Below are 92,694 nucleotides of genomic sequence, written 5' to 3'. Positions count from 1 at the left end.
CTGCTGCCGCCTCGTCCCGCAGCCGCTGCGCCTCACCCTCGGCCTCCCGCTGCCGCTGCGCCTCGCGCTCGGCGGCCCGCTGCCGCGCGGCCTCCTCCTCGGCGGCCCGCTGGGCCGCGGCCTCGGCGGCGGCCTGCCGGCGCGCCTCCTCCTCCGCCTTGCGGCGGGCCTCCTCCTCGGCCTTGCGCCGCGCCTCCTCGATCCGCGCCAGCTCGGCGGACTCCTGCTCCTTGAGCCCCTCCTTGGTCCTGGCCAGCTCGGCCAGCTCCTCCTCGAGGTCCTTCGAGCGCTCCTCCTCCGCGGCGAGCGACGTCTCGACCTTCGCCTTCTCGCTCTCCAGGTCGGCCTTGGCCTGCGCCTGCGCGGCCTCGAGCTGCTCCAGCTCGGCCTTGGCGGCGTCGGCCGCCGCCCGCGCCTGCTCCTTGGCGACGACGTTGGCCTCGGCCTTGGCGAGCAGGTAGGCGATGTCCGAGCGCACCCCGGCGAGCCGGTCCTGCTCGGCGACCTGCTCGGCCTGCTGCGTCGCCAGCTGGCGGATCTGCTGGTCCTGCACCCGCAGCACCGTCCGCGCCATCGACATCTGGTCGACCGCGTCCGCCTCGCCGGACAGCAGCTCCAGGGTGGTGGCGAGCGACCCCATACCGCCCTGCTTGTAGCTCTGCCGGGCGATCGCCCCGACGGTCGCCGACGTGTCCTCCCGGTCGTCCGCGACCTGCTGCAGGGACTCCTCGATCTGCGCCTCGTTCTCCCGGGCCACCGCGAGCTCGCCCTCGATCCGCTCGGTCTCGGCCTCGGCGTCGGCCAGGTCCAGCTCGGCCTCCTCCAGCACGACCCGGGCCTGGGCGACCTGGGCCGTGGTCTCCTGCAGCCGCTCGTCGGCGGCCACCAGCTCGGCGCTGGTGTCCGCCAGCTCCTCCCCCAGATCCTCCACCTGCGCGGCCGAGTCGTCCCGGTCGGCGCTGGCGCGCTCCCGCTCGTCCTCGACGCTGCTGAGCCGGTCGCGGATGTCGTCGAGCTCGCCGGAGGCGAGCGCCGGCGTCGCCACGCCGAGCGCGCCGACGAGAGCCACCGCCAGGGCGCGGCGCACCCTCGGCCGGTATGCCGTCACGACGCGGACCGGCGTCGTCCTGGCTCGCCCGGGGCCGGGTCGGGGGGTTCTCACCATGGTGTCTTCTCCTTCTCAGACCCTGACGTGGCGCCGCAGCGCGGTCCAGGCGGTCACGACGGCGAGCAGCACGGCTCCACCGACCAGGAACGGGGTGATCAGCCACAGGTCGCGCTCCCCGACCAGGCTGACCAGGCCGCTCTCCCCCGCGAGCAGCTCGGACAGGAAGCCGCTGATCCCGAAGCGCACCGTCGCCCACAGCAGGGCCACGGCCAGGGCCGCGCCGAGCAGGGCGGCGACGACGGTCTCGAGGATGAACGGCAGGTGGATGGAGAACGCGGAGGCGCCCACCATCCGCTGGATAGCCGTCTCCTTGCGGCGGGTCCAGGCGGTCAGCCGGATAGTCGTGGAGATGAGCAGGACCGCGCAGACGACCATGGCCACGGCGAGCGCGAGCGCCCCCCAGCTGAGCGCGCCGAGGAAGGCGAAGAGCTTGTCGACCACCTCGCGCTGGTCCTCGACGCTGTCGACGCCGGGCGCCTGCTCGAACGCGGCGCGGATGACGTCGTACTTCGCCGGGTCGGACAGGTTGACCCGGAACGAGGCGGGGATGGACTCCTGCGGCACCGACTCCAGGGCCGAGGAGTTGCGGAACTGCTCGGTGAACCGCTCGTAGGCCTGGGCGTTCGACTCGTAGAAGTACTCGGTGACCAGGGGGTCCAGCCCCTGCAGGTCGCTCTCGATCTGGTCGCGCTGCTCGGCCGTCACGGCACCGGAAGCGCACCCGGGCGCGTCGGTCGAGTCGGGGGTGCACAGGAAGATCGACACCTGGACCCGGTCGTACCACTCGCCCTTGGCGGTGTTCACCTGCGCCTGGGCCAGCAGGCCCACCCCGAGGAAGAAGAGCGAGACCATCGTCACCAGCACGACGGAGACGAACATGGAGAAGTTGCGGCGCAGGCCGTTGCCCACCTCGCCGAGGAGGAAGCCCGGCCTCACGTCGCCACCACCTGGCGGTAGCCGCCCTCGGCCTGGTCGCGGACGACCCGCCCGTCCTGGAGCTGGACCACCCGCTTGCGGAAGTGGTCGACGATCGTCGTGTCGTGGGTGGCCATGACCACCGTGGTGCCGGCCCGGTTGATCCGGTCCAGGATCGCCACGATCTCTTCGCTGGTGTCGGGGTCGAGGTTGCCGGTGGGTTCGTCGGCCAGCAGGATCGGCGGCTTGTTGACCATCGCGCGGGCGATCGCGACGCGCTGCTGCTCCCCGCCGGACAGCTCGTGCGGGAGCCTCTTGCCCTTGCCCTGCAGCCCGACGAGGTCGAGGGTCTCCGGCACCCGCTGCCGGATCTCGTGCCGACCCGCGCCGAGCACCTGCAGGACGTAGGCGACGTTCTGGTGCACCGTCTTGCCGGACAGCAGCCGGAAGTCCTGGAAGACGGTGCCGATCTGGCGACGCAGCAGGTGAACCCGCCGCGGGGCCAGCTCGCCGAGGTCGTGCCCGGCGACGAGGACCCGGCCGCGGGTGGGCCGCTGCTCCAGGATGACCATGCGCAGCAGCGACGACTTGCCCGACCCGGACTCCCCGACGACGAAGCAGAACTCGCCGCGCCGCACGTCGAGGTCGACCTCGTCCAGCGCCCAGGGGTCAGCCTTGGCGTAGCGCAGGCTGACGCGGTCCATGGTGATCATCCGGGCAGGACTCCAGTGGTGTGTGCGGGACGTGTGTGGCGTGTGGGTGAGGAGTTTCGGCCGCGAGACACGCTAGCCGACGTGCTCCCCGGGCACGCTCTCCCACGCCGAGCCTCCCGGATCGGGTGATCTGCGGCGAACTCTGGGTGACAACTGCGCCGTGCCGTGCGGATCGGCACGCGTCTGTCGCACCTACGGGCTACCGTCAAGGGGCCGTCACGGGCGGCATACCCACCTGTCCCAGCCCATTGGAGTGCACCACATGCAGAACGTCCCCAGGCGTGCCGTGGCCGCCGTCTCGACGGCCGCCGTGGCCGTCACCGGCCTCGTCGCCCTCTCCCCCGCCGTCCAGGCCGCCGGACCGGGCCTCGTCGTCAACGAGGTCTACGGCGGCGGCGGCAACAGCGGCGCCGTCTACACCCACGACTTCGTCGAGCTCTTCAACTCCACGGACTCCCCCGTGGACCTCGACGGGTATGCCGTCGCCTACTACTCCTCCTCCGGCAACCTCGGCAACAGCTGCGACCTCACCGGCACCGTCGCCCCGGGCACGCACTTCCTCGTCCAGCAGAGCGCCGGCTCCGGCGGCACCACCCCGCTGCCGGGCCCGGACGCCGAGTGCGGCGCCTCCATGTCCGGCTCCAACGGCATCGTCGAGCTCACCCTCGACGGCACCGTCGTCGACCTGGTCGGCTACGGCTCCGCGTCCCGCTACGAGGGCAGCGCCGCCGCGCCCGGCCTGTCGAACACCACCTCGGCCAGCCGGACCGACGCCGCGGACACCGACGACAACGCCGCCGACTTCACCCGTGGCGAGCCGACGCCGACCGGCAGCGGTGGCGGCACGGACCCCGAGCCCGAGCCCGACCCGGAGCCCGTCGACGCGACGATCGCGCAGATCCAGGGCACCGGCTCCGCCTCCCCCCTCCAGGGCCAGGTGGTCAACACCACCGGTGTCGTGACCGCGGCCTACCCCACCGGCGGGTTCAACGGGGTCTACCTGCAGACCCCGGGCACCGGCGGCACGGCCAAGGCACCGGGTGACGCGTCCGACGGCGTGTTCCTCTACAGCTCCTGGGCGGCCGACAACCTGGAGGTCGGCGACTGCGTCGAGGTCGAGGGCACCGAGGTCGTCGAGTACAACGGCCTGACCGAGATCTCCGGTGGCTTCGCCACCGTCGTAGACGGCTGCGAGGCGGTCGTCCCGACCGCGCTGGCGACGCTGCCGGTGACGGACGCGGAGAAGGAGGTCTACGAGGGCATGCTGGTGCAGCCCGAGGGGACCTACACCATCACCAACAACTACCAGCTGAACCAGTACGGCCAGCTGGGTCTGGCGATCGGTGACGAGCCGCTCTACCAGGCGACCGACCAGGTGCTGCCCGGACCGGAGGCCGACGCCTACGAGGCCGCCAACCGGGAGAAGTACATCACCCTGGACGACGGCTCGAGCTGGGACTACCTGCGCAACAGCACGGCCCAGGACTCCCCGCTGCCCTACCTGTCGGCGCAGGAGCCGCACCGCACCGGCTCGCAGGTCACCTTCGAGCAGCCGGTCATCCTCGACTACCGCTTCCAGTGGAACTACCAGCCGGTGGCCCAGGTGGTCGGCTCGGAGAGCCCGGTCGACCCGATCAGCAGCGAGAACGACCGGGAGTACGACGCGCCCGAGGTGGGCGGCAACATCCAGATCGGCGCGTTCAACGTCCTCAACTACTTCTCCGACCTGGGCCAGGACGAGGAGGGCTGCGACTACTACGCGGACCGCTTCGGCAACCCCGTGGGCACCGACTTCTGCGAGGTCCGCGGCGCCTGGTCCGAGCAGGCCTTCGCCGACCAGCAGGCCAAGCTGGTGACCGCCATCAACGGCACCGACGCCGAGGTCCTGGCGCTCATGGAGATCGAGAACTCCGCGGCCCTGTCCTACATCGACCACCCGCGTGACCAGGCGCTGGCCGACCTGGTGGCGGCGCTCAACGCCGACGCCGGCGAGGAGCGCTGGGCCTACGCCCCGTCGCCGACGGTCACGCCGCCGAACGAGGACGTCATCCGCACCGCCTTCATCTACGACCCGCAGGAGGTGCAGCTGCTCGGCCCGTCGCTCATCCAGCTGGACGACGCCTTCGCCAACGCCCGCTACCCGCTGGCGCAGAAGTTCAAGGCGAAGGGCACGGGCAAGCCGTTCGTGGCCGTGGCCAACCACTTCAAGTCCAAGGGCTCCGGCGAGGACGACGGCACCGGCCAGGGCAACGCCAACCCCTCGCGCATCGCCCAGGCGGAGGCCCTCACCGCGTGGACCGAGGAGCTCTTCGACGACGAGGCGGTCTTCCTCATGGGTGACTTCAACGCCTACAGCCGGGAGGACCCGGTCCGCATCATCGAGGAGGCCGGCTACACCAACCTGGCGCGGGCCTACGAGCCCGAGTCGATGACCTACCAGTTCAGCGGCCGGCTCGGCTCGCTCGACCACGTCTTCGCCAACGAGCAGGCCCAGCGCCTGGTCACCGGCGCCGGCGTGTGGGACATCAACGCCGACGAGTCGATCGCCTTCCAGTACAGCCGGCGCAACTACAACGTCGTGGACTTCCACAGCGACGACCAGTTCGCCAGCTCCGACCACGACCCCGTCCTGGTCGGCCTGGACACCGGCAACCGAGGCAAGGGCAAGGGCAAGGGCAGGAACTGACCCGGCGCACCGCGCCCTGACGTGAGCGGGCGGCATACCTCAGCGCGAGGTATGCCGCCCGTCCCGTGCGCGCAGACCGCTGCCGCTCAGGCGTTCTCGCGGTCGGCGGAGCGCTTCCAGCGGATCCCGGCGTCGATGAAGTCGTCGATGTCGCCGTCGAGCACCGCGGCGGTGGAGCCGACCTCGTGGCCGGTCCGCAGGTCCTTGACCATCTGGTAGGGGTGCAGGACGTAGGAGCGCATCTGGTCGCCCCACGAGGCCTTGACGTCGCCGGCCATCTCCTTGCGCGCGGCGTCCTCCTCGGCCTTCTTCAACAGCAGCAGCCTCGACTGGAGCACCCGCAGCGCGGCGGCGCGGTTCTGGATCTGGCTCTTCTCGTTCTGCATCGAGACGACCGTGCCGGTGGGCAGGTGGGTCATCCGGACGGCGGAGTCGGTGGTGTTGACCGACTGGCCACCGGGACCGCTGGAGCGGAAGACGTCGATCTTGAGGTCGGACTCCGGGATCTCGATCGTGTCGGTGCTCTCGATGAGGGGCACGACCTCGACCGCGGCGAAGCTGGTCTGCCGACGGCCCTGGTTGTCGAAGGGGCTGATCCGGACCAGGCGGTGCGTGCCCGCCTCCACCGCGAGGGTGCCGAAGGCATACGGGACCTTGACCTCGAAGGTGGCCGACTTCAGCCCGGCCTCCTCGGCGTAGGACGTGTCGAGGACAGCGGTCGGGTAGTCGTGCCGCTCGGCCCAGCGGAGGTACATCCGCAGCAGCATCTCGGCGAAGTCGGCAGCATCCACGCCACCGGCGCCGGAGCGGATGGTGACGACGGCCTCGCGCACGTCGTACTCCCCGTTGAGCAGGGTGCGGACCTCCAGCAGCTGGACCGCCTTGCGCAGCCCGGCGAGCTCCTTCTCCGCCTCCTGCATCGTCTCGGTGTCGTTCTCCTCGCGACCGAGCTCGACGAGAGCCTCCAGGTCGTCGATCCGCGCGTCCATCCCGGTGACCTTGTCGTGCTCGGCCTTGGCCCGGGAGAGCGTGGAGGTGAGCTTCTGCGCCCGCTCGACGTCGTCCCACAGGTCGGGCGCGCTGGCCTCGGCCTCGAGGTCGGCGATCTGGGCACCCAGGCGCTCGAGGTCGGTCACCTCCCGCACGGACGCCATGGTCGTGCGGAGCTGCTTGATCTCGGTCTCGAAGTCGACTGCCACGATCCACCAGCCTACGCCAGCGCGGCGTTCGCTCCGGACCCGCGGCGGGCGGCTACTCCCCCGTCTGCCCGTCGACCAGCTCGCGCAGCACGTCGGCGTGGCCGTTGTGCCGTGCGTACTCCTCGACCATGTGGGTCAGCACCCACCGCACCGAGACCTGGGCCTGCCCGCCCCAGGCCGGGTGGGTCCGGCCCAGCGGGTCCGGCACGTCGGCCCGCAGCGCCTCGGCGAGCACGGCCCGCGACCGCTCCACCGAGCCCGCCCAGAGCTCCCGCAGCACCTCGGGGTCGTCACCGGCGGCGCTGAACCACTCCCAGTCCTGGTCGGCCGACCAGTCCACGTCGACCCACGGGGCGGGCATGGACGAGCGCGAGAGCACCTGGGTGAACCAGTGGTCCTCCACCCACGCCAGGTGCTTGAGCAGGCCGCCGAGGGTCATCCGGCTCGGGTGCCCGGGCAGGCTGAGGCGCAGCCCACCGGCCTCCACGTCGCGGGTCTTCCACTCCAGCGTGGCCCGCTGGTAGTCGAGGAAGCCGGCCAGGGTCGCGGCCTCCCCGGCCGCCAGCGGAGGCTCGGGGCGCCCCGCGTCGTCGATGGTGATCTCGCTCATGAGCAGCACCGTAGGGCGGCACGCGGACAGGCGGCGACCGCCTCTCCCGGTGACCGACGAGGTATGCCGGGTGACCGGGTCAGCTGCGGGCCCGCTCCTCCAGGTGCAGGTCGGAGTCCTGGAGGGACTTCGGCACCATCGAGACCGCGGCGAAGGAGATGACCGCCAGCACCGCGATGTAGACCCCGATGCTCCAGGACTGCCCGGTGCGCTGCAGCAGCAGCTCGGCGATGAGCGGGGCGAAGGCACCGCCGATGATCGAGCCGAGGGCATACCCGATGGAGACGCCGGAGTAGCGCACCCGGGCCGGGAACATCTCGGCGTAGAGCGCCGACTGCGGGCCGTAGGACGGTCCGAGCCCGAGCGTCAGCACGAGGATGGCCAGCGTGAACAGCGGCAACGAGGCGGTGTCGAGCAGGAACCACATGGGGATCGCCCACAGGATGATGATGCCGTAGCCGATCTGGAAGGTCAGGACACGGCCGATGCGGTCGGAGATGTGGCCGCCGTAGAGCGTGAAGACCAGCCACCCGACGCCGCCGATGAGCGAGGCGATGAGCGTCTCGGTGCGCTCCATGCCGAGCGCGTTGACGCCGTAGCCGTTGAAGTAGGCGATGACGAGATAGCCGGCGGCGTTGTTGGCGGCGAAGATGAGCGCCGCGAGCAGGACGTTCTTGCGGTGGTGGCGGAACAGCTCGCCGAGCGGGGCCGACTCCTCCTGCCGCAGCCGCGCCATCTCGGCGAAGACCGGCGACTCCTCGACGGCCCGGCGGATCCAGTAGCCCACCCCGATGAGCAGGATCGAGAAGAGGAAGGGGATGCGCCAGCCCCACGCGAGGAACTGCTCGTCGGTCATGACGGTGCTCAGCCCGAACATGAACAACGTGGCCAGGATCATGCCGATCGGCACCCCGATCTGCGGGTAGGCGCCGAAAAGCCCGCGCCGACCCTTCGGGGCGTGCTCGACCGACATGAGGGCGGCCCCGCCCCACTCACCACCGGCCGAGAAGCCCTGCAGCAGCCGCATGAGGATGAGCAGGACGGGTGCCGCGACACCGATCTGCGCGTAGGTCGGGAGCAGACCGATGATGGCCGTGGCTCCACCCATCCCGACGAGGGTGAAGACGAGCACGACCTTGCGCCCGAACCGGTCACCGAGGTGCCCGGCGACGACAGCACCGAGCGGGCGCACCAGGAAGCTGATGCCAAGCGAGGCCCACGCGGCGAGCTGGGCCCCACCCTCCCCCATGGGGGCGAAGAACAGCTGGCCGAGGACGAGCGCGGCGGCCTGCGCGTAGATGAAGAAGTCGTACCACTCGATGGTGGTGCCGACCAGCGTGCCGGCGAGGACCTTGCGCTCCTCGCGCGACCGGTCTGCCTGCATGCTGCTGCTCATGGCGGTCATCGTGGACCCCTTCCGGACGTGCACGCCCGGAAGCGACCCCCCTGACTACGGGCCGACGCGGCAGTGCGGTGCCCTGATCATAAGCACCAGCCTCGCAGGGGCCGACGCAGGACGCGCGTCAGGCGGTGTGCCGCAGCTCCTGCGCCGCCGTCTGGTGCTGCGCGGGCACCTGCTCCTGCAGGTAGTCCAGCGCCTGGACCGCGGTCCAGCCCTCGGGGTGCCGCTCGATGAGCGTGGTGGCGCCGGCCAGGTCCTGGCCGAGCGTGACGAGGGTGTCCTCGGCATACCCGTCCTTGCGCTCCTGCCCCAGGCCGATGTTGGCCATGAGCCCGTTGCACAGGCACTTGCGCCCCACGGTGTCGGCCTCGTCGCCGCCCTTCTTGAGGTACATGTGGACCGGCTCGGACGCGCAGCGGTAGCCGACCTCGCCGTCCTCGCGCTCGTAGGGCTGGCGCAGGTAGGACAGGTCGCACAGGCGCGGGCGCGCCTCGTAGACCTCGACCTGGCTGGCGGTGCCCTCCAGGGTCGCGACCTTGAACGGGAAGCCGGTCGGGCTGGCGCGCGGGTCGTTGCGGACGGACAGCTCGCCGGTGCGCAGCTGACCGAGCAGCTGCCCACGGGGCCCGTCGGCGAGGCCGGAGTCCTTCGACAGGGCGAAGAGGGTGCCGACCTGCACCCCGACGGCACCGGCCTCGAGGGCCTCGGCGACCTTGTCCGGCGTCGAGTAGGCGCCGGCCATCCAGAACGGCAGCCCGATCTGGGTCATCTTGGCGAGGTTGGCCTCGTCACGGTCGCCGTAGACGGGCTCGCCGGCCTCGTCGAGCTGCATCTTGCCGCGCGGCGGGGCGGAGTGGCCACCGGCCGGGGGGCGCTCGACGACGAAGCCGTCGGGGCGGATCTCCGGGTCGCGGTGCAGGTAGTTGGCGAGCTGGTCGACCGAGATGATCGCCAGGAAGTCGGGCTTGGTCAGCGCCGGCAGGTCCTCGCCGAGCAGGTCGGCCGGGTCCACGGTGACGTGGCGGCGGATCGACCCGCCGGCGACGTCGGCCGAGATGCTGCCCGGCTCCCCCTGGGCCAGCGAGCGCAGCAGCTGCGGGATCTCCCGCGGGATGCCGGCGCCCATGAGCACGTAGTCGACCCCGGCGATCATGGCGCCCAGGATCGCCGTGGGGTTGGCCATCTGGACCTTCTCGAGGCAGTTGATGCCGACGGCGCCCTCGGTGGAGTGCTGGGCCAGGTCCTCCTTGGCCAGCCACACCTCGGCGAAGTTGCCGACGACCCCCAGCTCCTGCCCGGCGCGGGCCGTCTCCAGGGTCAGCTTGGGGATGGGCTTGTAGGGCGTGCCCGCGGCCTTGCCGCCGTCGATGAAGTACTTGTCCAGCACCCGCTGCGCCATGTCCTGGCCGGGGAAGGCGGCCAGCGCCCGGCGGTAGTGCCCGCCCGGGTCGCCGTCCTGCAGGACCCGGCTGAGCACCGCGTCCATGGCCGTGCCGGAGACCACACCGAGCTGCCCGGTGCGCGCCACCTGCCGGGCCAGTCTCCAACCGGAGACGGCCACCCCCATGCCGCCCTGGATGATCGTGGGCCGGGGACGGTCGGTGTGGGTGGGCAGGTGGATGGGCTGGGCGGTGGGTGCGGCCATGCGAGGTGACACCTCTCTGGTCGGGGAGCAACCTACGCAGACGTAGGTTTCGCTTGCGTAGGTTACGGTAACGTAGGTTGCTACCCCTTGTCAGGCTCGACCGGATCCCTGCAGGTCAACGCGTGGCGTCCTTGCGCCGAGGCGCGACCCTGAGGCGACGGGCCTCTTCACCTGGCGTTGGCGCACCGCGGGCCGGAGCCGCGCACCACGTGGCACCGCCGCCCCACCAGCACCAGGACGTCCCCCACCGTGTGCAGTCGTGGCCCTCAGAGGGCCACCACCGCGCACAGCCAGCCCGCGGCTGGGCCACAGCCCCTCACTGCACGCCTCTCCGCCGCGTGGGCCGTCCCCGCAGACGTGCCGCAGCACCGCCTGCAGCCCAGCCACCGGTACACCCCGGCCCACCGTGTGCAGTCGTGGCCCTCAGAGGGCCACCACCGCGCACACCCAGCCCACCCCACCGGCAGACCTCGACCCACCGTGTGCAGTCGTGGCCCTCAGAGGGCCACCACCGCACGCAGCCGAAGCCGTCAGCTGTCCCGCAGTCTCACCCGGACCCCGTCGTCGGTGACCTCCAGCCGGACGTCCGCGAGCGAGCCCACGACCAGGTCGGCCTGCCCCTCCAGCTCCTCCCGGGTATGCGTGGTGAGGACCGCGAGGGTCGCTGCGCCGGCCGCCCGTCCCGACTCCAGCCCGGCGAAGGCGTCCTCGACCACGAGACAGCGCGCCGGGTCCGCGTCGAGCCGCCGGGCACCGATGAGGAAGGGCTCGGGGTCGGGCTTGCCGCGGGTGATGTCGTCGGCGGTGACCACGACCGCCGGGGCGGCCAGGCCAGCGGCGTCGATCCGCAGCACGGCGAGCTCGCGGCCCGCGGAGGTGACGATGGCCGCGCGCGAGCCGACAGCGGCGAGCGCGTCGACCGCACCGGGGAGGGCCACGATGCCGTCGAGGTCCTCCAGCTCGCGCCGGTCGATGTCGGCGGTCGCGGCGTCCGCGTCCAGGTGGGGCGCGACCATCTCGACGATTCCCCGGCTGGTCACCCCGTGGAAGTTGCCGAACCGCGCGAAGTCGACACCGTGGTCGGCCGCCCAGGAACGCCACGAGCGCTCCACCGGGCCGCGGGAGTCGGTGAGGGTGCCGTCGTTGTCGAACAGGACCGCATCGAAGGTCTCCTGGGTGATGTCGCGCATACCGTCATGCTTCCAGGCCCGCAGTGCACCCCGCTCAAGAGGTATGCCGTCCGCTCACCTCTGGTTGGACTGGCGGGGCGCGAGGACGGTGACCGGTCACCCGTGGTTCGCGGTCGTCGGCCGACGGCGCGTGCCCGGAAGCTCGTGCCCGGAAGCTCGTGGCCGGCGGCCCCTGCCCGGCAGCGTGGCTGATAGATCGCGGCCGCGGCCCGTGCCCGGCGGCCCGTGCCCGTCGGCGCGTGGCCCAGTGCGCGAGGCCGTTGGCGCCATGCCTGGCCCTGGCCCCAGGCCCGCGGGGGTGGGCGGTGGGCGAGGGCCTGCGGCCTGTGGGTCAGGGGTCGACGTCCGACCGGGCCGTCGACGTCACGGTGATCGACACTCCCCCACCGAAGGCACCCAGCACCGGGCTGACGACAGGGACGTCGGCCTGCCCCGTGATGGTGACCACGGCCGTGCGGCCGTCGGGAGTTCCCGTGCCCGACCCGACGGCCCAGGACGAGACGCGGGAGGGCAGGCGCCGTCCGTCGAGGTGGCGGGCTGCAGCCTCGACCACGGTCGAGTTGGTGAGCGGGGGGCCCGAGCCCAGCCCGGCCGCATAGACCTGGGCCTCCGCCAGCGCGTCGCTCGCGTCGAGGGCCGCGGCGTCGGCAGCGTCCAGCAGCTGGATCCGGCTGAGCTGGACCGAGGTGACGCCGACGACACCGATGACCACCGTCAGGGTGATCGCCACCATGCCGATGAGCAGGATGCTCATCTGCCCGCGGTCCCAGGCAGGCGTGGCCGGCCGAGAAAGACGCCAGCACGGTCGCCGCAGCCGGGTGCGTCGTCTCGGTTCCCGCGGCCGGGTGCGTCGGACCGGTCGCCGCAACCGGTGGCCTGGGACCGGTCGCCGCAGCCGGGGGTGCCGGACCAGTCGCTCGATCGCGGGCGGGGTCATGGTGGGCCCGCGCGGAACTCGTCGACCGGTTCGAGATGACTGGCGGTGAGCGTGACCGAGGTCGGCAGCCGGTCGCGCATGAAGTCGGGCACCAGCGGCAGCTCGACGGTCACCTGCGAGTCGACCTGGACGCTGCCACCTGCGGCGAGGCACCCACCCTCGCCGCAGGTCAGCTGCACCGCGCCCGCTTCCTGCCCGAAGCCGTGCGCGCGGTACACGAGCCCGGCCGCCACCTGCGCCCGGGCCGAGGCACTCGCCGCGTCGTCGGCCGTCACGAACGCCCGGCCGGCCTCCCGCGCGGCGGCGGTCACGGCATACGCCCCGGCCTGCAGCCGACCGACCGTGCCGACGAGGTAGAAGAGAGGGACGACGAGCAGGACGAGGAGGAAGGCGACCTCCACGGTCATCGACCCACGGTCGCCGGGCTCGCTCACTGGTCCTCCGCGTAGGCGTGGCCGACCACCGTCATGGACTCGCCCGGTCCCAGCGGGCCGACGATGGGCAGCGGCATGGTCGCCGTGACCTCCACGACCTCGACCCCGTCGAGGACTGTCCGCCTGGCCGAGACCGTCACGCCGGGGCCGCCGCCGGTCAGGCTCGAGGACAGCAGCTCCTGAGCCCGCCGGGCGCCGTCAGCGGGCGTGGCGTCAGCCCGCGCACCTGCCCTCGCACCCTCGACGACGTGAGCCGTGGCCGTGTTGTGCAGGTGCAGCCCGAACGCCAGCTGCACCACGGCCAGCATGAGGACGCTGACCAGGCCCGCCAGCATGGCGAACTCGGCGGCGGCCGCTCCCCTCTCGGTCGAGCCGCCGGGCATCTCACGGTCCGGTGACGGCGCTGACCGCGTTGGAGAACAGCCCGGTCAGCAGGGGCTCCGCGACGAGCCACAGGGCCGCCACCAGCCCCGCTGTCATGATGGTGATGAGGACCCATCCGGGCACGTCGCCGCGCTCGGGCTCCTCGGTCCATCGGCGCGTACGCTCGCCGAACGCGGCTGACGTTGTCACGAAACGTCGGATCATCGGACTCTCCTTGGTGAGCGGACTTCACATCGCCAGGCGCAGCATGGTCGCGCCTGGGAAGACGGCGAACAGCACCGTCACGGGCAGGATGAGGAAGACGACCGGGACCATCATGCTGATCTCCCGCCGGCCGCCCTCCTCGATGAGCTCCTGGCGCGAGGCCTCGCGGGCGTCCGCCGCCTGGGCCCGGAGCACCTCGCCGAGCGGGGTGCCGCGCTGCAGGGCCACGACCAGACCGTCGACGAAGCGGATGATCGGACCGATCCCGGTCCTCCGGCTCAGCCCGTGCAGCGCCTCCGGCAGGCTGGCGCCGGTCCGCGCCTGCGCGAGACAGAGGTCCAGCTCGGCGGCCAGCTCGCCGCGCGACAGCCGGGCCACCCGCTCCAGCGCCTGTGCCGTGCCCTCCCCCGCGGTCACCGACAGGGCCAGCAGCTCGGCGACGGCCGGGAACTCGGCCATGATCTGCCGTTCGCGGCGAGCCGCCGCCCGGCTGAGCAGATGATCACGGAGCATGACGCCGGCGAGGAAGGCGCAGCCGACGAGGAGCAGCACGACCCCGGCGCTGGTGCCCCGGGTGAACCACAGCAACGCCCCCAGGACCACGGCCAGCGCCGCGCACAGCACGCCCCACACCACCTGCTGGACCCGGAAAGCCTCGACGTCCCCCGTCAGGCCGGCCCGGTGCAGGCGGGTCCGGACCGACTCCTCTCCGCCGAGCATGCGGTCGAGGAGGTGGGCGGCGCGCGCCGCCACGGGCGCGAACAGCTCGCCCGCCCGCCACGGCCGGGTGTCGTCCAGCGCGAGCAGCCGGGACTGGCGTGGGGGGCGGTCGAGGTAGGGCTCGATCCGGTCGGCCAGCCGCACCCGGCGGGCGACCGGGAGCCCGGCCCAGGTGAGGAGCAGCCCGCACGAGAGCATCAGCCCCAGGACCGCTCCCCACCACGTCGCGTTCACCGCAGCACCCGGCTCTCCTCGGGCAACCGACCGATCGCGACCATCAGCCGGTAGGCGACGAGGGTGAGACCGGCCCCGATCGCCAGCACCAGGGCCCCGGCGGGCGTGCCGTAGGCCTGCAGGGTGCTCCCTCTCGTCGCGAGCAGGAGCAGCACAGCCCAGGGAGCCGCCATCGCCAGGCGGGCGGCGTTGACGGTCCAGGACTGGCGCGCCTCCAGCTCGGCCCGGGCGCGGGCGTCGTCGCGCAGGAACGAGGACAACGTGCGCAGCACCCGACCCAGGTCGGTGCCCCCGACGTCGCGGGCGATGCGCAACGCCTCGATGAGCCGGTCGGCCACCGGGTCGGCCATGCGTTCCTTGAGGAGGTCGAGGCTCTCGGAGAAGCGACCGGTGGCGCGGTAGTCGTGGGCGAACTCCTCGAAGGCTGGTCGCAGCTCCTCCGGCCCTCGGTCCGCGAGCTGCACCAGCGCCTCGGGCAGGGCCAGGCCGGCCCGGACCGCGGACTGCACGTGGTCCACGGCGTCCGGCCATACCGTCCGCAGCCGGGTCCGGCGCCGGCGGGCGCGGGTCGCGACCACGGCGACCGGCAGCCAGGTCGCCATGACCGAGAAGCACACGCTGACCGTCCACACCCGGGTCACGGCATACATGAGCAGGAGCACGAGCAGGCCGGCCGTCGCGCACAGGACCAGCAGGGTACGGGCCCCGAGGCCACGGACCCCGGCGAGCACGATCTGGTCCTGGAGACGGTCCAGCCGCCGCGCCCCCGCGCGCGTGCCGACCCGCGCGGGTCGGGGCCAGAACGACCACCAGATGCTGGCCAGCCCCAGACCCATGAGCAGACCCCACCCGGCACCCTGCATCATGATGCAAGTCCCAGCAGCGCACCGAGATCGAAGCCGGCCCGGGCGAAGCGGTCCACGTGCGGAGGGAAGCCGTCGGCGCGGACCAGGTCCTGCCCCGACCGCACGAAGAGGTCGGCGATCTCGACGACCTCGCCCTCGGTGCGACCGGGGAGCGCCACGATCTCGCGCACCCTGCGGGTGCCCTGCACCTCCAGGGCGAGGTGCACGACGAGATCCACCGAGCTCGCCACCGTCGGCACGACGAAGCTGCTGCTGACGTTGGACCCCGCCAGGAGGGGCAAGGTGCACATCTTGGTGACGGCCTCGCGCGCGGAGTTGGCGTGGATGGTGCACATGCCCGGCAGCCCGCTGTTGAGCGCGATGAGCAGGTCGAGACTCTCCTCCTGCCGCACCTCGCCGACGATGATCCGCCCCGGCCGCATCCGCAGGGCCTCCTTGACCAGGCGTCGCAGCGGGATCTCCCCGGTGCCCTCCAGGCTGGGCTGCCGGCACTGCAGGGCGGCGACGTCGCGCAGGTTGACCTTGAGCTCGAAGACCTCCTCGCACGTCACGACGCGTTCGCCGGCCGGGATGGCCGCCGTGAGGCAGTTGAGCATCGTGGTCTTGCCTGCTTGCGTCCCTCCCGCCACCAGCACGTTGAGGCCGGAGGCCACCGCCGCCTCGAGGAACCTGGCGGCCTGCTCGGTGAGCGTCCCCAGCCGCACCAGGTCGGACAGCTCGTCGGCGGCGACGACGAACTTGCGGATGTTGACCGCCCAGTGGCGGCGCGTGATGTCGGGGATCGCCACGTGCAGCCGACTGCCGTCGGGCAGGCTCGCGTCCACGAAGGGGCTGCTGAGGTCGACCCGGCGACCGGAGCTGCGCAGCATCCGTTCGACCAGGTCGTGGACCTGCTGCTCGGTCAGCAGGGTCGGCGTCAGCTCGGACCGTCCGTGGCGTGCGACGAAGATCTTGCTGGGCTCGTTGATCCAGATCTCCTCGACGGACGGGTCGTCGAGGTAGGGCTGCAGGGGGCCGAAACCGGCCACCGACTCCAGCAGCGCCCGGTGCGCCTCCTTGCGGTCGGCCAGCGGCACCAGCCCACCCACGAGCGAGCGGTCGTCGTAGTCGTCCAGGACCTCGCCGATGAGGTCGCGCACGGCGTCGTCGTCCCGTGCCGGGTCCAGCCGCCGCCGGCGGATGAGCTTGCGGACGTCGTCCTCGAGCAGCTGCAGCGCTGTCGCCGACATGCCCCTGCACCCCTGTCACCGGCGCAGCGGTGCCCGCCCGGCAGCCCGCGCCCTGCTCGTCCGACCTCGCACGTCGGGCCTGAGCGAGGCGCCGACGCCCTCTGCGGCCTCACTGTATGACGTTCCTCACGACAGCGGAACCTCTTGTTCACAGGTTGTGGACAAGCGCGGAGACGCAGGACTCCACCCCCGCACCATGGGCCTCATGAGAGTCATCGTCACCCGTCCGAGGGGCGGGCAGGTCGAGCATCTCGCGGTCGAGGCACCGGACGGCAGCACCGTCGAAGAGCTGATCCTGCACCTCCGGACGGGGGCAGCGCCTGCCGACGTGACCGACGCTGGTGGAGGCCGCACGGCGCTGGTCCACGGCGCCGAGCTCTCGGCCACGTCGACGGCGCACCCGGCGCAGGACAGCACCGGCCTCCCCCGGCTCGTCGTGGCGACCGGACCGGACGCCGGTGGCTCGGTCGCGCTGCCGCCCGGCCGATGGGTCACCCTGGGCCGGGACCCGCGGTGCGACCTCACCATCGCCGACCCGGGGCTGTCGCGGCGGCACGTCCGGGTCCGTCAGGACCGTGACGGCGTCCGCGTCGAGGACCTCGGGTCCACCAACGGGATGGCCTGGGAGAGCGGGCGCCATCCCGCAGAGGCCCGGTGGTCTCCCGGTGACCGGCTCGTCATCGGCGGCTCGGGTGTGGTGCTCGTGCCCCGGCCACCGGCCCCGGCCCGACAGGTGCTGACCGCCGGCCGCCGTGAGATCGTCCCCTGGCCCAGGCCGACGAGCGTGGTCGAGCCGCACGAGCTCTCGACTCCCCCGGCGCCCGAGCGACGACGGGTACGCGCCCCGAGCGCCTGGACCTGGACGTTGCCGCTGGTCGTGGCCCTGGCGGTCGCCGTGGTGCTGCGGATGCCCTGGTTGCTGCTCTTCGGTCTGCTCGGACCGGCCATGGTCCTCGGCCACCACCTCGGGGACCGGCGCGCGGCCCGGCTCGAGTTCGAGGAGGGTGTGGAGGCGACCGCCGAGGCCCGCGCCGCCCACCGGGCCGCGGCACGGGTATGCCTCCGGCGTGAGCTCGACCTGCTGCGACGGCGACACCCCGGGCTCGTCGGTGTCGTGACCAGCCTCGGCCCGCACCCTTCCCTCGCCCTGTGGCAGTGCGCCACCGAACCGTTGTCGGTCACCCTGGGTGAGCACGCGTGCGACTCGGAGATCCTCCTCGAGGGAGAGGTCCTGGGGCACGAGGCGGCCCCGCTCCCGCTCGCCCTCGACGGCCCCCTCGTGATCGCCGGCGACCGCACGACCCGGGAGGGGCTGGCACGTGCCGTCCTGCTGCAGCTCGCCACGGCATACCCGCCCGGCGTCTGGACCCTTTCCGTGGACCCCGACCGGCCGCCGGGGCCCGACTGGGACCTGCTCGCCTGGCTGCCGCACACGGACACCTCCGGGGGCGTGGTCGAGGGCACGGCGGTGGCGTGGGGTCGTGACCTGCTGCTCGTCGACGACCTGTCGCAGGCCCCGCCGGGGACGACCCGGGTGCAGGTGCACGGGCCCGCCGCTGCCGTCCTGCAGGTGCCCGGCCGACCGGACGTGGCCTTCCGACCGACGACGCTCGGGCTGGCACGGGCCCGCAGCCTGGCGCGGGCGCTCGCCCCGCTGGTCGGTCGCTCGGCCACGCGGGAGGCCGACGAGGGTCCGGCGCTGCCCGGGGACGCCCCGCCGCTGGGCGGGATCGCCTCCTGGCCCACGACCACGGCCGAGGCGGAGACCGGGTGGCGACGGAAAGGTCTGGCCGTCCCTCTCGGCGTCGACGCCGCGGGCGCGGTGGTCACCATCGACCTGGCTCGCGACGGGCCGCACGCCCTGGTCGCGGGCACCACCGGGTCCGGCAAGTCCGAGCTGCTCCGGACCCTGGTCACCGGGCTGGCCCTGTGCTCCTCCCCCGCCGACCTGGCCCTCCTCCTGGTGGACTTCAAGGGTGGGTCCTCGCTGGGCGACTGTGCCGCGCTGCCGCACGTCACCGGGCTCGTGACCGACCTCGACCCGCACCTGGCCGCGCGGGTGCTGGCCTCGCTGCAGGCCGAGCTGACCCGCCGGGAGAGCAGGCTGGCCGAGGCGGGCGTCAGGGACGCGGCCCACCTACCCGGGCTGCCCCGCCTGGTGGTCGTCATCGACGAGTTCCGGGTGCTGGCGGAGGAGGTCCCCGAGGTGATGACCGGGCTGGTCCGGCTCGCCGCGGTCGGGCGCAGCCTGGGGGTCCACCTCGTGCTCGCCACCCAGCGCCCGGCCGGGGTGGTAGGCCCCGACCTGCGCGCCAACGTCAATCTTCGCGTCGCGCTACGGGTCCGTGACGTCACCGACTCCCTGGACGTCGTCGAGACCCCGGCCGCCGCGCTGCTCCCCGAGGGACGCCCCGGCCTGGCGCTGTGGCGCACCGGCGCAGAGCCGCCGCGCGCGGTGCAGGTGGCTCGGGTCGGGCCACCCGCACCCTCGTCCACCCAGGCCTGGCAGGTGACCGCGACCCCCGACGTGTGGGCGGCCCGCCGGGTGCTCGAGGCACCGGTGGGGCGGACGCGGAGCGAGGACGACCTGGGCGCCGTCGCCGAGGTGCTCCGCTCCGCCGCACGGGCGACGGGCCTGGCACCGCCCGTCGTCTGGCATCCCCCCCTCCCGCCGCGGGTCGACACCCTGCCCGGGTCGCCGCAGGCCTGGGCCCTGCTGGACCTCCCCGCCCGGCAGCGGCGCGAGCCGCTGCACTGGCCGGCCCGGGAGCACCTCGCCGTCGTCGGCGCCGCCCGCTCCGGGCGCTCGACCACGCTGCGCTCGGTGCTCTCCCGCACGGGTGGTGCCTGGGTGGTGGTGCTCGACCTGGGTCGTTCGTTGGAGGCCACCGAGCTGCGGCACCACCCGGGCCTGCTCGCCTGGGTGGAGCCGGACGACCTCGCCCACGGGCTGCGGGTGCTGGACCGCCTCGACGAGCTGGTCCGCTCCCGGCAGGCCGCGGGCGGCGGCGACCGCACGCCGGTGGTCTGGGCGGTCGACGGGTGGGACCGCCTCGTCGACCTCTTCGGCGGCCTCGAGCGGGGTCGTGCCGAGGACGTCGCCCTGCGCCTCCTGCGCGAGGGCCCGGCCGCCGGGGTGGTGGGCCTGGTCACCGGCGACCGCAGCCTCCTCTTCGGCAAGGTCGCCTCCGTGCTCCCGCACACCTGGGCGCACCGCCTCAACGACCCGGCCGACCTGCTCATGACCGGGCTCCGCACCCACCAGCTGCCCGTCGACCACCCACCCGGGCGGCTCGTCGGGATGCGCGACGGTGTCGAGGCGCACGTCGTGCTGCCCTCGGCCGAGGCCGTGGCGGCTCCGCCGGTGGGTCCGCCTCCCCTGGTATGCCGCCCGCTCCCCCGCAGCTGGACGCCCGGTGCGGACCACCCCGCCGCGTGGGCGGCCGGCGGTGACGAGGCTCTCCCGCTGCCCCCGCCCGGCGGCTCGTTCCTCGTGCTCGGGCCGCCCGGGTCGGGCCGCTCGCACGCGCTCGGGCTGCTGGCCCGCGGGCGCCAGGCCCTGGTCGTGGACCCCGGCGACCCACCAGACCGGGCCGACCTCGAGCGGTCCGTGGCCGACCTGGGGCCGGAGGGCTGCGTGGTCGTCGACGACGCCCACCTGCTCGCGGGCACCCCGGTGGAGGACGCCCTGGTGCAGGCGGTCACGGCATACCGGGTCGACCTGCTCGTCGCCGCCGACGTCGACGCCGCGGCGAGCGCCTTCCGCGGGCTGGTGCCGCTCGCCGCGCGCGGCCGCACCGGGCTGGTCCTGCAGCCCACCACCGCGTCCCACGGCTCCGTGCTCGGCGTCGGGGTGCCGGTCGGCGACCTCGCGCTGCCCGGACGCGGCGTGCTCGTCCACCGCGGACGGTGCACCCGCGTGCAGGTGGCGTCCCCGCCTCCCGGACGGGGGTGAGGGTCCTCAGTCCGCGGGCAGCGCCGCGAACTGCTTCTTCATGTCGCGGTACCACCCCAGCGACCTCGCCGGGTGCTTCCACCGGCCGCGCATGTCGGCGTCCGCCGGCTCGTGCGCGGCGTCGCCGGCGGCGACGGCGTCCTTGAGGTGCTGGTCCTGCGCGGCGATCACCGCGTCGGCGTCCTCGCCACGGTGCGCGTGGTCGCACGGGCCGCCCAGCTGGCGGCAGGTCATGGTCTTCATCGCTCGTCCTCTCTCGGTGCGGTCACAGGTCCGGCCCCGTGATCGTCACTCCCCTGACGGATCCCGACGTGGAAGTGTGACGACATGGAGCAGACGAGCGCCTTCGAGGCGGAGCGGCCGCGGCTGCTGCGCCTCGCCGGTCAAATCCTGGGCGACCACGCCGAGGCGCAGGACGTCGTGCAGACCGCGTGGCTGCGGCTGCACGGCACCCCGGACGCCGCCGACATCGCGAACCTGCCCGGCTGGCTGACCACGGTGACCGTGCGGCTGTGCCTGGACCGCCTCCGGGCCCGGGTGCCGCAGCCGGTCGACCCGCAGGAGACGCAGGATGCGGTGGACGGGGGCGGCTCCGGCGCGGCCCCGGACCCGGTGGACGAGGTCGTCCTGGCCGACACCGTCGGCGTCGCGCTGCAGGTGGTGCTGGACCGGCTGACGCCGAGCGAGCGGGTGGCCTTCGTGCTGCACGACACCTTCGGGGTCGACTTCACCACCATCGCGCAGATCCTCGACCGCACCCCGCCGGCCGCGCGCAAGCTGGCCTCCCGGGCCCGCGGCAAGGTGCGGCAGCCGGTCGAGCCCGACCGGCAGGCGGACGCCGTGGTCGTCGACGCGTTCCTGGCCGCGGCCCGGCACGGCGACTTCGCCCGGCTGCTGCAGCTGCTGGCCCCGGACGCGCTCGTGGTCGGCGACGCGGCCGCGGTGGCGGTGGGCACCCCCGCCCGCATCGAGGGCAGAGAGGCCGTCGCCCGGATGTTCGACGGCGGCGCGGCGTCGGCCCTGCCGGTGCTCGTGGGCGACCGGCCGGGGGCCGCGTGGTTCCTGCGCGGTAGGCCGCAGGTCGCCTTCGACTTCACCGTCCGGGACGGCGTGGTGCAGCGCATCGACTTCCGGGCCGAGCCCGACCTGCTCGCGGGGCTGGTGCGCCGGACCAGGTCACCCTGACCCGGTGCCGACCGACCGGCGGGCCCGTCACCGGCCGACCTGCCCGGGCCGTGGAGGGGTTCCCGCGCACGCCGAGACGCCGGGGGGTCAGCGCTCCTCGAGCTTGCCCATCGAGAAGGTCGCGACCACGACGCCGGCCCCGAGCGCGAGCACACCCGCCCCGACCCACCAGGCCGCGAGCGGCAGCAGCGCGATGCCCAGCGGCACCATGAGGAAGTTGAACGCGATGGCCGGCGCCTGCGCGCGGGGGTGCCGGCGCAGCAGCCCGAGGGCGGTGTAGGCCAGGCCGATGACGAAGACCACCATCGTCACCACCGACATGATGACGACCAGCGTGTCCTGCCCCTGCCCAAGGGCCAGCTCGACGAGGTAGAACACCGCGAACCCGACGACGACCACCGCCTCCACGGCCACGAGCGCCGCGGCGACCTTCCCGGCCGTGCGCTGCCGCGGCGTCGGCGGGTCCACCGGTCCGGGCGCCGACGTGGGGGTATGCCGTTCGCTCACCCGGTCATCGTAGGTCGCGTGACGCGAGCGGATGGACGCCGGCTGCCTCGAGCTCGCGGGTGTGGAAGCGGTGGGCGACGGCATACCCCAGGCGCTGGTAGAGCGCCACCGCCCCGACGTTGTCGGAGAAGACGCTCAGCGTCGAGACCCCGGCCTCCTCCACGGCGCGGGCGGTGAGCTCGCGGGTCAGCAGCCCGCCGACGCCGCGTCCGCGGGCGTCGGGGCGGACGACCATGCCGGCGACGTGCGGCATGCCGGAGGCGAGCTCGTGCAGGCCGCCCACCGCGACGGTCTGACCGGCGCTGTCGCGGACCGCGAGCCACGTCGTGGCGAACCCCCACCCGGGGAAGCCGAGGTAGCGGCCACGGGAGTGCGCCGCGCCGAACTCCTCGATGGCCGAGGCGTCGTCACGGTCGTGCAGCTCCTCGACCTGCAGCCCCCGCGAGGCCAGCTCACCGGCTGCCCTGGCGCCCTCGCGCCCCTCGGTCCACATGAACGACCACCGTCCGGTGCCGGTGCAGGCATAGGTGTCCGGCAGGCACAGCGAGCGGTCCTCGGCGGTGGAGAACCACTCCAGGGCCAGCCCGTCGCCGCCGGCCCGGACGATCGCCTCCAGCGCCTGCGCCTCCGCGCCGGCCGGCGCCTGGGACGACACCACGGCCGCACCGCCCCAGTGGGCGGAGCCGGGGCGCCACGGCCCCACGCACGCCCAGCCCTCGGGCGCGGCAACAGCCACGATCTCGTTGCTCGTGGCGAAGCGGACGAACGGGTCGTGGTGGGAGATCTCGAGCAGCTCGTCACGGTCGACCTGGCTCCACGTCACGGGCGGTAGCCTGCCACAGCCTCCCCCCGGGTGCAGACCGCCCCGGCTCGTGCGCGACGGACCCCCCGCGAGGCCGCGGCTCGCGCCCGGCCCCCGCCTCGCCTAGGCTCGACCCTTGTGAACGCCGCCGCCAAGAGGATCGCCCTGGAGACCCTGGGCTGGGTGGTCCTCGTGGTCGGCATCCTGGCGCTCGTGCTCCCCGGGCCCGGCCTGCTGCTGACCTTCGCCGGCCTGTGGATCCTGTCGACGCAGTACGCCTGGGCCCGGCGGTGGACCAACCCGGTGAAGTTCCGCGCGCTGCGCGGCGCCGCCCAGGGGGTCCAGACCATCCCGCGGATCGCGCTGTCGGCCCTCATCGCCCTCGGCCTCGTAGGAGTGGCCGTCGTGTGGCTGATGGCGCCGCCCGCCCCCGGCTGGTGGCCGGTAGACGAGCAGTGGTGGCTCTTCGGCGGCCGGCCGGTGGCCATCACCATGATCGTCTCCAGCGCCATCGCCATCATCCTGCTCGGCTACAGCGTCTGGCGGTTCTACGGCAAGCCGGAGGCACGGGCCGAGATCGACCGCATGGAGGCCGACCACAAGGCCGCGGTCGCCCGCGAGGAGCGTCGACAGGCCTGGGCAGAGCGCCGCGAGGCACGGCAGGCGACGCGCGAGGCGGCTCACGCCGACCGGGTCGCCGACGCCTCCGAGGCGGCCGCGGGCAGCCGCGAGGCCTCCTGACGCCTCAATCGGTCGGGCAGCAGGGCGCCGCGGCGACCGGCGCCGCCGGGGGTGCCCCCACGGTCGGGATGCCGAGGCTCACCGCCGGCTTGCGCACGGCACCGGGGGTGCCGCCCTCCTGCAGCGCCGCCCAGGCGTCCCCGCCGGGGGTGCGGCGCACGGCATACACGCCGCCCTGGACGCCGGAGTCGGCGACGAGGTGGTGCGGGGCGCCGTAGGTGACCTCGACGGTGACCATGTCGCCGGGCCGCGGGCGCTCCGCCCCCTCGGGCACCGCGAAGTGGACGAGCCGGTTGTCGCGGGCCCGGCCGGACAGGCGGTGGGTCTCGGCGTCCTTGCGGCCCTCGCCGGGCGCGACGAGCACCTCGACCTGCCGACCCTCGACCTCCCGGTTGCCGGCCCAGGAGACCTCCTCCTGCACCGCGATGAGCCGGTCGAAGCGCTCCTGGACGACCTCCTTGGGGATCTGGTCGTCCATCTCGGCGGCCGGGGTGCCGGGGCGGATGGAGTACTGGAAGGTGAAGGCGCTGGAGAACCGGGACGCGCGGACCACGTCGAGGGTGCCCTGGAAGTCCTCCTCGGTCTCGCCCGGGAAGCCGACGATGAGGTCGGTGGTGATGGCGGCGTCGGGGATCTGCTCGCGCACCCGGTCCAGGATCCCGAGGAAGCGCTCGCTGCGGTAGGAGCGCCGCATGGCCTTGAGGACGCGGTCCGAGCCGGACTGCAGCGGCATGTGCAGGCTGGGCATGACATTGGGGGTCTGCGCCATCGCGGTGATGACGTCGTCGGTGAAGGCGGCCGGGTGCGGGCTGGTGAACCGGACCCGCTCCAGGCCCTCGATCTCACCGCAGGAGCGCAGCAGCTTGCCGAAGGCGAGCCGGTCGCCGAACTCGACGCCGTAGGTGTTGACGTTCTGCCCCAGCAGGGTGACCTCGACGACGCCCTGCGCCACGAGCGCCTCGATCTCGGCGAGGATCTCCCCGGGACGCCGGTCCTTCTCCTTGCCCCGTAGCGCGGGCACGATGCAGAAGGTGCAGGTGTTGTTGCAGCCGACCGAGATCGACACCCAGGCGGAGTATGCCGAGTCGCGCCGGGTCGGCAGCGTGGAGGGGAAGGTCTCGAGGGACTCGAGGATCTCCACCTCGGCGGCCCTGTTGTGCCGGGCCCGGTCGAGCAGCGCCGGCAGCGAGCCCACGTTGTGGGTGCCGAAGACGACGTCGACCCAGGGAGCCCGCTCGACGATCGTCGAGCGGTCCTTCTGCGCGAGGCAGCCGCCGACGGCGATCTGCATGCCGGGGTTGGCCTGCTTGGCCGGGCGCAGCTGCCCCAGGTTGCCGTAGAGCTTGTTGGCGGCGTTCTCGCGGACCGCGCAGGTGTTGAAGACGACGACGTCGGCGACGTCGGGGCGCTGCTCCCCCGGCAGGCTGGCCAGGTCGACGTAGCCGGCGGTCTCCAGGAGGCCGGCGAGCCGCTCGGAGTCGTGGACGTTCATCTGGCACCCGTGGGTGCGCACGTCGTAGGTCCTGGTGCTGGTGCTGGTCGTCGTGCTCATGGCCCTCCTAGGGTACGCGCCGCGCAGCTCACCCCAGCCAGGCCAGCAGCCCCCGGACGAGGGCGACCAGACCCCCCGTGGCGGCGACCCCGATCGCCACCCGGCGGGCCGTCCGCAGGCTCACCCGGTCGCTGACCGCGGTGCCCGCCCAGATGCCGGCCGGCACGGCCCCGCACACCACCGGCCAGGTCCACCACGGCACGACCCCCGCGGCCGGGGTGGCGCCGAGCGCGACCTTGGCGACGACCGAGGCGGTGTTGGCCAGCAGGAAGATCGGCTGCAGGGTGGCCGCGAAGGAGCGCTGGCCCCAGCGGGAGGCCACGGCGTACACCGCCATCGCGGGCCCGGCGACGCCCGCGGTGGTGTTCATGAAGCCGGCGACCGCGCCCGAGACGACGACCGCGCCGCCACCGGTCACCGCCGGCTGGTGACGGGTGCCCACCACGGCGGTGATGGCGACCAGCACACTGGCCCCCAGCACGACGTCCAGCACCGCGACGGGGACGTGCCGCACCACCAGGGCCCCGGCGAGGGAGCCGACCAGCAGCAGCGGCACCAGCGTGCGGAACCTCCGCCAGTCCACGTCACCGCGCAGCATGACGGCGAGGATCGCCGCGGCCACGATCGCCGCCACGTTGGACACCATGACCCCGGCCACCGGGCCGATGAGCACGGTGGCGACCGGGGCCACGCTCATCCCCAGGCCCATGCCGGCCACCCGCTGCAGGGCGGCGCCGAGCGCCACGGCGGCGACGACGAGCACGGCGAAGGTCATGGTGCGCAGTCTGGCCCACGGCCGGCGCCGGGGCTGCCGCGGGGAGCCCGGCGGCGCTACTGTGAGCCGGAGCAGGCGTGAGCGAAGGAGCCGCGCGCGAAGGAGCACCGTCATGAGCGACCAGACCGACCGCGACACCATCGGTGACGACCTGGGGGTGTGGAGCGTCGACGCGGAGGACCAGCTGCAGCCGGAGGACACGCTCGACGGCGACGGCGACGTGCTGGACCGTGGCTACCAGACGGGCGAGCACTACGTCGGCTCCTCGGCGTTCGGCGTCACCCCCGGCGAGCAGTCGCTCGAGGAGAGCATCGCTCAGCGCGAGCGGCAGGAGGAGTCGGAGCGGTGGGCGCAGCGGCACCGCCCGGACACCGAGGCCCGGGACATCGCCCGGGAGTGCCGCACCACGAGCTGGGACTCCCCGGAGGAGTCGGCCATGCACTACTGGACCGGCGAGGACGACGAGGAGCTCACCGAGGTGGAGTGGGAGCCCTCGGACGACCCGCAGCCCGGTGAGGACGAGTAGGTCCGCTCCCCCTGCGTGTCCCCCGGCCAGCACGTAGGGTCGGGCGCGTGAGCCCGTCCTACCTGCGCTTCCCTCACCTGCACGGCGATCTCGTCACCTTCGTCGCCGACGACGACGTCTGGCTGGCCCCGGTGACCGGGGGCCGCGCGTGGCGGCTGACGGCCGACCGGGTCCCGGCCCGGTCCCCCCGCTTCTCGCCGGACGGCACGCACGTCGCCTACGTCAGCCACCGCGACGGGCACCCCGAGGTCATGGTCGTCGAGCTGGCCACGGGGACCGCGCGCCGGCTCACCTGGTGGGGCGCCTCGACCACCATGGTCCTGGGCTGGGACGCGCAGGGCCGGGTGCTCGTCGCCAGCAACGGCGGTGAGGTCAACGTGCGGCACGCCGAGGTCAAGGCGGTCTCGCTGGACGGGGCGGTGGAGCGTATGCCGTGGGGCCCGGCCTGGGGCGTCGCCGTCCGGGCGGACGGCGCGGTGGCCCTGAGCACCGTCGGCAGCCGGCCGCCCGCCCAGTGGAAGCGGTACCGCGGCGGCACGGCCCCGCGGCTGTGGCTCGACGAGGCCGGCGACGGCACCTGGACCCAGCTGCTCGACGACGAGCCCGCGGCGCTCGTCGACCCGCTGTGGGTGGGTGACACCCTGCTCTTCGTGTCCGACCGGGCGGCGCACTTCCCGGAGGCCGCGGACGAGCAGGCCAACCTGTGGGCGTGGGAGTCGCCGGGCGGCACCCGACGCCGGCTCCGCAAGGTGGCCACCCGTCCCCGGCAGCTCACCCACCAGGACGGCGCGCAGGGCTACGTCCGCGACGCGACCACCGACGGCCGGCGGGTCGTGTGGCACAGCCGTGGCGAGCTGTGGCTGCTCGACTCTCTCGACGCCACCCCGCGCCGGGTCGAGGTGGATCTGCCGGTGGGACGTCCGGCACGGCATACCGTCGAGGCCGCGCAGCGGCTGGACCACCTGGCGGTCGACCGGGGCGGGGACGCCAGCCTCGTCGGCACCCACGGTGCGACCTTCTGGGTGAGCCACCGGTCGGGGCCGGTGCGGGCGCTCGTCGCGGACTCGGCGGTGCGCACCCGGGAGCCCGTCTTCCTCGGCCAGGACGCCGCCGTGCTCGTCACCGACGTGGAGGGCGAGGACTCCCTGGAGATCCACCGGCTGGACGGTGCGGCCTCGCCACGACGCCTGTGCGGCGGTGAGCTCGGCCGGGTGCTGCACCTCGCGGCGGCGCCCGACGGCACCGCACTGGCCTGCCTCAGCCACGACGGGGCGGTGCGGGTCGTCGACGTCGAGACCGGGCAGGCCCGCGTGGTCGGCCGGTCGGTCCAGGGCGAGGCGCTCACCCCCCGCTTCTCGCCGGACGGCCGCTATCTCGCCTGGAGCCAGCCCACCGCCGGCGAGGGCGAGCACCACCAGCTCATGGTGCTGGACGTGCGTGCCGGTGCCGAACCCGTCGCCGTGACGAGCGGGCGCTACCACGACCGCGACGTCGACTTCACCCGTGACGGGAAGGCGCTGGTGTTCCTCTCCGACCGGACCTTCGACCCGACGTATGCGGCGCACGAGTTCGCGCTCAGCTTCACCGGCGCGACCCGGCCCTGGCTGATCCCGCTCGCCGCTGCGGACGCCGCACCCTTCGCGCCCAGCGTGCAGGGCTGGCGGATCAGCGAGGCCGCGGACGGCACAGGGGCGCAGGACACCCCGGACCCGGGCGACGCGGCCACCGCGGCACCGGCGAGCCCGGACCTGGACGTCGACGGCGCGGAGCAGCGGATCACCCCGTTCCCGGTGCCCTCCGACGACTACCGGGACCTGCGGGCGGCCAAGGACGGCGTGCTCTGGGTCCGGGTCAGCGGGGCGGCCGGCGAGCTCGGGAGCCGCCGGGCCGGCGTCGACGGCGACGAGCCCACCGACGCGCTCGAGTTCTTCAGCTTCACCAAGCGCACGCTGACGACCGTGGCGACCGCGGTGGACCGGTTCCACGTCTCCGGGGACGGGGAGCGGGTCGTCGTGCAGCACGAGGAGTCCCTGCACGTGCAGCCCACCGACCGCAAGCCCGAGGAGGACGCGTCACCGTCGGACAAGGTCGACGTCGACCTGACGCGGATCCGGCTCGAGGTCGACCCCCGTGCCCGGTGGCACCAGATGTTCGACGAGAACGCGCGGATCATGCGGGACCAGTTCTGGCGGGCCGACATGGACGGCGTGGACTGGGACGGGCTGACGCGCCGGTGGCGACCGCTCGTCGAGCGGCTGGCGACCCACGACGACCTGCTCGACGTGCTGTGGGAGACGGTCGGCGAGCTGAACACGTCGCACGCCTACGTCACTCCTCCCGAGCCGCCGGGCGACGCCGATCGCAGGCTCGGGCTGCTGGGGGCGGACCTGTCCCCGGACGCCGAGGGCTGGCGCATCGACCGGGTGCTGACCGGTGAGTCGAGCGACCCGGCGGCCCGCTCGCCGCTGCGGGCGGCCGGGGTCGACGCACGGCCCGGCGACGTCCTCGTCGCCGTCGACGGCCGACCCGTCGACCCGGCCGACGGGCCCGCACCGCTGCTCGTCGGCGCCGCGGACCGGCCGGTCCAGCTCACGCTGCGGCGGGCCGGTGCGGACCGGCAGGTGGTCGTGGTGCCGGTGCCCGACGAGGAGGGGCTGCGCTACCAGGACTGGGTCGCCTCCCGGCGCGCCTACGTGGAGGAGCACGGCGGCGGCCGGCTCGGCTACCTGCACATCCCGGACATGATGAGCGTCGGGTGGGCGCAGCTGCACCGTGACCTGCACGTCGCCACCCGCGCCGAGGGGCTGGTGGTCGACGTCCGCTACAACCGCGGCGGGCACACCAGCCAGCTGGTGCTCTCCCGCCTCGCGGCGAAGGTCGTCGGGTGGGCCGCGGCGAGGCACTATGAGGAGGTCGGCAGCTACCCCTCCCAGGCGCCGCGCGGGCCGGTGGTCATGGTGGCGAACCAGTTCTCCGGGTCGGACGGCGACATCGTCAACGCGGGCGCGCAGGCCATGGGTCTCGGGCCGGTCGTCGGGGTCCGCACGTGGGGAGGGGTCGTCGGCATCGACGGACGGTTCGACCTCGTGGACGGCACGCAGATCACCCAGCCGCGGTACGCCTTCTGGCTCAAGGACAAGGGCTTCGGCGTGGAGAACCACGGCGTCGACCCCGACATCGAGGTGGTCCACTCCCCCGCCGATGTCGCCACCGGCACGGACCGCCAGCTGGACCGGGCGATCGAGGAGGCCTTCCGGCTGCTGGAGCAGCACCCCGCGGCGACCCCGCCGGGGCTGCCCGGGCCGCGCGTCCGGCGGCACTGATCCTCTCCCCGGCTCGCGGGGCGACACGCCCTGCGGGCCGGGCGTCCGACCGCCCGACCGGGCCGCAGGGGCGAGCCGTGCAGATCGCGCCGGCCCGCGGTCTCAGTCGCGGCCGTGCTCGGGCAGGTCGTCCAGCGCCTCGCGGATGACCTGGTAGGACACCCCGGCGTCGTAGCCCTTGCGCGCCAGGAACGCCGTCAGGCGCCGGGTCTGCACCTCACGGTCCAGCCCGCGCATCGACCGCAGCCGACGAGCGACCAGAGCCCGGGCCTGCTCCTTCTCCTGCTCAGGGTCGATGTCCTGCAGCGTGGCGTCGACCAGCTCGTCGGAGACACCCTTCTGCCGCAGCTCCTGACGCAGCGCGGTCGTGGCGAGGCCCTTGGTCTCCTGCTTGGACCGGACGTACATCTCCGCGAAGGCCTCGTCGTCGACCAGGCCGACCTCGCTCATCCGGTCCAGGACCCGGGCCGCCACCTGCGGGTCGCAGTCGCGGTCCCGGAGCTTGTCCTCGAGCTGTCGACGGGTGCGCGGACCCATGGCGAGCTGGCGCAGGACGATCTTGCGGGCGACGGCGTGCGGGTCCGGCTCGTCCGTCGACGGGGCGCGACCTCCACGGTCGGCCGTGCCGGCCGAGCGGAGCCCGTAGGCGCTGGCGGAGGTCTCCGCCGCCGCCAGCGCCTCACGGGCCGCAGACAGTCGGTCTGCGCCGGCCATCAGAAGTCGACCGAGACCTCACCGGTGACCGGGTCCACGCCGTCCGGGAGGTCGTCGGACGCCGGGGCCGCACCGATGCCGAGCTTGGCCTTGATGTTGCGGTCGATCGTCTCGGAGATGTCCGGGTTGTCCTTGAGGAACTGGCGGGCGTTCTCCTTGCCCTGGCCCATCTGCTCGCCCTCGTAGGTGTACCAGGCGCCCGACTTGCGGACGAAGCCGTGCTCGACGCCCATGTCGATGAGGCCTCCCTCGCGGGAGATCCCCTGCCCGTAGAGGATGTCGAACTCCGCCTGCTTGAACGGCGGGGACACCTTGTTCTTGACGATCTTCGCGCGGGTGCGGTTGCCGACCGCGTCGGTGCCGTCCTTGAGGGTCTCGATGCGGCGCACGTCGATGCGCACCGAGGCGTAGAACTTCAGCGCCTTGCCGCCGGTCGTCGTCTCCGGGGAGCCGAACATCACCCCGATCTTCTCGCGGAGCTGGTTGATGAAGATCGCCGTGGTGCCGGTGGAGCTGAGGGCACCGGTGATCTTGCGCAGCGCCTGGCTCATGAGCCGGGCCTGCAGACCCACGTGGCTGTCACCCATCTCGCCCTCGATCTCCGCCCGCGGCACCAGGGCCGCCACCGAGTCGATGACGATGATGTCGAGCGCGCCGGAACGGATCAGCATGTCCGCGATCTCCAGCGCCTGCTCACCGGTGTCCGGCTGGGAGACGAGCAGGGCGTCGGTGTCGACCCCGAGCTTCTTGGCGTACTCCGGGTCGAGCGCGTGCTCGGCGTCGATGAAGGCGGCGATGCCGCCGCCCTTCTGGGCGTTGGCCACGGCGTGCAGCGCGACCGTGGTCTTGCCGCTGCTCTCCGGGCCGTAGATCTCCACCACGCGGCCACGGGGCAGACCGCCCACGCCGAGCGCGACGTCGAGCGCGATGGCACCGGTGGGGATGACCTGGATCGGCGGCCGCTCCTCGTCGCCCAGGCGCATGACCGAGCCCTTGCCGTGCTGCTTCTCGATCTGGGCCATGACCGTGTCGAGGGCCCTGAGCCGGTCGGTGTCGGCTCCGACGGGCTTGGTGGTCTTGCTGGCCTGTGCCATGCGGTGCTCCTTCGTCTCGTGGCGGGCGCGCCTACCTTCGACCGACCCGCGGACCTCCCCCGGTGGGTGGCCCGATGTCTGCGTCAGACGCTAGGCGCCGCCTCCGACACACCTGCCCGTCCACCACGGATCTGTGGACGACGGCGCCGGTCGGCGACCCCATGTGGATACCGTAATCGAAAACCTGTACGACACCGCGCAGGGGCACGTCCGCGTGTCGCGACCCGCCGCGAGCGCGAGGCGTGCCCTCAGACGACCGTGACGACATACCCCGTCCCGCGGCGGGTGAGCTCCACCAGCCCCGCCGCCGCGGCGCCCTTGCAGAACTGCAGGAACGAGCCGTAGCCGAGGGGCTTCTCCGAGAACCCCTCGCGGCGGGCCCGCACGTGGTCCTTGAGCCCGGAGAGCGCCACCCCCGAGCCGTCGTCGAGCTCGGCGACGGTCTGCCGCAGCAGCGCGAACGCCTCCTGCCGGCCGCCCTCCTCGGGCAGGGTCACCTCGGGGTCGCCCTTGGCCGGGCCGGGGCTCAGCTCGATGATGCCCCGGCCGGCCAGGTGGTCGAGCAGCTCGCCGAAGGCGCGGAAACCGTAGGCCGCCTCGGAGAACGTCGAGTCCTTGCGCACGAGGGTGCGCTTGAGGACCGACGCGGTGACCGCGCCCCCTGAGCTGCGGTGCAGCCCGGACACGGTCTGGGCCACCAGCGAGGCGAGGTCGGTGGCCGGTTCCTCCTCGACCTCCTCGACGTCGTCGACGTCGTCCACCTCGGGCTCCGGCGCGGGCTCGGCGCGCCCGGTCGACCGGCCGGACGAGCCGCGCCCCTGGCCACCCCGGCCACGACCCTTGCCGCGCCCTGAGGAGCCGGCACCGCCCGGCTCGCCAGCGTCCGCGGGCACCACGCCGTCGAGGTCGTCGTAGTAGAGGAACTCGTCGCACGCCGGCGGCAGCATGGTCGAGGTCGAGTCCCGGACCCCGAAGCCGATGACCCGCTTGTTGAGCTCGCGCAGCTTGTGCACGAGCGGGGTGAAGTCGCTGTCCCCGGTGCAGATGGCGAAGGTCGTGATGTAGTCGCGCTCGTAGGCGGTCTCGACCGCGTCCACGGCCATCTTGATGTCCGCGGCGTTCTTGCGCGAGGCCCCCATGCGCTGCGTCATCTCGATGAGCTCGACGTGGTTGCGGGTGAGCATGCGCCGGTCCTCGTCGAAGTAGGACCAGTCCGCGTAGGCCCGCCGCGTCACGACCCTGCCGCGCTCGGCGAGCGCGTCGGCCACCGGCCGCAGGTCGAACGGCACCCCCAGGTGGTCGCGGCATCCCAGCGCCAGGTTCTCGTAGTCGATGAGCAGCGCGATCCGGTCCTCGTCATCCATCCCCCGAGCGTATGCCCGTCCGCGACCCCGACGACCACCGCCGGGGTCCGGTGGGCGCGCGGACGGCGTCGTGCGAGACCCGGTGGACGCCGATGTCGCGGCGCGAGCGACCCGGTGCAGCCGCAGGACGCTCGGATTCCCCTGCGTCAAGGACCGTCGGCCGCGCCCCCTAGACTTGCTGCCCGCACCCCGGTCGCGACACCGCCGCGCGGCCGCCACGTCATACCCCTGCTCAGGAAGTCCCATGGCTCTGCTCGTGATGAAGTTCGGCGGGTCCTCCGTCTCCGACGCCGAGGCGATGCGCCGCGTCGCCCAGCGGGTCGTCTCCGCGCACCGCGCGGGCGACCGGGTCGCCGTCGTCGTCTCCGCCATGGGCGACACGACCGACGACCTGCTGGACCTCGCCGGGCAGATCGCGCCCGGCACACCCCCCGAGCGGGAGATGGACATGCTCCTGTCGGCCGGCGAGCGCATCTCCATGGCGCTGCTGGCGATGGCCATCGAGCAGCTGGGCGTGCCCGCCCGCAGCTACACCGGCGCCCAGGCCGGCATGCGCACCGACACCGCGCACGGCCGGGCCCGCCTGCTCGACGTCCAGCCCGACCGGGTGCGCCGGACGCTGGAGGACGGCGCGGTCGCCATCGTGGCCGGCTTCCAGGGGATCTCGACCGACGACGACATCACCACCCTGGGCAGGGGCGGCTCGGACACCACGGCGGTGGCGCTCGCCGCGGCGCTCGGCGCCGACGTCTGCGAGATCTACACCGACGTGGACGGCCTCTACACCGCCGACCCCCGCATCGTGCCCAGTGCCCGACGGGTCACCCGCATCACCATCGAGGAGACCCTCGAGATGGCGGCGCACGGCGCCAAGATCCTGCACCTGCGCGCGGTGGAGTACGCCCGCCGCTTCCAGGTGCCCCTGCACGTCCGCAGCAGCTTCTCCGACCAGGAAGGCACTTGGATCCTGGTCGGGCGACCCCTCACGGAGGACACCATGGAAGAGCCCATCATCTCCGGCATCGCCCACGACAAGTCCCTGGGCAAGGTCACCGCCGTCGGCGTCCCCGACCGACCCGGCGCCGCCGCGGCGGTCATCGGGGCCGTGTCCGAGGCCGGCGTGTCGATCGACATGATCGTCCAGAACGTCTCGACCTCCAACGCCGAGACGTCCGACATCTCCTTCACCCTCCCGGAGACCGACGGCCAGACGGCGGTGGCCGCGGTGCGCGGCCTGCAGGAGCAGATGGGCTTCTCCGACGTGCTCTACACCAGCCACGTCGGCAAGCTGTCGCTGGTCGGCGCCGGGATGCGGTCCAACCCCTCGGTGGCCAGCCGCCTCTTCTCCGCGCTCGCGGACGCCGGGGTCAACATCGAGATGATCAGCACCTCCGAGATCCGCATCTCGGTCATCTGCGACCAGACCGACCTCGAGGCCGGGGTCCGGGCGGTGCACACGGCGTTCGACCTGGACGCCGAGGTCGAGGCCGTGGTCTACGGCGGGACGGGACGGTGAGCACGGTGACCGAGCAGCAGCAGACCGGCGCGCCGGGCAGGCGGCGCCTCCACGTCGCCGTCGTCGGCGCCACCGGCCAGGTGGGTGCGGTCATGCGGCGGCTGCTCGCCGAGCGGGACTTCCCGGTCGCCTCGGTGCGCTACCTCGCCTCCGCCCGCTCCGCCGGGACGACGCTCGCCTGGGCCGGCTCCGCCGCCGGGGCACCCGGGTATGACGTGGCTCGCGACATCGAGGTCGAGGACGTCGCCACCGCGGACCTCGCGGGCATCGACGTGGCCCTGTTCTCCGCCGGGGGCGGGGCGTCGAGGGAGCACGCGCCCCGGTTCGCCGAGGCCGGCGCCGTGGTCGTCGACAACTCCTCCGCCTGGCGCATGGACGACGCCGTGCCCCTCGTGGTGAGCGAGGTCAACCCCGACGACCTGACGCTCGCGCTGGACGAGGGCGGCCGCCGCATCGTCGCGAACCCCAACTGCACGACCATGGCCGCGATGCCGGTCCTGCGGCCGTTGCACGCCGAGGCCGGTCTCGAGCGGCTCCGGGTCGCGACCTACCAGGCCGTCTCCGGCTCCGGCCTGGCCGGCGTCACCGAGCTCGCGGACCAGGCGCGGGCCGCCCTCGGGGGCGACGTGCCGGTGGAGACGCTGACCCACCACGGCGGGGCCGTGTCGATGCCCCGACCCGGGGTATACGTCGCCCCCATCGCCTTCAACGTCCTGCCCATGGCCGGTGACCTCGGCGCGGACGACGAGACGACCGAGGAGATCAAGCTGCGCGACGAGTCGCGCAAGATCCTCGGCATCCCGGGCCTCGCCGTCTCGGGCACCTGCGTGCGGGTGCCGGTCTTCACCGGGCACAGCCTGTCCGTGCACGCCGAGTTCGCCGAGCCGATCACCCCGGGGCGGGCGCGCGAGCTGCTGGCCGAGGCGCCCGGTGTCGAGCTGGCCGACGTGCCCACGCCGCTGCAGGCCGCGGGCCAGGACCCGTCCTACGTGGGGCGCATCCGCGTGGACCAGTCGGTGCCGGACGGCCGGGGTCTCGTCTTCTTCATCAGCAACGACAACCTGCGCAAGGGCGCTGCTCTCAACACCGTGCAGCTGGCCGAGGTGCTGCTGGCCCGCCACCTGGTCTGAGAGCCGGTCCGAGGGTGGGCTGGCCCGAGGCCCGGCCGGCCCGAGGTCTGGCAGGCCCGAGGCCTGGCCGGTCCGGAGCCGGGGGCCGCCCCTTGCGTCACACAGGACTCACGGGCACCAGGATGCGGAGATGTGCTCATCTGCACGGGTTATCTCCCCGCCTTGCGGACATGTCGGCGCAGGCTGTGATCGGCGTGACTGGAGTGACACGGGCAGGGCGCTTCCGGTCTACCCCTCGCCGGTGTCGCGCAACTGTTGGCGGAGCTCGGCCAGCCTGCTGCCGCGGCGCACCTCGACGTCGCGCAGGTGCGAGGGGGCGAGGCCAGCAGCTCGTCCAGCTGGCCGCCGGGCACGGTCAGCGGCACCTCGGAGCCGTCCGCCAGTCGCAGGGACAGGACATCGAGGTCACGGCCCTGCCGTCGGAACCCGACCACGTCGTCCCAGGGCACATGCCGTCGGCCCAGCCGGAGGCCCAGGACGTCGGCCACGGTGCCGCTGCTGGCCACGACGTGCTGGAGGTACGAGGTCACGGTGAGGATTGCGGTGATGGCTGTCCACGCCCATTCACCCTGAGTGGCGAAGTACACTCCGCAGGCGGCCTGGCAGACGGCGATCGCCAGCCAGACCCACCGCAGCCGCGGCATACGCCGCCAGGTCCGGTCGTCCGCGCGCACGTCTCGTCCTCTCCGTCCCCGACCCGCTCGAGGGTGCAGGCTCATCCCGTCGGCCGCCGGGCGAGGACGACCGCCTGGGGCTCCCCCTCCGACCCGAGGGGGTCGCGCTCCAGCCGGGCGACCACCGGCATACCCAGCCTCCCGAGCCGGGACGCGACGTCCTGCACGCTGCGGTGGTACCGGTTCAGGGTGACCTGGAACCCGTGGGCCGCGAAGCCCGGGCCGATGTCGCGGCCGCCCTCGCCCACCTGGAAGGCCAGCAGGAGATGGCCGCCCGGGCGCAGCACCCGCACCATCTCCGAGAGCATCCGGTCGAGGTGGTCGTCCGGCGTGTGGATGGTGGAGTACCAGGAGAAGACGCCGTCGAACTCGCCGTCGGAGGCATCGAGGGCGGTGAGGCTACCGACGGTGGACGGGTATGCGGGGTGGTCGGCCCGCGCCCGACGGACCATCTCCGGCGAGAGGTCCACCCCCTCCGGCCGGCAGCCGCGGGCCGCGAGCTGGGGCAGCATCCGGCCCGCACCGCAGCCGGCGTCGAGCACGCGCGGACGGTGACCGAGCAGCACCACGAAGTGGTCGACCATCGCGAGCTCGAGCGGCTGCTCGGGCTCGGTCGAGGTGAACGTGTCGGCGTAGAGGTCGGCCACCGTGTCGTAGGCGGTCCTGGTCAGCTCCTCCCCCTGCTGCGGCATGGGGGCATCCTGCCGGACGGCGGCAGCTACCGCTCGTCCGGAGCGGGCGGGTCCGGGAGGTAGTGGTGCTCGGGGGGCACGTCCATGTCGCGGCAGATGGCCTCCCACACCCGGCGGGCCGACTCCCCCTGCTCGAGCGCCTCGTCGGCGGTGCGTCCCCCCAGGCTGCCCAGCGACTGGGTGCGGGTGACGACGGCGCCGTAGCCGGAGCCGAACTCCTGCTCGACCAGGTCCCAGAACTCGCTCAACCGCATACCTCCAGGCTAGGTCACCCCAGGACGGCCGTGACGACGAGCATGACCGGCAGCGAGAGCACCGTGGTGAGGAAGACGCCGTCACGCGCGATCCGCTCCCCGCGCCCGTAGGCGATCGAGAGGACGTGCACGTTCTGCGCGGTGGGCAGGGCCGCCATGACCACGGCGGCGAGCACCTCCGCGTCCCGCAGCCCCAGCAGCGGGCCCGCCACCAGCCCGGCGACCAGCGGCATGAGGACGAGCTTGACGAGCACCACGGACGCCGGCTCGGCGAGCCCGCCCTCGCGGCCGGGCAGCGGGGACAGCCGCATCGAGATGCCGAAGGCGAGCAGCATGCAGGGCACGGCGACACCGGCGACGAGCTCCACGGGCGCCAGCAGCAGCTCGGGCGGCTGCCACCCCGACAGGTTGACCAGCAGCCCGAGCACGGTCCCGATGGTCAGCGGGTTGGTCAGCGGCGAGCGCAGCACCCGCACCCAGGACACCCGGCCGGCCCGGGTCGCGTCGAGGGCGGCCAGCCAGCCCGGCTGCAGGAACAGCAGCTGCATGAAGAGCACCGGGGCCGCCCAGGACGCGTCGCCGAGCACGTAGATGGCGATGGGCAGGCCGAGGTTGTTGGCGTTGACGTAGCTCGCCGCCATCCCGCCCATCACCGCGTCGGCCCACCGCCGCCGCAGCAGCCGTCGGGCGACGGCCAGGTAGACGAGCACGCAGACCGCGGTCGCGGCGACCGTGGCCACGAGGAAACCGGAGAAGATGACGTCGACGTCGGCCCGCGCGACGATGAGGAAGAGCAGGGCGGGCGAACCGACCCAGAAGGTCAGCCGCGCCAGCATCCGCTGCTCGTCCCGCCCGAAGATGCCGGTCTGCGCCAGCACCCACCCCACGGCGATGACGGCAGCGATGAGCGAGAACCCCTCCAGCACCGACAGCACGCGGCCATTATCGGCGCTCCGTCCTGTCGGGCCGCAGGGTGCCCTGCTGCTAGCGTTGCACCTCATGGCCGATCCGCGCGACACCCCCGACCCGGTGGACTCCGACGTCGATGTCGACGACGTCTACGGCGAGGGCGGGGTCACCCCGGACCTGCTGGACCGGCGTCCGGTCGTGCCGCGCACCGTCGCCAGCCTCTACGAGTCGCGGCCCGGTCTGAACCCCACCCATGCCGTCAAGACCTTCGTCGAGGCGGTCAACCTCCAGGAGCGCTACGGCCACCTGCGCGTCGTCGACGACCTCATCGGGCTGCAGCGCCGGGTGGGCGACACCATCGAGCGCTACACCGACAAGCTGCGCAACGCCGAGGCCCGCTCCGGCACCAGCGAGTCGGCGCGTTTCGGCATCGGCCACTTCGGTGGTGAGCGCGCCGTCGTGTATGTCGTGGACTGGTCCTTCTTCGCCGGGTCGCTGGGCGAGGTGGCCGGGGAGAAGTTCGTCCAGGCCGCCGAGCTCGCCGAGCGCGAGGGGCTGCCGCTCATCAGCATGGGGGCCTCCTCCGGCGTCCGGCAGCACGAGAACGTCCTCGGCCTGGTGCAGATGCAGCGGATGGCGGCGGCGGCCAACAAGTTCCAGCACACCACGAACCGGCCCTACGTCTCCGTGCTCGCCGGCCAGGTGTGGGGCGGCATGTCGGCCAGCGCGGTGCCGGTGGCCGACCTCATCGTCGCGCTCGAGGGCACCGACTACGGCTTCGCCGGCCGCCGGGTCATCGAGACCTTCGAGGGCCGGGAGGTGCCGCGCGGGCTGCAGAGCGCCGAGGCCAACTACCTGGACCGCAACGTGGACGTCCTGGTCAAGGATGTCGACGAGCTCATCTCGTTCATCGGCCAGGTGCTGACCTCCGGGCGGCACTCGCACCGGATCAAGCCCGGCGACCGCGACCGGGCACGTGACGAGGCCGCGGTCGCGCCCGGGTCGCGCACGGTCACGGCCGGCCCCGAGGGGTTCTCCGCCGCCCTGTGGGACCGGCAGGAGGTCGAGCAGTCGGTCGACGTCCCCCGGGAGCGCCGCGACCGGGACAGCGCCAGCACGCGCGACTCGCTCATGGCGCGCTACAACGAGATCGCCGCCGGGGCGGGACGGCTGGACACCGAGTACTTCCTGCGGCACGTCTTCGACGCCGCCGTCCCCTTCTACAACCACGTGCGCTTCGAGGACCAGAAGGCCTACCCCAGCATCATCGCGGCGCTGGCGAGCCTGGGCGGCCAGTCGTTCATGGTCATCGGCGACCAGCCGTCCTACACCATCTCCGGGGGGTATGTCGGCAAGCGTCCGGCGAACCCGAGTCCGGAGGACTTCGAGTACGCCGTGCGGATGATGACGGCGGCCGAGCGCTGGGACCTGCCCATCGTCTTCTTCACCGACACCCTTGGGGCCATGCCGTCGATGGCGGCCGAGCGCCGCGGTCAGTCCCGTGCCATCGCCCAGAGCATCAAGCGGGCCGCCTCGCACCCCTACCCCACCATCTCGGTGATCTCCGGGGCGATGGGCTCCGGCGGTGGCCTGGCGACGACCCCCTTCGGCCGCGAGACGATCATGCTCGACAGCGCCCTGGGCTTCGTGTCCGAGCCGCGGTCCACCGCCTCGATCCTCTACAGCGTGGCCAACCCCACGGTCGAGCAGGTCGGCATGACCCTGGAGACGATGAAGGCCTCAGCCCTCGACCTCAAGGCCCAGGGCCTGGTCGACACGATCGTCCATGACGCCGACGAGCCGGCGGAGACCGCCCGCGAGCTGCGGGCCGCCATCACCAAGGGCTACAACGACCAGCACGGGCTCAACCCGCGGCGGCTGCGCCGGCAGGCGGACGAGCGGCTGCGGCCGCGCACGTTGGGCAAGCTGGCCACCGTGGAGGAGCGGCACGCCGGCAGCCACGAGGAGCAGCCGCAGCAGCAGCACCTCGGCGCCGACGAGACGCAGAGGCGGCACCTGCGCGCCGACGAGGCGCCGCAGCAGCATCGCGACGACCACCGGCCGGACCCCCGCCACGCGCCGGAGCCGGGCCTCACGACAGAGTGATGCCAGCGCAGGCGCAACTTGACGAGTTCATTGATCGTTTCGGTGGCGCCGGTGTCGAAGTAGGCCAGGAACGTGTCCTGCAATATGCGCAGGGCTCAAGCCGAGGCGGGCGATCTCAGGGATCGGGAGGAGGCAACGAGGCCGCAGTGCGCTCGGCGATCTTGCGGCCCTCTGCCTTGTCGACCTGCTTGCACGCGGTGCGCAGCTTCTGTTGCGCACTGCCCTGCCAGGTCGACCACCTCGTGCTCGGCGCGGGCGGCGAACGCCCGCTCGGTCCAGGGCGGCTGGTTGGTGAGTTCTTCGCGCCGGCCCGCAGGATGGTCTGAACCCCGTACAGCGGCTCGCCCTTGCGGCCCCGGTAGCCAGCGGGTGTCCTGAAGCCGCCTTCTCACCTCGTCCACGCACCGGGTGCCCAGCGCGACGACTGGGGGTATCGCCCGCTGTACCTTGGTGGACACGTGGTGTCGCACGTGCTCGTCCACGCCCCGAATGGTCAGGCCGACGAGCGGGTCTCGTCGCCGGCCGCGGCGGCGAGGACTGGCTTGATCGCCGACCAGACCGTGCGCCGCCGCACCCCGAGCTGACGGGCCAGGCCCTGCACCGATGCATGCCCGGAGCGGATCTGGGCGATGGCCCACGGCGTGGCGTGGGTCCTCGCCAGCCCCGTGGTTGGACCAGGTCAGGCACCTGTCCGATGAGTGTGGCCACCTCGCAGGAGTCCTCGCGGCTTCGGTAGCGCCGCTTGCGCCACAGCAGCACCACCGGGGGTCTCCAAGCATGGGCGTCGACCAACCGCACCACGCGGCGGCTGTGCGCCACAGCCACCGTCCCGCTGCCCCGGGCCCCGTCGGTTGCGAGGCTGACTCGACGGTCATGATGAGCAGCTCCAGTTCCCGCCGTACGTCGGTCACGTGCAGGCCATCCACGCCAAGAGCAGGTCGCAGTGGTGGCAGTACGCGCCGGCCATGGACCGGGCACGGCAGCACGACGTCGGCTCAGACGTGTCGATGCCCTTGGCCATCGCGAGAGGTAGAAATCCCCCTGGTCATCGGGGACCTCGACCCTCTCCGGCCTCGCCCAGTCCGTCGGCGCGCCGCCTTTACCCCACTCACACAGGAGAAGAGCCGCGGTAGGCCCTCCGCGCGAACACGTGGTCCATAACCGGTCGACGTAGGTCCTTCTCGTGGACGTGGCCTGGCGCAGGGAACAGCTTACCGAAGAGAGCCACGCGGGCCTTGTTGCTCTACATCACCGTTCGCTGCAATTCCCATGGCGGCAAATACAGAGATTGCGAGGATTCCCGCCAGCATAGACAGTGCCCAAGCGACGCTGGTACCACTGTCTGCCTGGAGAGTGAAAGTCCACACAGCAATTGCGAGAAGAGCTAAAATCGCACGACTTAGCAAAAATCGCCGCGAAGCGCCGCCCGCCAACAAGGGAGCCATAGAAAAAAAGGTGGCGGACCCAGCCAGTAAGAGGGTGAGAAGGACGTGCCGTATACTAAAGTTCCCGAGCAACTGACTCAGGGCCCACAGGGTCAACCCCAGAAACAGGGTCAAGCCACAGAGCGCTGCGACTTCAATGTTTGAGTTTTGGCGTGCTGGCAGGTGAGCGGGCGATGCCACGTTGACCTTGCGGCTGAGAGACCAGTTCATGGGGCCGTCCTAGCAATTTGTCGAGGGCTGATACTGGCATCGAGAACTACGGCAGCAGAAGAGAGCCGACCCAACGCCACAAAGGGCCAGGACACAAGCCACGCATGCTTGGACTCCACCGAGCCAGCAAATGGTGCAGCCCCAACATTGCCGCGCCATGCAAGTCAAGTTGTACGACGTGCAGGCACACCGGTAACAACGAGGGCACCCGCCGGGACAACTACTCGAAAGAGTCTCGATTCTCGTACCATCAAAGACATACTCGTTCAGGGTGAGGGTGCCCGTAGGTCCATTACGCCCATCAAGTTCGCCTCCTCCTAAGCGAAAGCGACTGACGGCGACATGATCCGAGCCAACTGCTGCCTCTTTCCTGTGAAGAAGCACGACACCGTTATTTTCGACCATCACTGCCGTATGAACCTGCGAGCCGTCCTTTAAATCGAAGGTACTCGCCGCCACCGAGATGTTGCCATTGGCATCTTCAAGAAGAAGCGCCTGATCCGAACCATCGATCAAATCTACTGCATGAAGTGCTCTGTCGCGCTTTTCCACCGTAGCGTTCGCCGAGATCTCTGCTATCATGCCATCAAAAAACTCGAGTCTCTAATGGTCTCCTCGTCACGACCGGCGATGAAAAGAATGCGGGATCATCGAATGGACTGAACAATTTCCCGACCCTGGGACCTGCGGAGGCGATAGCCGGAAACCCCATGATGGTGCCGGCACCGACACTCAGTCCAGCGACAAATTGCACGAATCGCCTCCGACCAAGAAGCCCCTGCCCGCCCCGCAGTCTGTCTTCCCCAATGGTTCGCACGACCGCATGCGCCTTACGCGGACCGACCACGCGGACGAGGTTGATGGCGAGAGGCAGTCCGACATGACCAGAAGCGGCCTGGCCGTCCTCCTGCACTTCGATCAATGTCGGAGCCCAAGGGGGATCACTACCGAAGATCTCTTCTCGCCAAGACAGCATTCGAGGATCTTGAAGGGGTAGCAACTCAAGCTGATCACCCACTTCTCGCCGAATGGCGCCTGCAAGACCGCCGCACGCCGAGCAGTTTCCGTCATACCCCAATACCATCATCGACATCTGGACACCCTCCCCATCCTCGTCTCTGAAGATCGGAGAAGGTTAGCACAGATTGCATCGTCGCAGCGGCGCTAACGAGACAACTTCTGGGGAGGAGCGGTAGTGGCCCTAGCCACCAACAGCCACTTGCCAGGTCGTCGAGACTAACATCCTGGCACGCTGCGACGGCGCGAGCTAGCCGTGTTGTTTGTGATGCGTGCTTCTCTAATGAGGCCCTGGTGCACCGCTGTGCCGATGGCCGCCACACGCCGATACTTCAGTGCGTCAGCTGGTCCAGGCCCGCCACAGCGCGGCGTACTCGCCGTCCGCGGCCATGAGCTCGTCGTGGCTGCCCAGCTCGACCACCCGGCCGTCCTGGACCACCGCGATGCGGTCCGCGTCGTGCGCGGTGTGCAGGCGGTGCGCGATGGCCACGACGGTTCGCCCGGTGAGCAGGGCGTTCATCGAGCCCTCCAGGTGGCGTGCCGTGCGCGGGTCGATGAGGCTCGTCGCCTCGTCGAGGACCAGGGTGTGCGGGTCGGCGAGGATGAGCCGGGCCAGCGCGATCTGCTGCGCCTGCGCCGGGGTCAGCTCGTGGTGGCCCGAGCCCAGCACCGTGTCCAGGCCCTGCGGCAGCGCCTCGACCCAGCCGCGCGCGTCCACCGTGGCGAGCGCGCGCCATACCCCGTCCTCGCCCGCGCCGTCGCGGGCCAGCTCGACGTTGTCGCGGACCGACCCGCGGAAGACGTGGTGCTCCTGGGTGACGAGCGCGACCTCGGTGCGCAGCAGCTCCAGCGGCAGCTCGGTCACCTCCACCCCGCCCACGGTCACGGAACCGCCGGTCGGGGCGTGGATGCCGGAGATGAGCCGGCCCAGGGTCGACTTGCCCGACCCGGAGGGTCCGACGATCGCCAGCCGCTCCCCCGGCTCCAGAGTGAGGTCGATGCCGTGCAGCACGTCGTGCCCGGGGCGATAGGCGTAGCGCAGCTCCCGGCCGACCAGCGTGCTGCCCTCGGGGCGCTCCTCGCCCGGCGTGCGGTCCGGGGGCACCTCGGCGATGCCGAGCAGGCGGGTCGTGGAGGCGACGCCGACCTGCAGCCGGTCGATGGTGCCCACCAGCCGGTCGAAGGGACCGTAGAACGTCTCGATGTAGAGCATGGCCGTGGTGATCTGCCCGAGGGTCACGGCATCGGTGGAGTAGAGCCAGGCGCCGACGACCAGGGTGATGACGCGGGGCAGCGAGAAGGCCATGTCCATGACCGCGAAGAGCACGTTGCGCAGGACGAGGCCGTAGCGCTCGGCCTGCGAGGACACCTCGATGTCGTCGACACCGGCGGCGCGGCGGCCGCCCTGCAGCCGGTAGGCCTCGACCGTCCGGACTCCCTCGACGGTCTCGGTGAGCGTGGTGTTGATGTCGCTGTAGGTCGCGCCCTCCAGGAGGTAGCCGGCCGGCGCCTGCTGGAGGTAGCGGCGGACCTGCCACAGCGACAGGGACGCGGTCACCAGGGTGGGCAGCGCCAGCGCCCACGAGTTGAGGACCATGAAGACCACGGTGAGCAGCACCGTGACGACGCCGATGATGAACTCGGGCAGCGCCCAGCGCACGGCGCCGCTCATCGAGCCGACGTCGCGGGTCACCCGGGTGACGAGGTCGCCGGTGCTGGCCGACTCGACCTTGCCCAGCGGCAGCCGGAGCACGGCCCGGATGACGTGCTCCCGGGCCTGCGCGAGCACACCCTGGCCGAGCACCGCCGCGAGCGCCTTGGCGCCGTAGGTGAGCACCGCCTGCGCCACGAGGACGACGACCACGAGCATCACGATGTCGCGCACCACGCCGGGTGCGGGGTCACCGCCGGCCTGGTCGACGGCGTCGACCAACCGGCCGAGCAGCAGCGGCACGGCCAGCCCGGCCGCGGCCGCGAGACCGTTGGCGAGGGTGACGAGCACGACCAGCCGGGAACGCTCCCGCAGCAGGCCGCGCAGGTAGGCCACGACCGTGCGGGAGATGGCGACGGGCATCCCCCGGTCGGGGTCGAGCGCGGTCATGAGGTGGGCGCGGGCCCGCTGCCGGCGCAGGGCGTGCCGCTCCCACAGCAGGCGGTGCCGCTCGCGCAGCCCCACCGACCCGGGCGGGGGCGGCCGCAGGAGGTCGGGCACGACGGGGGCCGGAGGATCGGCGTCCGTGTCGCGCCAGGTGCGCGCGGAACGCTCGCGCAGGTCGGGGTCGAGCAGGCTGGTCATGGCGTCACCTCCCTGGTGCCGGTCGTCGTGCTGGTGGTCGTGGTGCTGCCCGGCGTGCCGCGGTCAGCCGGCCGGTCCTGCGCCTCGCCGCGCAGGACGGTGGAGCGGTATGCCGCGTGCCCGGCGACGAGGTCGTCGTGCGTCCCCGTGGCGACCACCCGGCCGTCCTCGAGGAAGGCCACCTCGTCGGCGTGGTGCAGCAGCAGCGGGGAGGCGGTCATGACCACGGTCGTGCGGCCCCGACGGTGCCCGGGCAGCCGCTGCGCGATCCGGGCCTCGGTGTGGGCGTCCACCGCCGAGGTCGGCTCGACCAGGACGAGCACCGGCGGGTCGGCCGCCAGCGCCCGGGTGAGGACGAGCCGCTGCCGCTGCCCGCCGGACAGGCCACGCCCGCGCTCGTCGAGCACCCCCTGCCAACCGCCGGGCAGGATGTCGTAGACGTCCTCGGCCGCGGCCGCGTGCAGCGCGGCCTCCGCCTGCTCGCGTCGCAGGGTCCGGTGCGGGTCGACCGCGTCCTGCAGGGTGCCCGCGAAGACGTGCGCGGCGGTGTCGCTGACCAGCACGAGCGAGCGCACCTGGTCCAGCGGCAGCTCGGCCAGGTCGGTGCCGCCCAGCGTCACGCCCCAGGCCTCCTGCGCACGGCGCGCGTCGCGGGCCTCGAGCTCGGTCCGGACCCGGGCCCGTTCCGCGGCCGCCCGGCGGGCGACGCGGCCCGTGGCCTCGTCGTCGCCCGCCGGCACGGTGTCACCGGCGGGCAGGTAGCGGCCGAGCCGGTCCGCCAGGCGCGCGCTCTCGTCGGGCAGCGCGCTCACGACCATCGTCAGCCGGCCGGGGCGCACCCGCAGCCCGGACGCCTCGTCCACGAGCTCACCGGCCGACATCGCGCACAGCTGGTCGCTCTCCAGCGGCGCCCGCTGCGGCCACGGGTCGGTGGTGCCGAAGACCCCGATGGTCTTGCGGGCCGAGACCACCGAGCGGGTGACCTGCTGGGCCGCCTCGAAGACGACGCGGATCGGCTGGACCAGGAACAGGGCATACCCCAGGAAGGTGACGAGGTCGCCGATCTCGATGTCGCCCGAGCGCACCCGCTGGACGCCGAGCACCAGGAGCGCGACGACGAACAGCCCGGAGAGCAGCACGCCCACGCCCTCGACGAAGGCGCCCCACGCGCCGGCCTGCACGCCGGCGTGGCGCACCCGCTGGCTCTGGCCGGCGTAGTTGTCGCCGAAGATCCGCTCGCCGCCGATCCCGCGCAGGATGCGCAGCCCGGCCACGATGTCGGTGGCCATCGAGGTCAGCTCGGAGTCGCGGCTGCGCTCGCGCGTCTGGGCGGCGGCCAACGGACGCAGCAGCACCGAGGAGATCAGCACGAGCACGGGCGCGACGAGCAGCACCACGAGGCCGAGCGGCACCGAGATCTGCAGCACGATGACGGCGACGAGCAGGTAGGCCACGACATTGCCGACGAGCCGCGAGAAGATCTCGATGAACTGCCCGAACTGGTCGCCGTCGCTGCCGTTGACGCTGAGGACCTCGCCGGTCGGCGCCCGGCGGGGCAGCACGTGCCCGAGCCGGGTGGCCTGATGGGTGACCAGACGGGTCTGGCCGTACGCGGCGTACAACCACGAGCGCACGACGACGGTGTGGTAGAAGACGCCGCTGCTGGCCCCGACGAGCGTGACGAGCAGCAGCACCCCGCACCACAGCGCCGTGCGGGAGGCGTCGCCCGCGAGGATGCCCTCGTCGATGGCCCGCCCGAAGACCCACGGCGTGAGCGCCGTCGGCAGCATCCAGAGCAGGCTGCACAGGCAGCCGAACAGCACGAGGTCTCGCTGCTGACGGAGCAGCCACCACAGGAACCGCACCGGCCCCCGGGTGTCGGGCACGCCGATGGCGGCCCGGTGACCCGCCGGCGTCGAAGCGGGGGTCCAGGCGGTGACGGTGGGTGGGAAGTCGCGCATGGCGAGGGTCAGCCTAGGACGGCTCTGCGACACACCACCACCAATTTTCCGTGCACGTCAAGACCGGGTGCCGAGACGTCCCCGGTATGCTGCGCCGTCGCGTCCGGGAGAGGTCTGGGACGGCTCGGCCCGGGATGAGAGGATGAGGGTCCAAGCATCCGTCCCGGCGTCCTGGAGGAACCTCATGAGCACCCAGCAAGACCTGGCCTGGTGGCAGAAGCTGCTCGTCGCCCTCAAGCTGTGGCGGCCCGAGCACCGGACCGACCACCACGTGCGCAAGGAGATGGAGCGTCCGGAGATGCCGCCCGTGACCGGCGCCTACGGCAACCGGCTGGTGACCTCCACGCGCCGCCGCCTGGTGCCGCAGCGGGGTGACGACACCCCCATCACCAGCACGATGGACTGAGCGCTCCGGCGCGGCGTCTGTCGGTGGCGCGTGGCACAGTGACCGCGTGACCGGCAGCCAGCAGCGGGAGAGCAGCGTGCAGGTGCCCGACCCGGCGACGGTGATGGGCCGGTTCTCCGCGCCCACCCGGGCGTGGTTCGAGGCGTCCTTCGCCGGGCCCACCGAGGCGCAGCTGGGGGCCTGGGACGCCATCAGCCGGGGCGAGCACACCCTGGTCGTGGCGCCCACCGGGTCGGGCAAGACCCTGTCGGCCTTCCTCTGGGCGATCGACCGGATCGTCGGCGAGCCGCGTCCGCCCCGCGCCCCGCGCCCCCCGCGCCGGCGGGGCGCACCCCCGCCCGAGCCGGCGGACGAGCCGCGGGGGCGGTGCCGGGTGCTCTACGTCTCGCCGCTCAAGGCGCTCGCCGTCGACGTCGAGCGCAACCTGCGCTCCCCCCTCGTGGGCATCGGCCACGCCGCCCGCCGGCTCGGCGCGGACGCCCCCGAGGTGTCCGTCGCGGTGCGCTCCGGCGACACCCCGGCGGCCGAGCGCCGGGCGTTCGCCAAGGACGGCGCCGAGATCCTCATCACCACCCCGGAGTCGCTGTTCCTGCTGCTGACCTCGCAGGCGCGCAGCGCCCTCACCGGGGTCGAGTCGGTCATCGTCGACGAGGTCCACGCCGTGGCCGGGACGAAGCGGGGCACCCACCTGGCCCTCACCCTGGACCGCCTCGACCACCTGCTGGAGCGGCCCGCCCAGCGGATCGGCCTGTCGGCGACCGTGCGCCCGGTCGAGGAGGTGGCACGCTACCTGGGCGGCGGGCGCCCGGTGAGCACCGTGCAGCCGCCGTCCACCAAGACCTGGGACCTCGAGGTGGTCGTGCCCATCCCGGACATGGCCGACCCCGGGGCCGCCGACCGCCCCGGAGCACCGGGCGACGCCCCGGCCCGACGCAGCGACGCCGCCCCACCGGGCAGCACGGACTGGGAGCAGGACGACGACGGTGCCGAGGTGGGCGGGGGCCCCGTGCTACCCGACCTGGACGACGAGGCGGCGCCGGTGGGCGCCGGCCCGGTCCTGCCCGACCTCGACGGTGGCGGGGGCGAGCTCGGCGAGGACGAATGGGAGCCGGCCGGTGACCCCGAGGAGCGCGCCTCGATCTGGCCGCACATCGAGCGACGGGTCGCCGACCTGGTCTCGGGCCAGACCTCGACGCTGGTCTTCACCAACTCCCGCCGCGTGGCCGAGCGCTTCACCTCCCGGCTCAACGAGGAGTGGGAGGACCGGCACCCCGCGGCCGACGAGGACGCCGACCCCGACGACCACCAGGATCGTCGCGCCGACGGGTCCGGCGGGGGCGGACGGCATACCTCCCGGACGCCGGCGCAGGTCATGGCCCAGTCCGGAGCGAGCGGAGGCGCTCCGCCGGTCCTCGCCCGCGCCCACCACGGCTCGGTCAGCAAGGAGCAGCGCGCGCAGATCGAGGACGCCCTCAAGACCGGCCAGCTGCCCGCGGTGGTCGCCACGAGCAGCCTGGAGCTGGGCATCGACATGGGCGCGGTCGACCTCGTCGTCCAGGTCGCCAGCCCGCCCAGCGTGGCCTCGGGGTTGCAGCGGGTGGGGCGGGCCGGTCACCAGGTCGGGGCCACGAGCCACGGCGTCTTCTTCCCCACCCACCGGGCCGACCTGGTGCAGACCGCGGTCGTCGTGGACCGGATGCGCCGCGGCGCTATCGAGCAGCTCGCCGTGCCCACCAACCCGCTCGACGTGCTGGCCCAGCAGGTCGTCGCCATGCTGTCGATGGAGGACTGGTCCGTCACCGACCTCTTCGAGCTGGTGCGCCGCAGCGCGTCCTACGCCGCGCTCCCCCGCTCCCTGTTCGACGCCGTCCTCGACATGCTCGCCGGGCGCTACCCCGGGGAGGACTTCTCCGACCTCCGCCCGCGCATCGTCTGGGACCGGGTGACCGACACCCTCAGCGCCCGCCGCGGGGCGCAGCTGCTCGCGGTCACCTCCGGCGGCACCATCCCGGACCGCGGCATGTATGCCGTCATGCTCGCCACCGGCGAGGGTCCGGGCCGCCGCGTCGGCGAGCTGGACGAGGAGATGGTCTACGAGTCCCGGGTCGGGGACGTGTTCACCCTGGGCACGACGAGCTGGCGGATCGAGGACATCACCCACGACCAGGTGCTGGTCACGCCCGCCCCGGGGCAGATCGGGCGCCTGCCCTTCTGGAAGGGCGAGTCGCTGGGGCGTCCGGCCGAGCTGGGTGCGGCGGTCGGCGAGTTCGTGCGCCGCGTCGCGGGCCAGCCGCGGGAGGCCGCGCTGGGCGAGCTGGCCGAGCAGGGTCTCGACGGGTTCGCCGCCGACAACCTCGTCACCTACCTCGGTGACCAGCGGGAGGCGGTGGGCCACCTGCCCGACGACCGCACCATCGTGGTCGAGCGGTTCCGCGACGAGATCGGCGACTGGCGCGTCGTCGTGCACTCCCCGTGGGGCAGCCCGGTGCACGCCCCCTGGGCGTTGTGCCTGGCCGCGCGGATGCGCGAGCGCTTCGGCACCGACGTGCAGGCCCTGGCCGCCGACGACGGCATCGTGCTGCGCCTGCCCGACCTCGGGGGCTGGGACGACCCGGGCGGTGACGGCACGGTGGACGACGGCACGGCGGGCTCCCCGGGCGGTGGCCGCAGTCGCGGTGACGGCGGCACCCGAGGAGGTGGCTCGGAGGCGGCCCGCCTGGACGCCGAGATCGCCGAGCTCCTCACCCTCGACCCCGACGAGGTGGCCGACCTGGTCACCCAGGAGATCGGGGGGTCGGCGCTGTTCGCCGCCCGCTTCCGCGAGTGCGCCGCCCGGGCGCTGCTCCTGCCCCGGCGCAACCCCGGCAAGCGGCAGCCCCTGTGGCAGCAGCGGCAGCGCTCGGCCCAGCTGCTCGAGGTGGCCGCGCGCTACCCCACCTTCCCCATCGTGCTGGAGGCCGTCCGCGAGTGCGTCCAGGACGTCTACGACGTGGACGCCCTGCGCGAGCTGATGCGGCGGCTGGCTGCGCGCGAGGTCCGGCTGGTCTCGGTGGCGAGCCAGCGTCCCTCGCCCTTCGCGTCCTCGCTGCTCATGGGCTACATCGCCCAGTTCCTCTACGAGGGCGACTCCCCCCTGGCGGAGCGGCGCGCGGCCGCCCTCTCGCTCGACGCCGGGCTGCTGGCCGAGCTGCTCGGCCGGGGCGAGGGCGCGGCGCTGCGCGACCTGCTCGACCCGGAGGTGGTGGCCCGCACCGAGGCCGAGCTGCAACGGCTGGCCCCCGACCGCCGGGCCCGCGACCCCGAGGAGGTCGTCGACCTGCTCCGGGTGCTCGGACCGCTCACCCGGCAGGAGGTGACCGAGCGCACCACCGAGGAGGGCCAGGACCAGGTCGAGGGGTGGCTGACCTCGCTGCTGGAGGCCCGCCGGGTCATCGAGGTGCGGGTGGCCGGTGAGCAGCGGGTCGCGGACGCGCAGGACGCCGCCCGGCTGCGCGACGCGCTGGGTGTGGCGATGCCGGTCGGTGTGCCCGCGACGTTCCTGGAGGGCGTGGAGGACCCGCTCGCCGATCTCGTGGTCCGGCACGCGCGCACGCACACCCCGTTCACCGTCGAGTCCCTGGCGACCCGCCTGGGCCTCGGCACCGCGGTCGTCCGGGACGCCGTGCGGCGACAGGTGTCGTCCGGGCGCATGGTCCTCGGGGCGCTGGCCCCGTCGGGCACGGGCGACGAGGACGTCTGCGACGCCGAGGTGCTGCGGTTGCTGCGCCGCCGCTCGCTGGCCGCACTGCGCCAGGAGGTCGAGCCGGTCACCCAGGCGACCTACGCGCGGTTCCTGCCGCGGTGGCAGTCGGTCGGGGAGCTGCGTGGCCTGGACGGCACGGTGCGGGCCGTCGAGCAGCTGGCCGGTGCCCGCATCCCGGCCTCGGCGCTGGAGTCGCTCGTCCTGCCCGCGCGGGTGGTGGACTACTCCCCCGCGATGCTCGACGAGCTCATGAGCGCGGGTGAGGTGCTGTGGCAGGGGCACGGTTCGCTCCCCGGGGACGACGGATGGGTGTCGCTGCACCTCGCCGACACCGCCCACCTCACGATGACGCCGCCCCTGGACCCGTCGGCCGGGGCAGCCCAGGACGCGTCGACCGACGAGCTGGGCGAGACCGCGCGCGGGGTGCTCGAGGTGCTGGAGCGGGTGGCCGGCGGCGCCTACTTCTTCCGTGCCCTCAGCGACGCCGTCGGCTCGCTGGACGACCAGCAGCTGGCCGGCACCCTGTGGGAGCTGGTGTGGGCGGGGCGGGTGAGCGCCGACACCTATGCCCCCGTCCGGGCCCTGCTCGCCGGTGGACGCACCACCCACAAGGCACGGCGCGCCCCGTCGCGCACCGGCCGCTGGTCGCGGACCTCCGTCGGCCTGGCCGCATCACGCACGGCCGGGTCGCGGCCCTCCCGACCGGTGCGGTCGGGCCCGCCCGCGACCGTGGGCCGGTGGTCGCTGCTGCCGCCGATCGAGACCGACCCCACGGTGCGCGCGCTCGCCGGCGCAGAGCAGCTCCTCGACCGCTACGGCGTCCTCACCCGCGGGTCGGTCGTGGCCGAGGGCATCCCGGGTGGCTTCGCCGGGGTCTACCGGGTGCTGTCCGGCGCCGAGGAGGCCGGGCGGGTGCGCCGGGGGTATGTCGTGGAGGGGCTCGGCGCGGCGCAGTTCGGCAGCAGCGGGGCGATCGACCGCCTGCGGGCCCTGAGCCACGAGCACCGGCCGGTGTCGTCGGCCGACGGCGCCGACCAGGGCCCGGAGGTCGTCCTGCTCGCGGCGACCGACCCGGCGAGCCCGTTCGGGGCGAGCGTGCCCTGGCCGGAGCGCGGCGACGACGAGGGGTCCCACCGCCCGGCGCGGAAGGCGGGGTCGATGGTCGTCCTGGTGGACGGCGCGCTGGCGCTCTACCTCGAGCGCGGTGGGCGCAGCGCCCTCACCATGGAGCCGCCCCCCGAGGCCGCCACCGACGCCGTCTGGGCCGCCGCGGCCCGCGCGCTGGTGACGGCGGTCCGGCGGGGGTCGCTCAGCGGCATCACCATCGCCAAGATCGACGGTGGGGGTGCCCTCGCGTCCACCCACCCGCTGGCCGCCGCCCTGGCCGACGCCGGGTTCCACACCGCGCCGCAGGGCTTACGGCTCCGGCGCTGATACCCCCGTGCCCTAGCCTGGGGCCGGTGCACGAGCCACCCCGCAGCGTCACCGCAGACCAGGTCCTGACCGAGGTCCGCTCGCTGTGGGACGGCCGCGTGATCGGGGTGGAGCACCTGGCCGTGGGGTTCGGCGCCTGGCACTGGCGCGCCGACGTCGGCGAGCCGGGCCGCGAGGAGCGGGCCGCACCAGGCTACTTCGTCAGCCTCGACCCCCCGTGGTGGCACTCGGCGACGACGCTGGAGGCGACCTACGCCGCCGCGGCCACCCTGAGCGACTTGCTCCCGTTCGTCCACCCGTCGGTGCCCACCGTGCACGGGGACTTCACCGGCGCACTCGGTGACGGCTGGCTCAGCGTGACCTCGTGGGTGCCCGGTCACCGACCGGGATCGCTCGGCCCCGAGGCGGTGCAGGCCCTGGACGACCTGCACACCAGCCCGCCACCGGAGGGGATCCTCGCCTGGGAACCATCGGTCCCCCCGGAGGTCGTGGACCATCTGGAGGACTGGACCCGCCACGCGTGGACCGCGGGTCCGCTCGGGGAGGCGGCACGGGAGGCCGTCGTGACCGGGGCGGCCGACGTCGAACGCGGCCTCGCGGCATACCTCCGACTCCTCGAGCGCCTCGACCCCGCGACCCACGTGCCCACCCACGGCGAGCCCGGTCTGCACAACCTGTGGCGCGCCGAGGACGGCCGCCTGCTGCTGCTGGACTGGGAGACCCTGCGGCTCGCGCCACGCGAACGCGACGTGCTCGCCGGGTACGCCCCCCATGTCGAGCACGACCCGGCGCTGCTGGAGCTGTTCCGGCTGGAGTGGCAGCTGGGCGAGGTGCGCTCCTACGCCGACTGGCTGCGGGGGCCGCACGACGACACCGCGGACACCCGTACCGCCCTGGGTGGGCTGCGCACGCAGCTCGAGGGCCTGCGCACCTCGACAAACCGGTCGCGCCGGGGAGGCAGCAGCGCCTAGGGTCGGGGCCATGTGGATCTCCTGAGGCTGCCCCGCGCAGTGCGCCCGCCTGCCCTGCTGCCCCAGGAGACCTGTGCCCTTCCCCTCCGTCCTGCCGTCCGCCCACGTCGCCGGCCCCCGGCACCTGCGCGTCGACGGCGTGTCCAAGACCTACGGCACCCGCCGCGTGCTGACCGACGTGTCCCTCGTCGTGCCCGCGGGTGACCGGGCCTGCCTCATCGGCGAGAACGGCTCGGGCAAGTCCACCCTGCTGAGGGTCGTCGGTGGCCTGACGCCGCCCGACACCGGCGCGGTGGACGCCCCCGGCACCGTGGCCCTGCACCACCAGGAGCCCCCCTTCGATGTCAGCCTCACCGTCGACCAGGTCCTGGCCGGGGCCACGGCACCGGTACACCGGCTGGTCTCCCGGGTCGAGCACGCGGGTGAGGCGCTCGCCCGGGGCGAGCCGGGCGCCGGAGCCGCCCTCGACGCGGCGGTCGAGGCAGCCCGCCGCCACCACGCCTGGGACCTCGAGCACCGCACCGACCGGGTGCTCCACGGCCTCGGGCTCGCCGCCCTGACCCGCGACCGACGAGCGGACGGGCTCTCCGGCGGGCAGCTGTCGCGGCTGTCCCTGGCGTTGACGCTGCTGCGCTCCCCGGACACCCTGCTGCTCGACGAGCCCACCAACCACCTGGACGACACCGGCACGCAGCTGCTCGTCGAGCTGCTGCGCTCCTGGGCCGGCCCGGTGCTGCTGGCCAGTCACGACCGGGCCTTCCTCGACGAGGTGGCCACCACCGTGCTGGACCTGGACCCGACTCCGTTGCCGCACGCCCGGGTCGCCGACGACGACGACTCGCCCGGGTCGGGCTACGGCCTGCGGCGGTACACCGGCAGCTACACGGCATACCTGCAGCAGCGTCGCGAGGACCGGCGGCGGTGGGTGCGTCAGCACCGCGACGAGCAGGCCGAGCTGGCCCGGCTGCGACGCCGGGTCGCCGACGACCACACGGTCGGCCACGCCGACCGTGGCCCGCGCACCGAGGCGCGGGCGAGCCGGAAGTTCTACGCCGACCGCAACGCCAAGGTCGTGGCCCGCCGGGTCAACGACGCGAGCGTCGCGCTCGAGCGTCTCGAGCGCGAGCAGGTGCGCCGGCCGCCCGCGCTCCTGCGGTTCCGCGGCCTGGGCACGCCCGGGCCCGACCGGCTGCGCCCCGGTGACGCCGACCCGTTGGTCATCGCTGACGAAGCCGGCGTCGAGTCGCGTCTCGCGCCCCTGGACCTGGTCGTCCCCGCCCGCGCCCGGCTCCTCGTCACCGGCTCCAACGGCTCGGGCAAGTCCACCCTGCTCGCCCTGCTGGCCGGGTCGCTGGCGCCGACCGCCGGCGCGCTCACCCGGGCGGCCGGCCTGCGGGTCGGGCTGCTGACGCAGGAGCCCCGCCGGGGCGGCGCGGAGGGCACCGCCCGCGAGGTGTATGCGCGTCACGTCGGGCACCAGCGCGCCGAGCAGCGACCGCTGGCCGGCTCCGGGCTGCTCGCCGATCGTGACCTCGACCGCCCCGTCGTGGAGCTGTCGGTGGGTCAGCGGCGGCGCCTCGACCTGGCCGTCGTGCTGGCCGACCCTCCGGACCTGCTCCTGCTCGACGAGCCGACCAACCACCTGTCCCTCCTGCTGGTCTCCGAGCTCGAGCTGGCGCTGCCCGGCTACCCCGGGGCGGTGGTCGTCGCGAGCCACGACCGGTGGCTGCGGGAGGACTGGGCCGGGGACCGCCTCGACCTGTCCGCCTGAGCGGGTCCGGTTCGCGGCCCACGGCGCCCGAGGGGACACTGAAGCCGTGGCCCCACCCGACATCACCCGGCGCACCGGGCTGAACCGCACCGTCCTGCTGCGCCCTGGCGCCGCGTGGCACGGACGGCCCGCCGGTCGGGTCCTGGGTGCCACCGGGCTGTCGGCCACCGTGGCCTCCGCGGCGGCCGGGGCCGGTGTCATCACGGAGAGTCCCCCGCTCCAGCTCCTCGACCGCGCGCTCGCCGGAGGGGCGCCGTGGGCGCAGGACGTGGCCACGGCGTGGACCGACGCCCTGTCGCACCTGCTGCGGACCCTGCGCGAGCCCACCGATCCGGACCGTGAGGCCCGCCCCGAGTGGGGCGACGCCGACTGGGCCAGGTGGTCCTCGGCGCCGCGCGTCCTGGTGTGCGGTGGTGTCGTGGCCGGTGAGCTGGGGAGCCGGGCCGCCCACGACCCGGCGGTGCGTGCGCACCGGGCCGAGGTGTCCCCCGACCCAGCCCGTGCCTGTCTGATCGGGCTCGCGGCCGGTGCCGGCGACGACGGCGACCGCGACGACCGCGGTGCCGTCCTCGTCCTCGACCTGGGCCACTCCAGCGTGAAGGCGGCCTCCGTCCACCACGGGACGCTCGGGCCCACGGCGACGGTGCCGGTGCCCTGGACGCCCTTCGACACGGGCACCTGGCCGTCGCCGGAGGCCCTCCTGGACCTGGTGGCGGCCGCGTGCCGGACGGTGCTGCCCGCCCGCGCGGGCCTCGGTCCGCTCCGGGTCAGGGTGGCCATCGCCAACTACGTCGTCGGCGGCCGGCTCGACGACGACCAGACCTACGGGACGCTCGCCGATCCCGGCGTGGACCCTCGCGACACCCTGTCGAGGGAGCTGTCCGAGCGGCTGGCGCGGCCGGTCAGGGTCGAGCTGCTCGTCAACGACGGCGCCGCCGCCGCGCTCTCCGTCGAGGCCCACGCCACCCCGGCCGCAGCCGACGCGCGGACATCGACCACCGCCACCGGGCGACGAGGACCGCTCGCCGCCGGCCCGGCCGTCGCGGTGATCAGCATCGGCACCTCCCTCGGGGTGGGGTTCACCGATGCCTGAGGGGGACGCGGTCTGGCGGACCGCACGCCGGCTGCACCGCGCGCTCGCGGGCGAGGTCGTCGAGGGGTCGGACGTGCGGGTCCCCGCCCATGCCACGGCCGACCTCGCCGGGCGGCGCACCCTGGAGGTGGTGCCCCGTGGCAAGCACCTGCTGCACCGGGTGGAGGGCGACGTCACCGTGCACAGCCACCTGCGGATGGAGGGGTCCTGGCGGGTCCACCCGGTGGGGCGTCGACACGCGCTGGGCCGACGGCATACCGTCCGCATGCTGGTCTGGACGCAGCGCCGGGTCGCGGTCGGCGACTCTTTGGGCCTGCTCGAGCTGGTCCGGACCAGTGAGGAGCACCGGGTGGTCGGCCACCTCGGGCCCGACCTGCTCGACCCGGGCTACGACGCCGAGGCCGCCCTGGCCAACGTGCGGTCGCAGCCCGCCCGGACCATCACCGAGGCCTGCCTGGACCAGCGCAACGTGGCGGGCATGGGCACGATCTTCACCGCGGAGCCGCTCTTCCTCCTCGGCATCAACCCGTGGACCCCTGTCGGCGAGCTGGAGGAGGAGCGCGTGCGCGAGCTGCTGGCGCTGGCGCGCCGCCTGCTCGTCGTCAGCTGTCGCGCGGGGCGGACGACCATCACCGGTCGGGGGGACGTCAACGAGGACGACGCCTGGGTGCACGGGCGCATGGGCCTGCCGTGCAAGCGGTGCGGGACGACCATCCGGCTGGCGCCTATCGGGCGCCAGCCCCAGGAACGGGTGATGTTCTCCTGCCCGCGCTGCCAGGGCGGCCGCGCACCCACCGACGACGGGCGCCCGCAGTCACCCCTCGGTCACGGGCGGCGCCCGACCTACTGAGCTGCCTGGGTGATCGGCCATGCCCGGGCCGGGCTGGTCAGGCGGGGGTGCCGGGCAGGAGGCGCCGCGCCGAGTCACGGGCCCGCCTCATCCGGGCCCGCGCCTCCCGCCGGGCCCGGCCGCGCATCCTCGACCACCGCTCCTGCGGCGGATGGGCGTCGAACCACGAGGCCAGCGCCTGCTGCGCCGCCACCCGGTCCTCCCCCCGCACGTCGTAGTCCCGCACCGCCTGCTCCTGCGCGGGGCTCATGGGCGGGGCCACCCGGTGCAGCCGGTCGGTGATCTCGGCGCGGTAGGGCTCCGGGACCAGCTCGAGGGCGGGCTCGTAGGAGCGGGCGAGCCACGGCAGCGGGTCCGGGCCCACCTTGTCGGCGACGAGGCCCATGAGGGTGCTGTGGCCGCCGTCGGCGAGGTAGCGGTGCACGGTGTGGGCGACCACCGGCTCGACCTTGATGGGGTCGGCGAGCAGGTGCCCGCGCGGCTCCGCGCCGCGCCACTGCCGCTCCAGCACGTCGGTGGCCGGCCACTGCCCGCTCACCGCGCCGGCGAGCAGGGTCTTGCGGGCACACTTGGCGCACCTGCCGCAGGGCGAGCCGAGGCGGGGCCCGCGCACGCACGACTGGGCGGCCAGGCCCAGCGCGTGCGTGTGCACGATCTCGCTCGTCACCAGCTCGGAGACACCGGCGATCGGCACGCACACCGGCAGCCCGACGGCTGCGAACACCGGCCCCCACTCGGCGATGAAGGGCGAGTCGGCGAAGTCGCGGTAGTGGCCGCGCTGCAACCGGTAGGTCGCCTCGAGCGGGGCGCCCCAGGCGACGACGTCCAGCCGGTCCCGGTCCGCGTGCAGCAGCAGCGGGACGGCGGTGGTGAAGTCGTGCGGGAAGCCCATGGACTCCCGCAGGTACTCGACGTCGCTGTCCACGACGTCCACGCGCCGGCCCAGGCGGCGCACGACGTCGCAGGACTCCCGGGCCGCGCGGGTGTCGAACATCGTGGCGCGCCGCTCCCCCTCCGGCGCGCGTCGCAGCAGGTGGTAGGACCGGGTCGCCTCCGGCATCATCGCCAGGGTCGCGACGCTGTCGGTCCCGCCGCTGAAGCACAGGCCGGGCACCCCGGGCTCGGGCCTGGCCCGGGGCTCGAGCCCGGCGTCGACGGAGCCCAGCCGCAGCCCGGGTCCGGCGCGCAGGGCCTCGGCCAGGGCCCGGCTGGCCCCGAGGTTGCTGGTGACCGTCGTCTGCCGCCGGACCCACGGGCGGGCGCACAGCACGGCGGACAGGACGAGCAGGTCGGGGTGCACCGAGCGGGGTGCCACCGTGACCGAGAACGACGCGGTGTGCCGCGCCAGCCCTCCCCTGCGGGTGTCAGGTTCACCGTGGCCCGGCGTCAGGGTGATCTCGACGCAGCCGGGTCGATGGCCGATGTCGAGGTGCATCAGCGACGCGCGTCGGGCCTGCTCAGGCGGCCGAGACGACGGAGTCGCGGCGGCCGACCCGACGCGGGTCGATCGGCTGGGCGAGACCCTCGGTGAGCACGGTCGTCATCTGGGTCTCGGCCGTCTCGGTGAGGCTGACCCGGTCGGCGACGGTGGAGAGCATCTGCGACAGCGGCACGTCCAGCGCCCGGCAGATCGAGGCCAGCAACTCGGAGCTGGCCTCCTTCTCCCCGCGCTCGATCTCGGAGAGGTAGCCGAGGGAGCACGAGGCCGAGGCGCTGACCTCGCGCAGGGTCCTGCCCTGGGTCTGGCGGGTCTCCCGGAGGGCGTCCCCCAGCTCGCGTCGCAGCAGCACCATGGTCATCCCTCCTCACCTCTCGCGTCTCGGTCCTCGCGCCGTGCCGCGGCGTCGACCCGAGCCCGCCCGGTGGGGGGCGCGGATGCCGTGGCGGCACCTGATGTCTCTACCGTACCGTCCCCCTCCGACACATCTCTCGTCAGGCAGTCCCGGAGCAGCCCGAGGGCGGCGCTCACGGTCGCCGTCCTGACGTGGTCTCGGTCACCATGCAGGGATAACACCCGGTGGCCCACGACGTGTTCCCGGCGGGCCACCGCGACGTGCACGGTGCCCGCCGGGACGCCGTCGCTGGGCCCGGGGCCGGCCACGCCGGTGGTCGAGACGCACCAGTCGGTGTCCAGCACCCGGGCTCCCCCGAGGGCCATGGCCACCGCGCACTCGCGGGACACCGGCCCCGGGTCCGCCAGCACGGCAGGGTCCACCCCGAGCACCTGCTCCTTCACGGCCAGGGCGTAGGCGACGACCGCTCCCCTGACCGCTCCGCTGGCGCCGGGCACGTCGGTGAGGGTCGCGCACACCCGCCCCCCGGTCAGCGACTCGGCGCTCCCCACGGTCTCACCACGCGCGAGGAACGCCTCGACCAGCCCGACCGCCCCCGTCGCACCGGCCTCGCCGGAGACCTCGGTCACGATCCCGCGACCGGTGGCCGCCCGGCCGGGGCCAGGGCCTGGCGGACGTAGTCGACGCCGGTCACGAGGGTGACGACGGCGGCGGCATACATGACCCAGACCCCCAGCTCGTGGAACCAGCCGGCCACCGGCGCCACCAGCATGGCGATCCCCACCGCCTGCAGCACCGTCTTGAGCTTGCCGCCCTTGCTCGCCGGGATGACCCCGCGCCGGATGACGACGAAGCGCATGAGGGTGATGCCGACCTCGCGGACGAGGATGACGACGGTCACCCACCAGGGCAGCAGCGACAGCAGCGAGAGGCCCACCAGCGCGGTGCCGACCAGGGCCTTGTCGGCGATCGGGTCCATGAGCTTGCCGAAGGCGGTGACCAGCCCGTGCTTGCGGGCGAGGTGCCCGTCCACCCAGTCGGTGCCGATGGCGACGAGGAACACGACCAGGGCCCACCACCGCTGGCCCGGGTCCTCTCCCCCGCCGGCCAGCAGGAGCCACCCGAAGAACGGGACCAGGACGATGCGCAGCACGGTCAGGGCGTTGGGCAGGTTCCAGGACGACACGGGTCCCGGGACCGCGGCCGTCGCGAGCTCGGGGCCGTCGGGGTCGTGCGGGCCGATCATCGGCCGGGCTCCTCGCTGCCGGGGGACGCGATGGGACATGCCACCAGATCCACACCCTCGGTGTCCACCACCCGCGCCGTGACCAGCGCACCGGGGGCGAGCTGCGGCAGACCACCGTCCTCGTCGACGAGGTAGGTGACGCCGTCGACGTCAGGGCCCTGCTGGCCCGCGCGCCCCACGAGCCGAGGCTCGCCGTCGTCGTCCTCGACCGACTCGACGAGCACCTCGACGAGCGTGCCGACCCGCTCGGCGGCGCGCTGCGCCGTGAGCTCCTCGACGAGCGCCGCGACCCGCTCCACCCGCTCGCGGACCACGTGCTCCTCGAGCTTGTCCGGGTAGCCCTCCGCCTCGGTGCCGTCCTCGTCGGAGTAGCCGAAGACACCCACGACGTCCAGGCGCGCCGCGCAGAGGAACGCGGTGAGCTCGGCGAGGTCCTCCTCGGTCTCGCCGGGGAAACCGACGATGACGTTGGTGCGGATGCCGGCCTCCGGCACCCGGTCGCGGACCTGCTCCAGCAGCGTGAGGAAGGACGCGCGGTCGCCGAACCGACGCATCCGGCGCAGCAGGGGCCCCGAGGCGTGCTGGAAGGAGATGTCGAAGTAGGGCGCGACCCCCGGGGTGCCGGCCATGGCGTCGAGCAGGTCGGGCCGGATCTCGGCCGGCTGCAGGTAGGACACCCGCACCCGTTCGATGCCGGGCACCCGGGTCAGCTCGGGCAGCAGCGCGTCGACGAGGCGCAGGTCGCCGAGGTCCTTGCCGTAGGACGTGGTGTTCTCGCTGACGAGGAACACCTCCTTGACCTCCCGCTCCCCCAGCCAGGCCGCCTCGGCGAGGATCTCCTCCGGGGTCCGGGACACGAAGGCACCGCGGAACATCGGGATCGCGCAGAACGCGCAGCGCCGGTCGCACCCGGAGGCGATCTTCAGCGGCGCCCACGGGCGGCCGTCCAGCCGGGCGCGGACCACCCTGGGCCCCGTTGCGGGGGCGACCTGCTCCAGGGGCACGGCGGGCTCGGTCGCAGCCGGCGCCGGCTGCGCGGGCTGCTGGTGGCCGGGCAGGGCGACCCCGCTGCTGGAGGTGTGCCGGGCGCTGGGCGAGATGGGCAGCAGCCGCCGGCGGTCGCCCGGCACGTGCGAGGGCACGCTGCCGCCGGCCAGGATGGTCCGCAGGTGCTGCGACATGTCCCCGTAGGAGTCGAAGCCCAGCACCGCGTCGGCCTCGGGCAGCTCGGCGGCGAGCTGCTCGCCGTAACGCTCGGCCATGCACCCGACCGCCACGACCTTCTGGGTGCGGCCGGTGGTCTTCAGGTCGTTGGCCTCGAGCAGGGCGTCGATGGAGTCCTTCTTGGCCTGCTCGACGAAGCCGCAGGTGTTGACGACGGCCACGTCGGCCTCGGCGGCGTCCTCGACGAGGGTCCAGCCCTCGGAAGCGAGCCGGCCCGCGAGCTCCTCGGAGTCCACCTCGTTGCGGGTGCACCCCAGGGTGACGACGGCGACGCTACGCGTGGTCTCGAGCATCCCTGCAGTCTAGGTGCGCTCCTGGGGTGCGGCGTGCCTGCTCACCGCCCCCGCCTCCCGGAGCCAGCCTGCGCCGTGGTCGGATGAGCGCATGGCTGAGACGCAGGACCGGGCGGCGTGGGACGGCAGCGGGCCGGCGGTCGTCGACGGGCACAACGACCTGCCCTGGGCGCTGCGCGAGCTCGTCGGCGCCGAGGACGCGCTGGAGGTCGACCTGCGAGCGGACACCGCGGGGCGCGGGCTGCGCACCGACCTGCCCCGGCTGGCGCGCGGGGGCGTCGGCGGGCAGTTCTGGTCGGTCTACGTCCCCTCCTCGCTGAGCGAGGCGGACGCCGTGGTGCAGACCCTGGAGCAGGTGGACCTGGTGCACCGCCTCATCGACCGGTATGCCGACCGCCTGGCCCTGGCGACGACCGCCGGTGAGGTGCGGGAGGCGATGGCGCAGGGCCGGGTCGCGTCACTGCTGGGGGCCGAGGGAGGGCACTCGATCGGGTCCTCGCTCGGGGTGCTGCGGACGCTGCACCGGCTGGGCGTGCGCTACCTGACCCTCACCCACAACCACCACACCCCCTGGGCCGACAGCGCCACCGACGAGCCGGTGCACGGCGGGCTGACGCAGTTCGGGCGCGAGGTCGTCGGCGAGCTCAACCGGCTGGGCATGCTCGTCGACCTCGCCCACGTGGCGGCCTCGACCATGCGCGACGCCTTGACGGCCTCGGACGCGCCCGTGGTCTTCAGCCACTCGAACGCCCACGCCCTGTGCCCCTCGCCGCGCAACGTCCCGGACGACGTGCTCGCGACGATGGCCGAGGGCGGCGGGGTGTGCATGGCGACCTTCGTCCCGCAGTTCGTCTCGCCGGCCTGCTGGCAGTGGCAGGAGGAGGCCCGGGCCGCGGCGCAGGCCGCCGGGGTCGACCCCAACGACCACCCGGAGATGACCCGGTTCGGCCTGGCGTGGGAGCAGCGGCACCCCCGCCCCGGGGCCACCCTGCCGGAGGTCGCCGACCACCTCGACCACCTGCGCGAGGTCGCGGGGGTGGACCACGTCGGGCTGGGCGGGGACGTCGACGGCACCGAGCACGTCGTGGCCGGGCTCGAGGACGTCTCGACCTACCCGGTGCTGCTCACCGAGCTGAGCCGGCGAGGCTGGTCGCCGGCGGACCTGGCCAAGCTCGCCCACGGCAACGTGCTGCGTCTGCTGCAGGACGTCGAGGACGCTGCGGACGGCTGAGCGCGGCCGCGTCAGTCGCGTCCGGTGAGCGACCAGGCGTCCTCGCTCTCCGGCTCCTCCTCGTCCTCGACGTAGCTGCCGCTGATCGGGTCGCCGTCGTAGCGGCTGTCCCGCCGTGCCGCGGGCTGGGGCGCTGCCCGGCCGGCCGGCGCCCGCCCCTCGTCGGCGTCGCCGTCGTCCTCGTCGGCGACCTCCGTCGGGTCGGCGTCGAAGGGGGCGGTGTCGGTCTCGACCTCGGGGCGGGGCGGGTCCTGACCCTGCAGCAGCGCGAGGGTGGTCTCGAGGTCGTCCGGCTTGACGAGCACGTCACGGGCCTTGCTGCCCTCGGACGGACCGACGATGCCCCGGCTCTCCATGAGGTCCATGAGGCGGCCGGCCTTGGCGAAGCCGACCCGCAGCTTGCGCTGCAGCATCGACGTCGACCCGAACTGGGTCGTGATGACCTGCTCGGTCGCCTGGAGGAGCAGGTCGAGGTCGTCGCCGATGTCCTCGTCGATCTGCTTCTGGACCGGGGCCGCGACGACCTCCTCGACGTAGCTCGGCTTGAGCTGGCCGGTGACGTGCGCGACGACGTCGTGGATCTCGGACTCGGTGACCCACGACCCCTGCACGCGCATGGTCTTGCTGGCGCCCATCGGCAGGAAGAGCGCGTCGCCCATGCCGATGAGCTTCTCCGCACCGGGCTGGTCCAGCACGACCCGGGAGTCGGCGAGCGAGGACGTCGCGAAGGCCATCCGGCTCGGCACGTTGGCCTTGATGAGACCGGTGACGACGTCGACGCTGGGCCGCTGGGTGGCCAGCACCAGGTGGATGCCCGCGGCGCGGGCGAGCTGGGTGATCCGCACGACCGACTCCTCGACGTCGCGCGGGGCGACCATCATGAGGTCGGCGAGCTCGTCGACGACGACGAGCAGGTAGGGGTAGGGCTGCAGCACCCGCTCCGACCCCGGCGGCGGCGTCACCTTGCCCGCCCGGATGGCCTTGTTGAAGTCGTCGATGTGCTTGTAGCCGAAGGCCGCGAGGTCGTCGTAGCGGTGGTCCATCTCCTTGACGACCCACGCCAGGGCCTCGGCGGCCTTCTTCGGGTTGGTGATGATCGGGGTGATGAGGTGCGGGATGCCCTCGTATGCCGTCAGCTCGACCCGCTTGGGGTCGACGAGGATGAGCCGCACCTCGTCGGGGGTCGACCGCATGAGGATGGAGGTGATCATCGAGTTGACGAAGCTCGACTTGCCCGAGCCGGTGGCACCGGCGACGAGCATGTGCGGCATCTTGGCGAGGTTGGCGATGACGTAGCCGCCCTCGACGTCCTTGCCCACGCCCATCACCATCGGGTGGGTGTTGTTGCGCGCGGTCTGGCTGCGCAGCACGTCGCCCAGGCTGACGTTCTCCCGGTCAGCGTTGGGGATCTCCACCCCGACCGCCGACTTGCCCGGGATCGGCGACAGGATGCGCACGTCGGCGCTGGCCACGGCATACGCGATGTTCTTGGAGAGCGCGGTGATCCGCTCGACCTTGACCCCGGGGCCGAGCTCCACCTCGTAGCGGGTGACGGTCGGCCCGCGGCTGAAGTCGGTGACCTGGGCGTCGATGTTGAAGTCCTCGAGGACGCCGGTGAGCGCCTCCACCACCTTGTCGTTGGCCTCGGAGCGCTCCTTGTGCGGGGTGCCGGGCTTGAGGAGGGCCGACTCGGGGAGGGTGTAGGTGACGTCCCCGGCCAGCTGCAGCTGCTCGACCCGCTGCGGGAGCTGGGCGGTCGGGGGCGCCTCGAGCTCGCGCTTGGCCGCCTTGGCCTTCTCGACCGCGGTGGGGGCGGTGGCGCGCCTCTGCCCGGGCCGCGGGCCGGGGATCTCGTCGGTCGAGTCGCCCTGCGCATCCTGCGCGGGGGCGGGCCTGGCCCCGCCCCGGGGGGCGGCCTTGGCGGTGGTGCGCGAACCGGTCGCCGCGACCTCGCCGGTCGGGTCCGTGTCCGTGTCTCTGGCCGCGTCACGCGCGGCCGGAGCACGCCGGGCGCGGCGCTTGGTCGCACGGTCGACCTCGGCCGCCTGGTCGAAGGGGACGTCGCCGTCGCGCGGGCCGTCGACGGAGCCGGCCCCCCGGCGCCGGCGCGGCACCGGGTTGCCGTCGGCGTCGACCTCGTCGAAGCGCGCGGAGTCGAAGAGCTGCTGCTCGACCTCGCGGATCCGGTCGGGGATCCGGTGGACCGGCGTGCGGGTGAGCACGAGGAAGCCGAAGACGCCCAGCAGGCTGAGCACGATGTAGGCGCCGGTGACCGTGATGGCCGACGCCGGGATGGAGGAGGCGATGAAGCCGAGGATCCCGCCCGAGCGCTGCAGCACCGCCGAGCCCTCGGCGTAGTCGGGGTTGCCGGTCGCGAGGTGGGTGATGCCGCTGGCGGCGACGAGCATGGCGGTCATGCCGATGCTCATCCGGTTGGTGGCCTGCTGCTCCCCCGGTGCGCGGAAGAGGCGGACGGCGAAGAAGAGGAGGACCGCGGGCAGCACCAGGGCGACCCGCCCGAAGGTGCCCGCGGCCGCCACGTGGATGACGTCGCCGACGAAGCCGTCCAGGCCCCACCACTCGCGCAGGGCCACGACGAGGGCCAGGGCCAGCAGCAGGAACCCGGCGCCGTCGCGGCGGTGCTCGGGGTCCAGGTCGTGGGCGGTGTCGGTCATCGCCCGCACCGTGCCCCCGGTGACGCCGGCGATGCCGCGCAGCGCCCGGCCCGGCAGCGAGGGGCCGTCGGCCGGCCGGGACGCCGGGCCAGAGCCGCGGCCCGAGCCCCCGGACGCGCGGCCCTTGGTCGTCGTCGACCGGCTGGCGGGACGCCGGGAGGCGCCGCCGGAGCCGGCACGGGTCGATGTCGCAGTCTTGGCCACGTTCGCACGGTACCCAATGGCCACGGTCGTCACAGGGGTCCCACGCCGTCCGCTGCCCGACCCGGTCCCTCGCGCCCGTCGGGACGGCCTGCCCGGCGACCCGCTGACATCTGTCACGGCACCCTCGGGCGCGCCGACCCTAGTGTCGGGTCATACCGTCCGACAGAGCGAGGAGCCGACATGTCCGTCCCGGTGCAGGGCCCGACCAGCCCGTTCAAGAGGTCCGGCACGGCGGACGCCCCACCGCCGCTGCCCACGCCCGGCACGGGCGGGGTGGAGGACCTGCCGGGGCAGCACCGGCCGGGGCGGGCCGGCGGCTCGCCGCCCTGCGGCTCTCGCAGCCGGGGTGACGTGGCCGCGAGCCGGGCCCGCGTGGCGCGAGCAGGGATGCTCATCGGCCTGCTCGTGGTCGTCTGGGCCATGAGTGGCGGGGGGCACTTCTGGCCCGTCTGGGTGATGATCGGCTGGGGTGCCTGCCTGGTGCCGGACGTCGCCCGCCTCGTCGAGCATCGGGACGCTCGTGCCGCGGCGTCCCGCTGAGTACGCTGCAGGGGTGAGCCAGCCACCGCAGGGGCCGCACGAGCCGGTCGAGGGCAACCTCCCGCTGCAGCCGTACCGTCCGCACACCGAGCTCGACCCGGAGATGCGCGAGCGCGCGCTGCAGCGCCTGCAGCAGCGCAAGGAGTTCCTGCAGCACCTCAGCGTCTACGTCATCATCATGACGCTGCTCACCGCGATCTGGTTGGTCAGCGGCATGGGCTACTACTGGCCCATCTGGCCGATGATGGGCTGGGGCGTCGGCGTGGCCATCCACGCCAGCACCCTGCGCCTCGACCGGGAGCCCACCGAGGCGCAGATCGCCGAGGAGGCCGCGCGGCTGCGCAAGCGGCTGGGCCGCCCCGACCACCCGGAGGACTGACACGACCCCTGCCGCCGCACCCCGGTCCGGGGTGCGCGGCGGTGGGCGGCTGTCCGGCCCGGCCTCAGGCGTCGATGACGATGGGGATGATCATCGGGCGCCTCCGCAGCTTGTTGCCGACGAACGAGCCCACGGTGCGCCGGATCACCTGCTGCAGCTGGTAGCTGTCCTGGGTGCCGGTGCGCTGGGACTCCTCCAGCGCCGCGACCAGCTTGGGCCGGACCCGCTCGAAGACGTCCTCGCCCTCCGCGAAGCCCCGGGTCTGGATCTCCGGCCCGGCCGCGATCGCCCCGGTGGAGGCGTCGCGGACGACGATGATCGTCACGAACCCCTCGTCCCGCAGGATCCGGCGGTCCTTGAGCATCGTCTCGTCCGCCGCGCCGACGAGGGACCCGTCGACGTAGACGTAGCCGCAGTCGACGGCCCCGGCGACGCGGATCTTCCCGTCGAGGAGGTCCACGACGACGCCGTCCTCGGCGATGACCACGTTGTCGCGCGGCACTCCCGTCTGCACGGCCAGGTCGGCGTTGGCGACCATGTGCCGCCACTCGCCGTGGACGGGGAGCACGTTGCGGGGGCGCACGATGTTGTAGCAGTAGAGCAGCTCGCCGGCGCTGGCGTGGCCGGAGACGTGCACCAGCGCGTTCTCCTTGTGGACGACGTCCGCGCCGCGGCGGGTCAGCCCGTTGATGACGCGGTAGACGGCGTTCTCGTTGCCGGGGATGAGCGAGGAGGCCAGCAGCACGGTGTCGCCCTCGCCCACGTCGATCTTGTGGTCGCCGCCGGCCATGCGGGACAGGGCCGCCATCGGCTCGCCCTGCGACCCGGTGCAGACGAGCACCTGCTGGTCGTCGGGCAGCCTGGTCAGCCGGTTGAGGTCGACGAGCACGCCGTCCGGGATGCGCAGGTAGCCGAGGTCGGCGGCGATCCCCATGTTGCGGATCATCGAGCGTCCCACCATGGCCACCTTGCGGCCCGACTCCTCGGCGGCGTCGAGCACCTGCTGGACGCGGTGCACGTGCGAGGAGAAGCAGGCCACGATGATCCGTCGGGCCGCGTTGTGGAAGACCCGCTCGATGGCCGGCGCGATCTGCCGCTCGGGGGTCGTGAAGCCCGGGACGTGGGCGTTCGTGGAGTCCGTCATGAACAGGTCGACGCCCTCCTCCCCCAGCCGGGCGAAGGCGCGCAGGTCGGTGATCCGGCCGTCCAGCGGCAGCTGGTCCATCTTGAAGTCGCCGGTGTGCAGGATGGTGCCGCCGGAGGTGCGGATGAAGACCGCGAGCGCGTCCGGGATCGAGTGGTTCACCGCGACGAACTCGCAGTCGAAGGGACCCAGCTCCTCGCGCCCGCCCTCGGTCACACCCAGGGTGAGCGGGGTGATCTTGTGCTCCTTGAGCTTGGCCTCGATGAGGGCCAGGGTCAGCTGCGAGCCGACGAGCGGGATGTCGGGCTTGAGCCGCAGCAGGTAGGGCACCGCCCCGATGTGGTCCTCGTGGCCGTGGGTCAGGACGATGGCGACGATGTCGTCGAGCCGGTCCTCGATCGCGGTGAAGTCGGGCAGGATGAGGTCGACGCCGGGGTGGTGCTCCTCCGGGAAGAGCACGCCGCAGTCGATGACGAGCAGCTTGCCGCGGTGCTCGATGACCGCCATGTTGCGGCCCACCTCACCCAGCCCGCCGAGGGGGATGATGCGGACGCCCCCGTCCGGGAGGGGCGGGGGCGCGGTCAGCTCGGGATGGGGGTGGCTCATGGCGCACCAGGGTATCCCCAGGAGGGGCGTCCGACCGCCAGCGCGTCCGCTCTGGGACGCTGGACGGTGTGGACATGATCGCGGCCGTCCGTGACGGCATACCGCCCCGACCGGCGCCCGGGTCTGTCCCGGCAGCCGGGTGAGTCGCCCGTGGGGGTGATCCTGGCCCTCGGCGCCGCCCTGGCGTACGGCCTGTCCGACTTCGTGGGCGGTGTCGCCTCCCGCCGCAGCTCGCCGTGGCCGGTCGCGGTGATGTGCGCCGTCGGCGGCCTGCTCGGCGCGGTGGTGATCGCCGCCGCGACGACGGGTGACCCCTCCGGTGCGGACCTGGCCTGGGGCGCGCTGGCCGGGGTGGGCAGCGGGCTGGGCGGCGCCTTCCTCTACCGAGGGTTCGCCGAGGGGCGTATGGGGGTCGTCGCCCCGGTCTCCGGCGTGGGGGCGGCCGTGCTGCCGGTCGCGGTGGCGCTGGCGACCGGCGAACGGCCCGGGGCGCTCGTCTGGTGGGGTGTCGCGGCGGCGCTGCCCGGGATCTGGCTGGTCAGCCGGGAGCCCGGACCGCAGCGCCAGCTCGCTGCCGGCATCGCCGACGGCGCCCTCGCCGGCGCCGGGTTCGGCCTGCTCTTCGCCGCCATCGGCCAGGTCCCGGACGGCGCGGGCTACTGGCCGCTGGCGGTGGCGCAGGCGGTGGGGGCGGTGAGTGTCGTGGCCGTCGCGACCCTGCTGCGCAGCACCTGGTGGCCGCGGACCGGCGTCGAGGTGGGCGGGGGCCTGCTCGCCGGGGTCCTCGCGACCCTGGCAGCCCTGGGCTTCCTGCTCTCGACGCAGACCGGTCTGCTGACCGTGGCCGCGGTGCTCACCTCCCTCTACCCCGCCGTGACGGTCCTGCTCGCGGCGGCGCTCCTGCGCGAGCGCATCGGTCGGGGCCAGGCCGCGGGCCTCGCCTTCTGCGCGGTCTGCGTCGCCCTGGTCGCCGCCGGCTGAGGGCGGGTGGTCGGAGCCCGCGTCTACAGTGGGCGGCATGCAGGCATACCTCGATCTCCTGGAGCGGATCCGCACCGAGGGAGTCCGCAAGGAGGACCGCACCGGCACCGGCGCGCTGTCGGTCTTCGGGCACCAGATGCGCTTCGACCTCACCCAGGGGTTCCCGGCGCTGACGACCAAGCGGCTGCACCTGCGCTCGATCATCGGCGAGCTCATCTGGTTCCTGCGCGGCGACACCAACGTGCGGTGGCTGCAGGAGCGGCGCATCAGCATCTGGGACGAGTGGGCCGACGAGCACGGCGACCTCGGCCCGGTCTACGGGCACCAGTGGCGCTCCTGGCCGACCCCCGACGGCGGGACCGTCGACCAGATCCAGCGGCTCGTCGAGGGGCTGCGCACCAACCCCGACTCCCGCCGGCACGTCGTCAGCGCGTGGAACGTCGCGGACGTCGACCGGATGGCGCTGCCGCCGTGCCACACGATGTTCCAGTTCTACGTCGCCCCCGCCGCGCCCGACGACCCCGACCGGCGCGGCTGGCTGTCCTGTCAGCTCTACCAGCGCAGCGGCGACACCTTCCTGGGTGTGCCCTTCAACATCGCCTCCTACGCCCTCCTGACGCACATGGTCGCCCAGGTCACCGACCTGCGGGCCAGGGACTTCGTGCACACCCTCGGCGACGCCCACCTCTACCTCAACCACCTCGACCAGGCCGCCGAGCAGCTCACCCGCACCCCGGGGCCGCTGCCGACCCTGTGGCTCAACCCCGAGGTCCGCGAGATCGACGCCTTCGAGATCGAGGACGTCGAGGTCCGCGACTACGTCGCCGCCCCCACGATCAAGGCCCCGATCGCCGTATGACGCACGGCCCGGTGCAGCGCCCCCCGGACGGGCGCCTGGTGCCCGCGACCTACGTCGTCCTGCAGCGGCAGGGCGAGCACGGCACCGAGGTGCTGCTGCAGCTGCGCCGCGGCACGCCCTTCATGGACGGGTGGTGGGCGTGCGGCGCCGCGGGTCACGTCGAGCCGGGAGAGTCCTTCCTGGAGGCGGGGGTGCGCGAGGCGCGCGAGGAGCTGGGGGTGGTCGTCCAGACCGGCGACCTCGACCACGTCGCGACCCTCCAGCGCACCTGCGCGCTGCCCGAGCCGGTGGAGCAGCGGGTCGACGTGGTCGTCACCACCACCTCGTGGTCGGGCGACCCGCACGTGGCCGAGCCGGACCGCGCCGCCGAGCTGCGCTGGTGGCCGCTGGACGGGCTGCCCGACGACGTGGTGCCCCACGAGCGGCTCGCGCTGGAGGCGCTGCGCGAGGGCCGCACCGGGGCGCTCGTGATCCACGGGTTCGAGCAGTCCCTCACGCTGGTGGCCGCCGTCGGACGCAACGGGGTCATCGGCGACGGGGCCTCGATGCCGTGGCACCTGCCCGCCGACCTGCGCTTCTTCAAGGAGACGACGATGGGCGGGGTGCTCGTCATGGGGCGCGGCACCTGGGACTCCATCGGCCGCGCCCTCCCCGGCCGCCGCACGGTCGTGGTCACCCGTCGCCGGGGCTGGTCGGCCCCGGGCGCGCAGGTCGCGCACTCGCTGCCCGAGGCCCTGCTCGTGGCCGGCGACACGGAGGTCTTCGTCGTCGGCGGCGGGGAGATCTATGCCCAGACGATCGACCACGCCACCCGGCTGGTGCTCACCGAGGTCGACCTCGCGCCGGAGGGCAGCACCCGGTTCCCGCACGTCGACCCCTCGGTCTGGCGCGAGGTGTCGCGCGAGCCCGGCCCCGAGGGCACCCCGATCACCGCCTGGGTCGTCCTCGAGCGCCGTGACCCCTCATCCGCGGCGAGTGGCTGAGCCACCGACCGCGGGCACCCTGCGGCCCCCGGCGTAGGGTCGACGCCGTGAAGCCCACCGACCTGACCGCCATCCGCACCCTGTCCTCCCCCACCGTGCGACCGGACGGCAGCGACGTCGTCTTCAGCGTCAGCCGTCCGGACACCGAGGACAACCGCTACCGCTCCAGCCTGTGGCGCCTGGACCTCACCGAGGAGGGCGCGGAGCCCGTCCGGCTGACGAGCAGCACCCGCGACTCCTCCCCCCGCTACTCCCCCGACGGTCGGTGGCTGGCGTTCCTGCGCGCCGGTGAGGACGGCCCCGCCCAGCTGCACGTCATGCGCGCCGACGGGGGCGACGCCCGGGTCCTCACCGAGCAGAAGCTCGGCGTGGGCAGCTTCGACTGGTCGCCGGGGAGCACCCATCTGGCGTATGCCGCGCGCGTCCCGGAGGAAGGGCGCTACGGCACCGACGACGACGTCAAGCCCGACCAGGAGGCCCCCCGCCTCATCAGCCACAGCACCTATCTCGCCGACGGGCTCGGCTACGTCCTGGACCGCCCCAGCACGGTGTTCCTCCTCGACCTGGCCGAGCTGCCCGCGACCGACGCGGCGGACGCCGAGGAGCTGCCCGCGAGCGTGCAGCTCACCGGCGGGGCCGGCGACGACACCGAGCCCCGCTTCGTCCACGGCGGCACCCGGGTCGCGTTCCTGGCCTCCCGCGACCGGAGGGGGGCCTGGGTGCCGGACACGCTGGTCCGTGACGTGTGCTCGGTCGACCTGCGCGGCAAGGGGTTCCGGCGGCACACCGACGGCACCGGCAGCGTCGGCAGCGTCACGGTGGGCACGGACGGCACCGCCGTCTACGGGTCCAACGACCTCGGGAGCTCGAAGCAGGACTTCGTCGCCCGCAACGCCGTGCTCCGGCGGCTCGACGGCCCCGGCGTGGCCCTCACCGACGCCGAGACCGACCACCTGGCCTGCGCACCGGTCATCGCCGGTGACGGCAGCGTCGTGGCCGCGTTCGAGCAGCGCGGCGACACCGTCGTCCGCGACGTGGGCTCGGGGCACGTCCTGCTCGACGGCCACGTCTCGGTCACCGCGCTGGCGAGCGGGGGCGACCTGGTCGTGGCGGTGGCCGGCACGCGCACGTCATACTCCGAGCTGTTCGTCGGCCGGCTCGGCGAGACGCTCACCGCCCGCACCGACTTCGGGCGTCACCTGCGCGAGGCCGCGGACCCGATCGAGCCGGAGGAGCTGTCGGCCAGCGCCAACGACGGCTACCCGGTGCACGGCTGGCTGTTCCGCCCCCCGAGCAAGCCGCGCCGCAAGGCCGGCCACCCGGTCGTCCTCATGATCCACGGCGGGCCCTACACGCAGTACTCCGGCAACCTCTTCGACGAGGCGCAGGTCCTCGCCGGGGCGGGGTATGCCGTGGTGATGGGCAACCCGCGCGGCGGGTCGGGCTACGGCGCCGGCCACGGTCGGGCCGTCAAGGAGGCCATCGGCACCGTCGACGTCGCCGACCTGACCGCCCTGCTGGACCACGCGCTGACCCTGCCCGAGCTGGACGGCTCCCGGGTGGGGGTCCAGGGCGGGTCCTACGGCGGGCTCATGACCACCTGGCTCGTCGGGCACTCCGACCGCTTCACCGCGGCCATCAGCGAGCGCGCCGTCAACGCCTGGGACTCCTTCGCGGGCACGAGCGACATCGGCTGGTTCTTCGCCGACGAGTACGCCGGGGCCTACCAGCACGAGCAGTCGCCCCTCACCTGGGCCGACAACATCACCACGCCCACCCTCATCATCCACTCCGAGCGCGACTTCCGGTGCCCGCTGGAGCAGGGCCAGCGACTCTTCGCCCGGCTCCGGCGCAACGGGGTCCCCAGCCAGCTGCTCATCTTCCCGGGCGAGGGTCACGAGCTCACCCGCAGCGGCCAGCCGCGGCACCGCCAGCAGCGGTTCGAGCACATCCTCACCTGGTGGGGCGACCACCTGCGCTGAGGCGCGGCGCCCCCGCGGGCCGGGTCGTCAGTCGGTCGTCGGGTAGCCGAAGCGGGACATCAGGGCGCGGCAGGTGTGCTCGATCCGCCGCAGGTTGTCCTCGCCGAAGAACGCCGCGGGGGTGACCTCGCGGTCTCCGCGGGGCTGGAACTGCCGGTCCTGCGAGCCGGTGATGTCGTGCACGACCGGTCGCTCCAGGGACCGGGCCAGCGCCTCGATGCTCCCGCGCTTGTCGGCGCAGAAGTCCTCGTAGCGCAGCAGCGTCAGGTGCTCGGCGGCGTCGACGTAGGCCTGTGCGGCGCGCACCCACCGGTCCGCCAGTGCCTCCACGTACTGCCTGGGCCCGGTGGCCATCCCCGCGTTGGTGAGGATGGGGTACCACCCGGGCAGCCGCTCCCTCAGGTCGTCGTACTGGTCCGCGGTGAGGTCCGCCTGCGACCCGGGCAGGTCCACCCGGTTGAGGATGCTCCTGATGTTGTCCCGGGGGTCGCGGACGACGAAGACCACCTGGGCGTCCGGGAACGCCGCCCGCAGCGAGGGCAGCAGGAAGATGACGTCGTTGTCCTTCACCACGTCCGCGGCGAAGACCTTGGGCCGGCGCTGCGCCAGCGTGGCGACCGCGTCCTCCTGCCCCAGCAGGTCGGCCAGCCGGGTGCGGGTCTGGTAGAGCACGTCCAGCGAGGCCTTCCCGCCGATGCACTCGGCCAGCAGGCTGGCGATCGCCGTGCTCCCCGACTTCTGGTTGCCCAGGACGAAGATGGGCGGGGCCGGCGCCGGGGGCGAGGGCTCGGCGGTGGCAGCGGGCGCCGGCTCAGAGGCGGCGGCACGTGCCGGCTCCGCCGGCGGCTGCGGGCGGGGCGCCGCCGCGGCGGGCTCCATCGACCGGGAGACGACGCGGCTCACGTAGCCCAGCCTGCGCAGGGCCGAGAACTCGTCCTTGACGGACTGCCGGCCGAAGTTCTCGTAGGCGGCCACGGCGATCTGGATCTGGTCCTCGCTGCTGCGGGTCGGCCGGTAGACGGAGGCCTCGCCGGACATGAGGGTGCCCAGGCTGAACCGCACGGTCCGGGCCCCGAGCCCCTGCACCGCCTCGACGACCGCGCGGTGGTCCGGGTGGTCGTCGTCGGGGTGGGCCGCGACGACCCACCGCGCCCCGCGGCGGTCCAGCTTCTTCAGCGCCCGGCCGACCTCCTCCGCCTGGACGCCGCCGTCCGGGAGCCCGAGCCGGACGATGTGCCCCGCGCCCGCCGTCAGGGCCGACCACGCGGCGGCCTGCTCGGACCGGCGGAACTCCCTCTCGTAGGCCGGGGTCCACCCCTTGAGCTCCGCCCGCCGGGAGGCACCGCCGTCGCTGACGGCGACCAGGACGACCGGGTGCTGGGTGCGGGCGCAGAGCCACGGGATGTAGGAGGCGAGCCGCAGGGTCTCGTCGTCCGGGTGCGGTGCGACGACGTAGGTCACCGGCCGGGAGAACGCCTGGGCGACCCGTCGCGCTCCCGTGCGGGCACGCCTGCGCAGTCCTGCCGTGCCGGGGGTGCCCCCGGGGGCCTGTCGACGGGTGGAGAGCATGCCGGGAGGCTAACAAGGTCGACGCCGCGGGAGTCGGACCGCTCCCGACCCCGCGGCCACGCCCTCGGGCCCAGCCGGGCCTCGGTGCCCGAGGGTCAGCTCGCCAGGTGCCCGGGCAGCCGGTCCAGCACGTCGTTCCAGCCCTGTTCGTCGCCGCCGTCGTGCCCGCTCGAGGTATGCCGCACGGTCACCTCGGTGCCCCCGTCGCCCGGGGTGAAGGTGACCTCGACCGTGTCCACCGCGGCGTCCGCGGGCACGCCGGCAGCCGGGTCGTCCACCCAGGTCCAGGTCATGACGAACCGGCGCGGGGGATCGTGCTCGAGGAAGGCCCCCTCCACGCCCACCCCGGCGGAGGGGGCCGTGATGCGCAGCCGCCCGCCCTGGCGGGCGTCGACCTCGTAGGTCGTGTCCGGCCACTGCGGCCACCACCACCGGGCCAGCTCGGCGGGGTCCATCCACGCCCGGAAGGCCCGGTCGGCGTCGGCCGGGACGACCCGCGTGACGGTGACGGTGCTGTCGCTCATGGCTCGCTCCTGTCGGTGGGACCTGCCAGGTGACCTGCCAGGCGGTCCAGGTGGTTGCCCCAGAAGAGGCGGTGCTGCAGGGCCCAGGTCGCCAGGGGGTCCAGGCTGCCGGGCACCAGCTCGACGGTGACGACGCGTCCGGCCTTGGTCCGGAGGACGATCCCCGCCTCCGCCAGGCGGTCCACGTGGCGCATCGTGCCGGGCACGCTCATCCCGAGCACCTCGGCCAGCGCGCTCACGGTGGCGGGCCCGTCGGCCAGGTGCTCGACCACCCGGCGGCGGGGCTCGCTGGCGATGGCGCCGACCACCGCGTCGAGGGAGGACATGGCGCCCACCCTACCGCATACTTAACGACTTTGTTAGGTATGCAGCGAGGTCAACCCGCTCGGGACCGCCGACCCAGCAGGTAGCTGCCGAGGGCCAGGAGCACCGCGCCCACGCAGATGACGATCGGCCCGACGACCTCCTGCCACTGGACGGGGAAGCTCGGCACGACGTCGTCGTACACGAACCACCCGAAGCTCCGGGGCGTGCTGAGCCACAGGAGGACGCCGCCCAGCACCGCCAGCGCGCCCGCCCCTGCCAGCGCCCACGCGGGGGCGGCGGGCCCACGACCGGTGGCCATCAGACCGGGGGGATGCTGCGGTGGCGGGTGGAGAAGTGCCGGTCCCGGCGGGCGGCGTACCGCAGCCGGTGGACGACCTCGGCGCGCAGGTCCTCGGGCTCGGTGATCGCGTCGATGACGAGGTCAGCGGCGAGCCGCTCGAGGTCGACGTCCTCGAGGTACTCGGCGCGGCGGGCGTCGATGAACTCCTGGCGCTCCCGCGCGTCCTGGATCTCGGCGATCTTGTTGGCGTAGACCGCGTTCACCGCCGCCTCCGGGCCCATGACCGCGATCCGCGCGGTGGGCAGCGCGATCGTCGCCTCCGGCCCGAAGCCCGGCCCACCCATGGCGTAGAGCCCGGCCCCGTAGGCCTTGCGGAGCACGACGCACAGCTGCGGCACCGTCGCCTCGGAGACGGCCGAGACCATCTTGGCGCCGTGCCGGATGATCCCGCCGCGCTCCACCTCGGAGCCGATCATGAAGCCCGGCACGTCGGCGAGGTAGAGCAGCGGGATGCCGTACGCGTCGCACAGCCAGATGAAGCGGGCGGCCTTGTCGGCCGAGTCGGTGAAGAGCACCCCGCCCTTGACCGCCGAGTTGTTGGCGACGATGCCGACGGTCTGCCCGTCCACACGTCCCAGACCCACCACGAGCTCGGCGGCGAAGAGCGGCTTGACCTCGAAGAAGCTGTCGTCGTCGACCAGGCCCTCGATGACGTCGTGCACGTCGAAGGGCACCGACTCCGCCTCGGGCACGGTGTGCCGCCCCAGCGGCCGCGCGGGCTCCTCGCCCTCGTAGGCGGGGACGGGTGCGCGCCACGACTCGGGCAGGTAGGAGAAGAAGTGCCGGGCGAGCTCGATCGCCTCGGTGTCGTCGGCGGCGAGCAGGTCCCCCACCCCGGACACCGTGCAGTGCATGCGCGCGCCGCCCATCTCCTCCAGCGACACCGTCTCCCCCACCACCATCTCGGCCATCCGCGGGCTGCCGAGGTACATCGACGCGTTCCCCTCGACCATGATGACGATGTCGGTGAAGCTGGGGATGTAGGCGCCGCCGGCGGCGCTCGGCCCGAAGAGGCAGCAGATCTGCGGCACCTTGCCGGACAGCGCGACCTGGTTGTGGAAGATCCGGCCCGCGCCGCGCCGGCCCGGGAACAGGTCGACCTGGTCGGTGATGCGGGCACCGGCGGAGTCGACGAACCAGAAGATCGGCAGCTCCTCGCGCAGGGCCGCCTCGGTCGCCCGGATGATCTTCTCCACGGTGCGCGCGCCCCACGACCCCGCCTTGACCGTGGGGTCGTTGGCGACGACGATCGCCGCCCGCCCGTCCACCTCACCCCGACCGGTCACGACGCCGTCCGCCGGGAGCGCGCCCGCCGTCGCGTTCGCATACCGGCCGTCCTCGACGAAGGTCCCCTCGTCGAAGAGCAGGGCGATCCGCTCACGGACGTAGAGCTTGTTCTGGGAGTCGAGCTTGGCGCGGGCCCGCTCGCTGGGCTCCGCCGAGGCGCGGTAGGCCGTGTCGAGGCGCTCGCGCAGGTCCGCGACCCGCGGGTCGCCGGGGGTGTCGGCCGCGCTGCTGCTCATGGACGTCCGTCCTCCTCGTGTGCTGGGACCCGGTGGGTCGAGGTCGAGGTTCTCGTCAGCGGGCGGGCAGGCCCAGGCCGCGGGCGATGACCATGCGCTGGACCTCGGAGGTCCCCTCGCCGATCTCCAGGATCTTGGCATCCCGGTAGAAGCGGGCCACGGGGTACTCCTCCATGAAGCCGTTGCCGCCGAAGATCTGCGTGGCGATCCGCGTCGAGCTGACCGCGGCCTCGGTGGAGTAGAGCTTGGCGACCGCCGCGGCCTGCTTGACCTCGGCCACCCCGCGGCGCCCGGCCTCCTGCTCGTCCTTGAGCCAGGCGGCCTTGTAGGTGAGCAGCCGGGCCGCCTCGACCATCACGGCCAGGTCGGAGATCTGGAAGGACACTCCTTGGTTGACCGCGATCGGCCGCCCGAAGGCCTGCCGCTGCTGGCTGTAGGCGGTGCACTCCTCCAGCATGCGCTGCGCGCAGCCGACGGCGAGCGCGGAGATCGCGACGCGGCCGTCGTCGAGCGTCTTGAGGAACTGCCGGAAGCCCTCCCCGCGCTGGCCGAGCAGGTTGTCCTCGGGGACGCGGCATCCCTCGAAGGTCAGCCCGTGGGTGTCCGAGATGCGCCACCCGAGCTTGCGGTAGGACGGCTCGACGACGAACCCGTCGGTGCCGGCCGGGATCATGATGGCGCTGATCTCGGGCCGACCGTCCGCGGTCTCGCCCGTCTTGGCGGTGACCGTGACGACCGAGGTCAGGTCGGTGCCGGAGTTGGTGATGAAGGCCTTGGCCCCGTCGACGACCCAGTGACCGTCCTCGAGCCGTGCCTTGGTGCGGCTGGCGCCGGCGTCGGACCCGGCGTCGGGCTCGGTGAGGCCGAAGCCGGCGAGGGTGCGACCGGCCAGGAGGTCGGGGAGGTAGGTCTCCTTCTGCTCCTGGGTGCCGTAGGACAGGATCGGGTTGATGCCCAGCCCCACCCCGGCGGAGAGCGTGATGCCGACCGACTGGTCGACGCGGCCCAGCTCCTCGATCGCCAGGCAGGTGTAGGTGAAGCCGCCGTGCTCGGTGCCGGCGCCGCCGAACTCCTCGGGGGCGTTGAGCCCGAACAGGCCCAGCTCCCCCATCTTGGGCACCAGCTCGTCGGGGAAGTGCGCGTCCTTGTCCCACTGCTCGACGTGCGGGGCGACCTCCGCCTCCGCGAACTCGCGGACCAGGCCGCGGAACTCCTCGTGGTCCTCGGTCAGTTCGAACATCGGTGTCCGCATCCTCGCTCGCGCTCGACGGTGGCGGCGGGAGCTCCCGCCGACGTCCTCACCATCCTGCTTGACGTTGACGCCAAGGTCAAGCAGGATGGGCGCGACACCTTGACGTTAGGACAAGCACCGTGACCGAGACCACGACGACGTGGACCATCGCCCAGATGGCTGACGACTACGACGTCACCCACCGGGCGCTGCGGCACTACGAGCACCTGGGGCTGCTCGCGCCGGACCGGGAGGGCCAGCGGCGCATCTACCACCGCCGCGAGCGCACCCGTCTGGCGCTCATCCTGCGGGGACGCCGGCTCGGCTTCTCCCTCGAGGAGATCGCGACCATCCTCGACATGTACGACGACCAGCCCGGGGAGGTGGGGCAGCTGCGCTACCTGCTGTCCCAGATCGGCGACCGTCGCCAGGACCTGGAGCGGCGCCGCCGCGACATCGAGGACAGCCTGCGGGAGCTCGACGAGCTGGAGCAGCGCTGCGCCGAGGACGTCGCGCGCCTCTCCTGACCCTCGTCCAGGCGAGCCCAGGGCCCCCGCGCTGCCTGGCGCCGACGGCATACCTCTCGGGCTAGGGTGACCCCCATGCCGATCAGCAAGGTCCTCATTGCCAACCGGGGCGAGATCGCCGTGCGCATCGCCCGCGCCTGCAGCGACGCAGGCCTGGGCTCGGTCGCGGTCTACGCCGACCCCGACCGCGACGCCCTGCACGTCAAGGTCGCCGACGAGGCGTACTCCCTCGGCGGTTCCACCCCCGGCGAGTCCTACCTGGTGCAGGAGAAGCTGCTCGACGTGGCGCGGCAGGCGGGCGCGGACGCGGTGCACCCGGGCTACGGCTTCCTCGCCGAGAACGCGTCCTTCGCCCAGGCCGTCATGGACGCCGGGCTGACCTGGATCGGCCCCTCCCCCGAGGCGATCGACGCCCTCGGCGACAAGGTCAAGGCGCGGCACATCGCGCTCGAGGCGGAGGCACCGCTCGTCCCCGGGACCACCGACCCCGTCGAGGGACCCGACGAGGTCGTGGCCTTCGCCGAGGAGCACGGGCTCCCGGTCGCCATCAAAGCCGCCTACGGGGGTGGCGGCCGCGGGCTCAAGGTCGCCCGCACGATGGAGGAGATCCCCGACCTGTTCGACTCCGCGGTCCGCGAGGCGGTCACCGCCTTCGGGCGTGGCGAGTGCTTCGTCGAGCGCTTCCTCGACCGTCCCCGGCACGTCGAGACCCAGTGCCTGGCCGACCAGCACGGCAACGTCGTCGTCGTCTCCACGCGGGACTGCTCGCTGCAGCGCCGCAACCAGAAGCTCGTCGAGGAGGCCCCGGCGCCCTTCCTGAGCGAGGAACAGCACGCCGAGCTCGTGCGTGCGAGCAAGGCCATCCTGCAGAAGGCGGGCTACGTCGGCGCCGGCACCTGCGAGTTCCTCGTCGGCCCCGAGGGCGACATCTCCTTCCTGGAGGTCAACACCCGGCTGCAGGTGGAGCACCCGGTGACCGAGGAGGTCACCGGCGTCGACCTCGTCCGTGAGCAGTTCCGCATCGCCGACGGCGAGGAGCTGGGCTACGACGACCCCGCACCGGTGGCGCACTCGTTCGAGTTCCGGCTCAACGCCGAGGACGCGGGCCGTGACTTCCTCCCGGCGCCGGGCACCGCGACGGTCTTCCGGCCGCCGTCGGGCCCGGGGGTGCGCCTGGACTCCGGCGTCGTCGAGGGCGACACCGTGGCCGGTCAGTTCGACTCGATGCTCGCCAAGCTCATCGTCACCGGGCGTACCCGGCAGCAGGCGCTGGAGCGCTCGCGCCGGGCGCTGGCCGAGTTCGAGCTGGAGGGTATGCCGACCGTGCTCGCCTTCCACCGCGCCGTGGTCGCCGACCCGGCGTTCGCGCCGGAGGACCCGGAGTCTCCCTTCACGGTGCACACCCGCTGGATCGAGACCGACTTCGACAACCAGATCGAGCCCTACAGCGGCCCGACCGCGGAGGCCCCCGAGCACGGTGAGCGGCAGACCGTCGTGGTGGAGGTCGGCGGCCAGCGCCTCGAGGTGTCGCTGCCCGCCGGGCTCGCCCTGGGCGGCGGCTCCGGCGCCTCGGGCGGCGGCCGCAAGAAGGCCCCGAAGCGCTCGCGCGGCGGTGGCGGCGGCGCGGCGGCGTCCGGCGACGCCGTGACCGCCCCAATGCAGGGCACCATCGTCAAGATCGCCGTCGAGGAGGGCCAGACCCTGGCCGAGGGCGACGTCGTCGTCGTGCTCGAGGCGATGAAGATGGAGCAGCCGATCAAGGCGCACAAGGCCGGCACGGTCAGCGGGCTGTCGGCCGCCGTCGGTGACACCGTCACCACCGGCGCCGTCATCTGCGAGCTCGCCGACTGAGAGCCGCACCGTCCAGTCGCTCCACCGGCGCCGCGCCGCCTCATACCACCGAGCGCCGTGAATGGTTGCTCTTACCCCCACCGAGCGTCGTGGATGGTTGCTCTCACCCCCACCGAGCGCCGTGAATGGTTGCTCTCACCCCCACCGAGCGCCGTGAATGGTTGCTCTCACCCCCACCGAGCCAACCATCGACGGCGCCCGGTCGCCCTCAGGCCAACCATTGACGGCGCTCGGTCGCCCTCAGGCCCACCATTCACGGCGCTCGGTCGTATGAGGGGGGGTCAGTCGGCGATCTCGTGCAGCTGGCGGGCGGCCTCCGAGAGCGAGCCGCTCATCGAGGGGTAGACCGTGAAGGTCGCCGAGAACTGGTCGACGTTGAGCCGGTTCGCGACGGCCAGCGCGATCGGGAAGATGAGCTCGCTGGCCCGGGGCGCGACCACCACGCCACCGACGATGGTGGCGCTGCCGCTGCGGGCGAAGAGCTTGACGAAGCCGTCCTGCAGGTTCTGCATCTTGGCCCGCGGGTTCTTGGTGAGCGGCAGCATGACCGCCCGGGCGTCCACCCGGCCCTCGTCGACGTCGGCCTGGCTCACCCCGACCGTGGCGATCTCCGGGTCGGTGAAGATGTTGGAGCTCACCTTGCCCAGCGACAGGGGGGCGACGGCGTCACCGAGCGAGTGCGCGACCGCGATGCGGCCCTGCATCGCCGCGATCGAGGCGAGCGGGAACACGCCCGTGCAGTCCCCCGCGGCATACACCCCCGGGGCGCTGGTGCGGGAGACCCGGTCGACCTCGACGTGGCCGGAGCGGCTCAGCCGCACGCCGGCCTCCTCCAGGCCCATGTCCGTGGTGTTGGGGATGGACCCGACGGCCAGCAGGGCGTGGCTGCCCTCGACCTCCCGGCCGTCCTCGAGGGTGACGACGACCCCGTCCCCCTCGCGCCGGACGGCGCCGGCCCGGGAGCGGTTGAGCACGGTCATGCCACGGCGGCGGAACACCTCCTCCACGACGTTGGCGGCGTCGGCGTCCTCCCCCGGCAGCACCCGGTCACGGGAGGAGATGAGGGTGACCCGGCAGCCGAGCCCGAGGTAGGCGTGCGCCAGCTCGGCGCCGGTGACGCCGGAGCCGATGACGACGAGGTGCTCGGGGAGCTCGGCGAGGTTCCAGATCTGCTGCCAGGTGAGGATCCGCTCGCCGTCCGGCTGGGCCGAGTCCAGGACGCGCGGACGAGCGCCGGTCGAGACGAGGATGACGTCGGCCTCCAGCTCGCGGTGGCCGCGCTCGTGCTCGCAGTCCTCGTCGTGCGGGGCCGGCTCCTCCCCGGAGTCGACGTCCTCCACGCCCTCGACCACCTGCACCCGGCCCGAACCGAGGAGCCTCCCGGCCCCCTGGACGACCTCCACCCCGGCGGACTCCAGCCGCTCGCCGATGTCCCGGCTCTGCGCCTGTGCCAGCTCCATGATGCGGCTGTTGACGTCCGCGATGTGCGCGGTCACGCCCTGGTCGCCGGGGACCTGTGCGCCGTCGAAGTGCACCCCGATGCGCTTGGCGGCGCTGAACCGGTCCATGAAGTCGGCGGTGGCGATGAGCGCCTTGCTCGGTACGCAGTCGGTGAGCACCGCGGCGCCCCCCAGCCCGGAGCGCTCGACGACGGTCACCTCGGAGCCGAGCTGGGCGGCGGCCAGGGCGGCTTCGTAGCCCCCGGGGCCTCCCCCGATGACGACGACGGACTTGGTGGCAGCACTCACGGCCCCATCAAACCATCGCTACCCTGAACCGGTGACTACTGGTGCTCCCCCCGACCTCGACGACCCCGCGACCGATCCCCGGGAGGTGGCCGCAGCCGCGGCCGACGTCATCGCCCGCCGCACCGGCGCCGAACGGCACGACATCGCGCTGGTGCTCGGCAGCGGGTGGAAGCCTGCCGCGGACGCGCTGGGCGCCGCCGACGCGGAGGTCGACCACGCGGACGTGCCGGGCTTCGCCGCGGCGGCCGTGGCCGGGCACTCCGGGACCATGCGCTCCATCCCGCTCAGCAGCGGAAAGCGGGCGCTGGTCTACGGCACCCGCACCCACTTCTACGAGGGCAAGGGCGTGCGCTCGGTCGTCCACGCCGTGCGCACCGCGGCCGCGGCCGGGTGCTCCACCATCGTGCTGACCAACGGCTGCGGCGGGCTGCGCCCGGAGTGGGCGCCCGGCACGCCGGTGCTCATCAAGGACCACCTCAACCTCACCGCGACCTCGCCGGTCGAGGGCGCGAACTTCGTCGACCTCACCGACCTCTACTCCGCCCGGCTGCGGGACCTGGCCCGGGAGGTCGACCCCGACCTGGACGAGGGCGTCTACGTGCAGTTCCCCGGGCCGCACTACGAGACTCCCGCGGAGGTCCGGATGGCCCGCGTGCTGGGCGGTGACCTCGTCGGTATGTCGACCGCCCTGGAGGCGATCGCCGCGCGGCAGGCAGGGCTCGAGGTGCTCGGCGTCTCCCTCGTCACCAACGCGGCGGCCGGGATCGGCGAGGCCCCGCTGGACCACCAGGAGGTCATCGACGCCGGCACCGCCGCGGCCCAGCGCTGCGGCGAGCTGCTGGCCCGCATCGTCGAGCGCATCTGAGGAGTGACCATGAGCAAGACGGACGAGCTGGTGACCACCGCCCGCGCCTGGCTGGACGACGACCCCGACCCGCAGACCAGGGCCGAGCTCGAGGAGGTCCTCGAGGCCGTGCAGGGCGGCGACGAGCAGGCCCGGGACGACCTGGCCGACCGGTTCGCCGGGTTCCTGGAGTTCGGCACGGCGGGGCTGCGCGGTGAGCTGGGCGCCGGGCCGAACCGGATGAACCGCGCCGTGGTCATCCGCACCGCCGCCGGGCTGACGGCATACCTGCGCCAGCAGCGGGAGGCGGCCGGCGACGCCACCCCGGGGCCGGCGGTCGTCATCGGCTTCGACGCCCGCACCAACTCCGACGTGTTCGCCCGCGACACCGCGGCGGTCGTCACCGCCGCCGGCGGCACCGCCATGGTGCTGCCCCACCCGCTGCCCACGCCGGTGCTCGCCTTCGCGATCCGGCACCTGGGCGCCGACGCGGGCGTCATGGTGACGGCGAGCCACAACCCGCCCCAGGACAACGGCTACAAGGTCTACCTCGGCGACGGCTCGCAGATCGTCCCGCCCGCGGACGCCGACATCGCGGAGCACATCGCGGCGGTGGCGCGCGTCTCCGACGTCCCGCTGGCGGACGACGGCTGGCAGACGCTGGACGACGAGGTGCTGGAGGCCTACCTCGACCGGGCGGTCGCGGTCCTCGACCCCGACAGCCCCCGGGACCTCGGCGTCGTCCACACCGCCCTGCACGGGGTCGGGTCCGAGGTCGTGCGGCGGGCGTTCGAGCGGGCCGGGTTCGTCGCTCCGGCGCCGGTGGCCAGCCAGGCCGAGCCGGACCCGGCGTTCCCCACCGTCGCCTTCCCCAACCCCGAGGAGCCGGGCGCGATCGACGCCGCCCTGGAGCTCGCCGGCCAGGAGCACCCGGACCTGGTGATCGCCAACGACCCGGACGCCGACCGGTGCGCCCTCGCCGTCCGGGGCGCCGACGGGTGGCGGATGCTGCGCGGTGACGAGGTCGGCGCGCTGCTGGGCCAGCACTTCATCGATCGGGGACGCGCCGGGGGCGACCGCCCGGTGCTCGCCCGCTCCATCGTCTCCTCGCGCCTGCTCGGGGCGATGGCGGAGGCGGCCGGGCTGGAGCCGGTGGAGACGCTCACCGGCTTCAAGTGGATCGGCCGGGTGCCGGGGCTCGCCTACGGCTACGAGGAGGCCCTCGGCTACTGCGTCGACCCGGCCACCGTGCCCGACAAGGACGGCGTGACCGCTGCCCTCCTGGCCGCCGAGCTGGCGGCCACCCTCAAGGCCGGGGGTCGCACGCTGCCTGACCTGCTGGACGACCTGGCCGTGCGCCACGGCGTGCACCAGACCGACGCCTTCTCGGTGCGGGTCGCCGACCTCGCGCAGATCCCCCCGGTCATGAAGCGGCTGCGCGATCAGACCCCGGCCGAGCTGGGCGGCGTCGCCGTCGCGCGCACCGACGACCTGTCCGAGGGTGTCGACGGGCTGCCCCCCACCGACGGGATCCGCTTCCTCCTCGAGGACGACACCCGGGTCGTCGTGCGGCCCAGCGGCACCGAGCCCAAGCTCAAGGTCTACCTCGAGGCGGTCGTCGACGTCGACGGCCCCGAGGACCTGGCGCGGGCCCGCGAGGAGGCGACCGGGCGGCTGGCCCAGGTCCGCGAGAGCATGCAGGACCTCACCGAGGTCTGAACGGTCCAGATCGACCTGCGCCCGCGCGGGCGCGGAGGGAGCAGCCATGGCGACGGCGGACACCACCCTGCGCGGCGCGGTCGTCGGCACCTACCGTGCGCTGCCGGCCCGGGTCCTCGGCTGGGCCATGGTCGCGTGCGCGGCCGTGCTGGCCGGCCTCACCGTCTGGGACCTGCTGTCCGGGCACCGCGACGGCGCCCTGGGGGCCGTCGCGCTCGTGGTGGGGGTCGCCGCCGCGGCGTGGGTGCTCTTCCTGCGCCCGCGGGCCGTGCTGCACGAGGACGGCGTGCTCCTGGTCAACCTCGTGCGGGACACCGCGGTGCCGTTCGCGGCGGTGGACGAGATCACCCACCAGTGGGCCCTGGAGCTGCACGACACGGAGGGCCGTCGGCACAGCGCCTGGGCGGTGCCGGCCAAGCGCGAGCGGGCCCGCCCGACCCGGTTGGACGACTACGCCGACACCACGCGGCGCCGCGGCGACGGGGGCACCACCGCGCAGACCGTGGCCGACGAGGCGCAGCGTGCGCTGCAGCGGTGGCGCCTCGACGGGGGCCAGCTCGACGACGGCGCCACCGAGGTGGTGACCACACCCGCCCGCGCCGCGATCGGGGCGCTGGCGGCGGCGGTCGTCCTGGCCGTCCTCGCGGTGCTCGTCTGAGCGCAGGTGGCCCGGGAGCCGCGCGGGCCGGCGCTCTAGACTGTCCCCCCATGGACCCGGCCCTCACCCCCGCCCGAGTCCTCGTGCTCGCCGGCCCCAGCGGCGCCGGCAAGTCCAGGCTCGCCGCGCACCTGCACTCCGAACACGGCTGGCCGGTGGTCCAGCTCGACGACTTCTACCGCGAGGGTGACGACCCCGGCCTGCCGATGAGCACGCTGGGGCTGCCCGACTGGGACCACGTCGACTCCTGGGACCTCGACGCCTCGCTGCAGGCGCTGGAGGAGCTGTGCCGCACGGGCTCGGCGCACATGCCGGTCTACGACATCAGCCGCTCGACCGTCACCGGCACGCACGAGGTGAGCCGCGGTGGGCATACCGTCGTCGTGGCGGAGGGCATCTTCGCCGCCCACACCGTCACCGGTCTGCGCTCGCGGGGGCTGCTCGCCGACGCCTGGTGCATCCGCAACCGCCCCTGGCTCACCTTCACCCGTCGTCTGGCCCGTGACCTGGCCGAACGCCGCAAGCCGCCGACGACCCTGTGGCGGCGCGGTCACGTCCTGCGGCGGGCCGAGCCCGGTATCGTGGCCGCCCAGGAGGACCTCGGTGCCCGGGCCATGACGGCGCGGGAGGCGCAGGTCCACGCCCGGGGGCTCATGGCGTCGTCGGGTCCGCACCCGTCGTCCGTCGACGAAGGAGCAGGGGGATGACGCAGCCACCCTTCGGGCCGCCGCCCGGCGAGCCCGGGCACGGCGACCCCGGGCACGGCGAGCCGGTCTCGCCGTCCCCACCCCCGCCCCCGGGTCCGCACGCACCACCCCCCGGCCAGACCGCCGGCGGGACCCCGCAGTGGCACCAGCCGCCCGGCGGGCACCGGCCCGGGCAGCAACCGACGGCGCCGCCGCAGTGGCAGCAGCTGCCGCCCGAGCAGCTCGCCCGGCTGCACCAGCCCGGTGTCGTCCCGCTCCGGCCGCTCACGCTCGGCGACATGTTCGGCGGGTCGCTGCAGACGATGCGACGCAACCCGGAGGCCACCATCGGGATGGGCCTCGTCGTGCTGTCCGTCGTGCTCGTGCCCTCGCTGCTGCTCACCCTGCTCGCGACCCGCTCGCTGTCCTCGGTCGACCAGCTGGGGGCCGAGCTGATCCTGCTGCTCGTCAGCGGCCTGCTGAGCTCCCTGGCCTCGATCGCCCTGACCGGGATGATCGTGCACGTCATCGGCGAGGCCGTGCTGGGCGACCGGGCGAGCCTGGCCTCGACCTGGGCGGCCGTGCGGGGCCGGCTGCTCGCCCTGGTCGGCACCGTGCTGCTGCTCGGCGTCCTGTTCACCGTCGCGCTGGTGCTGCTGGTCGTGGCGGTCGTCGGTCTGCTCGTCGCTCTGGACGAGTCGGGTCTGTCGATCGTGCTGGCGGTGCTGCTGTCCGTGGGCTTCGTGGTCGGCCTGGTCTGGGCCGGCTGCCGGCTCAGCCTCGCCCCCGCACCGGTCGTCCTGGAGCGGGTGGGACCGTGGCGAGGCATCACCCGGGCGTGGTCGCTGACCAGAGGCGCCCAGGCGTGGCGGGTCGTCGGCATCACCCTGCTGGCCGGGATCGTCACCAGCATCCTGGCGGCGGTCGTGCAGCTGCCCGTCGTCGCCCTGGTGTCCGCGCTGGTCGGCCCCGAGGTCGTGGGCTCCCCACTCAGCCCCGTCACCGTCGTCACCGACCACGCGCTGCAGCTCGTCGTCGGCGCGCTAACCATCCCGTTCACCGCCGGGGTGACCGCCCTGCTCTACCTCGACCAGCGGGTCCGCCGCGAGGGTCTGGACGTCTCGCTGGTGCGGGCCGCCCAGGAGCGCGCCGCGGCCCGGTCGCGCTGAGCCCGGCAGGCACCCCTGGTATGCCGTCGTCCGACCCGTCGACCTCGTCCCCCGTGCCGACCACCCAGCGACCACTGGACCCCAACCGTGACGAGGCGCGCCGGTGGCTGCAGGACGAGCTCGACTCCGGCGACTACCGCCTGGAGGAGCCGTGGTGGCTGCGCCTGTGGCAGTGGGTGACCGACCGGCTGCCCGACCCGGCCGCCCTCGGCCCGCTCCCGCCGTGGACGACGTGGGTGGTGCTGGGCGCGGTCGGCGTCGCGGTGCTCGCCGTGGTGCTCTTCGTCACCCGGGACCGGTGGCGCACCGGGCGGCTCGCCACGGCACGTGAGGCCGGGTCGGTCCTGGACGGGGCGCGCCGTTCGGCCGCGGACTACCGCGCCGCCGCCCGGGACGCCCTCGCCGCAGGACGGGCGGACGAGGCCGTGCTGGAGGCATACCGCGCCATCGCCGCCGGCGCGATCGAGCGGACGCTGCTCGACGACCGCCCCGGCCGCACCGCCCACGAGGTAGCGCAGGAGCTGGGGCAGGTGTTCGACGAGCACGCCACGGGCCTGGGGCGGGCCGGTGACGCCTTCGACGCCGTCCGCTACGGCGGCCGGCGCGCGAGCGAGGAGCAGGCGCGCGCCGTGCTCGACCTCGAGGCGGCGCTCGCGACCGCCCGGCCCGGGGTGACCCGCGGGCGGCGCCCCGACCTGGTGGTGCCCTCGTGAGGGTGCTGCGTCGGTGGGCGCCGTGGGTGCTGCTGGTCGTGGTGGTGACGGTGGTGGCCGCCCTCCTGAGCACGCCGCGGTCCGGGGAGCCGCTGAGCCCGGTCAACAACGGCCCGGACGGCGCGCAGGCGCTGGCCGAGGTCCTGCGCGACGAGGGTGTCGACGTCGAGCTCGTCGCGGGCACCGGCGGGCTGGACCCGGAGACCCTCGGCCCCGGGACCACCGTTCTGCTCCCGCACACCCGCTACCTCGGACCCCAGGCCGGGGCGGACCTCGTGACGTCGCTGTCCGCCGTCGACCAGCTCGTGGTGCTCGCCGACGGCACCGGGCAGGTCGGCCCCTCGCTCGGGCTGGACGTGGAGGAGTCCTGGGGCTCCGGCATACCCGTCGGCGCCGACTGCACCGTGCCCTTCGCGCGGGAGGGCGACGAGCTGGCCGGCTGGGACGTGCTGCTGGCCGCCGGGTCGCAGGAGCGGGCCGCGACGACCGCGTGCTTCCCGCCCGGGGCCGGGCACAACCTCGGCGGGGCCCGCGAGGGCGCCGTGCTCGTGCTGGAGCCCTCCGAGGACCGTCCGCGCACGGTCCTCGCGGGGATCGGCCCGACGTGGACCAACGCGCGCGTCACCGACGAGGCCAACGCGGCGGTCGCGCTGCGGCTGCTCGGCGGCAGCGACCGGCTCGTCTGGGTGCAGCCGCAGCCGTCCGACCTCGGGCTGGAGGCGGCCGGCTCGCTGTGGGACGTGCTGCCGCGCAACCTGACCCCCGCCCTGTGGGTGGTGGCCGGGGGCCTGCTCGCGCTCGCGCTCTGGCAGGGCCGCCGCCTCGGGCCGGTCGTGACCGAGCCGCTGCCGGCTGTCGTGCGGTCGACCGAGACGACCCTGAGCCGGGCGCGGCTCTACCAGCAGGCCCACGACAGCAGGCACGCGGCCCGCGCGGTGCAGGCCGGCGCCCGCCGCCGGCTGGCCCCGCTCCTGGGCCTGTCCACCACGACCGGTCCCGACCGACTGGTCGAGGTGGTGAGCCGCGTCAGCGGCCGCAGCACGGAGCAGGTGCGGCCCCTCCTCCTCGACCCGGGCACCGCCACGGACGACGCCGGCCTGGTCACCCTGGTGCGGGAGCTGCACGCGCTCGAGGACGAGCTGCGGCGGCCGGGGCGACCCGGCCCGTCCGGCACCACCGACTACCCTGACCCCGGGGGCTCCCCCGAGCAGCGCCCTGGCACCAGCGACGCCGAGAGGACACGATGACCCAGCAGCCGCCCCCCGGTCACGACAGCGCGGACCGCCCAGCGACCCGCCCCGACGAGGAGTCCGCGCGGTCGGCCCTGCACGAGGTCCGGGCCGAGGTCGCCAAGGCCGTCGTCGGCCAGGACCAGGCCGTCTCCGGTCTCATCGTGGCGCTCCTGGCCCGGGGCCACGTCCTCCTCGAGGGCGTGCCCGGCGTCGCCAAGACGCTGCTCGTCCGCACCCTGGCGACCGCGTTGTCCGTCGACACCAAGCGGGTGCAGTTCACCCCCGACCTCATGCCCGGCGACGTCACCGGCTCGATGATCTACGACAGCGGCCGCGGCGAGTTCGCGTTCCGCCCCGGCCCGGTCTTCACCAACCTGCTCCTGGCCGACGAGATCAACCGCACCCCGCCCAAGACGCAGTCCGCGCTGCTGGAGGCCATGGAGGAGCGGCAGGTGACCGTCGACGGCACCTCCCGGCCGCTGCCCTCCCCCTTCCTCGTCGCCGCGACCCAGAACCCGGTGGAGTACGAGGGGACCTACCCGCTCCCGGAGGCGCAGCTGGACCGCTTCCTCGTGAAGGTCACCCTGCCGCTGCCGCCGCGGGAGGACGAGGTGCAGGTGCTGGAGCGGCACGCCGCCGGCTTCGACCCGCGAGACCTCGGCGCCGCGGGGGTGCGCGCCGTGGCGTCGCCCGAGCACCTGGCCGCCGCGTCGGCAGCGGTGCGCACGGTCCAGGTCTCCCCCGAGGTCGTCGGGTATGTCGTCGACCTCGCCCGGGCGACCCGCGCCGCACCCTCGCTGCAGCTCGGCGTCAGCCCGCGGGGCGCGACCGCCCTCATGGGCACGTCGCGCGCCTGGGCCTGGCTGTCCGGTCGCGGCTTCGTCACCCCGGACGACGTCAAGGCCCTGGCCCGGGCCACCCTCGCGCACCGGGTCGCGCTGCGGCCGGAGGCCGAGCTCGAGGGCGTGACCGCCGACTCGGTGCTCGAGTCGGTGCTCGCCAGCGTCCCGGTCCCCCGCTGAGCCAGGGCCGCCGATGATCGTCCGAGGCCCCGTCGTGGCGCTGGCCCTGCTGGGGCTGGTGCCGGTGGTGCTCTGGCCGGACGCGGCGGGGCTGCTGGCGGCCGGCTGGCTGGTCCTGGTCGCGGTGCTCGTGGGGGCCGACGCGGCCGCGGCCCCCCGCCCCCGCTCGCTGGAGCTGCACCGCCTGCCCGTGGCCCAGGTCCGGCTGCTGGAGGAGACCCCCACCACGCTGCTCGTGACCAACACCGGCGGCCGACGGGTGCGGGCTGTCCTGCGGGACGCGTGGGTGCCGTCGGCGGGGGCGCAGGAGCCGACGCGCCACCCGCTGGACCTGCCGCCCGGCGAACGGCGCCGGGTGGTGACCACGCTGCGGCCCAGCCGGCGCGGCGACCGCCCGGCCGTCGGGGTGACGGTGCGCACCCACGGGCCGCTGGGCCTGTCCGGCCGTCAGGCGACGGTGGACGTGCCGGGGGCGGTGCGCTCGCTGCCGCCCTTCCGCTCCCGGCGCCACCTGCCGGCCAAGCTGGCCCAGCTGCGCCAGCTCGACGGCCGCTCGGCGGTCCGCACCCGGGGGCAGGGCACCGAGTTCGACTCCCTGCGGGACTACGTCGAGGGTGACGACGTCCGGTCCATCGACTGGCGGGCCACCGCGCGGCGCCAGCACGTCGTGGTGCGCACCTGGCAGCCGGAGCGTGACCGCCGGCTCATCCTCGTCCTCGACACCGCCCGCACCAGCGCCGCCCGGATCGGGGACGAGCCGCGCCTGGACGCGGCGATGGACGCGGCCCTGCTGCTGGCCGCGCTCGCCTCGCGCGCCGGGGACCGGGTGGACCTCGTGGCCGGCGACCGGGCCGTCCGCGCCCGGGTGGGGTCGGGCACCACCGCCGGCCGGTCCGGGCTGCTGCACCAGCTGGTCACCGCCATGGCACCCCTGGAGCCTGCCTTGCTCGAGGCCGACTGGCCGATGCTCGCCGGTGCGGTGACGACCCTGACCCGCCGCCGCGCCCTCGTGGTGCTGCTGACCCCGCTGGAACCGGCCGCCCTCGAGGAGGGCCTGCTGCCCGTGCTGCCCACCCTCACCGCGCACCACCGGGTCGTGGTCGCCTCGGTCGCCGACCCGGCGCTGCAGGACCTGCGACGGGGCGCGGACGGCGTCGAGGAGGCCTACGCCGCCGCGGCCGCCGAGCGCACCGAGGCGCTGCGGCACCGCACCGCGACGGCGCTCGTCCAGCTGGGGGTCACCGTGCTCGACGAGCCGCCCGAGCAGCTGCCGGTGGCTCTCGCGGACCACTACCTGGCCCTCAAGGCGCAGGGGCTGCC

General features: G+C 73.7%; 75 protein-coding genes and 1 pseudogene (1 of these 76 running past the window's edge). 33 read left to right on the top strand and 43 right to left on the bottom strand.

The genetic code is table 11. From position 1 onward, the window contains the following. The 3 genes and pseudogenes from EUS26_RS08865 to ftsE form a co-directional block, all read right to left on the bottom strand. Window positions 1-1,165: pseudogene (locus EUS26_RS08865) on the bottom strand (hypothetical protein); the annotation flags it as partial. A 15-nt stretch (window positions 1,166-1,180) separates the two neighbouring features. Next, window positions 1,181-2,104, bottom strand: coding sequence for a permease-like cell division protein FtsX (ftsX, locus tag EUS26_RS08860; RefSeq protein ID WP_130013226.1), 924 nt, complete (start codon window positions 2,102-2,104; stop codon window positions 1,181-1,183). Next, window positions 2,101-2,787 (bottom strand): cell division ATP-binding protein FtsE, encoded by a 687-nt coding sequence (gene ftsE / locus EUS26_RS08855; protein WP_337590211.1) that lies wholly within the window; start codon window positions 2,785-2,787, stop codon window positions 2,101-2,103. The genes ftsX and ftsE overlap by 4 nt, the downstream gene beginning before the upstream one ends. Window positions 2,788-3,058: 271 nt before the next feature. Here ftsE and EUS26_RS08850 point away from each other — a divergent pair, with 271 nt between their 5' ends. Next, window positions 3,059-5,482 carry an ExeM/NucH family extracellular endonuclease gene (locus EUS26_RS08850; RefSeq protein WP_130013222.1) on the top strand — a complete coding sequence of 808 codons (2,424 nt, stop codon included), beginning with the start codon at window positions 3,059-3,061 and terminating at the stop codon, window positions 5,480-5,482. A gap of 86 nt (window positions 5,483-5,568) precedes the next feature. On the opposite strand, the gene prfB is transcribed toward EUS26_RS08850, so the two are convergent. The 12 genes from prfB to EUS26_RS08790 form a co-directional block, all read right to left on the bottom strand. Further along, window positions 5,569-6,681: a peptide chain release factor 2 gene (prfB, locus tag EUS26_RS08845; protein WP_130013220.1), complete on the bottom strand. Its 1,113-nt coding sequence runs from the start codon at window positions 6,679-6,681 to the stop codon at window positions 5,569-5,571. Window positions 6,682-6,733: 52 nt separating this feature from the next. After that, on the bottom strand, window positions 6,734-7,291 hold the full coding sequence (locus EUS26_RS08840) for a DinB family protein (RefSeq protein ID WP_130013218.1): 558 nt from the start codon (window positions 7,289-7,291) through the stop codon (window positions 6,734-6,736). Between the two features lie 79 nt (window positions 7,292-7,370). Then, entirely contained in the window at window positions 7,371-8,687 is a 1,317-nt protein-coding gene (locus EUS26_RS08835; protein ID WP_238148876.1) for an MFS transporter, read from the bottom strand. Window positions 8,688-8,814: 127 nt separating this feature from the next. Beyond that, on the bottom strand, window positions 8,815-10,338 hold the full coding sequence (locus tag EUS26_RS08830) for a beta/alpha barrel domain-containing protein (protein WP_130013214.1): 1,524 nt from the start codon (window positions 10,336-10,338) through the stop codon (window positions 8,815-8,817). 530 nt (window positions 10,339-10,868) lie between these two features. Next, a complete protein-coding gene (locus EUS26_RS08825; protein WP_130013212.1) occupies window positions 10,869-11,528 on the bottom strand; it encodes an HAD-IA family hydrolase in 660 nt (219 codons plus the stop codon). A gap of 331 nt (window positions 11,529-11,859) precedes the next feature. Then, on the bottom strand, window positions 11,860-12,282 hold the full coding sequence (locus EUS26_RS08820; RefSeq protein WP_130013210.1) for a hypothetical protein: 423 nt from the start codon (window positions 12,280-12,282) through the stop codon (window positions 11,860-11,862). A 179-nt stretch (window positions 12,283-12,461) separates the two neighbouring features. After that, window positions 12,462-12,899: a pilus assembly protein gene (locus EUS26_RS08815; protein ID WP_130013208.1), complete on the bottom strand. Its 438-nt coding sequence runs from the start codon at window positions 12,897-12,899 to the stop codon at window positions 12,462-12,464. After that, window positions 12,896-13,282: a TadE/TadG family type IV pilus assembly protein gene (locus EUS26_RS08810; protein ID WP_130013206.1), complete on the bottom strand. Its 387-nt coding sequence runs from the start codon at window positions 13,280-13,282 to the stop codon at window positions 12,896-12,898. The genes EUS26_RS08815 and EUS26_RS08810 overlap by 4 nt, the downstream gene beginning before the upstream one ends. A 1-nt stretch (window position 13,283) precedes the next feature. Further along, window positions 13,284-13,487, bottom strand: coding sequence for a hypothetical protein (locus EUS26_RS08805; protein ID WP_130013204.1), 204 nt, complete (start codon window positions 13,485-13,487; stop codon window positions 13,284-13,286). Window positions 13,488-13,511: 24 nt separating this feature from the next. Next, the gene (locus EUS26_RS08800; protein ID WP_130013203.1) at window positions 13,512-14,441 is read right to left on the bottom strand and encodes a type II secretion system F family protein; all 930 of its coding nucleotides are present in this window, start codon (window positions 14,439-14,441) and stop codon (window positions 13,512-13,514) included. Next, a complete protein-coding gene (locus EUS26_RS08795) occupies window positions 14,438-15,304 on the bottom strand; it encodes a type II secretion system F family protein (RefSeq protein ID WP_130013260.1) in 867 nt (288 codons plus the stop codon). The genes EUS26_RS08800 and EUS26_RS08795 overlap by 4 nt, the downstream gene beginning before the upstream one ends. Continuing rightward, window positions 15,304-16,536 carry a TadA family conjugal transfer-associated ATPase gene (locus EUS26_RS08790; protein ID WP_130013201.1) on the bottom strand — a complete coding sequence of 411 codons (1,233 nt, stop codon included), beginning with the start codon at window positions 16,534-16,536 and terminating at the stop codon, window positions 15,304-15,306. The genes EUS26_RS08795 and EUS26_RS08790 overlap by 1 nt, the downstream gene beginning before the upstream one ends. 205 nt (window positions 16,537-16,741) lie before the next feature. On the opposite strand from EUS26_RS08790, the gene EUS26_RS08785 reads away from it, so the two are divergent. After that, complete coding sequence (locus EUS26_RS08785) at window positions 16,742-20,491, top strand: FtsK/SpoIIIE domain-containing protein (protein ID WP_165368559.1); 3,750 nt, start codon at window positions 16,742-16,744, stop codon at window positions 20,489-20,491. A 6-nt stretch (window positions 20,492-20,497) separates the two neighbouring features. Here EUS26_RS08785 and EUS26_RS08780 read toward each other — a convergent pair whose 3' ends face one another. Continuing rightward, window positions 20,498-20,734, bottom strand: coding sequence for a hypothetical protein (locus EUS26_RS08780; RefSeq protein ID WP_130013197.1), 237 nt, complete (start codon window positions 20,732-20,734; stop codon window positions 20,498-20,500). A gap of 84 nt (window positions 20,735-20,818) precedes the next feature. On the opposite strand from EUS26_RS08780, the gene EUS26_RS08775 reads away from it, so the two are divergent. Then, window positions 20,819-21,676 (top strand): sigma-70 family RNA polymerase sigma factor, encoded by an 858-nt coding sequence (locus EUS26_RS08775; RefSeq protein ID WP_130013195.1) that lies wholly within the window; start codon window positions 20,819-20,821, stop codon window positions 21,674-21,676. Window positions 21,677-21,763: 87 nt separating this feature from the next. Here the strand turns inward: EUS26_RS08775 and EUS26_RS08770 are convergent, their stop codons facing one another. Both EUS26_RS08770 and EUS26_RS08765 read right to left on the bottom strand, forming a co-directional pair. After that, on the bottom strand, window positions 21,764-22,183 hold the full coding sequence (locus EUS26_RS08770; protein WP_130013193.1) for a hypothetical protein: 420 nt from the start codon (window positions 22,181-22,183) through the stop codon (window positions 21,764-21,766). 4 nt (window positions 22,184-22,187) lie between these two features. Further along, window positions 22,188-23,006: a GNAT family N-acetyltransferase gene (locus EUS26_RS08765; RefSeq protein ID WP_130013191.1), complete on the bottom strand. Its 819-nt coding sequence runs from the start codon at window positions 23,004-23,006 to the stop codon at window positions 22,188-22,190. A 117-nt stretch (window positions 23,007-23,123) separates the two neighbouring features. Here EUS26_RS08765 and EUS26_RS08760 point away from each other — a divergent pair, with 117 nt between their 5' ends. Next, window positions 23,124-23,726, top strand: coding sequence for a PGPGW domain-containing protein (locus EUS26_RS08760; RefSeq protein ID WP_202865093.1), 603 nt, complete (start codon window positions 23,124-23,126; stop codon window positions 23,724-23,726). Between the two features lie 4 nt (window positions 23,727-23,730). Here EUS26_RS08760 and miaB read toward each other — a convergent pair whose 3' ends face one another. Then, window positions 23,731-25,278, bottom strand: a complete 1,548-nt coding sequence (gene miaB / locus EUS26_RS08755; protein ID WP_130013189.1) for a tRNA (N6-isopentenyl adenosine(37)-C2)-methylthiotransferase MiaB — start codon at window positions 25,276-25,278, stop codon at window positions 23,731-23,733. A gap of 28 nt (window positions 25,279-25,306) precedes the next feature. Next, complete coding sequence (locus EUS26_RS08750; RefSeq protein WP_130013187.1) at window positions 25,307-26,053, bottom strand: sulfite exporter TauE/SafE family protein; 747 nt, start codon at window positions 26,051-26,053, stop codon at window positions 25,307-25,309. Between the two features lie 112 nt (window positions 26,054-26,165). Between EUS26_RS08750 and EUS26_RS08745 the strand changes: the two genes are divergently transcribed. Together EUS26_RS08745 and EUS26_RS08740 are read left to right on the top strand one after the other, a co-directional pair. Beyond that, the gene (locus EUS26_RS08745) at window positions 26,166-26,579 is read left to right on the top strand and encodes a hypothetical protein (protein WP_130013185.1); all 414 of its coding nucleotides are present in this window, start codon (window positions 26,166-26,168) and stop codon (window positions 26,577-26,579) included. Between the two features lie 47 nt (window positions 26,580-26,626). Beyond that, complete coding sequence (locus EUS26_RS08740; protein WP_130013183.1) at window positions 26,627-29,902, top strand: S41 family peptidase; 3,276 nt, start codon at window positions 26,627-26,629, stop codon at window positions 29,900-29,902. A gap of 102 nt (window positions 29,903-30,004) precedes the next feature. Here EUS26_RS08740 and EUS26_RS08735 read toward each other — a convergent pair whose 3' ends face one another. The 3 genes from EUS26_RS08735 to EUS26_RS08725 all read right to left on the bottom strand — a co-directional run bounded on the left by EUS26_RS08735 (window position 30,005) and on the right by EUS26_RS08725 (window position 33,074). Further along, window positions 30,005-30,616 carry a regulatory protein RecX gene (locus EUS26_RS08735; RefSeq protein ID WP_130013181.1) on the bottom strand — a complete coding sequence of 204 codons (612 nt, stop codon included), beginning with the start codon at window positions 30,614-30,616 and terminating at the stop codon, window positions 30,005-30,007. After that, window positions 30,616-31,710: a recombinase RecA gene (gene recA / locus EUS26_RS08730; protein ID WP_130013179.1), complete on the bottom strand. Its 1,095-nt coding sequence runs from the start codon at window positions 31,708-31,710 to the stop codon at window positions 30,616-30,618. Before recA ends, EUS26_RS08735 begins: the two co-directional genes overlap by 1 nt. A 248-nt stretch (window positions 31,711-31,958) precedes the next feature. Beyond that, a complete protein-coding gene (locus tag EUS26_RS08725; RefSeq protein ID WP_130013177.1) occupies window positions 31,959-33,074 on the bottom strand; it encodes an NYN domain-containing protein in 1,116 nt (371 codons plus the stop codon). Window positions 33,075-33,318: 244 nt separating this feature from the next. Here EUS26_RS08725 and EUS26_RS08720 point away from each other — a divergent pair, with 244 nt between their 5' ends. Continuing rightward, window positions 33,319-34,590: an aspartate kinase gene (locus EUS26_RS08720; protein ID WP_130013175.1), complete on the top strand. Its 1,272-nt coding sequence runs from the start codon at window positions 33,319-33,321 to the stop codon at window positions 34,588-34,590. 5 nt (window positions 34,591-34,595) lie between these two features. Next, entirely contained in the window at window positions 34,596-35,720 is a 1,125-nt protein-coding gene (locus EUS26_RS08715) for an aspartate-semialdehyde dehydrogenase (RefSeq protein WP_130013173.1), read from the top strand. 149 nt (window positions 35,721-35,869) lie between these two features. On the opposite strand, the gene EUS26_RS08710 is transcribed toward EUS26_RS08715, so the two are convergent. The 4 genes from EUS26_RS08710 to EUS26_RS08695 are packed head-to-tail and all read right to left on the bottom strand — an operon-like array spanning window position 35,870 to window position 38,275. Beyond that, window positions 35,870-36,394 (bottom strand): PH domain-containing protein, encoded by a 525-nt coding sequence (locus EUS26_RS08710; RefSeq protein ID WP_130013171.1) that lies wholly within the window; start codon window positions 36,392-36,394, stop codon window positions 35,870-35,872. Window positions 36,395-36,435: 41 nt separating this feature from the next. After that, a complete protein-coding gene (locus EUS26_RS08705) occupies window positions 36,436-37,086 on the bottom strand; it encodes a class I SAM-dependent methyltransferase (RefSeq protein WP_130013169.1) in 651 nt (216 codons plus the stop codon). Between the two features lie 26 nt (window positions 37,087-37,112). Then, a complete protein-coding gene (locus tag EUS26_RS08700) occupies window positions 37,113-37,340 on the bottom strand; it encodes a DUF3046 domain-containing protein (RefSeq protein ID WP_058889747.1) in 228 nt (75 codons plus the stop codon). A 14-nt stretch (window positions 37,341-37,354) separates the two neighbouring features. After that, window positions 37,355-38,275, bottom strand: a complete 921-nt coding sequence (locus EUS26_RS08695; RefSeq protein WP_165368558.1) for an AEC family transporter — start codon at window positions 38,273-38,275, stop codon at window positions 37,355-37,357. A gap of 64 nt (window positions 38,276-38,339) precedes the next feature. On the opposite strand from EUS26_RS08695, the gene EUS26_RS08690 reads away from it, so the two are divergent. After that, complete coding sequence (locus EUS26_RS08690; protein WP_165368557.1) at window positions 38,340-40,355, top strand: carboxyl transferase domain-containing protein; 2,016 nt, start codon at window positions 38,340-38,342, stop codon at window positions 40,353-40,355. A 3,012-nt stretch (window positions 40,356-43,367) separates the two neighbouring features. Here the strand turns inward: EUS26_RS08690 and EUS26_RS08685 are convergent. After that, entirely contained in the window at window positions 43,368-45,323 is a 1,956-nt protein-coding gene (locus EUS26_RS08685) for an ABC transporter ATP-binding protein (protein WP_130013163.1), read from the bottom strand. Further along, window positions 45,320-47,284, bottom strand: a complete 1,965-nt coding sequence (locus EUS26_RS08680; RefSeq protein WP_130013161.1) for an ABC transporter transmembrane domain-containing protein — start codon at window positions 47,282-47,284, stop codon at window positions 45,320-45,322. The genes EUS26_RS08685 and EUS26_RS08680 overlap by 4 nt, the downstream gene beginning before the upstream one ends. Before the next feature lie 184 nt (window positions 47,285-47,468). On the opposite strand from EUS26_RS08680, the gene EUS26_RS08675 reads away from it, so the two are divergent. The 6 genes from EUS26_RS08675 (at window position 47,469) to EUS26_RS08650 (ending at window position 57,551) form a co-directional block, all read left to right on the top strand. Continuing rightward, window positions 47,469-47,690 (top strand): hypothetical protein, encoded by a 222-nt coding sequence (locus tag EUS26_RS08675; RefSeq protein ID WP_130013159.1) that lies wholly within the window; start codon window positions 47,469-47,471, stop codon window positions 47,688-47,690. A gap of 103 nt (window positions 47,691-47,793) precedes the next feature. Then, window positions 47,794-52,866, top strand: coding sequence for an Lhr family ATP-dependent helicase (locus EUS26_RS08670; RefSeq protein ID WP_130013258.1), 5,073 nt, complete (start codon window positions 47,794-47,796; stop codon window positions 52,864-52,866). 26 nt (window positions 52,867-52,892) lie between these two features. Beyond that, complete coding sequence (locus EUS26_RS08665; protein WP_130013157.1) at window positions 52,893-53,837, top strand: phosphotransferase; 945 nt, start codon at window positions 52,893-52,895, stop codon at window positions 53,835-53,837. A 73-nt stretch (window positions 53,838-53,910) separates the two neighbouring features. Beyond that, window positions 53,911-55,608, top strand: coding sequence for an ATP-binding cassette domain-containing protein (locus tag EUS26_RS17535; protein WP_202865092.1), 1,698 nt, complete (start codon window positions 53,911-53,913; stop codon window positions 55,606-55,608). 46 nt (window positions 55,609-55,654) lie between these two features. Beyond that, the gene (locus EUS26_RS08655; RefSeq protein ID WP_130013155.1) at window positions 55,655-56,701 is read left to right on the top strand and encodes a hypothetical protein; all 1,047 of its coding nucleotides are present in this window, start codon (window positions 55,655-55,657) and stop codon (window positions 56,699-56,701) included. Continuing rightward, the gene (locus EUS26_RS08650) at window positions 56,694-57,551 is read left to right on the top strand and encodes a DNA-formamidopyrimidine glycosylase family protein (RefSeq protein ID WP_130013153.1); all 858 of its coding nucleotides are present in this window, start codon (window positions 56,694-56,696) and stop codon (window positions 57,549-57,551) included. The genes EUS26_RS08655 and EUS26_RS08650 overlap by 8 nt, the downstream gene beginning before the upstream one ends. A 37-nt stretch (window positions 57,552-57,588) precedes the next feature. Here the strand turns inward: EUS26_RS08650 and EUS26_RS08645 are convergent, their stop codons facing one another. From EUS26_RS08645 to rimO, 5 genes are read right to left on the bottom strand one after another with little or no spacing between them, the layout of a single operon-like run. Next, on the bottom strand, window positions 57,589-58,986 hold the full coding sequence (locus EUS26_RS08645; RefSeq protein ID WP_130013151.1) for a DUF6395 domain-containing protein: 1,398 nt from the start codon (window positions 58,984-58,986) through the stop codon (window positions 57,589-57,591). Window positions 58,987-59,008: 22 nt separating this feature from the next. Next, complete coding sequence (locus tag EUS26_RS08640) at window positions 59,009-59,344, bottom strand: helix-turn-helix domain-containing protein (RefSeq protein ID WP_130013149.1); 336 nt, start codon at window positions 59,342-59,344, stop codon at window positions 59,009-59,011. A gap of 2 nt (window positions 59,345-59,346) precedes the next feature. Then, window positions 59,347-59,973 (bottom strand): CinA family protein, encoded by a 627-nt coding sequence (locus EUS26_RS08635; RefSeq protein WP_238148875.1) that lies wholly within the window; start codon window positions 59,971-59,973, stop codon window positions 59,347-59,349. Next, on the bottom strand, window positions 59,970-60,590 hold the full coding sequence (pgsA, locus tag EUS26_RS08630) for a CDP-diacylglycerol--glycerol-3-phosphate 3-phosphatidyltransferase (RefSeq protein WP_130013147.1): 621 nt from the start codon (window positions 60,588-60,590) through the stop codon (window positions 59,970-59,972). Before pgsA ends, EUS26_RS08635 begins: the two co-directional genes overlap by 4 nt. After that, window positions 60,587-62,107 (bottom strand): 30S ribosomal protein S12 methylthiotransferase RimO, encoded by a 1,521-nt coding sequence (rimO, locus tag EUS26_RS08625; protein WP_130013145.1) that lies wholly within the window; start codon window positions 62,105-62,107, stop codon window positions 60,587-60,589. Before rimO ends, pgsA begins: the two co-directional genes overlap by 4 nt. Window positions 62,108-62,198: 91 nt before the next feature. Between rimO and EUS26_RS08620 the strand changes: the two genes are divergently transcribed. After that, window positions 62,199-63,338: a dipeptidase gene (locus tag EUS26_RS08620; protein WP_130013143.1), complete on the top strand. Its 1,140-nt coding sequence runs from the start codon at window positions 62,199-62,201 to the stop codon at window positions 63,336-63,338. Between the two features lie 11 nt (window positions 63,339-63,349). On the opposite strand, the gene EUS26_RS08615 is transcribed toward EUS26_RS08620, so the two are convergent. Then, window positions 63,350-66,013 (bottom strand): FtsK/SpoIIIE family DNA translocase, encoded by a 2,664-nt coding sequence (locus EUS26_RS08615; RefSeq protein ID WP_130013252.1) that lies wholly within the window; start codon window positions 66,011-66,013, stop codon window positions 63,350-63,352. Between the two features lie 384 nt (window positions 66,014-66,397). On the opposite strand from EUS26_RS08615, the gene EUS26_RS08610 reads away from it, so the two are divergent. Both EUS26_RS08610 and EUS26_RS08605 read left to right on the top strand, forming a co-directional pair. Continuing rightward, a complete protein-coding gene (locus EUS26_RS08610; protein WP_130013141.1) occupies window positions 66,398-66,757 on the top strand; it encodes a 2TM domain-containing protein in 360 nt (119 codons plus the stop codon). Window positions 66,758-66,770: 13 nt separating this feature from the next. Then, entirely contained in the window at window positions 66,771-67,136 is a 366-nt protein-coding gene (locus tag EUS26_RS08605) for a 2TM domain-containing protein (protein ID WP_130013139.1), read from the top strand. A gap of 64 nt (window positions 67,137-67,200) precedes the next feature. Here EUS26_RS08605 and EUS26_RS08600 read toward each other — a convergent pair whose 3' ends face one another. Further along, a complete protein-coding gene (locus EUS26_RS08600) occupies window positions 67,201-68,886 on the bottom strand; it encodes a ribonuclease J (protein WP_130013137.1) in 1,686 nt (561 codons plus the stop codon). A 90-nt stretch (window positions 68,887-68,976) separates the two neighbouring features. Between EUS26_RS08600 and EUS26_RS08595 the strand changes: the two genes are divergently transcribed. Genes EUS26_RS08595 through EUS26_RS08580 form a run of 4 tightly spaced genes read left to right on the top strand, consistent with a single transcriptional unit; the run spans window position 68,977 to window position 73,691 of the window. Further along, window positions 68,977-69,867 (top strand): DMT family transporter, encoded by an 891-nt coding sequence (locus EUS26_RS08595; protein ID WP_238148874.1) that lies wholly within the window; start codon window positions 68,977-68,979, stop codon window positions 69,865-69,867. Between the two features lie 37 nt (window positions 69,868-69,904). After that, window positions 69,905-70,726, top strand: a complete 822-nt coding sequence (locus tag EUS26_RS08590; RefSeq protein WP_130013135.1) for a thymidylate synthase — start codon at window positions 69,905-69,907, stop codon at window positions 70,724-70,726. Beyond that, complete coding sequence (locus EUS26_RS08585) at window positions 70,723-71,709, top strand: dihydrofolate reductase (RefSeq protein ID WP_130013133.1); 987 nt, start codon at window positions 70,723-70,725, stop codon at window positions 71,707-71,709. The genes EUS26_RS08590 and EUS26_RS08585 overlap by 4 nt, the downstream gene beginning before the upstream one ends. Window positions 71,710-71,756: 47 nt before the next feature. Next, on the top strand, window positions 71,757-73,691 hold the full coding sequence (locus tag EUS26_RS08580) for a S9 family peptidase (protein WP_130013131.1): 1,935 nt from the start codon (window positions 71,757-71,759) through the stop codon (window positions 73,689-73,691). A 27-nt stretch (window positions 73,692-73,718) separates the two neighbouring features. Here EUS26_RS08580 and EUS26_RS08575 read toward each other — a convergent pair whose 3' ends face one another. From EUS26_RS08575 to EUS26_RS08545, 6 genes are all read right to left on the bottom strand, one after another. Next, window positions 73,719-75,260 carry a PIG-L family deacetylase gene (locus EUS26_RS08575; protein ID WP_130013129.1) on the bottom strand — a complete coding sequence of 514 codons (1,542 nt, stop codon included), beginning with the start codon at window positions 75,258-75,260 and terminating at the stop codon, window positions 73,719-73,721. A 95-nt stretch (window positions 75,261-75,355) separates the two neighbouring features. Further along, window positions 75,356-75,784, bottom strand: coding sequence for an SRPBCC family protein (locus EUS26_RS08570; protein WP_130013248.1), 429 nt, complete (start codon window positions 75,782-75,784; stop codon window positions 75,356-75,358). After that, on the bottom strand, window positions 75,781-76,110 hold the full coding sequence (locus EUS26_RS16920; RefSeq protein ID WP_165368556.1) for an ArsR/SmtB family transcription factor: 330 nt from the start codon (window positions 76,108-76,110) through the stop codon (window positions 75,781-75,783). Before EUS26_RS16920 ends, EUS26_RS08570 begins: the two co-directional genes overlap by 4 nt. 50 nt (window positions 76,111-76,160) lie before the next feature. Then, window positions 76,161-76,409, bottom strand: a complete 249-nt coding sequence (locus EUS26_RS08555; protein ID WP_130013127.1) for a hypothetical protein — start codon at window positions 76,407-76,409, stop codon at window positions 76,161-76,163. Next, complete coding sequence (locus EUS26_RS08550; protein ID WP_130013125.1) at window positions 76,409-77,974, bottom strand: acyl-CoA carboxylase subunit beta; 1,566 nt, start codon at window positions 77,972-77,974, stop codon at window positions 76,409-76,411. The genes EUS26_RS08555 and EUS26_RS08550 overlap by 1 nt, the downstream gene beginning before the upstream one ends. Before the next feature lie 55 nt (window positions 77,975-78,029). Then, entirely contained in the window at window positions 78,030-79,214 is a 1,185-nt protein-coding gene (locus EUS26_RS08545) for an acyl-CoA dehydrogenase family protein (RefSeq protein ID WP_130013123.1), read from the bottom strand. Window positions 79,215-79,345: 131 nt separating this feature from the next. On the opposite strand from EUS26_RS08545, the gene EUS26_RS08540 reads away from it, so the two are divergent. Continuing rightward, window positions 79,346-79,732: a MerR family transcriptional regulator gene (locus EUS26_RS08540; RefSeq protein WP_130013121.1), complete on the top strand. Its 387-nt coding sequence runs from the start codon at window positions 79,346-79,348 to the stop codon at window positions 79,730-79,732. Between the two features lie 75 nt (window positions 79,733-79,807). After that, window positions 79,808-81,583 carry an acetyl/propionyl/methylcrotonyl-CoA carboxylase subunit alpha gene (locus tag EUS26_RS08535; RefSeq protein ID WP_130013119.1) on the top strand — a complete coding sequence of 592 codons (1,776 nt, stop codon included), beginning with the start codon at window positions 79,808-79,810 and terminating at the stop codon, window positions 81,581-81,583. A gap of 281 nt (window positions 81,584-81,864) precedes the next feature. Here EUS26_RS08535 and EUS26_RS08530 read toward each other — a convergent pair whose 3' ends face one another. Next, on the bottom strand, window positions 81,865-83,331 hold the full coding sequence (locus EUS26_RS08530; protein WP_130013117.1) for an NAD(P)H-quinone dehydrogenase: 1,467 nt from the start codon (window positions 83,329-83,331) through the stop codon (window positions 81,865-81,867). A gap of 31 nt (window positions 83,332-83,362) precedes the next feature. Here EUS26_RS08530 and EUS26_RS08525 point away from each other — a divergent pair, with 31 nt between their 5' ends. The 9 genes in view from EUS26_RS08525 to EUS26_RS08485 are tightly spaced (at most 50 nt apart) and all read left to right on the top strand, a layout consistent with a single transcriptional unit that may run on beyond the window. Beyond that, a complete protein-coding gene (locus EUS26_RS08525; protein ID WP_130013115.1) occupies window positions 83,363-84,196 on the top strand; it encodes a purine-nucleoside phosphorylase in 834 nt (277 codons plus the stop codon). Window positions 84,197-84,205: 9 nt separating this feature from the next. Next, complete coding sequence (locus tag EUS26_RS08520) at window positions 84,206-85,894, top strand: phospho-sugar mutase (RefSeq protein WP_130013113.1); 1,689 nt, start codon at window positions 84,206-84,208, stop codon at window positions 85,892-85,894. Between the two features lie 46 nt (window positions 85,895-85,940). Continuing rightward, window positions 85,941-86,552, top strand: a complete 612-nt coding sequence (locus EUS26_RS08515; protein ID WP_130013111.1) for a hypothetical protein — start codon at window positions 85,941-85,943, stop codon at window positions 86,550-86,552. Between the two features lie 50 nt (window positions 86,553-86,602). Then, a complete protein-coding gene (locus tag EUS26_RS08510) occupies window positions 86,603-87,259 on the top strand; it encodes a uridine kinase family protein (RefSeq protein ID WP_130013109.1) in 657 nt (218 codons plus the stop codon). Further along, the gene (locus EUS26_RS08505) at window positions 87,256-88,407 is read left to right on the top strand and encodes a DUF7847 domain-containing protein (RefSeq protein ID WP_130013107.1); all 1,152 of its coding nucleotides are present in this window, start codon (window positions 87,256-87,258) and stop codon (window positions 88,405-88,407) included. Before EUS26_RS08510 ends, EUS26_RS08505 begins: the two co-directional genes overlap by 4 nt. A 20-nt stretch (window positions 88,408-88,427) precedes the next feature. After that, a complete protein-coding gene (locus EUS26_RS08500) occupies window positions 88,428-89,120 on the top strand; it encodes a DUF4129 domain-containing protein (RefSeq protein ID WP_130013105.1) in 693 nt (230 codons plus the stop codon). A 2-nt stretch (window positions 89,121-89,122) separates the two neighbouring features. Beyond that, the gene (locus tag EUS26_RS08495; protein ID WP_130013103.1) at window positions 89,123-90,367 is read left to right on the top strand and encodes a DUF4350 domain-containing protein; all 1,245 of its coding nucleotides are present in this window, start codon (window positions 89,123-89,125) and stop codon (window positions 90,365-90,367) included. Then, entirely contained in the window at window positions 90,364-91,374 is a 1,011-nt protein-coding gene (locus tag EUS26_RS08490) for an AAA family ATPase (protein WP_130013101.1), read from the top strand. The genes EUS26_RS08495 and EUS26_RS08490 overlap by 4 nt, the downstream gene beginning before the upstream one ends. A gap of 13 nt (window positions 91,375-91,387) precedes the next feature. Continuing rightward, a protein-coding gene (locus EUS26_RS08485) for a DUF58 domain-containing protein (protein WP_130013099.1) crosses the window boundary here: on the top strand, window positions 91,388-92,694 show its 5' portion. 4 nt of this gene lie beyond the right edge of the window; 1,307 of the gene's 1,311 nt are visible here — the first part of the coding sequence; its start codon is at window positions 91,388-91,390; its stop codon lies beyond the right edge, outside the window.

The sequence above is a fragment of the Serinicoccus sediminis genome (assembly GCF_004153545.1).
GTDB lineage: Bacteria > Actinomycetota > Actinomycetes > Actinomycetales > Dermatophilaceae > Ornithinicoccus > Ornithinicoccus sediminis_A.
The sequence above is the reverse complement of the archived record's forward strand: the minus strand, read 5'-3'. Positions and strand labels throughout refer to the sequence as shown.

Bases quoted from the DNA above. Each gene is read 5' to 3' on its own strand.
- ftsE (WP_337590211.1), bottom strand. From the start codon at position 2,787: ATGGACCGCGTCAGCCTGCGCTACGCCAAGGCTGACCCCTGGGCGCTG.
- EUS26_RS08850 (WP_130013222.1), top strand. From the start codon at position 3,059: ATGCAGAACGTCCCCAGGCGTGCCGTGGCCGCCGTCTCGACGGCCGCC.
- EUS26_RS08840 (WP_130013218.1), bottom strand. From the start codon at position 7,291: ATGAGCGAGATCACCATCGACGACGCGGGGCGCCCCGAGCCTCCGCTG.
- EUS26_RS08835 (WP_238148876.1), bottom strand. From the start codon at position 8,687: ATGAGCAGCAGCATGCAGGCAGACCGGTCGCGCGAGGAGCGCAAGGTC.
- EUS26_RS08830 (WP_130013214.1), bottom strand. From the start codon at position 10,338: ATGGCCGCACCCACCGCCCAGCCCATCCACCTGCCCACCCACACCGAC.
- EUS26_RS08825 (WP_130013212.1), bottom strand. From the start codon at position 11,528: ATGCGCGACATCACCCAGGAGACCTTCGATGCGGTCCTGTTCGACAAC.
- EUS26_RS08820 (WP_130013210.1), bottom strand. From the start codon at position 12,282: ATGAGCATCCTGCTCATCGGCATGGTGGCGATCACCCTGACGGTGGTC.
- EUS26_RS08810 (WP_130013206.1), bottom strand. From the start codon at position 13,282: ATGCCCGGCGGCTCGACCGAGAGGGGAGCGGCCGCCGCCGAGTTCGCC.
- EUS26_RS08805 (WP_130013204.1), bottom strand. From the start codon at position 13,487: ATGATCCGACGTTTCGTGACAACGTCAGCCGCGTTCGGCGAGCGTACG.
- EUS26_RS08795 (WP_130013260.1), bottom strand. From the start codon at position 15,304: ATGCAGGGTGCCGGGTGGGGTCTGCTCATGGGTCTGGGGCTGGCCAGC.
- EUS26_RS08790 (WP_130013201.1), bottom strand. From the start codon at position 16,536: ATGTCGGCGACAGCGCTGCAGCTGCTCGAGGACGACGTCCGCAAGCTC.
- EUS26_RS08785 (WP_165368559.1), top strand. From the start codon at position 16,742: ATGAGAGTCATCGTCACCCGTCCGAGGGGCGGGCAGGTCGAGCATCTC.
- EUS26_RS08780 (WP_130013197.1), bottom strand. From the start codon at position 20,734: ATGAAGACCATGACCTGCCGCCAGCTGGGCGGCCCGTGCGACCACGCG.
- EUS26_RS08775 (WP_130013195.1), top strand. From the start codon at position 20,819: ATGGAGCAGACGAGCGCCTTCGAGGCGGAGCGGCCGCGGCTGCTGCGC.
- miaB (WP_130013189.1), bottom strand. From the start codon at position 25,278: ATGAGCACGACGACCAGCACCAGCACCAGGACCTACGACGTGCGCACC.
- EUS26_RS08750 (WP_130013187.1), bottom strand. From the start codon at position 26,053: ATGACCTTCGCCGTGCTCGTCGTCGCCGCCGTGGCGCTCGGCGCCGCC.
- EUS26_RS08745 (WP_130013185.1), top strand. From the start codon at position 26,166: ATGAGCGACCAGACCGACCGCGACACCATCGGTGACGACCTGGGGGTG.
- EUS26_RS08735 (WP_130013181.1), bottom strand. From the start codon at position 30,616: ATGGCCGGCGCAGACCGACTGTCTGCGGCCCGTGAGGCGCTGGCGGCG.
- recA (WP_130013179.1), bottom strand. From the start codon at position 31,710: ATGGCACAGGCCAGCAAGACCACCAAGCCCGTCGGAGCCGACACCGAC.
- EUS26_RS08725 (WP_130013177.1), bottom strand. From the start codon at position 33,074: ATGGATGACGAGGACCGGATCGCGCTGCTCATCGACTACGAGAACCTG.
- EUS26_RS08720 (WP_130013175.1), top strand. From the start codon at position 33,319: ATGGCTCTGCTCGTGATGAAGTTCGGCGGGTCCTCCGTCTCCGACGCC.
- EUS26_RS08705 (WP_130013169.1), bottom strand. From the start codon at position 37,086: ATGCCGCAGCAGGGGGAGGAGCTGACCAGGACCGCCTACGACACGGTG.
- EUS26_RS08700 (WP_058889747.1), bottom strand. From the start codon at position 37,340: ATGCGGTTGAGCGAGTTCTGGGACCTGGTCGAGCAGGAGTTCGGCTCC.
- EUS26_RS08690 (WP_165368557.1), top strand. From the start codon at position 38,340: ATGGCCGATCCGCGCGACACCCCCGACCCGGTGGACTCCGACGTCGAT.
- EUS26_RS08685 (WP_130013163.1), bottom strand. From the start codon at position 45,323: ATGACCAGCCTGCTCGACCCCGACCTGCGCGAGCGTTCCGCGCGCACC.
- EUS26_RS08680 (WP_130013161.1), bottom strand. From the start codon at position 47,284: ATGCGCGACTTCCCACCCACCGTCACCGCCTGGACCCCCGCTTCGACG.
- EUS26_RS08675 (WP_130013159.1), top strand. From the start codon at position 47,469: ATGAGCACCCAGCAAGACCTGGCCTGGTGGCAGAAGCTGCTCGTCGCC.
- EUS26_RS08670 (WP_130013258.1), top strand. From the start codon at position 47,794: ATGGGCCGGTTCTCCGCGCCCACCCGGGCGTGGTTCGAGGCGTCCTTC.
- EUS26_RS08650 (WP_130013153.1), top strand. From the start codon at position 56,694: ATGCCTGAGGGGGACGCGGTCTGGCGGACCGCACGCCGGCTGCACCGC.
- EUS26_RS08645 (WP_130013151.1), bottom strand. From the start codon at position 58,986: ATGCACCTCGACATCGGCCATCGACCCGGCTGCGTCGAGATCACCCTG.
- EUS26_RS08640 (WP_130013149.1), bottom strand. From the start codon at position 59,344: ATGGTGCTGCTGCGACGCGAGCTGGGGGACGCCCTCCGGGAGACCCGC.
- pgsA (WP_130013147.1), bottom strand. From the start codon at position 60,590: ATGATCGGCCCGCACGACCCCGACGGCCCCGAGCTCGCGACGGCCGCG.
- rimO (WP_130013145.1), bottom strand. From the start codon at position 62,107: ATGCTCGAGACCACGCGTAGCGTCGCCGTCGTCACCCTGGGGTGCACC.
- EUS26_RS08620 (WP_130013143.1), top strand. From the start codon at position 62,199: ATGGCTGAGACGCAGGACCGGGCGGCGTGGGACGGCAGCGGGCCGGCG.
- EUS26_RS08615 (WP_130013252.1), bottom strand. From the start codon at position 66,013: ATGACCGACACCGCCCACGACCTGGACCCCGAGCACCGCCGCGACGGC.
- EUS26_RS08610 (WP_130013141.1), top strand. From the start codon at position 66,398: ATGTCCGTCCCGGTGCAGGGCCCGACCAGCCCGTTCAAGAGGTCCGGC.
- EUS26_RS08600 (WP_130013137.1), bottom strand. From the start codon at position 68,886: ATGAGCCACCCCCATCCCGAGCTGACCGCGCCCCCGCCCCTCCCGGAC.
- EUS26_RS08590 (WP_130013135.1), top strand. From the start codon at position 69,905: ATGCAGGCATACCTCGATCTCCTGGAGCGGATCCGCACCGAGGGAGTC.
- EUS26_RS08585 (WP_130013133.1), top strand. From the start codon at position 70,723: ATGACGCACGGCCCGGTGCAGCGCCCCCCGGACGGGCGCCTGGTGCCC.
- EUS26_RS08575 (WP_130013129.1), bottom strand. From the start codon at position 75,260: ATGCTCTCCACCCGTCGACAGGCCCCCGGGGGCACCCCCGGCACGGCA.
- EUS26_RS08570 (WP_130013248.1), bottom strand. From the start codon at position 75,784: ATGAGCGACAGCACCGTCACCGTCACGCGGGTCGTCCCGGCCGACGCC.
- EUS26_RS16920 (WP_165368556.1), bottom strand. From the start codon at position 76,110: ATGTCCTCCCTCGACGCGGTGGTCGGCGCCATCGCCAGCGAGCCCCGC.
- EUS26_RS08555 (WP_130013127.1), bottom strand. From the start codon at position 76,409: ATGGCCACCGGTCGTGGGCCCGCCGCCCCCGCGTGGGCGCTGGCAGGG.
- EUS26_RS08550 (WP_130013125.1), bottom strand. From the start codon at position 77,974: ATGAGCAGCAGCGCGGCCGACACCCCCGGCGACCCGCGGGTCGCGGAC.
- EUS26_RS08545 (WP_130013123.1), bottom strand. From the start codon at position 79,214: ATGTTCGAACTGACCGAGGACCACGAGGAGTTCCGCGGCCTGGTCCGC.
- EUS26_RS08535 (WP_130013119.1), top strand. From the start codon at position 79,808: ATGCCGATCAGCAAGGTCCTCATTGCCAACCGGGGCGAGATCGCCGTG.
- EUS26_RS08520 (WP_130013113.1), top strand. From the start codon at position 84,206: ATGAGCAAGACGGACGAGCTGGTGACCACCGCCCGCGCCTGGCTGGAC.
- EUS26_RS08515 (WP_130013111.1), top strand. From the start codon at position 85,941: ATGGCGACGGCGGACACCACCCTGCGCGGCGCGGTCGTCGGCACCTAC.
- EUS26_RS08510 (WP_130013109.1), top strand. From the start codon at position 86,603: ATGGACCCGGCCCTCACCCCCGCCCGAGTCCTCGTGCTCGCCGGCCCC.
- EUS26_RS08505 (WP_130013107.1), top strand. From the start codon at position 87,256: ATGACGCAGCCACCCTTCGGGCCGCCGCCCGGCGAGCCCGGGCACGGC.
- EUS26_RS08500 (WP_130013105.1), top strand. From the start codon at position 88,428: ATGCCGTCGTCCGACCCGTCGACCTCGTCCCCCGTGCCGACCACCCAG.
- EUS26_RS08490 (WP_130013101.1), top strand. From the start codon at position 90,364: ATGACCCAGCAGCCGCCCCCCGGTCACGACAGCGCGGACCGCCCAGCG.